Annotated in this window: 80 protein-coding genes and 6 tRNA genes; 18 read left to right on the plus strand and 68 right to left on the minus strand. The window is 61.1% G+C overall.

Annotation, left to right across the window (positions count from 1 at the left end):
* Nucleotides 1-21: 21 nt before the first annotated feature.
* Entirely contained in the window at nt 22-1,239 is a 1,218-nt protein-coding gene (gene xcpS / locus Q8O69_RS18210) for a GspF family T2SS innner membrane protein variant XcpS (RefSeq protein ID WP_305593621.1), read from the minus strand.
* The gene (gene gspE, locus Q8O69_RS18215; RefSeq protein WP_305593622.1) at nt 1,239-2,726 is read right to left on the minus strand and encodes a type II secretion system ATPase GspE; all 1,488 of its coding nucleotides are present in this window, start codon (nt 2,724-2,726) and stop codon (nt 1,239-1,241) included. The genes xcpS and gspE overlap by 1 nt, the downstream gene beginning before the upstream one ends.
* A 325-nt stretch (nt 2,727-3,051) precedes the next feature.
* On the opposite strand from gspE, the gene Q8O69_RS18220 reads away from it, so the two are divergent.
* Nucleotides 3,052-3,621, plus strand: coding sequence for a type II secretion system protein N (locus tag Q8O69_RS18220; RefSeq protein ID WP_305593623.1), 570 nt, complete (start codon nt 3,052-3,054; stop codon nt 3,619-3,621).
* Nucleotides 3,622-3,625: 4 nt separating this feature from the next.
* Nucleotides 3,626-5,575: a type II secretion system secretin GspD gene (gspD, locus tag Q8O69_RS18225; RefSeq protein WP_305593624.1), complete on the plus strand. Its 1,950-nt coding sequence runs from the start codon at nt 3,626-3,628 to the stop codon at nt 5,573-5,575.
* Between the two features lie 95 nt (nt 5,576-5,670).
* Here gspD and Q8O69_RS18230 read toward each other — a convergent pair whose 3' ends face one another.
* From Q8O69_RS18230 to leuC, 16 genes are all read right to left on the minus strand, one after another.
* The gene (locus tag Q8O69_RS18230) at nt 5,671-8,415 is read right to left on the minus strand and encodes a peroxidase family protein (RefSeq protein WP_305593625.1); all 2,745 of its coding nucleotides are present in this window, start codon (nt 8,413-8,415) and stop codon (nt 5,671-5,673) included.
* Nucleotides 8,416-8,553: 138 nt separating this feature from the next.
* The gene (locus Q8O69_RS18235; RefSeq protein ID WP_305593626.1) at nt 8,554-11,193 is read right to left on the minus strand and encodes a LuxR C-terminal-related transcriptional regulator; all 2,640 of its coding nucleotides are present in this window, start codon (nt 11,191-11,193) and stop codon (nt 8,554-8,556) included.
* A gap of 232 nt (nt 11,194-11,425) precedes the next feature.
* On the minus strand, nt 11,426-12,637 hold the full coding sequence (locus tag Q8O69_RS18240; RefSeq protein WP_305593627.1) for an O-succinylhomoserine sulfhydrylase: 1,212 nt from the start codon (nt 12,635-12,637) through the stop codon (nt 11,426-11,428).
* Between the two features lie 45 nt (nt 12,638-12,682).
* The gene (purF, locus tag Q8O69_RS18245) at nt 12,683-14,191 is read right to left on the minus strand and encodes an amidophosphoribosyltransferase (RefSeq protein ID WP_305593628.1); all 1,509 of its coding nucleotides are present in this window, start codon (nt 14,189-14,191) and stop codon (nt 12,683-12,685) included.
* Nucleotides 14,192-14,236: 45 nt separating this feature from the next.
* Complete coding sequence (locus tag Q8O69_RS18250; RefSeq protein WP_305593629.1) at nt 14,237-14,791, minus strand: CvpA family protein; 555 nt, start codon at nt 14,789-14,791, stop codon at nt 14,237-14,239.
* Between the two features lie 148 nt (nt 14,792-14,939).
* Nucleotides 14,940-15,548 carry an SPOR domain-containing protein gene (locus Q8O69_RS18255; protein ID WP_305593630.1) on the minus strand — a complete coding sequence of 203 codons (609 nt, stop codon included), beginning with the start codon at nt 15,546-15,548 and terminating at the stop codon, nt 14,940-14,942.
* Nucleotides 15,532-16,839 (minus strand): bifunctional tetrahydrofolate synthase/dihydrofolate synthase, encoded by a 1,308-nt coding sequence (gene folC, locus Q8O69_RS18260; protein WP_305593631.1) that lies wholly within the window; start codon nt 16,837-16,839, stop codon nt 15,532-15,534. Before folC ends, Q8O69_RS18255 begins: the two co-directional genes overlap by 17 nt.
* Nucleotides 16,836-17,720: an acetyl-CoA carboxylase, carboxyltransferase subunit beta gene (gene accD / locus Q8O69_RS18265; RefSeq protein WP_275963096.1), complete on the minus strand. Its 885-nt coding sequence runs from the start codon at nt 17,718-17,720 to the stop codon at nt 16,836-16,838. Before accD ends, folC begins: the two co-directional genes overlap by 4 nt.
* Before the next feature lie 218 nt (nt 17,721-17,938).
* The gene (locus Q8O69_RS18270) at nt 17,939-18,559 is read right to left on the minus strand and encodes a phosphoribosylanthranilate isomerase (RefSeq protein ID WP_305593632.1); all 621 of its coding nucleotides are present in this window, start codon (nt 18,557-18,559) and stop codon (nt 17,939-17,941) included.
* A 51-nt stretch (nt 18,560-18,610) separates the two neighbouring features.
* Nucleotides 18,611-19,477 carry a tRNA pseudouridine(38-40) synthase TruA gene (gene truA, locus Q8O69_RS18275; RefSeq protein ID WP_304864231.1) on the minus strand — a complete coding sequence of 289 codons (867 nt, stop codon included), beginning with the start codon at nt 19,475-19,477 and terminating at the stop codon, nt 18,611-18,613.
* 3 nt (nt 19,478-19,480) lie between these two features.
* Complete coding sequence (locus tag Q8O69_RS18280) at nt 19,481-22,312, minus strand: FimV/HubP family polar landmark protein (protein WP_305593633.1); 2,832 nt, start codon at nt 22,310-22,312, stop codon at nt 19,481-19,483.
* A gap of 154 nt (nt 22,313-22,466) precedes the next feature.
* Nucleotides 22,467-23,477 (minus strand): aspartate-semialdehyde dehydrogenase, encoded by a 1,011-nt coding sequence (locus Q8O69_RS18285; protein ID WP_305593634.1) that lies wholly within the window; start codon nt 23,475-23,477, stop codon nt 22,467-22,469.
* Between the two features lie 144 nt (nt 23,478-23,621).
* Complete coding sequence (asd, locus tag Q8O69_RS18290) at nt 23,622-24,734, minus strand: aspartate-semialdehyde dehydrogenase (RefSeq protein ID WP_305593635.1); 1,113 nt, start codon at nt 24,732-24,734, stop codon at nt 23,622-23,624.
* Between the two features lie 54 nt (nt 24,735-24,788).
* Nucleotides 24,789-25,871: a 3-isopropylmalate dehydrogenase gene (gene leuB / locus Q8O69_RS18295; RefSeq protein WP_305593636.1), complete on the minus strand. Its 1,083-nt coding sequence runs from the start codon at nt 25,869-25,871 to the stop codon at nt 24,789-24,791.
* A gap of 51 nt (nt 25,872-25,922) precedes the next feature.
* Nucleotides 25,923-26,570 (minus strand): 3-isopropylmalate dehydratase small subunit, encoded by a 648-nt coding sequence (gene leuD / locus Q8O69_RS18300; protein WP_304864245.1) that lies wholly within the window; start codon nt 26,568-26,570, stop codon nt 25,923-25,925.
* Between the two features lie 10 nt (nt 26,571-26,580).
* Nucleotides 26,581-28,008, minus strand: a complete 1,428-nt coding sequence (gene leuC, locus Q8O69_RS18305) for a 3-isopropylmalate dehydratase large subunit (protein WP_305593637.1) — start codon at nt 28,006-28,008, stop codon at nt 26,581-26,583.
* Nucleotides 28,009-28,190: 182 nt separating this feature from the next.
* Between leuC and Q8O69_RS18310 the strand changes: the two genes are divergently transcribed.
* Both Q8O69_RS18310 and Q8O69_RS18315 read left to right on the plus strand, forming a co-directional pair.
* Nucleotides 28,191-29,084 (plus strand): LysR family transcriptional regulator, encoded by an 894-nt coding sequence (locus tag Q8O69_RS18310; RefSeq protein ID WP_305593638.1) that lies wholly within the window; start codon nt 28,191-28,193, stop codon nt 29,082-29,084.
* Between the two features lie 103 nt (nt 29,085-29,187).
* A complete protein-coding gene (locus tag Q8O69_RS18315) occupies nt 29,188-32,487 on the plus strand; it encodes a bifunctional diguanylate cyclase/phosphodiesterase (RefSeq protein WP_305593639.1) in 3,300 nt (1,099 codons plus the stop codon).
* Nucleotides 32,488-32,535: 48 nt separating this feature from the next.
* Here Q8O69_RS18315 and Q8O69_RS18320 read toward each other — a convergent pair whose 3' ends face one another.
* Nucleotides 32,536-32,982, minus strand: a complete 447-nt coding sequence (locus tag Q8O69_RS18320; protein WP_305593640.1) for an Hsp20 family protein — start codon at nt 32,980-32,982, stop codon at nt 32,536-32,538.
* Between the two features lie 130 nt (nt 32,983-33,112).
* Here Q8O69_RS18320 and Q8O69_RS18325 point away from each other — a divergent pair, with 130 nt between their 5' ends.
* Nucleotides 33,113-33,859, plus strand: a complete 747-nt coding sequence (locus Q8O69_RS18325) for an SDR family oxidoreductase (RefSeq protein WP_305593641.1) — start codon at nt 33,113-33,115, stop codon at nt 33,857-33,859.
* Between the two features lie 9 nt (nt 33,860-33,868).
* On the opposite strand, the gene Q8O69_RS18330 is transcribed toward Q8O69_RS18325, so the two are convergent.
* The 5 genes from Q8O69_RS18330 to Q8O69_RS18350 form a co-directional block, all read right to left on the minus strand.
* On the minus strand, nt 33,869-34,849 hold the full coding sequence (locus Q8O69_RS18330) for a tRNA-dihydrouridine synthase (RefSeq protein WP_305593642.1): 981 nt from the start codon (nt 34,847-34,849) through the stop codon (nt 33,869-33,871).
* 113 nt (nt 34,850-34,962) lie between these two features.
* Nucleotides 34,963-35,412, minus strand: a complete 450-nt coding sequence (locus tag Q8O69_RS18335; RefSeq protein ID WP_275963084.1) for a thioesterase family protein — start codon at nt 35,410-35,412, stop codon at nt 34,963-34,965.
* Nucleotides 35,409-36,059 carry a bifunctional 4-hydroxy-2-oxoglutarate aldolase/2-dehydro-3-deoxy-phosphogluconate aldolase gene (locus tag Q8O69_RS18340; protein ID WP_275963083.1) on the minus strand — a complete coding sequence of 217 codons (651 nt, stop codon included), beginning with the start codon at nt 36,057-36,059 and terminating at the stop codon, nt 35,409-35,411. The genes Q8O69_RS18335 and Q8O69_RS18340 overlap by 4 nt, the downstream gene beginning before the upstream one ends.
* Before the next feature lie 36 nt (nt 36,060-36,095).
* Nucleotides 36,096-37,904 (minus strand): phosphogluconate dehydratase, encoded by a 1,809-nt coding sequence (edd, locus tag Q8O69_RS18345; protein ID WP_305593680.1) that lies wholly within the window; start codon nt 37,902-37,904, stop codon nt 36,096-36,098.
* 76 nt (nt 37,905-37,980) lie between these two features.
* Nucleotides 37,981-38,661, minus strand: coding sequence for a 6-phosphogluconolactonase (locus tag Q8O69_RS18350; RefSeq protein ID WP_305593643.1), 681 nt, complete (start codon nt 38,659-38,661; stop codon nt 37,981-37,983).
* A gap of 100 nt (nt 38,662-38,761) precedes the next feature.
* Here Q8O69_RS18350 and Q8O69_RS18355 point away from each other — a divergent pair, with 100 nt between their 5' ends.
* Complete coding sequence (locus Q8O69_RS18355) at nt 38,762-40,621, plus strand: diguanylate cyclase (protein ID WP_305593681.1); 1,860 nt, start codon at nt 38,762-38,764, stop codon at nt 40,619-40,621.
* On the opposite strand, the gene Q8O69_RS18360 is transcribed toward Q8O69_RS18355, so the two are convergent.
* The 7 genes from Q8O69_RS18360 to gltX form a co-directional block, all read right to left on the minus strand.
* On the minus strand, nt 40,591-41,430 hold the full coding sequence (locus tag Q8O69_RS18360) for an alpha/beta fold hydrolase (protein WP_305593644.1): 840 nt from the start codon (nt 41,428-41,430) through the stop codon (nt 40,591-40,593). The two genes, Q8O69_RS18355 and Q8O69_RS18360, sit on opposite strands and share 31 nt — an antisense overlap.
* Before the next feature lie 10 nt (nt 41,431-41,440).
* Nucleotides 41,441-41,980, minus strand: a complete 540-nt coding sequence (locus Q8O69_RS18365) for a TetR/AcrR family transcriptional regulator (RefSeq protein ID WP_305593645.1) — start codon at nt 41,978-41,980, stop codon at nt 41,441-41,443.
* A gap of 242 nt (nt 41,981-42,222) precedes the next feature.
* Nucleotides 42,223-42,298, minus strand: a tRNA-Glu gene (locus tag Q8O69_RS18370).
* A 64-nt stretch (nt 42,299-42,362) separates the two neighbouring features.
* Nucleotides 42,363-42,438 (minus strand) — tRNA-Ala (locus Q8O69_RS18375).
* Between the two features lie 51 nt (nt 42,439-42,489).
* Nucleotides 42,490-42,565, minus strand: a tRNA-Glu gene (locus Q8O69_RS18380).
* Between the two features lie 63 nt (nt 42,566-42,628).
* A tRNA-Ala gene (locus Q8O69_RS18385) sits at nt 42,629-42,704 on the minus strand.
* 146 nt (nt 42,705-42,850) lie between these two features.
* The gene (gltX, locus tag Q8O69_RS18390; protein WP_305593646.1) at nt 42,851-44,332 is read right to left on the minus strand and encodes a glutamate--tRNA ligase; all 1,482 of its coding nucleotides are present in this window, start codon (nt 44,330-44,332) and stop codon (nt 42,851-42,853) included.
* Nucleotides 44,333-44,575: 243 nt separating this feature from the next.
* On the opposite strand from gltX, the gene Q8O69_RS18395 reads away from it, so the two are divergent.
* Entirely contained in the window at nt 44,576-45,472 is an 897-nt protein-coding gene (locus Q8O69_RS18395; RefSeq protein ID WP_305593647.1) for an EamA family transporter, read from the plus strand.
* Between the two features lie 111 nt (nt 45,473-45,583).
* On the opposite strand, the gene uvrB is transcribed toward Q8O69_RS18395, so the two are convergent.
* Complete coding sequence (gene uvrB / locus Q8O69_RS18400) at nt 45,584-47,599, minus strand: excinuclease ABC subunit UvrB (RefSeq protein WP_305593648.1); 2,016 nt, start codon at nt 47,597-47,599, stop codon at nt 45,584-45,586.
* A 176-nt stretch (nt 47,600-47,775) separates the two neighbouring features.
* Between uvrB and Q8O69_RS18405 the strand changes: the two genes are divergently transcribed.
* The 5 genes from Q8O69_RS18405 (at nt 47,776) to Q8O69_RS18425 (ending at nt 51,438) form a co-directional block, all read left to right on the plus strand.
* Nucleotides 47,776-48,972 (plus strand): amino acid aminotransferase, encoded by a 1,197-nt coding sequence (locus tag Q8O69_RS18405; RefSeq protein ID WP_305593649.1) that lies wholly within the window; start codon nt 47,776-47,778, stop codon nt 48,970-48,972.
* Nucleotides 48,973-49,036: 64 nt separating this feature from the next.
* A tRNA-Asn gene (locus Q8O69_RS18410) sits at nt 49,037-49,112 on the plus strand.
* Between the two features lie 9 nt (nt 49,113-49,121).
* Nucleotides 49,122-49,198: transfer RNA gene (locus Q8O69_RS18415), tRNA-Pro, on the plus strand.
* Nucleotides 49,199-49,549: 351 nt separating this feature from the next.
* Complete coding sequence (locus Q8O69_RS18420; protein ID WP_305593650.1) at nt 49,550-49,774, plus strand: DUF2061 domain-containing protein; 225 nt, start codon at nt 49,550-49,552, stop codon at nt 49,772-49,774.
* Nucleotides 49,775-49,878: 104 nt separating this feature from the next.
* Complete coding sequence (locus Q8O69_RS18425) at nt 49,879-51,438, plus strand: beta (1-6) glucans synthase (RefSeq protein ID WP_305593651.1); 1,560 nt, start codon at nt 49,879-49,881, stop codon at nt 51,436-51,438.
* Here Q8O69_RS18425 and Q8O69_RS18430 read toward each other — a convergent pair whose 3' ends face one another.
* The gene (locus tag Q8O69_RS18430; protein ID WP_305593652.1) at nt 51,439-51,807 is read right to left on the minus strand and encodes a hypothetical protein; all 369 of its coding nucleotides are present in this window, start codon (nt 51,805-51,807) and stop codon (nt 51,439-51,441) included.
* A gap of 104 nt (nt 51,808-51,911) precedes the next feature.
* Between Q8O69_RS18430 and Q8O69_RS18435 the strand changes: the two genes are divergently transcribed.
* The 4 genes from Q8O69_RS18435 (at nt 51,912) to Q8O69_RS18450 (ending at nt 55,212) form a co-directional block, all read left to right on the plus strand.
* A complete protein-coding gene (locus Q8O69_RS18435) occupies nt 51,912-52,484 on the plus strand; it encodes a hypothetical protein (protein ID WP_305593653.1) in 573 nt (190 codons plus the stop codon).
* Between the two features lie 142 nt (nt 52,485-52,626).
* The gene (locus Q8O69_RS18440) at nt 52,627-53,925 is read left to right on the plus strand and encodes a serine/threonine protein kinase (RefSeq protein WP_305593654.1); all 1,299 of its coding nucleotides are present in this window, start codon (nt 52,627-52,629) and stop codon (nt 53,923-53,925) included.
* Nucleotides 53,926-53,941: 16 nt separating this feature from the next.
* Nucleotides 53,942-54,694 (plus strand): VacJ family lipoprotein, encoded by a 753-nt coding sequence (locus tag Q8O69_RS18445; protein ID WP_305593682.1) that lies wholly within the window; start codon nt 53,942-53,944, stop codon nt 54,692-54,694.
* Between the two features lie 74 nt (nt 54,695-54,768).
* Nucleotides 54,769-55,212 (plus strand): MerR family DNA-binding protein, encoded by a 444-nt coding sequence (locus tag Q8O69_RS18450; protein ID WP_305593655.1) that lies wholly within the window; start codon nt 54,769-54,771, stop codon nt 55,210-55,212.
* 6 nt (nt 55,213-55,218) lie between these two features.
* Here the strand turns inward: Q8O69_RS18450 and Q8O69_RS18455 are convergent, their stop codons facing one another.
* The 10 genes from Q8O69_RS18455 to ccmA all read right to left on the minus strand — a co-directional run bounded on the left by Q8O69_RS18455 (nt 55,219) and on the right by ccmA (nt 62,519).
* Nucleotides 55,219-55,545 (minus strand): hypothetical protein, encoded by a 327-nt coding sequence (locus tag Q8O69_RS18455; RefSeq protein ID WP_305593656.1) that lies wholly within the window; start codon nt 55,543-55,545, stop codon nt 55,219-55,221.
* Entirely contained in the window at nt 55,542-56,744 is a 1,203-nt protein-coding gene (ccmI, locus tag Q8O69_RS18460) for a c-type cytochrome biogenesis protein CcmI (protein WP_305593657.1), read from the minus strand. The genes Q8O69_RS18455 and ccmI overlap by 4 nt, the downstream gene beginning before the upstream one ends.
* Nucleotides 56,744-57,226, minus strand: coding sequence for a cytochrome c-type biogenesis protein (locus Q8O69_RS18465; RefSeq protein ID WP_305593658.1), 483 nt, complete (start codon nt 57,224-57,226; stop codon nt 56,744-56,746). The genes ccmI and Q8O69_RS18465 overlap by 1 nt, the downstream gene beginning before the upstream one ends.
* The gene (locus tag Q8O69_RS18470; RefSeq protein ID WP_305593659.1) at nt 57,223-57,759 is read right to left on the minus strand and encodes a DsbE family thiol:disulfide interchange protein; all 537 of its coding nucleotides are present in this window, start codon (nt 57,757-57,759) and stop codon (nt 57,223-57,225) included. Before Q8O69_RS18470 ends, Q8O69_RS18465 begins: the two co-directional genes overlap by 4 nt.
* Nucleotides 57,756-59,729, minus strand: coding sequence for a heme lyase CcmF/NrfE family subunit (locus Q8O69_RS18475; protein WP_305593660.1), 1,974 nt, complete (start codon nt 59,727-59,729; stop codon nt 57,756-57,758). The genes Q8O69_RS18470 and Q8O69_RS18475 overlap by 4 nt, the downstream gene beginning before the upstream one ends.
* Complete coding sequence (gene ccmE, locus Q8O69_RS18480; RefSeq protein ID WP_305593661.1) at nt 59,726-60,214, minus strand: cytochrome c maturation protein CcmE; 489 nt, start codon at nt 60,212-60,214, stop codon at nt 59,726-59,728. Before ccmE ends, Q8O69_RS18475 begins: the two co-directional genes overlap by 4 nt.
* Nucleotides 60,211-60,387, minus strand: a complete 177-nt coding sequence (gene ccmD, locus Q8O69_RS18485; RefSeq protein WP_305593662.1) for a heme exporter protein CcmD — start codon at nt 60,385-60,387, stop codon at nt 60,211-60,213. Before ccmD ends, ccmE begins: the two co-directional genes overlap by 4 nt.
* Nucleotides 60,384-61,142: a heme ABC transporter permease gene (locus tag Q8O69_RS18490; protein ID WP_305593683.1), complete on the minus strand. Its 759-nt coding sequence runs from the start codon at nt 61,140-61,142 to the stop codon at nt 60,384-60,386. Before Q8O69_RS18490 ends, ccmD begins: the two co-directional genes overlap by 4 nt.
* 73 nt (nt 61,143-61,215) lie before the next feature.
* On the minus strand, nt 61,216-61,887 hold the full coding sequence (gene ccmB / locus Q8O69_RS18495) for a heme exporter protein CcmB (protein WP_090252142.1): 672 nt from the start codon (nt 61,885-61,887) through the stop codon (nt 61,216-61,218).
* Complete coding sequence (ccmA, locus tag Q8O69_RS18500) at nt 61,884-62,519, minus strand: cytochrome c biogenesis heme-transporting ATPase CcmA (RefSeq protein WP_305593663.1); 636 nt, start codon at nt 62,517-62,519, stop codon at nt 61,884-61,886. Before ccmA ends, ccmB begins: the two co-directional genes overlap by 4 nt.
* Before the next feature lie 163 nt (nt 62,520-62,682).
* Here ccmA and Q8O69_RS18505 point away from each other — a divergent pair, with 163 nt between their 5' ends.
* The gene (locus Q8O69_RS18505; RefSeq protein ID WP_305593664.1) at nt 62,683-64,227 is read left to right on the plus strand and encodes a flagellar hook-length control protein FliK; all 1,545 of its coding nucleotides are present in this window, start codon (nt 62,683-62,685) and stop codon (nt 64,225-64,227) included.
* Nucleotides 64,224-64,550, plus strand: coding sequence for an EscU/YscU/HrcU family type III secretion system export apparatus switch protein (locus Q8O69_RS18510; protein ID WP_305593665.1), 327 nt, complete (start codon nt 64,224-64,226; stop codon nt 64,548-64,550). Before Q8O69_RS18505 ends, Q8O69_RS18510 begins: the two co-directional genes overlap by 4 nt.
* 23 nt (nt 64,551-64,573) lie before the next feature.
* On the opposite strand, the gene Q8O69_RS18515 is transcribed toward Q8O69_RS18510, so the two are convergent.
* From Q8O69_RS18515 to Q8O69_RS18635, 25 genes are all read right to left on the minus strand, one after another.
* Nucleotides 64,574-64,978: a DUF2802 domain-containing protein gene (locus tag Q8O69_RS18515; RefSeq protein WP_305593666.1), complete on the minus strand. Its 405-nt coding sequence runs from the start codon at nt 64,976-64,978 to the stop codon at nt 64,574-64,576.
* A 3-nt stretch (nt 64,979-64,981) separates the two neighbouring features.
* Nucleotides 64,982-65,461, minus strand: coding sequence for a chemotaxis protein CheW (locus Q8O69_RS18520; protein ID WP_090252131.1), 480 nt, complete (start codon nt 65,459-65,461; stop codon nt 64,982-64,984).
* Between the two features lie 105 nt (nt 65,462-65,566).
* A complete protein-coding gene (locus Q8O69_RS18525) occupies nt 65,567-66,406 on the minus strand; it encodes a CheW domain-containing protein (RefSeq protein WP_305593667.1) in 840 nt (279 codons plus the stop codon).
* Nucleotides 66,407-66,493: 87 nt separating this feature from the next.
* On the minus strand, nt 66,494-67,282 hold the full coding sequence (locus Q8O69_RS18530; RefSeq protein ID WP_275963057.1) for a ParA family protein: 789 nt from the start codon (nt 67,280-67,282) through the stop codon (nt 66,494-66,496).
* Between the two features lie 51 nt (nt 67,283-67,333).
* On the minus strand, nt 67,334-68,203 hold the full coding sequence (gene motD / locus Q8O69_RS18535; protein WP_275963056.1) for a flagellar motor protein MotD: 870 nt from the start codon (nt 68,201-68,203) through the stop codon (nt 67,334-67,336).
* A 12-nt stretch (nt 68,204-68,215) separates the two neighbouring features.
* Nucleotides 68,216-68,956: a flagellar motor protein gene (locus tag Q8O69_RS18540; RefSeq protein ID WP_305593668.1), complete on the minus strand. Its 741-nt coding sequence runs from the start codon at nt 68,954-68,956 to the stop codon at nt 68,216-68,218.
* The gene (locus Q8O69_RS18545; protein ID WP_305593669.1) at nt 68,956-70,071 is read right to left on the minus strand and encodes a chemotaxis response regulator protein-glutamate methylesterase; all 1,116 of its coding nucleotides are present in this window, start codon (nt 70,069-70,071) and stop codon (nt 68,956-68,958) included. The genes Q8O69_RS18540 and Q8O69_RS18545 overlap by 1 nt, the downstream gene beginning before the upstream one ends.
* 43 nt (nt 70,072-70,114) lie before the next feature.
* Nucleotides 70,115-72,328, minus strand: a complete 2,214-nt coding sequence (locus Q8O69_RS18550; protein ID WP_305593670.1) for a chemotaxis protein CheA — start codon at nt 72,326-72,328, stop codon at nt 70,115-70,117.
* A gap of 11 nt (nt 72,329-72,339) precedes the next feature.
* Nucleotides 72,340-73,128, minus strand: coding sequence for a protein phosphatase CheZ (locus tag Q8O69_RS18555; protein ID WP_305593671.1), 789 nt, complete (start codon nt 73,126-73,128; stop codon nt 72,340-72,342).
* A 19-nt stretch (nt 73,129-73,147) separates the two neighbouring features.
* Nucleotides 73,148-73,522, minus strand: a complete 375-nt coding sequence (locus Q8O69_RS18560) for a chemotaxis response regulator CheY (RefSeq protein WP_178091816.1) — start codon at nt 73,520-73,522, stop codon at nt 73,148-73,150.
* Between the two features lie 97 nt (nt 73,523-73,619).
* Nucleotides 73,620-74,366, minus strand: a complete 747-nt coding sequence (fliA, locus tag Q8O69_RS18565; RefSeq protein WP_167145311.1) for an RNA polymerase sigma factor FliA — start codon at nt 74,364-74,366, stop codon at nt 73,620-73,622.
* Complete coding sequence (fleN, locus tag Q8O69_RS18570; protein ID WP_090252106.1) at nt 74,363-75,193, minus strand: flagellar synthesis regulator FleN; 831 nt, start codon at nt 75,191-75,193, stop codon at nt 74,363-74,365. Before fleN ends, fliA begins: the two co-directional genes overlap by 4 nt.
* A 77-nt stretch (nt 75,194-75,270) precedes the next feature.
* A complete protein-coding gene (gene flhF / locus Q8O69_RS18575) occupies nt 75,271-76,572 on the minus strand; it encodes a flagellar biosynthesis protein FlhF (protein ID WP_305593672.1) in 1,302 nt (433 codons plus the stop codon).
* A 15-nt stretch (nt 76,573-76,587) separates the two neighbouring features.
* Nucleotides 76,588-78,711, minus strand: coding sequence for a flagellar biosynthesis protein FlhA (flhA, locus tag Q8O69_RS18580; protein ID WP_305593684.1), 2,124 nt, complete (start codon nt 78,709-78,711; stop codon nt 76,588-76,590).
* Between the two features lie 133 nt (nt 78,712-78,844).
* The gene (gene flhB, locus Q8O69_RS18585) at nt 78,845-79,981 is read right to left on the minus strand and encodes a flagellar biosynthesis protein FlhB (protein WP_305593673.1); all 1,137 of its coding nucleotides are present in this window, start codon (nt 79,979-79,981) and stop codon (nt 78,845-78,847) included.
* Between the two features lie 3 nt (nt 79,982-79,984).
* Nucleotides 79,985-80,761 carry a flagellar biosynthetic protein FliR gene (fliR, locus tag Q8O69_RS18590; protein ID WP_305593674.1) on the minus strand — a complete coding sequence of 259 codons (777 nt, stop codon included), beginning with the start codon at nt 80,759-80,761 and terminating at the stop codon, nt 79,985-79,987.
* Nucleotide 80,762: 1 nt separating this feature from the next.
* Nucleotides 80,763-81,032 carry a flagellar biosynthesis protein FliQ gene (gene fliQ, locus Q8O69_RS18595; protein ID WP_136666312.1) on the minus strand — a complete coding sequence of 90 codons (270 nt, stop codon included), beginning with the start codon at nt 81,030-81,032 and terminating at the stop codon, nt 80,763-80,765.
* 2 nt (nt 81,033-81,034) lie between these two features.
* Complete coding sequence (gene fliP, locus Q8O69_RS18600) at nt 81,035-81,820, minus strand: flagellar type III secretion system pore protein FliP (RefSeq protein ID WP_305593675.1); 786 nt, start codon at nt 81,818-81,820, stop codon at nt 81,035-81,037.
* Complete coding sequence (gene fliO / locus Q8O69_RS18605; RefSeq protein ID WP_305593676.1) at nt 81,820-82,251, minus strand: flagellar biosynthetic protein FliO; 432 nt, start codon at nt 82,249-82,251, stop codon at nt 81,820-81,822. Before fliO ends, fliP begins: the two co-directional genes overlap by 1 nt.
* Nucleotides 82,252-82,253: 2 nt before the next feature.
* Nucleotides 82,254-82,724, minus strand: coding sequence for a flagellar motor switch protein FliN (fliN, locus tag Q8O69_RS18610; RefSeq protein ID WP_275963045.1), 471 nt, complete (start codon nt 82,722-82,724; stop codon nt 82,254-82,256).
* Between the two features lie 32 nt (nt 82,725-82,756).
* Nucleotides 82,757-83,728 carry a flagellar motor switch protein FliM gene (gene fliM, locus Q8O69_RS18615; protein WP_090252087.1) on the minus strand — a complete coding sequence of 324 codons (972 nt, stop codon included), beginning with the start codon at nt 83,726-83,728 and terminating at the stop codon, nt 82,757-82,759.
* Between the two features lie 13 nt (nt 83,729-83,741).
* Nucleotides 83,742-84,269, minus strand: coding sequence for a flagellar basal body-associated protein FliL (gene fliL / locus Q8O69_RS18620; protein ID WP_305593677.1), 528 nt, complete (start codon nt 84,267-84,269; stop codon nt 83,742-83,744).
* 233 nt (nt 84,270-84,502) lie between these two features.
* Nucleotides 84,503-85,750: a flagellar hook-length control protein FliK gene (locus Q8O69_RS18625; RefSeq protein WP_305593678.1), complete on the minus strand. Its 1,248-nt coding sequence runs from the start codon at nt 85,748-85,750 to the stop codon at nt 84,503-84,505.
* A gap of 115 nt (nt 85,751-85,865) precedes the next feature.
* Nucleotides 85,866-86,219: an Hpt domain-containing protein gene (locus Q8O69_RS18630; RefSeq protein ID WP_275963041.1), complete on the minus strand. Its 354-nt coding sequence runs from the start codon at nt 86,217-86,219 to the stop codon at nt 85,866-85,868.
* Nucleotides 86,220-86,249: 30 nt separating this feature from the next.
* Nucleotides 86,250-86,605 (minus strand): ATP-binding protein (locus Q8O69_RS18635; protein ID WP_305593679.1); only part of this gene is annotated, 356 nt, incomplete at its 5' end.

An 86,605-nucleotide genomic window follows, 5' to 3' on the forward strand; every position in this document is an offset into this window, starting at 1 on the left:
GGATTGACGCTTGTTCACTGCTTACCCCACCAACTGATTGAGAGACAGAATCGGCAGCAGAATGGCCAGTACGATCACCAGCACCACCGCCCCCATAAAGACCAGCATAAAGGGCTCGAACAGCCCCACCAGCAGCGCCACTTGGGCACCTAAATCGTTTTCCTGATTGCGCGCGGTGCGTGCCAGCATCTGGTCCAGCTCACCCGAGCGTTCACCGCTGGCGATCATATGCAGCATCATCGGCGGAAACTGCCCACTGGCTTCCAGCGCGCGGGTCAGGCTGCCTCCCTCGCGCACCTTCTGCGCGGCAATCACCACATCGGCGCGAATCACTCGATTGGCTATCACCTGCGCGCCGATGCCCAGGGCTTCCACCAGCGGCACGCCGCTGCGGGTCAGAATCGCCAGGGTCGAGGCAAAGCGTGCGCAGTCGGTGGCACGAATCAAGCGCCCTACCAGCGGGATGCGCAGCAAGAAGCCATGCCAACGTGCCTTGACCGCATCATCACGCAGCGCCCAGCGCAGGGCGAACACACCCAGAATCGCGATAATCACCGCCAGCCAGCCCCAGCCCTTGACCCAATCACTCAGGGCAATCAGGCCACGGGTCAGCGCCGGCAGAGTTTGCCCGGAGTCGACAAACACCCGCACCACATCCGGCACCACATAGCCGAGCAGGAAGCCGACAATCAGCAAGGACGCGCACATCAGAATCAGTGGATAGAGCAGCGCCAGCTGGATTTTCTGCCGCGATTGCTGGCGTTGCTCGGTGTAGTCGGCCAATTGCTCCAGCACCGGGCCGAGATGGCCAGCATGCTCACCCGCCGCCACGGTGGCGCGGTACAACTCGGGAAAAGCCGAAGGGAATTCTTTCAAGCTACTGGCCAGGTCATGACCTTCCAGCACCCGCGCGCGCACGGCCAGCAACATGCTTTGGATACGCGGCGAACTGGCCTGGGCAGCCGCAGCGCGCAAAGACTCCTCAATGGGCAAGGCAGCCTGCACCAAGGTGGCCAATTGACGGGTGATCAACGCCAGGTCGCGGGCGGAAATACCCCGGTTAAAACTGAAGTGCGAGCCCGCACAGGCATGTTCACGGGTACGCGTGGCTTTGACATCCAGCGGCGCCAACTGTCGCTCCCGCAGAATCTGCCGCACCTGGCGCGCGCTGTCGGCTTCCAGCACGCCTTTCTGCTGGCGGCCTTTGGCATCGAGGGCGAGGTATTCGAACGCGGCCATTATTCTTCTCGGGTCACGCGCAGCACTTCCTCAACCGTGGTCGCCCCTTCCAGCACCTTGCGCCGGCCATCCTCACGGATGCTCGGGCCGAGGGTGCGGGCGTGGCGGGTCATGTCCTGTTCGGAGGCGGCGTTGTGAATCAGCGTGCGCAAGTGGTCATCAAACACCACCAGCTCATAGATACCGGTACGGCCGCGGTAGCCCTGCTGATGGCACTCGGCGCAGCCGCGGGCGTGGAACAGGGTCGGTGGCTGTGCGAACGGCACACCGAGCAATTTGCACTCGGCTTCGTCGGCCTGGTAGGCCTCCTTGCAATGCGGGCAGAGCACCCGCACCAGGCGCTGGGCCAGCACGCCGAGCAAGGACGACGACAGCAGAAACGGCTCGATGCCCATGTCTACCAGACGGGTAATCGCGCCGATGGCACTGTTGGTGTGCAGGGTCGAGAGCACCAGGTGGCCGGTCAATGAAGCCTGCACGGCGATTTCCGCGGTTTCCTTGTCGCGAATCTCGCCGACCATCACCACGTCCGGGTCCTGACGCAGGATGGCGCGCAGGCCGCGAGCGAAGGTCATATCGACCTTGGAGTTGACCTGGGTTTGGCCGATGCCCTCGAGGTGATATTCGATGGGGTCTTCGACGGTAAGAATATTGCGTGTGCGGTCATTCAAGCTAACCAAGCTGGCGTACAGCGTGGTGGTCTTACCCGAGCCGGTAGGCCCGGTGACCAGCAGAATGCCGTGGGGCTTGCGCACTGTGGCTTCCATCAGGTCGCGGTCGCGCGCGCTCATGCCCAGATGCTGCAGGTTGAGGCGGCCAGCCTGCTTGTCGAGCAGGCGCAGCACCACGCGCTCGCCATTGGCCGACGGCAGGGTCGAGACCCGCACATCCACCTCGCGGCCGCCGACTTTCAGGGAAATCCGCCCATCCTGAGGGATGCGCTTCTCGGCAATATCTAACCGCGCCATCACCTTGATCCGCGACACCAGCAACGCCGCCAGCTCGCGCTTGGGTTCCAGCACCTCACGCAGAATACCGTCCACCCGGAAGCGTACGACTAAACGTTTTTCGAAGGTTTCCAGGTGGATATCCGAGGCGTTTTCCTTGATCGCCTCACCGAGGATGGCGTTGATCAAGCGAATGATCGGTGCGTCGTCTTCCTGCTCCAGCAGGTCTTCGGTTTCCGGCACCTGCTCGGCCAGCGCCGCCAGATCGAGGCTACCGCCGATATCCTCGGCCAACTGCATGGACGCCGAATCATGCTGGTAGGCCTTGGCCAGGGCCTGCTCAAAGGCCTCCAGCGACAGCGCCTGCAACGGCAGCTGCGCACCGACAAAGCGCTGAGCCTCGCTCAGTGCCACCAGTTCAACGCCAACACGGTAAGCCAGGCAAGGGAGGCCGCCCTCCACAACGAGGACCACACCGTGACGCCTGGCAAAGCTGAAAGGTAAACGCCGTGATGGCACTTCTGTAAGCAACGCATTCATCCGTAATATGCCTTAAGCACAGAAAGCTGATGATGAACCCAAGAATATCAAGCAAGGGCTCAAAAACTGGGGTTTTGCAACATAGTTGTTGTAAGTTAGCCGCAATAGAGCGAAAAACAGCGCGCTATCTTTAGCACATTGAACTGGTCTATACACTACCCCAACCAGGGGCTGCCAAATGCTTGGCAAATGTCTATGATCAGCGCGCGAACCACACCACATAATAATAAGTTACGGAGTGACGCCCCCCTTGCAGCTTATGGTTCCCCAACGCTGGCTACAGCGCCAGGCCACCTCCCTTGCTGGCATCGCGCTGATTCTTGTTATGAGCATCAGCCTGGCCTGGCAGAGCGCCGATTGGCTGCGCTTACTGCGTGCGCCGGTGGCAGCCAGCAGCAACAGCGCAAGCGAAGCGCCAGCGGCGGCAGTCAACCCCGAGATCGGCCAGCTGTTCGGCAGCAGTAGCGCGGCCAACGATGGCCCCGCCCCTAGCACCAACCTGCGCCTGACCCTGCTCGGCAGCTTTGTGCATGCCGATCCACAACGCTCCACTGCCATCATCCTCAGCGAAGGCAGCACGGCCCAGCGCTACAGCGTCAACAGCGAAATCAGCAGCGGCGTACGCCTGCATTCGGTGGCTGCCGACCGCGTCGAGCTGCTGCGCAACGGCCGCCGCGAAAGCCTCAGTTTCCCGCTCAACAGTTCGACCGCTGGCAGCCTGCAGAGCAACAGCCAGGAGGTTATGGCCGACCCGCTTGAGCAGCTCAGCGAGATGGAATCCGATGATCTGAGCCAACTGCGTGAGCGTATGGACGCCCTGCGCCAGCAGATGCACGACTCCGGCAGCCTGCCGGGCACTGCTGAACCCACCGAACAGCCCATGGAAGAAAACTGACACGATGACTCCGACTCTCTCGCGCCTTACCTTCGCCCTGCTGGCCGCTGGCCTGGCCTGCAGTTCGCTGCCACTGAGCGCTGCCGTTACCGCCGTCGCGCCGAGTGCCAGCCAGCAGGAAGAAAGCTGGACCATCAACCTCAAGGGCGCCGATATCCGTGAGTTTATCGACCAGGTCGCGCAGATCAGCGGGCAGACCTTTGTCGTTGATCCACGGGTCAAAGGCCAGGTCAGTGTGGTGTCCAACAGCCCACTGACGCTGACCGAGGTCTACCAGCTATTTCTCTCGGTAATGGCCACCCACGGCTTCAGCGTGATTACCCAGGGCGACCAGGCGCGCATCGTGCCCAACGCCGAGGCCAAGGCCGACGCCGATGCCGGGCGCAACGCGCCGGATCGTTTGGAAACCCGCTTGATTCAGGTGCAACATGGCTCGGCCACCGAACTGATTCCGCTGATCCGCCCACTGGTGCCGCAATACGGCCACCTGGCGGCGATCAGTAGCGCCAACGCGATCATCATCAGCGACCGCACGGCCAATATCGAACGTATCGAAGACCTGCTGCGTCAGCTCGACCAGAAAGGCCAGAACGACTACAGCGTGCTCAACCTGCAGCATGCTTGGGTCATGGACACCGCCGAAGTACTGCGCAATGCCGTGGATCGCGGCCAGGCCAAGGGCGCTTCCGGCACCCAGGTGATTGCCGACGGCCGCACCAACCGCCTGATTCTGCTCGGCCCACCGGCTGCGCGAGCCAAACTGGTGGCGCTGGCACAATCGCTGGACACCCCTACCAGCCGCTCGGCCAATACCCGGGTGATCCGCTTGCGTCATGGCGATGCCAAGGGCCTGGCAGAAACCCTCGGCGAAATTTCCGAAAAACTCAAACCGGAAGCCGGCGGCGAAACCACCGGCAAGCCGCAGACCATCCTGATCCGCGCCGACGAGAGCCTCAACGCCCTGGTGCTACTGGCCGAGCCCGATGTGGTGGCAACCCTGGAAGATATCGTGCGCCAGCTCGACGTACCGCGCGCCCAGGTGATGGTCGAAGCGGCGATTGTCGAAGTATCCGGCGACATTACCGATGCCCTCGGTGTGCAGTGGGCCGTGGATGGCCGCGGCAGCACCGGCGGCCTGGGCGGCACCAATTTCAGCGGCACCGGACTGTCGATAGGACGGGTGCTGCAAGCCATTCAGGACAACAAGGGCGACGCCGACAACAACACCCTGGCCAACTTGCCGGATGGTGCGATTATCGGCCTGGGCACCGACAGTTTCGGCGTGCTGATTACCGCTTTGTCAGCCAACAGTAAAAGCAACCTGCTGTCGACACCGAGCCTGCTGACTCTCGATCACCAGAAAGCGGAAATCCTGGTCGGGCAGAACGTGCCGTTCCAGACTGGCTCTTTTACCACCAGCGGCTCGGGCGCCGACAACCCCTTCACCACCATTGAGCGCCAGGACATCGGCGTGACCCTGAAAGTCACCCCGCATATCAATGATGGCGCCAGCCTGCGTCTGGAAATCGAGCAGGAAATCTCCTCCATCGCGCCCACCAGCCAGGGCGTAAATGCCGTCGACCTGATCACCAACAAACGCTCGATCAAAAGCACCATCCTCGCCGAAAATGGCCAGGTCATTGTGCTCGGCGGGCTGATTCAGGATGACGTGACCCAGGCCGACTCCAAGGTGCCGCTGCTCGGTGATATTCCGCTGCTCGGCCGCCTGTTCCGCTCGACCAAGGAAACCCGCATCAAGCGCAACCTGATGGTCTTCCTGCGCCCGACCGTGATCCGCGACGCGGCTGGCATGGCGGCTTTATCCGGGAAAAAATACAGCGACATCCGCGTGCTGGGCGATATCCGCGAGAACTACAGCCCCGGCATCCTGCCGCGTGACCCGGTGCAACTGTTCGACCAGGCCGTGCCTGAGGCTATCGACCTGCGCGAGTAACCTCGCGCTACACCTCGACGCCATGGACAGGACGGCATAGAAATAGAAAAGGCCTCGGTATCTACCGAGGCCTTTTTGTTTAGCGCGACTAACGCTTATTTGTCTTCGTTACGCTGGTGCTTGAAGAACACCCCGTTGTCGCCAAAGGCCGAGGCGATAAAGGCTGAGGTCAGTTCCATCTCGCCAATCTTCACCGCGCTGTTACGCCGTTGCGCGGCATAGCTGCGGCTGATGGATGGAATGATCGAGGTCTTAATCTCCATCGAGGTGGCATACACGTCATAGACCTTAGTGCCGGCATTCAAGGTCAGCAGGTCCGTGCGGAAGTCATGGGCCGTGCTGGCGAAGCGGTTGCGCAGCTCTGTACGCGGCACAAAATAGATCTGCGTTGGCGCCTTGGGTTTAGCCACGGCAGCGCCAGCCTGGGTGACTTCTGCCATGTCGTTGAGCAGCAGCAGCGTCGGTTTCAGGCTTACCGCCGAAAACAGAATAGTCGTGCCCAGGGTGTCATTGGCTTCCGGCACCACATACTGCGATAGCTCGTTGGCGAAGAAATTATGGTTAGCGCCCTGCCCGCTCAGGGTGTACAGCGCCGAGACGTTCTCCGACGGCTTGCCATCGACAAAGGCCTTCCAGGCCAGGCCTGGAGCAAAACCACGGTCAGCCGGATCACCGGTCACCGACAAACGCAGCAACCCACTATCAGAGCCCTGGAACAGGCCGCTGTAAGGGTTGTTCGGTACCGCGACGAACTTGACCTTGGCCATCACACCACGGGGGTGAATCGGCTTCTCATAACCGGCCGGGGCCACGTCGCTGCGCACCTTCACCTTGTTCCACAGAATCGAGCCGATCAGCCCACCGACATTGACGCGCTGCAACGCCGGCAGCTGGTCTGCCGCGTATTGGGTGCGCAGTGCGCCGTTGACCCAGAGGTTTTCCTGCTTGTTGGCCCCAGGCCAGCTTTCGTAATCCGCCGGAATATTCAGGCCCCAGGGTTTGAAGGCGTTGTCCACACCGGCCAGGCTGGTTTGCAGCTGCGGGTTATGCCGACGCAGCACATCCACCATGGTGGTGTGCTCGACCCAGTCGATCCCTTCCTGGGTGTACACCTCTGGGCGGTAGTCCTTGGTATAGAAACGGTCGGCCATCAGCCGGCGCGAGGCGTTCATGATAAAGATTTGGAACGCCGTTTCACCAAAGGCAAAGCCCTCCGGGCGTACGGTTTCCGCCAACTGACCGACCAGGGTGTCGATCTTCTCGATGTCGTTGTTGTACAGACGCTTGAGTTCGGCCAGGGTCGCGGCGTCCTTGGTCAGGTCCTCAAACTTGGTGATCGGGTTGAGGCCGATCTGCCGACGGAACTCGTTGTAGCGCGGCACACCCCGCTCGCGGTCACGCAGCACGTCGATGGCGGCCAGGTCGATATCGCCCACCAGTGGCATCGACAGGTTACGCAGGAAGTTCGGGTAGTTGTTCAGCGTCAGCGAACCGGGATTGGTGATGCCGAAGGAGTACCACAGGCGTTCCGGCCGCTCGACGTTGAGCAGGTTCTCGGCGTCGCGGTCACGGGTGTTCTGCAGCGCGATGGTGCGCGCAACCTGGTTCGAGCCGATGTCATACACCTGCACGTTGTCGCGCATCAGCGGGTGCATGCGGTACACCGCGACAAACTCTTCGGTGAGGGTGAACGGCACACCATAGTTGTTCGGCGCGGTGGAGCCGACGATGCCGGTCAAGGCGTGGTCGATGGCACTGTTGCCAACGCCCGGCGCCACATTCGGATCGAAGCCGAGGATGCGCTTGACGAAGGAATCGGAGCGCGCCAAATCCGCCTGCAGCATGCGCACTTCCGCCTGGAAGTCGTCACGCGGGCCGCCCTGGCCGAGCAAACCCCACCAGTTGGAGTACATGGCGCGCTCGGTGATCGGGTTGGCGATCACCGCCGGGGTCCACTCCACGGTATGGATCTTGGCCATCAGCGCCGAGTTGATCAGGCGCGCGCGGTCGTATAGCCACTGGTCGCTCTGCGCCGGGTACTTCTGCTTAAGCTTGCTGGCGATGGCGTTGTGTTCGAGGGTGAACAGCTGATGCAGCATGCTCAGACCCAACCACCAGTTTTCGTTGAAACCGGTCACCGGCTTGCCACTGAGCAACTCGGTGGGCAAGGTGCCGTTGGCATTGACCTTGAGCTTGCCGTCAACAAACGAGCGCACCTTGTCGTTGGTTTCCTTGCTGCTGCCATACAGCTGCGAGCCGTCCCACCAGTGGGTGTTGTGGTTACGGTAGGTTTGCGGCTTGCCGGCGTCAGCGCTGCTGCGCGTCGGGTCGGGCTGGGTGCGCTTGACCGACATGCTGCCACTGCCCAGCACGTCGCCCGGCGGCAGCGGAAACTGGATCGGATCGGCGTCGGCATTCGGGCCGTGGTCGAACCAGTCGTGCACCATAAATTGAATCCAGGCGGCGGCGATAAAGTTCAGGCTCGGTGCCGGCTTGAACTCTTCACGCGCCATCAGGCTGTTACTCACTTCGCGCGGGTTGGGGCTGAGCAAGGTAGTGGTTTCACCCTGAGTCACCGCCGGGTTGACGTTACGGCCGAAACGCCGATACACCGAACCCTCGGCCGGGTTGCTGAGAATGTTGCAGGTGCCATCTTCGGTACGGGCCGCCAGGCTGCGCGCATCGCAGGTGATGTTGGCGTTGTAGCCCGCGTAATTTTCGACATCGAAGAGGTTGTTCTCGAACAACGCCTGGCGTTCGACCGCCAGCACCAGTAGCCCGGAGACTACGCCCAACGTTCCCAGCTTGGTCAAAGCTGGCCAAGTGACCCATACCGACATGGCTAATGCTCCCGTTTTTATTGTTGTACGGACAAGGCGGCTGCTGACATAGCAGCGCAGGATCAAGCCTATCGACGGGTACGGCGCAACGCCCCCTTCCAGCGGAGGGGCTATGGCCAATCAGTTATGCAGAGCGGTCTAGTTGAGCGAGGCGCGCGGCCGGACGGCGAGAATCGCCTCGGTGCGGCTGGAGACATTGAGCTTGGAGTAGATGTTTTTCAGGTGCCATTTGGTGGTGGACAAGGCGATACCAGTCTTGTCGCTGATCTGCGTGTTCGACAGGCCGCTCAGCAGGCACTCGAACACTTCCACCTCACGCCCGGTCAGCAGGCCGCAGGCCAACGCATCAAGCGGCGGCGCAGCCTGAATACCCTGGAGAAATTCGCCGTAGTGCTCACGGTACTTGTCTGGCACCACCAACAACCCGGCCTGTGCCAGGTCCAGCACGCCAGCGGCAAACCCCGGAGCCTCATCGAATACCGAGCGGTTGATATTGACGATGCCATAGGTCTCGACCAGAACGCCCAGCGCCGCCAGCTGCTGCCCCTTGCTCTGGCTGGGCGCCGCCAGCACCAGGCGGTTGGCTTCGACGATCAGCAACCGCGCACGCATCTCGCTTTGCCGCAACGAGGTCGCCAGCACCTTGAGAATCCGCTCGGCCTGGGCCTGTGCGCCGCGTGCCTGCAGCCAGTACACACAGGCCAAACCCTGGCGCTCCCAGTTTTCGTCATAGGCGCGCACGCTCTCCCACTCCCCCGCCTGTAGCCGCCCTGGCAGATCGTAACGCTGAGCCACGGCGTCCATGCCGGCGCCCTTACCGCTCAGGTAGGCCTGACGCATGCTCTCCTGGGCCACCTGGCTAACAAAGCGCGCGTAGTTGCCCAGCTGCAGGATGCACGACAGCTGGTCGAGCAAGCGGCTGGCGCGCGCCGCCTGCTGCTGCCGGTGCAACAGCCGCGACAAGGTGATGTAGACCGTGGCAATCGCCTCGGTGGCCGAGGATGAGTTGACCATTGCCATCAGCTCGTCGCACAGCCGCTGCGCCTCGACCAGCTGATTCTGCTCATACAGCACCACCACCATCGCCGTGGCCCGGTTGATCCAGGCCGGAGCCGCTTTGTCGGTGCGTAGATAATCGCTGCACACCTCTTTGCGCGCATGGGTGGCGCGACCGGCATTGCGGTGGCAGAGCGCGATAATCAGATCGGTGTAGCTTTCAAGAAAGCTGTGCCCGCACTGCGCGAGCAACTGCTTGGACTCACTGGCAAAACGAATCGCATCCTGCAGACGCACCGCCAACAAATGCTGGTAGGCAATCACCGCCAGGGTGCAGGCGCGGATTTCCAGGTCCTGCCCCGGCCCGAGCAAATCACGCCAGGCCGGCGGCGGTACAAAGTCCTTGTCCTGCTCGAACAGCCCCAGCAGCAGGGCGAGAAACTGCCGCGTCGCCGGCTCCAGATTAGCGCCCGGCACGGTCTGCTCCAGGCCGTCGAGCAAGTCCAGATGGTAATGCGCCTGATGAAAACGCCGCGACAGCGACAACGCAGCAATCAGCCAGCCGAGCAGCTTGGGTTGCGCCAGTAGCAGCGCCTCTGGCAGTGGTTCGAGCCAACGCAGAATGTCGCCGAACTGCCCGCTGCGCACCCATGACGCACAGCAGTGCTCCAGCAGCCCGAGGAAGATGCGCTGATCGCTACAGTGCCGGGCATGCTGCAACGCCTGCTCATACTCGCCCAGGCTCAGGTAATAGTCGGCAGCGCGGCTGTGCAGCTGATCCAGGCGCGCGTATTCCTCGACCTGCAGGCGGCGACAGAGAAAATCCTGCAACAGGGCGTGAAAACGGAACCAGCCGGGCTGATTTTCCACCGGCAGCAGGAACAGCTGGCGCTCAGCCAATTCTTCCAGCAGCAACGCCGAGCCATTGCGCTGCATCACATAGTCGCAAAGCGCACCGTCAAAGCGCTCGAACAGGCCACTGCACAGCAGAAACTCGCGCAGGTTCGGCGGCAACTGGCGCAGCACCACATGGCCGAAGTAATCGACAATTTCCGGCTGGCTGCCGTTAAAGCGCTGCAGCGCCTGGGTGCCAAAGCGCGCGTAGGCTAGCAAGGCAATCTTCACCCCCGCCACCCAGCCTTCGGTCATGCCCAGCAGGCTGTCGACATACGCCTGACTCAGCGCCTGACCACCCAGGTGGGTATTGAGCTGCTGCACCTGTTCGGCCGACAGGCGCAGGTCATGCTGATCAATACACCGCAGGCGGTTTTCCAGCTTCAGCTGGCTCAGGGCAAAACCTGGGTGATTACGGCTGGCGATGATCAGGTGGACATGCGCTGGCAACTTCTCCAGCAGCGCCGCCATCACCTCAAGAATGCTGCGCGACTCGATCCACTGAAAATCATCCAGCACGATAAACAGCGGGCCCTCTACCCGCGCCAGGGCATCAGCGAGCAGCTCGCCCAATAGCTGCGGCGACAGGCTGGAAGCCACCGCCAGAGGGTTGAACCAGGACGTATCGAAGTCGCCCATTTGAGCGCGAATGCTGTCAGCCAGACGGCGGAAAAAACACAGCGGGTCGTTGTCCCGCGCTTGCAGCGGGTAATGCACCACCGCCGCAGCGCAACAGCCGCGCCAGTGTTGCAACAGCGTCGACTTTCCCGAACCGGCAGGGGCCAACAGCAACGTCAGGGCAAAATCTTCACTGCGCGCCAACAGGTTCAGCAGGCTCTGGCGGAGCACACCGTTGGCAGGCAGCACGCATGGCTGAAGTCGGTCCATCAGGCAGACCCTGTTCTTATTATTCGTCGCACGGTCAGACGCCGCGCTTGGCGGTGGATGCTAGCGCCTGCGCACCTTCAAACTTTGAAGTGCGTCATGTTTTACCCGCCGCTAGCCAAAGGTTTGCCCACAGCTGAACGCGCCCGAGGATGTGGCAAGGCAAGGGAGTACATTTGGGGAGAAATGAAGCAGCCTGGCGGGCCGGGAAGGCTCGCCAGGTATGCAGAACGACTTAGAGCGCCGCCAGACCGCGAGCCAGGTCGGCTTGCAGGTCAGCCAGGTCTTCCAGGCCCACCGCGACGCGGATCAGGTTGTCACGAATACCGGCGTTAGCACGCTCGGCAGGGCTCAAACGACCATGCGAGGTGGTCGCCGGGTGGGCGATGGTGGTCTTGGTGTCACCGAGGTTGGTGGTGATCGAAATCACCCGCGTGGCATCGATAAAACGCCAAGCCGCTTCTTTGCCGCCCTTGACCTCAAAACTGACCACGGCACCGAAAGCACTCTGCTGACGCTTGGCCAACTCATGCTGCGGGTGGCTGGGCAAACCGGCGTAATACACATGCTCGATGCCGGGCTGTTGCTGCAGCCACTGGGCCAATTGCAGCGCGCTGGCGCAATGCGCCTGCATACGGATGCGCAGGGTTTCCAGGCCTTTGAGGAAGATCCAGGCATTGAACGGGCTGAGTGTCGGCCCGGCGGTGCGCAGAAAGCCCACCACTTCAGTCATCAGCTTGGCCGACCCGGCGACCACGCCGCCCATGCTGCGGCCCTGACCGTCGATGTATTTGGTCGCCGAGTGCATCACCACGTCGGCACCGAGCTTCAGCGGCTGTTGCAGCGCCGGGGTGCAGAAGCAGTTGTCCACCGCCAGCAGTGCGCCCTTGCTGTGGGCGATGTCCGCCAATGCGGCGATATCCACCAGCTCGGCCAACGGATTGGACGGCGACTCGACAAACAGCAGCTTGGTGTTGGCCTTGAAGGCAGCGGCCCAGCCATCAAGATCAGCCAGCGGCACGTAGTCAACCTGCACGCCAAAGCGCTTGAGGTACTTCTCGAACAGGCTGATGGTCGAACCGAATACGCTGCGCGACACCAGTACGTGGTCGCCGGCGCTGCACAGGCTCATGACAATGGCCAGAATCGCCGACATGCCGGATGAGGTCGCGACCGCCTGCTCAGCGCCTTCCAGGGCTGCAATGCGCTCTTCGAAAGCACGCACGGTCGGGTTGGTGTAACGCGAGTAGACGTTGCCCGGCACTTCGCCGGCAAAGCGCGCGGCAGCATCGGCCGCGGTGCGGAATACGTAGCTGGAGGTTGGGTAGATCGCCTCGCTGTGCTCACCTTCTGGCGAGCGATGCTGACCGGCGCGAACCGCCAAGGTATCGAAGCCCACGCCGTCGAGATCGCTGTCCAGACGCCCGGCTTGCCATTCAATCGTCATTGCCAATCCCCTCAACCGGCCCGCCGCAGCGGGCCGGACTGCAACCTAGTTGTTGTACAGGTCGATAATCGCGCTGACGGCCTGGGACTTGACCTTCGAGGCATCGTTGCGGGCCTGCTCAATCTTGTCCAGGTAAGCCTCATCGATATCGCCGGTCACGTATTTACCGTCGAACACCGCACAGTCGAAATTGTCGATCTTGACCTTCTTGCTACCACTGACCGCTTCGATCAGATCCGGCAGATCCTGGTAGATCAGCCAGTCGGCGCCGATCAGCTCGCAAACTTCCTCGGTGGTGCGGCCGTGCGCAATCAGCTCATGGGCGCTAGGCATGTCGATGCCGTACACGTTCGGGTAACGCACCGCTGGCGCGGCCGAACAGAAGTACACGTTCTTCGCCCCGGCTTCGCGGGCCATCTGGATGATCTGCTTACAGGTGGTGCCGCGCACGATGGAGTCATCCACCAGCATCACGTTCTTGCCGCGAAATTCCAGCTCAATGGCGTTGAGCTTCTGCCGCACGGATTTTTTGCGCGCCGCCTGGCCCGGCATGATAAAGGTGCGGCCGATATAACGGTTCTTGACGAAGCCTTCGCGGAACTTCACACCCAGATGATTGGCCAGTTCCAGCGCCGCGGTGCGGCTGGTATCCGGGATCGGGATAACCACATCGATGTCATGCTGCGGACGCTCACGGAGGATCTTGTCGGCCAGCTTCTCGCCCATACGCAGGCGCGCCTTGTACACCGAGATGCCATCCATGATCGAATCCGGACGCGCCAGATAGACGTGTTCGAAGATGCACGGAGCATATTTAGGGTTCGCCGCGCACTGACGGGTAAACAGCTTGCCTTCCTCGGTGATGTACACCGCTTCGCCCGGCGCGAGGTCGCGAATCAGGGTGAAGCCGAGCACGTCGAGCGAGACGCTTTCCGAGGCGATCATGTATTCCACGCCTTCGTCGGTATGACGCTGACCGAAGACGATCGGGCGGATGCCGTTAGGGTCGCGGAAACCGACGATGCCGTAACCAGTAATCATCGCCACCACCGCATAACCACCCAGGCAGCGCTCGTGCACGTCAGTCACGGCAGCGAACACGTCTTCTTCGGTGGGCTGCAGCTTGCCGCGCTGGGCCAGCTCGTGAGCGAACACGTTAAGCAGCACTTCCGAATCGGAGTTGGTGTTGACGTGGCGCAGGTCAGACTCGTAAATCTCCTTGGCCAGCTGCTCGACGTTGGTCAAGTTGCCGTTGTGCGCCAGGGTGATGCCATACGGCGAGTTGACGTAGAACGGCTGCGCTTCGGCCGAGCTGGAGCTACCCGCAGTCGGGTAGCGCACGTGGCCAATGCCCATATGGCCGACCAGGCGCTGCATGTGGCGCTGTTGGAACACGTCACGCACCAGGCCGTTGTCCTTGCGCAGGAACAGACGGCCATCATGGCTGGTGACAATACCGGCAGCATCCTGGCCGCGGTGCTGGAGGACGGTCAGCCCGTCATACAGCGCCTGATTGACGTTCGATTTACCGACGATACCGACAATGCCGCACATGTGACGCAACCCCTACTCAATGAAACACGATGATTCGCAATGCACTTACGGCAGTTTAGGCTGCTGCAGTGCCTCTTTGAACGGTAACTCCACCGGCGCAGTAACGCCGCTGGCCAGCCACTCACTGGACAGACCCAGGATCAGGTTTTTCGACCAATCAGCAACCATCAGAAAATGCGGTACAAGTGCTGATTCCTGCCACCAGCTGTCTTGCTGCACCGGCGCCAGACTGATCAGACCAACCAGCACCACGACCAGCAGGCCGCCGCGCGCCGCGCCGAAGACCATGCCGAGAAAACGATCGGTCCCTGACAGCCCGGTCACCCGGATCAACTCACCAATCAGGTAATTGACCAGGGCACCTACCAACAGGGTGACCACAAATAGAATCGCGCAACCTGCAATCACGCGCGCCGAAGGCGTGTCGATAAAATCCACCAGGTGCTGCGACAGTGCGCCGCCGAACATCCAAGCGACCACACCAGCAATGATCCAGGTAAGCAGTGACAGGGCTTCCTTGACGAAGCCTCGGCTCAGACTGATCAGACTTGAAACGGCGACAACGGCGATAATCGCCCAATCGACCCAGGTGAATGCCACGATGCAGGTTACCGACGGGAAAGGCGCTGCATTTTAGCAGAGCACCTGTGCGAGGCGTAAGCAAAGGATTCGCCAACCGCTGAAATGCCCGGCCAGCCTAGTGGCGGGCCAGACAGTTCGGCTTGGCGAAGTACGCCAAGCCGCTTGCTCAGCCCGCTTCGGGCTGAAAACGCACCACAAAACCATTGAGTTTGTGCTGACGATTGAGCTGATCACGCAGGCGATCCGCCTCGGCACGCTCAATCAGCGGCCCGACAAACACCCGGTTCATGCCATCGACGCTGCGGATATAGGCGTTATAGCCCTGACTGCGCAGGGTTTTCTGCAGTTTCTGTGCGCCGTCGCTACTGGACAGGCTCGCCAGCTGCACCGACCAACTGATTGGCAGGCTATTGGCATCCAGCTTACTCGGTGCAGGTTGAGTCGGCGCTACCACAGGCTCAGGCACGGCAGCTGGTGTCGCTGGAGTGATTGGTGCGACCGGCTGCTCAACCACAACAGGCTCGCTTGGCTCCAGGCTTTGCGCAGCGTCGGCACCGATAGGCTCATCAGGCAACAACTGTGGTTCAGGCACTGCTACCGGCTGTAATTCGACCTCAGGGGCCTCGGGCGCCGCAGGCATTGCCGGTGCATCAACCTGAACCCGCTGCGACTCATCTTCACGCGACAGCAACATCGGCAGGAAAATCACTGCCAGCGCCAGCAATACCAGCGCACCGACCATGCGCTGCTTCAATCCCTTATCCAGCAAAGCCATCCTGCACGCCCCCATTGGCTTGGCGGGCCAGCCAATCCAGGGCCTCGGCCACGCAGTAGAAAGATCCAAACAGCAGCACTTCATCCCCAGCCGAAGCCTGCTCACACTGAGCTTCAAGCGCTGCCTGCACACTGGCATAAGCGGCCGCTCGCGCCCCGCTGTTATGCAGATGCGCCTGCAACTCGGCTGCTGCGCGCGTGCGACTGGTCGGCAAAGCCGCCACCGCCCAACTGTCCACCTCGCTCAGCAAAGGCGCCAGCACACCGGGCAGGTCCTTGTCAGCCAGTAAACCGAACACTGCCAGGCGCTTGCCTGATAGCGAACGACTGGCCAAACGCTGTGCGAGGTACTCGGCAGCATGGGGATTATGCCCAACATCGAGCAGCAGCGTGAGTGACTTGCCCTGCCAATTAAGCATTCTGCGATCCAGTCGCCCGGTCACTCGCGTCTGCTGCAGTGCCTGACTGATCACCTCGGGCTGCCAGGGCAATTGCATCACGGCATAAGCCTGTAAAGCCAATGCAGCGTTTTCCATGGGCAGATCGAGCAGCGGCAAGTGCGCCAGGCTCAGCACTTCGCCTTGATGATTGAGGCCGTACCAGGACCAATCCTGCGCAGTGATGCTCAGGTCATAGTCACGGCCACGCAGGAAGAACGGAGCGTCGAGCAGCGCGACCTGATCAAGCAGAGGCTGTGGCGGCTCAAGGTCACCACACAAGGCAGGCTTGCCGGCGCGGAAGATCCCGGCCTTCTCGAAGGCAACCGATTCACGGGTATCACCCAGCCAGTCGGCATGATCAATGCCGATACTGGTGACCAAAGCGATGTCGGCATCCAGCAGATTCACTGCATCCAGCCGACCACCGAGACCGACCTCCAGCACCAGCGCATCCAGACCGGCCTGCTGAAACAGCCAGAACGCCGCCAGGGTGCCCATCTCGAAATAGGTCAGCGAGGTGTCGCCACGCGCAGCCTCGACCACGGCGAAGGCCTCACAGAGCATGGCATCAGTGGCTTCAACGCCCGAAATCTGCACCCGCTCGTTGTAGCGCAGCAGGTGCGGCGAGCTGTAAACACCCACCTTGAGCCCCTGCACTCGCAGCAGCGAGGCAATAAACGCACAGGTCGAGCCCTTGCCATTGGTCCCGGTGACGGTAATCACCCGCGGCGCCAGCTTGGCCAAGCCAAGACGCTGCAAAACGATCCGCGAGCGCTCCAGGCCCATATCAATGGCGCTGGGATGCAATTGCTCCAGATAGCTCAGCCAATCGGCAAGGGAGCGCTCGGTCATGCAGTCGCCGGCAAAGCTACAGGCGACGGCAGCCCCATCAACTGAGCCAGCAGGCGCGCCAGGCGCGGACGCAGTTCCGCACGGTGAATGATCATGTCGATGGCGCCGTGCTCCAGAAGGAATTCGCTGCGCTGGAAGCCTTCTGGCAGTTTCTCGCGCACGGTTTGCTCGATCACACGCGGGCCGGCAAAACCGATCAGCGCGCGTGGCTCGGCGACAATAACATCACCGAGCATGGCCAGGCTGGCAGATACGCCGCCATACACCGGGTCGGTCAGCACGGAAATAAACGGAATACCTTCTTCACGCAGACGCGCCAATACGGCCGAAGTTTTAGCCATCTGCATCAGCGAGATCAGCGCTTCCTGCATGCGCGCACCGCCTGATGCGGAGAAGCACACCAGCGGGCAACGCTGCTCCAGGGCGGCATTGGCGGCGCGGACAAAGCGCTCACCAACGATGGCGCCCATCGAACCGCCCATAAAGGAGAATTCGAACGCGCAGGTCACAATCGGCATGCCTTCCAGGGTGCCGCGAATGGACACTAGGGCATCTTTCTCACCGGTCTGCTTCTGCGCACCGCTGAGGCGATCCTTATACTTCTTGCTGTCGCGAAACTTCAGGCGATCAACCGGTTCAAGGTCGGCGCCCAGCTCTTCACGCCCCTCGGCATCGAGGAAGATATCCAGGCGCGCGCGGGCATCGATACGCATGTGATGGTTGCACTTGGGGCAAACATCCAAGGTCTTTTCCAGCTCAGGCTTGTACAACACCGAATCGCAGGACGGGCATTTGTGCCACAGGCCTTCGGGCACCGAACTCTTTTTGACCTCGGAACGCATGATCGATGGGATCAGTTTGTCTACCAACCAGTTGCTCATGCTCTTGACTCTCCAAAGCTGTTAACCGGACGGGCTGCGCTAAATGCGACCAGGCCTAACCGGGAAAATTCATGGGTACAGTCGTTTCAGGGGCCGGCGCACTGCCATCAGCACTTACTCACCCGCCGCCTCGAACGACCGCCTGCAGCGTTTATCCAACCTGCAACAGGGTTATGGACGGCCAAGCCAGCAGCGTCGTCACATCAACCCTGCACACCTCAAACCGTCTTTACTGCCTGCATAAAAGCGCGAATCTTCTCGGCATCCTTGATGCCCTTGGCCTTTTCCACGCCACCGCTGACATCCACGGCATAGGGACGCACCTGCGCGATGGCCTGCGCAACGTTCTCAGCCGTCAGGCCGCCCGCCAGAATAATCGGCTTGCTCAAACCCTGTGGCACCAGCGACCAATCGAATGCTTCGCCCGTACCACCTGGAATACCTGGCACATAGGTGTCCAGCAATACGCCGCTGGCATTCCTGTACAGCGCCACCTGCGCGGCAATATCGTCACCTGGCTTGACCCGCAACGCCTTGATATAGGGACGGTGGTAGCCATCACAGCTTTCCGGGCTCTCATCGCCATGGAACTGCAGCAGATCAAGCGGCACTGCGTCGAGAATTTCACCCAGCTCGCAGCGGCTGGCATCAACAAACAGGCCCACCGTGGTCACAAAGGGCGGCAAGGCAGCAATGATCGAGCGCGCCTGCTGCAGCGTGACCGCGCGCGGGCTCTTGGCATAAAACACCAGGCCAATGGCATCTGCACCCGCCTCGACAGCCGACAATGCATCCTCTATGCGGGTAATGCCACAAATCTTGCTGCGAACGGCTGACAACAGGATGACCTCGATAAATTCAGTGGAAGCCGGATGCTAGCAAATAGCCTTTCAGGCGTCAGCCGCCACATCCGGCAAGCCCGAAAGAAAGTGCGGGCCCAGGTAGCGCTTGGGCAAGTCGAACTCCTCGGGGTAATCAACCTGCACCAGGTACAAGCCATAGGGATGCGCGGTCACTCCGCCGGTACGACGCACGCGGGTTTCCAGCACTTCCTGCGCCCACTCAACCGGCCGCTCACCCGTACCAATGGTCATCAGCACCCCGGCGATATTGCGCACCATATGATGCAGAAACGCATTGGCGCGGATATCCAGCACGATAAACCGCCCGTACTGCAGTAACTCCAGATGGTGCACGGTCTTGATCGGCGACTTGGCCTGACACTGGCGCGCGCGGAAGGCACTGAAATCATGGGTACCGATAAATGCGCGGGACGCCTGACGCATACGCTCGACATCCAGCGGCCGATGATTCCAGGTGACTTCTTCGGCCATATGCGCCGGACGAATCTGGTCGTTATAGATCACATAACGGTAGCGCCGCGCCTGGGCGCAAAAACGCGCATCAAAGTGCGCCGGCATCGACTTGGCCCAGGTCACGCTGATATCACCGGGCAGGTTCATGTTCGCACCCATGACCCAGGCATGCATGGAGCGCTCGACCGGCGTATTGAAATGCACCACCTGGGCACTGGCATGCACCAGCGCATCGGTGCGCCCGGCGCAGCTTAGAGTTACCGGAACACCGCCAGCGACTTTCGCCAGGGCTTTTTCCAGCGACTCCTGAATTGAAGGCACACCGGCGCGCTGGCGCTGAAAGCCGCGATAGCGCGAGCCTTTGTACTCGACACCCAGGGCTATCTTGAAAACGCCAACGGCAGCCGAATCGGCTGCCGTTGTAGTAAGACCATCAGACATGTATCAGACCAATTTAGCGATCAGCTCACGCGCTTCATTTTGCTGACCTTCGTTACCTTCGGTGATGACTTCATCGAGGATATCGCGAGCACCTTCGGTATCACCCATGTCGATGTAGGCGCGAGCCAGGTCGAGCTTGGTTGCCGTCTCGTCGGTACCCGAGAGGAAGTCGAAGTCATCGTCATTATCCATGCTGGACGAAGCGGCGCTTGCCGACACGTCCAGATCCGCAGGCTGATCCAGGTCATCAGACAGCAGGTCCAGCTCAGCGCTGACTTCATCCAGCTGAGCAGCGAAGCTGTCGCTGGATGGCTGCGCAGGTGCTTCATCATTCAGCGACAGATCGAAATCAGCCGACAGATCGAAATCACCGCCCGCTTGCTCACTCGGCAGATCAAAACCTGGCTCCGCCACAACCGGCGCTGCACTTGGCTCATCATCCAGACTCAGCAGGAAATCATCTTCAGCGGCTGCCGCAGGCTTGGCTGGAGTATCCAGATCTAGGCTGAAGTCAGCCAGATCACCACTCAGGTCGAGACCGCTATCGCCGCTATCAGCCAGGCTCAGGTCAAAACCCAGGTCATCGTCTTTGTTATCGGCTTGCTCAACTGGCGAGCTGAAGTCCAGGTCGTCATCCAGTGACAAGCTATCCAGATCATCCAGCGAAGCGTTGTTACCAGCAGCTTGCAGATCACGATCCAGCTCGGACTCAAGGTCATCCAGGCTCAGATCGAATGCATCATCCTGATCGCCAGTGGCGGCTTTCGGGCTCGGCTCGTCCAGGGCCAGATCGTCCAGGCTGAAGCTGTCCAGATTCTCTTCAGCAGCAGCCGCGGCAGCAAAGCCCGCACCGGCCGCAACGGCCATGGCTGGGTAACGGGCCTTAATCTGATCAAGCTCGGCAGCACTGCCACCAATTTCACGCAGTTCGTTGTCCTGGCGGGCGAAACCATTGCGATCGCCCATCTCGGCATAGACTTCCATCAATTTCAGACGCAGATCACTGCGCTGCGGCTCATCATTGATGGCGCCTTGCAGCAGTTCAGCAGCCTGAGGGAAGCGACCATAGGCGATGTAGATATCCGCCTCGCCCAACGCATCACCGGTTTGCGCAGTCACGCGCTCTTCGCTCGGCAGATCCGCTTGTTGACCATCCAGATCGTCCGCCATACCGGCAAAGCTGTCATCCGGCAGATCCAGGCCAGCGCCCAAATCAGACGAACCGTCATCTGCGGCCAGGCTTTCCTGCAATTCGGCTTCTTTCAGCGCATTGCGGCGCGACAGCATCATCAGCGCAACCAGCAATATCAGCAGCGCACCGCCACCAGCGGCGCCCAGCAACATCGGGTTGGCCAGCAGGTCATCGATAGTGCTGCTTTCAGCTTGCGGCTCGGCCACTACCGGTGCTTCGACAACCGGAGCAACGGGCGTTACCGGAGCTGGCTCGGGAGCAGCAATCGGAGCCGGCTCAGGCGCCGCTACTGGCGCAACAGCTTCTGGTTGGGCGGCAGGCTCTTCGCTGTAATTAAAATCCGTCTCGCCAGTTGCTGCAGGCACTACAGGAGTCGCTGCAGCTGGATCTTGTGGCGCGGCTTCAGGGGCCGGCTCAACTGGAGCAGCCGGGGTTTCCGCTACAGGGGTTGCTGGGACGGCAGGAGCAACGGCTGGCGCCTGACCTTGCGCAGCAAGATCAGCCTGCAGTTTGGCCATCTGGTCGTCTTTCAACTGGATCAGGCGCTGCAGTTTGTCGAGCTGGCTCTGCAGATCTGTCATGCGGCCTTTCAGTTCATCGTTTTCACGACGGCTGGAGTCCAGGCTTTCCTGGGTCACGGCCAACTTGTCAGTCAGTGCCTTGCTGTCAGCTGCGCCCTTGTCGCTGCCGGCGGTAGCTTTACCGCTATCAGCAGCAACCAGTTTCAAGCTATCGCCGGTTTCAACCTTGGCTGGAGTCGCGGCGGCGCTGGTGCGTTTGGTGGCATCCAGTTGACGGGCGCTGGCGGCGACACTGCGCCCTTCACGCCAGGCGGTATTCTGTTCGGTAACCTGAGCCAGGGCTTCGCCCTGAGCACGGCTCTTGACCTGCTGTTCATCCGGCAGGCGCAGTACCTGACCACTTTTCAGGCGGTTGATATTGCCGCCGATAAAGGCGTCGGGGTTCAGATCCTGAATCGCCAGCATGGCCTGATGCACGCTGCCGCCGGCACGCGCACGCTGGGCAATTTCCCAGAGGGTGTCGTTGGCGGTGGTTTTGTATTCATTGCCTTGCAGCGGTTTGGCTGCTGGCGCAGAAGGTGCTGCCGGAGCCACAGGCGCTGCTGGTTGAGCTGCAGCAGTTACTGGACGCGGCGCAGGGGCTGGCGCTTGCACACGTGGAGCAGGCGCTGGTGCAGCTACAGGCATCTGCGCGGCTGCAGGAATAACGCTTTGCGGGGTATACAGCGGCGGATCAAGCAACAGGGTGTATTCACGCAGCAAACGGCCATTCGGCCAGAGCACTTCAACCAGGAAGTTCAGGTAAGGCTCACGCATGGGTTTGCTGGAGGTCACCCGAATGACGCTTTTGCCATTGGGCTTGAGCACCGGTGTGAATTTCAGGTCAGTCAGGAAGAACTGACGATCAACGCCGGCTTTATTGAATGCTTCCGGGGACGCCAAGGTCGGTATAACTTCATTGGAAGCCAGGTCACGCACCTCCAGCAACTCAATCTCAGCCACTAGCGGCTGATTGAGCGCCGATTGCAGGGTCACTTCACCCAGCCCCAGCGCGTGCGCCATACCGGATGACAGCGCCGAAGCAGCTGCGATTGCCAGCACCAGTTTGCGAACCCGAACCATAGCGTTATCCCTTGTTTTATCTTTTTTTCTCGACCAGCGAGAGGATGTTGAAAATTGCTGCCTGCCACACCCGAAGGCGCGACCCCAATCAGCAATCAACTCAGCCAGTATTGCCAAGCTCGAAAGATTCTTCAAATTTCTAGGTAAGTATCTTTTACAGATAGTGTTTTATCAACAACTCGGCCAATTGCACAGCATTTAGCGCCGCGCCTTTTCTCACGTTATCAGACGCAATCCACAAATTGAGTTCGGCTGGATCACTCAAACCAGCGCGCACTCGGCCAACATAGACCACATCCTGGCCGACGGCGTCGCCGACTGCGGTTGGATAATCATCCAATTCCACCAATTCCAGAGCCGGTGCGGCGTCCAGAGCGGTGTACACCTGCGTTAGGTCAATGGCCGACTCGGTCTGCAGTGAAACGCTCAGACTGTCGCCAAAGAACACCGGCACCTGAATACAGCTCACCGCAACCTGCAACTCAGGCAATCCCAGCAACTCTTTGAGCTCGTCAGCAATCTGCCGCTCCAACGCAGCGTGCCCTGCACTATCGGTCTGCTCGACCTGAGCCAGCAGATTGAAGGCCATTTGCCGGTCAAACAGCTGCGGCTCGAACGCCCGACCATTGAGCAGCTCGGCGGTTTGCCGCGCCAGCTCGGAGACGCCTTCACGCCCGCGACTGGATACGGCCAGACAGGCCGTCACAGTCACCCGACGAATGCTGACTTGCTCAGGCAACGCCGCCAGTACTGCAGCCAGCGCAATACCCGGAGCACTTGGGCTGGTCAGCAGATAGGGCGCAGCCATGCTTGCCAGCACAGCAGGATTGACCTCGGGGATCACCCGTGGCGCCTGCGCGGCAGGCAAACCGCTGGCCAGATCAATTACCGCGCAGCCCGCCGCAGCGGCCTGGGCCGCGTACTTTTGCGTCACCTTGCTACCGGCAGCCAAGAACACCAGTCGCACACTGGCAAAGTCGAAGGTTTCCAGATCACGTACGCGCAGGTTCTTGCCCTTGTAGGACAAAGAGCGCCCGGCCGACTCACCGCTGGCCACCAGATGCAGATTTGCCACCGGGAACTCGCGCTCCTCCAGCAGCTGCACCAGGGTTTCGCCAACGCTGCCGGTGGCGCCAATGACGGCAATATCGAAGGTACGGGTCATGACAAGGCTCGAAGAAATAAGCCCAGCACTGTATAGCCGCACCGGCCAAATGCAAAGGAGCGGACTGCTGAGCGCTCGATTTGACTCGAACACCCAGCAGCCCGCCCCTCTTAGACAGCCTGTTTGCGTATCAGCGCAACGCGATCAACGCTCCAGCAGGATGCGCAGCATACGCCGCAGCGGTTCGGCCGCACCCCACAGCAGCTGATCGCCGACGGTGAACGCACCGAGGTACTGCGAACCCATATTGAGCTTGCGCAGACGACCGACCGGCACGCTCAGGGTTCCCGTTACAGCAGTCGGGCCCAGATCGCGAATACTCGCTTCACGCTGGTTTGGCACCAGCTTGACCCAAGGGTTGTGCTGGCTGATCAGGCCTTCGATGTCCGACAGCGGCACATCCTTGTTTAGTTTGATGGTCAGTGCCTGACTGTGGCAGCGCATGGCGCCGATGCGCACGCACAGGCCATCGACCGGGATCGGGTTCTTGAAACGACCGAGGATCTTGTTGGTTTCCGCCTGGCCCTTCCATTCTTCACGGCTCTGCCCGTTCGGCAGTTCCTTGTCGATATAGGGGATCAGGCTACCGGCCAGCGGCACGCCGAAGTTGTCGACCGGGAACGACTCGCCGCGCATGGCTTCGGCCACTTTACGGTCGATATCGAGGATGGCGCTGGCGGGATCAGCCAGCTCATCGGCCACCGAGGCATTGATCGCGCCCATCTGCTTGATCAGCTCGCGCATATTCTGCGCACCGGCACCGCTGGCCGCCTGATAAGTCATGGCGCTCATCCACTCGACCAGACCGGCTTCGTACAGACCGCCCAGCGCCATCAGCATCAGGCTGACGGTGCAGTTACCACCGATGTAGTTCTTGGTGCCGGCATCCAGTTGCTGATCAATCACCTTGCGGTTGACCGGATCAAGCACGATAACCGAGCTGTCATCCATGCGCAGCGACGAGGCGGCATCGATCCAGTAACCCTGCCAGCCGGCTTCACGCAGCTTGGGGAAGACTTCACTGGTGTAGTCGCCACCCTGACAGGTGAGAATCACGTCCAGACTTTTCAGCTCGTCAATGCTATAGGCGTCCTTTAAGGGCGCCGTTTCCTTGCCAATAGCGGGGCCTTGGCCGCCGACATTGGAGGTGGTGAAGAACACGGGCTCGATTAAATCGAAATCCTGCTCTTCCAGCATGCGTTGCATCAGCACGGAACCCACCATGCCGCGCCAACCGATCAGACCTACACGTTTCATAACCACTACACCTATATAAGCTGACCACCGGAGACCTCCGGCGGGCCAGGAAGATTACAGACTGCGCAACGCTTCGACCACTGCATCGCCCATCGCGGCCGTACCGACCTTGGTCGTACCGGCGCTGTGGATATCACCGGTACGCAGGCCTTGATCCAGCACCTTGCTCACGGCCAGTTCGATGGCATCGGCCGCAGCCGTCTGATTGAAGCTGTAACGCAGCATCATCGACACCGAGAGGATGGTCGCCAGCGGGTTGGCAATGCCCTGCCCGGCGATATCCGGCGCGCTACCGTGGCATGGCTCGTACATGCCCTTGTTGTTGGCGTCCAGGGAGGCCGAAGGCAGCATGCCGATGGAACCGGTGAGCATGGAGGCCTCATCGGAGAGAATGTCGCCAAACATATTGTCGGTGACCATCACATCAAACTGCTTAGGCGCCCGCACCAGCTGCATGGCAGCGTTGTCGACATACATATGGCTCAGTTCGACGTCCGGGTAGTCCTTGGCCACCTCCTCGACCACTGCACGCCACAGCTGGCTGGAGGCCAGCACGTTGGCCTTGTCCACCGAGCACAGCTTCTTGCCACGCACTCGGGCCATGTCGAAGCCGACACGGGCGATACGGCGGATCTCGCTCTCGCTGTACGGCAGGGTGTCGTAGGCCATGCGCTCGCCGTTTTCCAGCACTTTGCTTTCGCGCGGCTGGCCGAAATAGATGCCACCAGTCAGCTCACGCACGATCAGGATGTCCAGACCGGCAACGATTTCGCGCTTGAGGCTGGATGCATCGGCCAGTTGCGGATAGAGAATCGCCGGGCGCAGGTTGCCGAACAGCCCCAGCTGCGAGCGAATCTTCAGCAGGCCGCGCTCTGGACGGATCGCCGGGTCAATGGCGTCCCACTTCGGGCCGCCTACGGCGCCGAGGAGAATGGCATCGGCGGCCTTGGCGCGGGCCAGGGTTTCGTCAGCCAGCGGCACGCCGTAACGGTCGATGGCAGCACCACCGAGGTCATCGAAACTCAGTTCGAAACCCAGGTTGTACTTATCGTTGGCAAGGTTCAGCACCTTGACCGCTTCGGCCATGATTTCCGGGCCGATACCGTCGCCGGGGAGAATCAGAATCTGCTTGGACATGCTTTTCTCAACTCATTAAATCGGCGAGTGATGGATGCACTCGCCCGCTGATTACTTGATTGCACCGAACAGCCAGGGGCTGCGCTGCTGATAGGTGGTTTCAAAGGTTTTGATCGCGTCACTGTCCTGCAGGGTCAGGCCGATATCGTCCAGGCCATTGAGCAGGCAATGCTTGCGGAAGGCATCGACCTCGAAGCTGTACTGCACGCCATCCGGACGGGTCACGGTTTGCGCGGCCAGGTCGACAGTCAGCTGATAGCCAACCGTAGCTTCGGCCTGCTGGAAAAGCGCATCGACCTCGTCTTCCTTGAGGATGATCGGCAGCAGGCCGTTCTTGAAGCTGTTGTTGAAGAAGATATCGGCAAAGCTCGGCGCGATGATCGTGCGGAAACCGTATTCCTCAAGCGCCCAAGGCGCGTGCTCACGGGATGAGCCGCAACCGAAGTTCTCTCGCGCCAGCAGCACGCTGGCACCCTGGTAACGCGCGAAGTTCAGCACGAACTCCTGATTCACCGGGCGCTTGGAGTTGTCCTGATTGGGCTGACCGACATCGTGGTAACGCCACTCATCGAACAGGTTCGGGCCGAAACCGCTGCGCTTGATCGACTTCAAGAACTGCTTGGGGATGATCTGGTCGGTGTCGACGTTGGCACGATCCAATGGAGCGACCAGGCCGGTGTGTTGGGTAAAAGCTTTCATCATCAGCTCCTTAGGCCTGGATCAATTCGCGCACATCGATAAAGCGGCCGGTCACCGCAGCGGCGGCAGCCATTGCCGGGCTAACCAGATGCGTACGCCCACCGGCACCCTGGCGGCCTTCGAAGTTGCGGTTGGAGGTGGAAGCGCAATGCTCGCCACTGCCGAGTTTGTCCGGGTTCATCGCCAGGCACATGGAGCAGCCCGGCTCGCGCCACTCAAAGCCGGCTTCGATAAAGATGTGGTGCAACCCTTCCTGTTCCGCCTGGGCTTTGACCAGCCCGGAGCCCGGCACCACCATCGCCTGCTTGATGGTGCTGGCGACCTTGCGGCCCTTGGCCACTTCAGCGGCGGCACGCAGGTCTTCGATCCGCGAGTTGGTGCAGGAGCCGATAAATACGCGATCCAGCTGGATATCGGTGATCGCCTGATTGGCCTGCAAACCCATGTATTTCAGGGCGCGGATAATCGAGTCCTTCTTCACCGGGTCGCTCTCAGCAGCCGGGTCCGGCACGTTCTGATCGACGGCCAAGACCATTTCCGGCGAAGTGCCCCAGCTGACCTGCGGCTTGACGTCTTCGGCACGCAATTCGACCACGGTGTCGAAATGCGCATCGGCATCGGACACCAGATCCTGCCACTGCGCCACTGCGGCGGCCCAATCAGCGCCTTTCGGGGCAAACGGACGGCCTTCAACGTAGGCAATGGTCTTCTCGTCCACCGCCACCAAGCCGACGCGGGCACCGGCTTCAATGGACATATTGCAGATGGTCATACGCCCTTCCAGCGACAGGTCGCGGATTGCGCTGCCAGCAAACTCCAACGCATGGCCGTTACCACCGGCGGTGCCGATTTTGCCGATCACGGCCAGCACGATGTCTTTGGCAGTAACGCCGAACGGCAGCTGGCCTTCGACCAACACCTGCATGTTCTTCATCTTCTTCGCCACCAGGCACTGGGTCGCCAGCACATGCTCGACCTCGGAGGTGCCGATGCCGTGGGCCAGCGCGCCGAAGGCACCGTGGGTCGAGGTGTGCGAGTCGCCGCAGACCACGGTCATGCCCGGCAAGGTCGCGCCCTGCTCTGGACCAACGACGTGAACGATGCCCTGGCGGATGTCGTTCATCTTGAATTCGAGGATGCCGAAGTCATCGCAGTTCTCATCCAGGGTTTGCACCTGAATCCGCGACACTTCATCGGCGATGGCCTCCAGACCGCCCTGACGCTCGGCCTTAGTGGTCGGCACGTTGTGGTCCGGCGTGGCGATGTTGGCGTCGATCCGCCACGGTTTGCGGCTGGCCAGACGCAAGCCCTCAAAGGCCTGGGGCGAGGTCACTTCGTGGAGGATATGCCGGTCGATGTAGATCAGCGACGAGCCATCGTCGCGGCGCTTCACTTCGTGCATTTCCCAGAGCTTGTCGTACAGCGTTTTGCCGGCCATCCGCTATCCCTCATCAACCTGTTTCTATGCCTGGGCAAATAGCCCTTTGGCTTATGGGGTAATCCTATGGGCTTGCATTAAATTACTCAAATTCATATTTTTCATTCAAAGCATTCCACAATGGAATACAAATAAGCTTAAACAGCGCACATTGCGCCCCGCCAACCGCCAGGAACAGCCGTATGGATCTCGCCACCCTCAATGCCTTTATTGCCATCGCCGAGCTGGGCAGCTTCTCCGAAGCGGCGGAGCGCCTGCACCTGACCCAGCCGGCGGTAAGTAAACGCATCGCCAGCCTGGAGCAGCAGCTGAGTGTGCGCCTGTTTGATCGCCTGGGCCGTGAAGTGAGCCTGACCGAGGCCGGCCGCGCCCTGCTACCGCGGGCTTACCAGATTCTCAATGTGCTCGATGATACGCGCCGTGCGCTGACCAACCTGAATGGCGAGATCAGCGGTCGCCTGACCCTCGCCACCAGTCACCACATTGGCCTGCATCGCCTACCGCCGCTGCTGCGCGCCTTTACCCGCGCACATCCGCAGGTCGCCCTGGATATCCAGTTTCTCGACTCCGAAGTGGCCTATGAAGAGGTGCTGCATGGCCGCGCCGAGCTGGCGGTGATCACCCTGGCTCCGGAAACCCGCGAGCCGGTGCATGCGGTGGCCGTGTGGGACGATCCGCTGGATTTCGTCGCCGCCCCCGAGCATCCGCTGGCACGCAGCCAGGCGATCAGCCTGGCCGATGTGGCGCATCACCCGGCGGTGTTTCCCGGCGGCAACACCTTTACCCACCATATTGTGCGGCGCCTGTTCGAGGCCCAGGGGCTGACGCCGAATATCGCCATGAGCACCAACTACCTGGAGACCATCAAGATGATGGTCTCCATCGGTCTGGCCTGGAGCGTACTGCCGCGCACCATGCTCGACGAACAGGTCGCGCGCCTGCCATTACCGGGCATCCAGCTGACCCGCCAGCTGGGCTATATCAGCCACACCGAACGCACCCTTTCCAACGCTGCGCGGGCCTTTATGAACCTGCTGGACGCCCAGCGTGATGGCCTTGCAATGGCCAACGACTAAGGGCTAACGTGGGCTTATAACGATAAGAAAGGTTTCTGCATGACTCAGCCCCGTTGCTCAGCCAAAGGCCAGAAAACCCACGCAGACAAAGGAAGCGTTGGTCGTGGCTAAATCCAGTGATCGCCGTCCGCCACTGCCGTTTATCCCGGCACTGGACCCTGCCGAATTCGAAAGCACCTGGAACGATGCCCCGCGCCTGTTGCGCGCCCTCAACGGTGCCAAATTGGGCACCTGGTACTGGGACATCGAAAGCGGCCGGGTCAGCTGGTCTCGCGGCGCCCAGGCCCTATTCGGCCTCGACCCCAAGCAGCCGCTGGAAAAACGCATCGACTATATCGAGCTGATCCCCGAGGAAGACCGCCCCGACGTCCTGCGCCTGTTCGAACAACTGCTGGCTGGCAACCCAAGCAACCGCGCCTTTCGCCACCGCATCCTCTGGCCCGACGGCAGCCTGCACTGGCTGGAGATCAGCGGCAGCCTGCAGCTAGATGCCGACGGCAAACAGCGGGTGATGGGCGTTATCCGCGATATCAGCAGCCAACAGGCCCGCGAACAGGCGCTGCGCAGCAGCGAGGAAAAGTTCGCCTATGCCTTTAACTACAGCCCCGACGCCGTGGTCATCACCGAAAAATCCAGCGGCCGCTTTGTCGAGATCAACGCCGGTTTCGAGCGCCAATTTGGCTGGACCAGTGAACAGACCCTCGGCCGTACCTCGCTGGAAATGGGCATCTGGGCCTGCCTGAAAGACCGTCAACGGATGATGGATGCGGTCAAAAGCAACACCCTCAACGGCCTGGAAGTACCGCTTTACCACCGCGACGGCAGCATCCGCAAAAACCTGCTGTTTGGCGGCGAAATACTCCTGGACGGTATCCCCTGCCTGGTCCTATCACTGCGTGATATCACCCAGCAACGCCAGCAGGAACAGGACCTGCACGACAGCCAGGAACGTCTGAATCTGGCCCTGGACTCGGCCGACCTCGGCACCTGGGACTGGCACATCCCCAGCAATATGCTGTTTGGCTCGGCCCGCGCCTCAAAGCTGCACGGTCTGGCGGACGAGCCCTTTCATGACGATTTCCGCAAGTTCTTCAGCTTTGTTCCGCTGGAAGACCGCCACGCCATGCGCAAGCACTTCAACAACCTGGCGCTGGGCCTGACCGAGGAATACCAGGTCACCTACCGCGCGGTGTACGGCAACAAGGAGGTGCATTACCTGGAAAGCACCGCCAAGCTCTACCGCGATGCCGATGGCAAGCCCGAGCGCATGGCCGGCATTCTTATCGACATCAGCGAGCGGGTGCGCCGCGAACAGAGCCTGGCCGCCTCCGAAGCCAAATTCGCCAACCTGTTCCAGGCCAGCCCCGACCCCGTCGCCCTGACCACCCTGCCGGACGGCGTGGGCATGGAAATCAACGCAAGCTTCAGTCAGACCTTCGGCTGGCAACCCGAGGAAGTCATCGGCCGGCGCATGACTGACCTGAACTTCTGGGCCAACCTCGACGTGCGGGCCGCGCTGTACGACAAGCTCGAACGCGACAAAAGCCTGCACAACGAAGTGGCCGATTACCTCGATAAACAGGGCCGAGTGATCACCTGCGTGGTTTCATCCAGGCCCATGCTGCTGAATAACCAGCGCTGTATCCTCACCACCTTCCGCGACATCAGCGAGCGGCAGAAAGCCCAGGCCGAGCTGCAGGCCAGCCAGGAAAAATTCGCCCTGGCGTTCCACTCCAGCCCCGACGCCATCACCATTACCGAACGCGATACGGGGCGCTATATCGAAGTCAACGAAGGCTTCGGCCGCCTCACTGGCTATAACGTGGATGAGGTGATCGGCCGCAGCGCCATGGAGCTCAATGTCTGGGCAGACCTGGCTGAGCGGGACGCGATGGTGCAGAAGCTGCAGCGCGAGGGCCATGTCTACCACATGGAAATGCACGGCAAGCACCGCGACGGCACGGTCAAGCTGGTCGAGGTGTCGGTCGAGCCCATCGAACTCAACAACACGCCTTGCCTGCTGCTTACCGCGCGCGACATCAGCGAGCTCAAGGCAGCCCAGGCCCAGGTGCAGCACCTGGCCTACCACGACTCGCTGACCAACCTGCCCAACCGCGCCCTGCTGCTCGACCGCCTGACCCAGCAGATATCCCTGCTCAAGCGTCATGAACTGCGCGGCGCCCTGCTGTTTATCGACCTAGACCACTTCAAGCACATCAATGACTCACTCGGCCACCCGGTCGGTGATGCCGTGCTCAAGCTGGTCACCGCACGCCTGGAAGCCAGCGTGCGCCAGGAAGACACCGTGGCGCGCCTGGGCGGTGACGAATTTGTCGTGCTGATTTCCGGCCTGGAAGGCAAACGTTCGAAAGTGGTCCAGCAGGTCCGCGCCCTGGCAGAAAAACTGCGCCACCTGCTGGCCGAACCGATGCTACTCGACGGCCATCAACTGCAAGTCACCCCGAGCATCGGCATCGCCCTGATTCCCGACCATGGCGACACCCCCTCGGACCTGCTCAAACGCGCCGATATCGCCCTCTACCGGGCCAAGGATTCCGGGCGCAACTGCATCCAGCTGTTTCGCAACACCATGCAGAAGGCTGCCAGCGAACGCCTGCGCCTGGAAAACGACCTGCGCCTGGCCCTGGCGCGGGGTGAGTTCGAGCTGCACTTTCAGCCCCAGGTGGACGCCCGCGACAACCAGATCATCGGCGCCGAAGCCCTGCTGCGCTGGATGCACCCGACCCTGGGCGCGCAGTCACCGGCGCTGTTTATCCATGTTCTTGAAGAAAGCGGGCTGATTCTCGAAGTCGGCGGCTGGGTGCTCGCCGAAGCCTGCCACGCCTGCGCCCAGCTGCTTGAGCAGGGCATGGTCAACGCCACGCAGTTCAGCCTGTGCGTGAATATCAGCCCACGGCAATTCCGTCAGAATGACTTTGTCGAACTGGTGGAAAGCAGCCTGGCCAGCAGCCACCTGCCACCGCATATGCTCAAGCTGGAAATCACCGAAGGCATCGTGATCCAGAACATCGACGACACCATCGCCAAGATGAACCGCCTCAAACGCCTCGGCGTGACCTTCGCCATGGACGATTTCGGCACCGGCTACAGCTCGCTGACCTACCTCAAGCGCCTGCCGGTGGATGTGCTGAAGATCGACCAGTCCTTCGTGCGCGACGCCACCCTAGACGCCAACGACGCGGAAATCATCCGCGCCATCGTCGCCATGGCCCGCAGCCTGGGCCTGGACATGATTGCCGAAGGCGTCGAGCAAACCGACCAGCTGGAATTCCTCCAGCAACAGGGCTGCCATCACTACCAGGGCTACCTGTTCAGTCGGCCGGTGCCGCTGGAGCAGTTCCGCCAGTTGCTGCGCGACAACCACAGGCCGACGCCCCGCTAAAACAACAAGGGCACCCGCAGGCGCCCTTGTTGCTAACGGCGTAGCAGCTTAACTCTGCAGCACAGTGCGGCTGGCCCCAATCGGAATACGCTTGGCCTTGGCCTCTTCCGGCACGATGCGCACCAGGTCGATATTCAGCAGGCCGTTGACCAGGCTGGCAGCCTTGACCTCGATATGGTCGGCCAGGCGGAACGACAGCTTGAACGCACGCTGAGCGATGCCCTGGTACAGATAGGTGACGTTGTCGGCGCTGGTGTCGCGCTTGCCGCCGGTAACGGTCAGCACGCCGCGCTCGACCTGCAGTTCCAGATCGTCTTCCTGGAAGCCCGCCGCGGCGACCACGATGCGGTATTGATCGTCGGCATACTTCTCGACGTTGTAGGGTGGGTAGCTGCTGCCCGCCTCGTTGCGCATGGCCGACTCGAACAGATCATTGAAACGGTCGAAGCCAACGGACTGACGGAACAGCGGGGTCATGGAAAATGCGGTGCTCATGATTTAAATCTCCTGAAATTCAGCGAGTGGTTAACCGCGGAACCCGACTTCGGCATCCCGCATAACTAAAAATGTGGTTACTCAGGTAGATTTCAAGCCTCTGCAAAATTTTCTTACAGGGAGCAATTCGATGAGCAAGGTCATGCTGATCACCGGCGCCAGCCGCGGTATTGGCGCCGCCACCGCCAGGCTGGCGGCTGCCCAGGGTTATGCGCTGTGCCTGAACTACCACCGACAACAGGCCGCGGCCGAGGCGCTGGTGAGCGAAATCACCCAAGCAGGCGGCCAGGCCATTGCCGTGCAGGCGGATGTCGCCGACGAAGACCAGGTGATGCAGTTGTTCGCCCGCCTCGATCAACACTTTGGCCGCCTCGATGTACTGGTCAACAACGCCGGCATCCTGGAAACCCAGATGCCTTTGCAGCAGATGGACCTGGCGCGCTGGCAGCGGGTGTTCGCCACCAATGTGTTCGGCAGCTTTCTCTGCAGCCGTGAGGCGATCAAGCGCATGTCGACCCGCCAGGGCGGCAACGGTGGCGCTATCGTCAACTTATCATCGGTGGCTGCGCGGCTCGGCGCGCCGGGGGAATACATCGACTACGCAGCGGCCAAAGGCGCCATCGACAGCATGACTCTGGGCCTGGCCAAGGAAGTCGCGGCCGATGACATTCGCGTTAACGCGGTGCGCCCAGGGGTGATTGAGACCGAGATTCACGCCAGCGGCGGCGAGCCGGAGCGGGTCGCGCGAGTCAGCCGGAGTGTGCCCATGGGCCGCGGCGGTTTGGCCAGGGAAGTGGCTGAAGCGATTCTCTGGCTGACCAGCGAGCAGGCGTCCTACACCAGCGGCGCGCTGCTGGATGTCAGCGGTGGGCGCTGAATATCAAGATCAAGCGCTCGCCTGCTCGGCACGCTCAGGCTCGATAAAGTCGATACCGAGCAGACCATCGATACGCAGGCAGTCGCTTTCACGGCGCAGCAGGTTGAACAGCTCGGTGGCTTCGGGGTAGCTGCGCGTCAGCATCGCCAGCCACTGCTTGAGCCGCCCCGGTGCGTAGCGTGGCGACATCTTGCGCCGCGCCTGCAGCCAGAAATCCGCCAGCAGCGGCTGCAGCTCCGCCCAACTCATGGCCACCACCTCCTGCCCGGCCCTGGCCGCCGCAATCTGCCGGGCCAGATCCGGGCGCGCCACCAGGCCACGGCCGAGCATGATGTCCTCAACTCCGCTGACCTCTCGGCAACGCTGCCAGTCATCCAGGGTCCAGATCTCGCCATTGGCAAATACCGGCACCTTGACCACGTCCTGCACGCGCGCCACCCACTCCCAATGCGCCGGTGGCTTGTAGCCTTCGACCTTGGTTCGCGCATGCACCACGATCTGCGCCGCGCCACCATCGGCCAGCGCCTGGGCGCACTCCAGGGCGTAATCCTTGTGATCAAAACCCAGGCGCATTTTCGCCGTCACCGGAATCGCTGCCGGCACCGCACGGCGCACCTCGCGAACGATGGCGTGAAGCAGCTCGGGCTCTTTGAGCAATACCGCGCCGCCACGGGACTTGTTCACCGTCTTGGCGGGGCAGCCGAAATTGAGGTCGATCACCGGCGCACCCAGGGTGCAGGCAAAGGCGGCGTTATCCGCCAGGCAGGCCGGATCGGAGCCGAGGAACTGCACGCGCAGCGGTGTGCCAGCGGCCGTTTGCGCGCCGCTGAACAATTCAGGCGCGAGCTTCTCGTAGCTGCTGACGGGCAGCACCCGCTCAGTGACCCGAATAAATTCCGTCACGCACCAGTCGATGCCGCCCACCTGAGTGAGCACATCGCGAAGGATTTCGTCGACCAACCCCTCCATCGGGGCCAGGGCGATTTGCATAGGCAGTCTCTTGAAAATTCTTTGCCGCGCGAGCTAAAGGGCGCATATAGAAAAACGCCGCGTAGTGTACGCGGCGCGGTGGTGAAGCGCTCAGGCATTAGCCCGACGGTGCGTCACAGCTCCATCGGGAAAGGTGGCTGCAACGCCGCGCCATAGCCTTCGACGAACTCCGGCGGCATGCGCTTGGGCTTGCCGCTGGACAGCTCGATGCAGACAAAGGTGGTTTTCGCCCGCAGCAGGGTCACGCCGTCTTCCGGGCGAATCAGCTGGAAGCGCCGGTCCATCTTCAAGCGCTGGTCGGACTCGACAATCCAGGTGGCCATCTGCAGCTGCTGGTCTTCATAGGCACTGGCCAGGTAGTCGATCTCATGGCGCAGCACGGCCATGGCGCGATCGAGACGGCGATACTCAGCCAGGTCCAGCCCCAGAAACTGCGAATGGCGCCAGGCGCAGCGCTCCAGCCAGCTGACGTAGACCGCATTGTTGGCGTGACCGAGGCCATCGATATCCTCTGCCGTAACCTGAATATCGATGACAAAGGGATTGCTCAGCTCCCAGTTCATGCCGGCTGCTCCAGGCTACCGGCCAGGGCGCGGGCTTCGGCCGCCAATTGAGTGATCTGGTCCCAGGCGCGGGCGCGCACCAGGTTGCTTGGCGCGATCCAGGTGCCGCCGACGCAAGCCACGTTGGGCAGGCGCAGAAAGCTCAGCAGGTTATCCGGGGTGACCCCACCGGTTGGGCAAAAACGAATGCCGGTGAACGGCCCCTTGAAGCTCTTGAGCATCTTGATGCTGGTGGCGCCGTTGGCCGGGAACAGCTTCAGCGAGCGATAGCCGTACTCCAGCGCCAGCAACACTTCCGAGGGCGTCATCACCCCCGGCAAATACGGCAAACCGGAATCTTCCGCCGCCGCGGCCAGGCGCTCGGTGCAGCCAGGGCTGACGGCGAACTGCGCACCGGCATCACGGGCCTCACTGAACTGCTCGGCATGAATCAGGGTGCCAGCGCCTACCAGCAGGTCCGGCAATTCCTTGCGCATGGCCGCCAGGGCATCCAGCGCGCCAGGGGTGCGCAGGGTCACTTCCAGCACGCGAATGCCGCCAGCGTGCAGCGCACGGGCCAGGTCCACCGCCAGGCTGATATCGTCGATCACCAACACCGGCAACACCGGGCGGGCCTGTTGCAGCACCACATCCATCGTCAGGCTCATGCCTTGCTCCCCGCTCTCAAGATTCAATCATCGCGTTCAGTCTTCAAACAGGCTGCTGGCGCCCTGCTCGGCCGAGCCAACCAGACGGCGCTGGGCGGCGAACATTTCCAGACCATAGCCCAATTCCAGCTCGGCACTGGCAGACGCCAATGGCCGCGCGGCCAGTTGCTGCGCGCTCAACTCCACCTGCAGCAGCCCGTTTTGCGCATCCAGCACCAGCCAATCACCGTCCTGCAACCGCGCCAAGGCGCCTCCTGCCGCCGCCTCCGGGGTGACGTGCAGGGCAGTGGAAACCTGCCCGGATGCGCCGGACATGCGCCCATCGGTAATCAGCGCGACACGCTGGCCGGCTTGCTGCAGATTGGCCAACAGCGGCATCAGTTTGTGCAGCTCAGGCATGCCATTGGCTTGTGGGCCTTGGAAGCGCACCACCAGCACCAGGTCACCTTGCAGCTCGCCAGCGCTGTAGGCGGCCTGCACGGCCGCTTCCGAATCGAAAATGCGCGCCTGGGCGCGGATTTGCCAGAACGCCGGGTCCACCGCCGAGGTTTTCAGGATGGCGCGGCCCAGGTTGCCGGTCAGCAGCACCAGCCCGCCCTCCTCGGCAAACGGCTCGGCGGCCGGCCGGACAATATCCGGAGCTGGGCTCTGCGCCGGCAGCTCGCGCCAGGCCAAGCGCTCGCCATCCAGCCAGGGTTCGCGGGTATAGGCACGCAAACCATGCCCGGCGGCGGTGGCGACATCGTCATGCAGCAAGCCGGCGCCGAGCAGCTCACGCAGCAACCAGGCCGGCCCACCGGCGGCCTGAAACTGATTCACATCCGCCGCACCATTGGGATAAACCCGCGCCAGCAGCGGTACGACCTTGGACAGTTCGGCGAAATCATCCCAGCTCAATTCATAACCAGCCGCCCGGGCAATGGCCGGCAGGTGCAGGGTGTGGTTGGTTGAACCGCCGCTGGCGAGCAAGGCCACCACCGCATTGATCAGCGCCCGTGCATCAATCTGTTGACCGACCGGCAAGTAACGTTCGCCCTGCCGACTGTTGTGCGCCACCAGCCGCGCGGCTTCATCGGTCAGCGCATCGCGCAGCGGCGTGTAGGGATGGATAAAGGCGCTGCCCGGTACGTGCAGGCCCATGGCTTCCATCAGCAGCTGATTGGTATTGGCGGTGCCGTAGAAGGTGCAAGTACCAGCCTCGTGGTAAGCAGCCAACTCGGCGGCCAGCAGCTCATCACGGCTGGCTTCGCCGCGGGCGTAGCGCTGGCGGACGGCGGCTTTTTCCTTGTTCGGCAGGCCCGACTGCATGGGCCCGGCCGGCACGAACACCGCCGGCAGGTGACCGAAATGCAGCGCGCCGATCAGCAGGCCGGGGACTATCTTGTCGCACACGCCGAGATACAGCGCGCCGTCAAAAATGCCGTGGGTCAACCCGATGGCAGCGGCCTGGGCAATCAGGTCACGGGAGAACAGCGACAGCTGCATGCCAGCCTCACCCTGGGTAATGCCATCACACATGGCCGGCACCCCGGCGGCGAACTGCGAGGTCGCGCCGGCCTTGGCCAGCGCCACTTTCAGGCGCTCGGGATACTCCCTGAGCGGTGCATGAGCCGAAAGCAGATCGTTGTAGCTGGAGATGATCGCGACATGCGGTGAGCCGCCCTGCCTCATGATCAGCCGCGCATCCTCGGGCTGCGCAGCCAGGGCATGGGCCAGATTGGAGCAGCCCAGGGCCTGATGCGCGGTGCGCCCGGCCGCCAGGGCCAGGCGCTGCAAATAACGCTCGCGGCGCTTGGCCGAACGCGTTTCCAGTGCGGCGGTAACCTGCTCAACAACCGGATGCAACATGACGAGTCCCTTTATCGGCGAGGTACAGGCTTACAGTGTACCGACTTAAAGCTGGCTTTAACGCAGCAGGCGCTCAAGGAGCCCAGTAGATATTCACCGGCAACGGGCTGCGCTGCAGCCAGACATACAACGGTAACCCACGCGACGCCGGCTGGTCGGCCAGCACAGCCTCGATCAACGCGCGCTTAGCTTCGCCAAACGCCAGTAAGCCCAGCCACTGACCACGCTGCAGCATGGCCAGGTTCAGCGACAGACGCTCTCGCGGCTCTTGCGGTGCCAGCGCTGGCAAGGCTGCAGGTTCGGCTTGCGGATCGAGCGCAGCCGCCAGGCCAGGCATACCGGGAAACAGCGAGGCGATATGGCCGTCTTCCCCCATCCCCAGCAGCACCGCGCTAAACGGCGACCACTGCGCCAGTTGCTCGCCCCAGCTGCTCGCCGACTGGGGCAACGTCGCGCCCTGGCGTGGGTCCAGGCAGTTAGCCTGTGGCAATCCCTGATGCAGCAACTGCCAGTTGCTTTCGGCGGCCTGCGCTGCCACCCAGCGCTCATCACTGGGGCTGAGGTCGATACGCTGACTGTCCAGTTGCTGCGCCAGTAAAGGCAACAAGGCCCGCGGGCTACTGCCGCCAGGCAGGATCAGTCCAGCGCGAGGCTGTTGCGCCAGCGTGGCCTGAATCTGCGCCAGCAGGTCGGCGGCCAGCGCATGCAGGCAGGCGTCGCGCTGAACATGGCAATGCAGCAAATTTTGGCTCATAAGCAACCCCGGCTAAGCTATCGGTATGTCATAAGGCCGCGCAATAATGCACCTTTGTCGTGTCCGCCAACATCCTTGCTAGGGAAAGCCTCTTTTGATCGTGTTGCTGCGCGTACTTCTACTGCTGTTGTTGCCCGCACTGGCGCAGGCCACCACCAGCCTGCCGCTGCTGGCCAGCGATACGCCACTGCTGCCTGGCCCCGCCATGCACGTCTGGGCAGACCCCGAAGGCCTGGCGGACATCCACAGCGTTCGTCAGCTGCCTGAATCCGCCTGGCAACCGGTGGCCCGTCGCGATGCCAGTTTCGGCTACAGCACCCACGCCTACTGGCTGCGTTTCAGCCTGCACAACCCGGCGGATAACGCCATCAACTGGGTGCTGTTGATCGGTAATCCACTGCTCGACACCCTGGACGCCTACGGCCTGGACGACGGCCGGGTGTATCAGGCCGGCGACCAGCGGCCATTCCACCAGCGCTGGGTCAATCACCGCCAACTGGTGCTGCCATTCAGCCTGGCAGCCGGAGAAGAACGCGAGCTGATCCTGCGCATGCAGACCGACGGCTCGGCCAACCTCAGCGCCAGCCTGATGAGCAGCGAAGGCTTCAACCACCACGAACAACGCATGCTGCTGTTACAGGGTCTGTTTTTCGGTGCCCTGCTGGTGATGATGATCTACAACCTGTCGATCTTTATCATCACCCGCGACCGCAACTACCTGTGGTACAGCCTGTTTGTCGCCAGTTTCAGCCTCTACCAGTTCATCCAGCTGGGTTTTGCCCTGCAATGGTTCTGGCCCGAGTCACTGACCTGGCAGCAGATGAGTTTCCCGTTCAGTTCAGCGCTGGCAACCCTGTTCGGCGTGCTGTTCACCTATGGCGTACTCGACCTCAAGAACCAACACCCGGCGTACCGTTCGATCTGCCGCGGCCTGATTGGCAGCAGCCTGCTGGTGATGGCGCTGGCATTGGTCGCCCCCTATCTCGTCGCACTGATCGGCAGTTTCGTGCTGCTACTGGTTTGCGCAATTTTCGGCTGCATCTTCACCGTGCTGCGCTGGCGCGACGGCTACCCGCCGGCCAAGCTGTTTGCCCTCGGCTGGTCAGCCCTGATTATCGCCAGCCTGTTCAGCGTGCTCAGCGGCACCGGCCTGATCGCCAATTCGCTACTAACCCTGCACGCCCAGCAGATCGGCAGCTTGCTTGAGCTGGTGATTTTCTCGATTGCCCTCGGCTCACGCATCCGCCTGGCGCAAAGCGCCCAGCAACAGGCCCAGGCCCAGCTGTTTGCCAACGAGCACGAACTGCGCATGGAACAGGCCAAGAGTCTGGATCTGCAGCAGCAGATCAACGAAGGTCTGGAGGCCCGCGTAGAGGAGCGCACCGCCTCCTTGCAACAGGCCCTGCAGGAGCTTTCCACCGCCAACCGACAGCTGGCCGAACTCAGCCGTCGCGACAGCCTGACCGGGCTGTTCAACCGCCAGGTGCTCAACGAAGAACTGGAGCGCATGCTCGCCCAGGCCAACCGCAGCCAGCAGCCAATCGCCATGCTGATGATGGACCTGGATCACTTCAAGAAGGTCAACGACCAGCACGGCCATCTGGTTGGCGACGCCTGCCTGCAGCACGCTGCCCTGCGCATGCAGCAGCGCATGCGAAGTAATGACCTGCTGGTGCGTTTTGGCGGCGAAGAGTTTGCCGCCGTGCTCTGCGACACCGATCAGTCCGGCGCCATGGACCTGGCCGAGCAGCTGCGTGCAGACCTGGCCAGCCACCCCTGCATGCACCAAGGCCTGAGTATCAATCTGAGCCTGAGCATCGGCGTGTACACGCTGATTCCGGATGCCGGCAGCGACCGCGAGCAGCTGCTACGCCACGCCGACCAAGCGCTGTATAAAGCCAAGGCCGCCGGGCGTAACAAGGTTATCGGTTACGAAGCCAGCGCCTTGGACGATGTCTGACTCAACGACTCCAACAGTTCCAGCACCGCTTGGACCACCCGCGGATCAGCCAAGACACGCTGATGCCCGCCGCTTTCCAGGCGCAGCAGGCGGCTGTCAAACCAGCTCTGATGAATCGATTCAGCCTCGCTGAACGGCACCATCGGATCGTCCACCGCATGCACAACCAATCCGGGGAAATCCAGCTGGTAGTGCGCGCTATCAAGCTGCCCAGCGGGAATCCCAGCTTTCTCTTCGACCAGCCGGACAAAGTGCGCGCGCGCCTGACGCGGCAGCCCCATATAACGTGAGAAGCGCCGCAGCATGGTCAGAATCCGGCTGGGCGCGGCAATGCTGACCAACGCCTCAGTACGCAAACCCAACTGGGTGGCCAGCAAAGCACTGGCGCCACCCATGGAATGACCAATCACCGCCTTCAGCGGCGGCAGTTCGCTGGCGGCCTCCAGCAAGGCACGGGCAAACAACACCACATTGGCTTCACGCCCAGGCGAACGGCCATGGGCCGGGGCATCCAGCGCCACCACGCCGTAGCCGGCATTGACCAAGGCCTTGATCAGCTCGGCGAACTGCGTCGGCCGTCCTTCCCAGCCATGCATCAACAACACAGCCGGCCCACTGCCCCAGCGCAGCGCTGACAGACCGAAACGCAGGGTGATGCGCTCGGCCTGTGCTAGCAGCGGCAATTCCCAGTCCCGCGGGGGCAAGGTATGCGGCGTCATAAATTCCCGGCGCAGCTTGCTGGCCAGGGCATGCGGCGCCAGTAGACCAATCGATGCGTTGAAACCACGAACCCAGCTCATGCTATTCATTGCCATATCCTCAGACGATTGCCGATTTAGCGGCACGCAAGACTCGATCAGACAACTCACCGGGACCCAGCGCGCGTGCCAGCGCCAGCCCTCCGACCATCAAAGCGATATCGGCCAGCGCCTGATCAGCCTCTTCAGGACTGCCCGCCAGCTGCGCCGTCATCAGCTCGATATGCTCAGCCAGCACGCCGCGAAAACCATCCGGCATACGCGCCAGCTCACCTACTGAACTGGGCAGCGGACAACCCTGTTCACCGGCATCGCGGTGCTTGCGCGACAGATAGAAGGCCGCCAGCAGCACCCGGCGCTCGTGAGCAGGCAAAGCCGGATCAAGCTGCGTGACCCGCTCCCGACGCTGGCAGAGCATCTGCTGGAACACCTCCAGCATCAGCGCATCCTTGCTCTCGAAATGCGCATAGAAGCCGCCGACCGTCAGACCAGCCGCCCCCATCACCTCGCCCACGCTGGGCTCAGCCGGACCACGCTGCAACAACGCCGCGCTGGCAGCAGCCAGGATGCGTTCGCGGGTGTGCGCCTTCTTCTCGCTCATGCTCGCCTCCTTAATATTACGACTGCAATATTATAGGCGTAATACAATTAAGCAAGCCCGAGCGGCAACCACTGATCGGCTAGAGAAATAATCTTCAGGAGGTAGAAGAAATTGCCTGGAGCAATTTTTAACGTCGCGCAGTGACGCGCCCGGAGGATGGCCGCCACGGATAGCAGGCCATAAAAACAAAAGGGCCATTCAATAATGAATGACCCTTCAAAATCCCGCAGAGCGGGCAAAAATGGCGTCCCCTAGGGGACTCGAACCCCTGTTACCGCCGTGAAAGGGCGGTGTCCTAGGCCACTAGACGAAGGGGACGAAACCTTCGAAGAACAAGGCCAGCTTTACGCTGGCCCCGTGGCAGTTACTAATACTGCTAAATTGGTGGAGATAAACGGGATCGAACCGTTGACCTCTTGCATGCCATGCAAGCGCTCTCCCAGCTGAGCTATACCCCCAGATTTATCGCCTCTCGGCTCACAGCCCAAACCGGCACTGCTTTTTAATACTGGCGTCCCCTAGGGGACTCGAACCCCTGTTACCGCCGTGAAAGGGCGGTGTCCTAGGCCACTAGACGAAGGGGACGTAACCCTTCTACAACCAACCAGCTGCTGGAGCTGATTGTGGCAAGCCTTGCGGCTTTGAAGATGGTGGAGCTAAACGGGATCGAACCGTTGACCTCTTGCATGCCATGCAAGCGCTCTCCCAGCTGAGCTATAGCCCCATCTCAAGGACGGGGCGCATGTTAAGAGCACGCCCCACACCTGTCAACAAAATTTTTACCGGCATCAGCATTCTTTATGCTGACAGAACAACCACTTACCCCATCCCGGCACGCCAAAACGACGGCTGGACGGGGCATTCAGCTGCTTAGGCGATGGCTGCCAGCAGCTTCTCCCACTCTTTGTTTTCTTTCTTCGACACGCCACCGAGCAACTCGATGGCCTGACGCAGGCGGAAGCGAGTCAGGTCCGGGCCGATAATTTCCATGGCATCGAGCACCGACACCGAACTGGCATGCCCGGTGATGGCGGCGAACATCAGCGGCATGGCGTCGCGCAGCTTCAACTCTAGATGTTCGACCACCGCCTGGATGCAGCCGGTGATCTTGTCTTTTTCCCACTGACGCAGCGCTTCCAGCTTCCACAAGATCAGCTGCATAACCTGACGCACCTGCTCAGGCGAGAGCTTCTTGTGCTCGAACAGCGCGGCATCTGGGGCCACCCCGCCGGCGAAGAAGAAGCTGGCCAATGGCGCGATCTGGCTAAAGGTTTCCACCCGGCCCTGCACATGCGGGGCGATCTGCATCAGGTAGTTGCTGTTGAATGCCCACTTCTGTGCGCCAGCGGCGAACTCTTCGACGCTCAGTTCGCGCATCCACTGGCCGTTGAGCCAGGACAGTTTCTCCAGGTCGAAGATCGGCCCGCCCAAGGAAACCCGATTGATGTCGAAATGTTCAACCATCTCGTCGAGGCTGAACTTCTCGCGCTCGTCCGGCATCGACCAGCCCATGCGTCCGAGGTAGTTAAGCATCGCCTGCGGCAGGAAGCCCATGCGCTCGTAGAAAGTGATCGAGGTCGGGTTCTTGCGCTTGGACAGCTTGCTCTTATCCGGGTTACGCAGCAGCGGCATGTAGCACAGCTGCGGTTTGTCCCAGCCGAAGTACTCGTACAGCAGGATCAGCTTGGGCGCCGACGGCAGCCATTCTTCGCCACGCAGCACGTGGGTGATGCCCATCAGGTGGTCATCGACCACGTTGGCCAGGAAGTAGGTCGGCAGGCCATCGGTCTTCATCAGCACCTGCATGTCCATGCGATCCCACGGAATCTCCACTTCGCCACGCAACATATCCGGCACCACGCACACGCCTTCAGTCGGCACCTTCATGCGTACGACATTCGGCTCACCAGCGGCCAGGCGCTGTTGCACCTCTTCACCGGAGAGATGCATGCAGTGGCCGTCATAGCGCGGCGTCTGCTTGGCTTCCATCTGCTCGGCGCGCAGCTTGTCCAGACGCTCGGCGCTGCAGAAGCAGTGGAAGGCATGGCTTTTCTCCACCAGCTCGGCGCTGTACTTCTGGTAGATATGCCCACGCTCACTCTGCCGATACGGGCCGTGCGGGCCACCGACGTCCGGGCCTTCGCTCCACTCGATACCCAGCCAGCGCAGGGCGTCGTAAATCTGCTGTTCCGACTCGCGGGTCGAGCGCACTTGATCGGTATCTTCGATACGCAGGATAAATTCGCCACCGTGCTGACGGGCAAAGCACAGGTTGAACAGGGCGATATAGGCGGTGCCTACGTGCGGATCACCAGTGGGCGACGGCGCGATACGGGTACGAACGGTGGTCATGGCGGCTCTCAGAGAATGTGCAACGGGCAATCTTTCAAGGGCGCGATATTAACAGGCTGGCCGCCGCCGGCTCCAGCCAGCGCGGCTATTTCAGCGACGCCAGCGCCTGCGGCGGGTTAACGCTTTGTCTTGTAGTGCGCAGCAGGCTGGACAACAACGCCAGCCCGCTTAGACTGACGCCCTCTACTGCGGGCCTTGCCACTTTTCCAGGCACCCGCCCTGCCCTCGTCAACTCAGATCGCCATGCCTACCCCATCACGCACCCGCAGCCTGCTGCTGATCGTCGCCTTTGCCACTATTTATATCGGCTGGGGCACCACCTACCTGGCCAACCACTTTCTCCTGCTGGAAGTACCGCCCTTTATCATCGGCTGCCTGCGCTTCTCGATTGCCGGCCTGCTCGCCCTGGCCTGGGTGGTGCTCAGCGGCCAACTGCGCATGCAGCGCAGTGACTGGGGCGGCGTGCTGATTGGCAGCCTGGCCTTGATTGCGGTCGGCCAGGGCGCGCTGATCTACGCCAACCAGTATTTGCCGACCGGCATGCTGGCGATGCTCTACACCACCCTGCCGTTATGGAGCGTAGCGCTGGAATGGCTGCTCGGTGAGCGCCCGCCGCTGTGGGTGATGTGCGGCCTGGCTCTGGCCTGCGGCGGGATTGTGCTGCTGATGAATAACGCTCTGGACCATAGCGCCTCGGCCGAGCAGTGGTTCGCCGGGCTGCTGGTGGTGTTTGCCACGCTGCTCTGGGCCGGCGGCGCCTGGTTGATGCGCCAGCGCCCGCCGTTTCGCTCCAGCTGGCTGGGGCTGAGCCTGCAGATGCTGATCGGCGCACTACTACTGGCGCTGTTCGGCCTGTGGCATGGCGATTGGCAAGCACTCGACCTGCGCGCCATAAGCAGCAATGCCTGGCTGTGGCTGGCCTACTTGGTACTGCCGGTCAGCCTCGGCGTGTATCCGGCGTATTTCTGGCTGCTGCGCGAAGTACGGCCGAGCCTGGTATCGACCTTCGCCTTCGTCAACCCGGTGGTTGCGTTGCTGCTGGGCTACCTGCTGCTGGGCGAACGGCTCAGCCTGATGGCGATGGTGGCCTGCGGCATCACCCTGGGCGGCGTGGTGCTGATTATCTTTGGCCGCCGTTAATCGCAAACCTGTGAAAGGGGCTGGGCGGCACTCCGCTTTAGCCGCGAAGCAGCAGTCACCCTGTCGCGGCTAAAGCCCCTCCCACACGATGTCCCTCCCACATTTACCTAATCAAACCTGCAGCAGTCGATCCCGCAGTTTCTGAATCTCATCGCGCAACTGCGCCGCGGCCTCGAACTCCAGATCGCGGGCCAGGGCATACATCTTCTCTTCCAGCTGGCGAATGCGCTTGCTGATCTCACTGGGCGAGCGCAGCTCGTTCTCGTAACGCGCGCTTTCTTCGGCAGCCTGAGCCATGCCCTTGCGCTTCTTGCTGCGTGAGCCGGGCACAGTGGCACCTTCGAGGATGTCTTGCACATCCTTGAACACGCCCTTGGGGGTGATGCCGTTGGCTTCGTTGAAGGCGATCTGCTTGTTACGGCGGCGTTCGGTTTCACCGATGGCGCGCTCCATCGAGCCGGTCATGCGGTCGGCATAGAGGATCGCCCGACCGTTGAGGTTACGCGCGGCGCGGCCGATGGTCTGGATCAGCGAGCGCTCGCTGCGCAGGAAGCCTTCTTTGTCCGCATCGAGAATCGCCACCAGCGACACTTCCGGCATGTCCAGGCCTTCGCGCAGCAGGTTGATCCCCACCAACACATCGAAGGCGCCGATACGCAGATCGCGGATAATCTCCACCCGCTCCACGGTATCAATGTCCGAGTGCAGGTAGCGCACCTTGACGCCGTGATCAGCCAGGTAATCAGTCAAGTCCTCGGCCATGCGTTTGGTCAGGGTGGTGACCAGCACACGCTCCTCGATGGCCACGCGCTTGTGAATTTCCGAGAGCAGGTCGTCGACCTGGGTCAGGGCTGGGCGCACTTCGATCTGCGGGTCGACCAGGCCGGTCGGCCGCACCACCTGCTCGATCACCCGCCCGGCATGCTCGGCTTCGTAGTTGCCCGGCGTGGCTGAGACGAAAATGGTCTGCGGGCTGGCCGCCTCCCACTCCTCGAAACGCATGGGCCGGTTATCCAGCGCCGAGGGCAGGCGGAAACCGTATTCGACCAGGGTCTCCTTGCGAGAGCGGTCGCCCTTGTACATCGCACCTACCTGCGGCACCGAGACGTGGGATTCATCGATCACCAGCAGCGCTTCGTCCGGCAGGTAGTCGTACAGCGTCGGTGGCGGCTCGCCAGGGCCGCGCCCGGACAGATAGCGAGAGTAGTTTTCGATGCCGTTGCAGTAACCCAGCTCGATGATCATCTCCAGATCAAAACGAGTGCGCTGCTCGAGGCGCTGGGCTTCCACCAGTTTGTTGGTGCTGCGCAGGTATTCCAGGCGCTCGACCAGCTCGACCTTGATCTTCTCCACCGCCTCCAGCAGCACCTCGCGCGGGGTGACGTAGTGGCTCTTGGGGTAGAAGGTAAAGCGCGGCAGCTTGCGGATCACCTCACCAGTCAGTGGATCGAAAGCCGAGATGCTTTCCACTTCATCGTCGAACAACTCGATGCGAATCGCCTCCAGGTCCGATTCCGCCGGGAAGATATCAATCACATCGCCGCGCACGCGGAAGGTGGCGCGGGCGAAATCCATGTCGTTACGCGTGTATTGCAGGTCGGCCAGGCGGCGCAGCAAGGCACGCTGGTCCATCTTGTCGCCACGGTCGACGTGCAACACCATCTTCAGGTACGACTCGGGGCTGCCCAAGCCGTAGATACACGACACGGTGGTGACGATAATTGCGTCCGGCCGCTCCAGAAGCGCCTTGGTCGCCGACAGGCGCATCTGCTCGATATGGTCGTTGATCGAGGCGTCCTTCTCGATAAAGGTATCGGAGGACGGCACATAGGCCTCGGGCTGGTAGTAGTCGTAGAAGGAAACGAAATACTCCACCGCATTGTTCGGGAAGAAGCTCTTGAACTCGCCGTACAGCTGCGCGGCCAGGGTCTTGTTCGGCGCCAGCACCAGGGTCGGACGCTGGATCTGCGCGATCACGTTGGCGATGGAAAAGGTCTTGCCCGAGCCCGTTACGCCGAGCAATGTCTGGTGTGAAAGGCCCGCTTCCAGGCCTTCGACCATCTGCCGAATCGCCTCGGGTTGATCGCCGGCCGGCTGGAAACGGGTGACCAATTGAAACTCGGACATGACGGACCTCGACAAGCGGCTGTGACGCGGCTTGAAAGCCTACGTCAAAACCGGTGAAAAGCGTGTGCCTGCTGTCGCAGCACAGGTTATGCGTCGGTATACTACCGGCCCACTTACGCAACCCCTAGCAGGGTGTTGCCTGATACTCACTTCTCCTCTTCAGAGCTGCCGCATCCATGAGTCTGTTCTCTGCCGTCGAAATGGCTCCGCGCGATCCCATCCTGGGCCTCAATGAAGCATTCAACGCCGATACCCGTGCGACCAAGGTCAACCTGGGCGTGGGCGTTTACTACAACGAGGAAGGCCGCATCCCATTGCTGCGCGCCGTAGCCGAAGCCGAGAAAGCCCGCATTGAAGCCCACGCCCCGCGTGGTTACCTGCCGATTGAAGGCATTGCAGCCTATGACAGCGCCGTACAGAAACTGTTGCTGGGCGCCGACTCTGAGCTGATCGCCGCTGGTCGGGTGATCACCACTCAGGCCGTGGGCGGCACTGGCGCACTGAAAACCGGCGCCGACTTCCTCAAGCGCTTGCTGCCCAATACCGTGGTTGCGATCAGCGACCCGAGCTGGGAAAACCACCGCGCGCTGTTTGAGTCCGCGGGCTTCACGGTGCACAACTACCGCTATTACGATGCAGCCAGCCACGGCATCAACCGCGCCGGCATGCTCGAAGACCTGAAAAACCTGCCAGCACGCTCGGTTGTCGTGCTGCACGCCTGCTGCCACAACCCGACCGGCGTCGACCTATCGCTGGACGACTGGAAAGCCGTATTGGAAGTGCTGCGCGAGCGCGAGCACGTGCCGTTCCTCGACATCGCCTACCAGGGCTTTGGCGACGGTATCGAGCAGGACGCCTTTGCCGTGCGCCTGTTTGCCGCTTCTGGCATCCCGTTCTTCGTCTCCAGCTCGTTCTCCAAATCCTTCTCGCTGTACGGCGAACGCGTCGGCGCACTGTCCATCGTCACCGGCAGCCAGGAAGAAGCCAGCCGCGTGCTGTCGCAAGCCAAACGCGTGATCCGCACCAACTACTCCAACCCGCCAACCCACGGCGCCACCGTGGTGGCCAGCGTGCTGAACAGCCCTGAACTTCGCGCCCTGTGGGAAGAAGAGCTGGCCGGCATGCGCGAGCGTATTCGCGGCATGCGCATGGCCATGGTCGAGCAGCTGGCGGCGCTCAACTGCAAACGCGATTTCGGCTTCGTCGCCCAGCAGCGCGGCATGTTCTCCTACTCGGGCCTTACCGCCGAGCAGGTTGAGCGCCTGAAAACCGAGTTCGGCATCTACGCCGTCAGCACCGGGCGCATCTGCGTGGCCGCGCTGAACCAGCGCAACCTGCCAGCTGTTACTCAGGCCATCGCTGCCGTTCTCTGAGTCACCGGGGAAGTCGATCAGGTATTGACTTCCCCTTTCTAATCAGTAGGATACGCGCCATCGTTCCGCGATAGCTCAGTCGGTAGAGCAAATGACTGTTAATCATTGGGTCCCAGGTTCGAGTCCTGGTCGCGGAGCCAGTAGTTCATCGGGGTATAGCGCAGTCCGGTAGCGCGCCTGCTTTGGGAGCAGGATGTCGGGAGTTCGAATCCCCCTACCCCGACCATTTTTGGTCGTTGGCTCAGTTAGTAGAGCAGTTGGTGTTTAACCACTTACTCATGGGCCAGAAAACCACATGCACCACCCTTTCAAGCCTGCTTGAAAGTAAAAACCCGCCTAGTGCGGTTTTTTTATTGCTTGCCATCCATGGCAACCACCCTCGGGCCGTCGCTACGCGACGTTAAAAACTGTTCCAGACAGTTTTTTATTGGCTATTTATTTGCTCACGGCTACATGGGCCAGCCAGCGCATCAATCGTCAAAAACTATTAAAGCCATTCAAGCACAACATTTCCCCAATCAATCTTGAGCGACTAGACTGCACTTCAATAGAGAACAATTCTCACTCGAGGTGCGCCATGCTCAAGACTGTGACTTTCACCCTGATGCACTTCTGCATTGCCTTCGGCGTCACTTACGCGTTGACCGGCAGCATTGCGGCCAGCGGCTTGGTGGCGGCCATCGAACCGCTGTGCAACTCGGTGGGTTTCTACTTCCACGAGAAGGTCTGGCAGCGCATCGAAGGTCGCTCAACAACTGCAGCTGCACGCCCCAAGCATGCGTGGTTGCATCACCAGGCATAAGGCTTGCTGCCACGGTAAACCCTTGAGCAGGGCGTAAAAACAGCCAGCGAGGTGCTGGGCCAATCCGCTACTATGCGCGGCTCAGCCACCATACGCGCCCGATCATGCCTGCTACTTCTCGCTTCCCTGCTGCTCCCTACGTGTTTGCCTGCCTGCTTGGCCTGCTGGCGCTCTTCGGCCTGTGGTTTGGCATTGGCCAACCGGTCGAACTGGCGGATGCCGCAACGCCCACGCACAAGCTGCAGTGCGCGTCCTACACACCGTTCGACAAAGACCAATCACCCTTCGATCAGCCGATGCAACTGCGCCCCGAGCGCATGGAAGCGGATCTGGCCTTGCTGGCCGAACGCTTCGAGTGCCTGCGCACCTATTCGGTGACCGGCCTGGAAGAGCTGCCGAACATGGCGCGCAAACATGGCCTAAAACTGATCGTCGGCGCCTGGGTCAGCCGCAACCCCGCCGACACTGCGGTTGAGATCGCCGGCCTGGTGAAAATCGCCAATGCCCACCCGGACGTGGTCCAGGCGGTGATCGTCGGTAACGAGGCGCTGCTGCGCAAGGAAGTCACCCCGCAGCAACTGGTGGTGTTGATCGAACAGGTCAAGGCGCAGATTGAGCAACCAGTAACCTATGCCGATGTTTGGGAGTTCTGGCTCAAGCACCCAGAAGTCGCACCCGCAGTGGACTTCATCACCATCCACCTGCTGCCCTACTGGGAAGACAACCCCGCCGGCATCGAAAGCGCGCTGCATGAAGTCGCCGAAGTGCGCCAGACCTTTGGCAACGCCTATGCACCCAAGGACATCCTGATCGGCGAAACCGGCTGGCCGAGCGAAGGCCGCCAGCGCGAAACGGCAGTGCCAAGCCTGGTCAACCAGGCCAAGTTTATCCGCGGTTTTGTCGCCATGGCCGAGCAGAACGGCTGGCGCTACAACCTGATCGAAGCCTTCGACCAACCCTGGAAACGTATCAGCGAAGGCGCTGTGGGCGGTTACTGGGGCCTGTATGACGCGGATCGCCAGGACAAGTCGATCCTCGCCGGGCCCGTATCCAACCTGCCGCACTGGCCGGCCTGGCTGGCGTTGAGCCTGGGCCTGTTTGCCGCCACGCTGCTGCTGGCCGGTCGTCCGCACTCGCCACGCGCCGCGCTGGTGTTGCCGTTGCTGGCGGCGCTGGGCGCTGGCTGTATCGGTCTGTTTGCAGAATTGACGCTGATCACCAGTCGCTACCTCGGCGAATGGCTCTGGGCCGGCGCATTGATTGTGCTGAACCTGCTGGTGCTGGCCCACGCCGCCCTACTGCTCAGCCAGCAGACGGGCTGGCGCGCGCGGCTATTTAACTGGCTGCATAGCAAGGGCGCGCTGTGGCTGGCGCTGAGCGGCTTTGCCGGAGCGGTAATGATGCTCGCGCTGGTGGTAGACGCGCGCTACCGCAGCTTCCCCAGCGCCGCGCTGTTACTGCCGGCGCTGGTCTACCTGTGCCGTCCGGTGGGCGGCTACCGCCGTGAGGTCGCCCTGCTCGCTCTGCTGATCGGCGCCTGCATTGCGCCGCAGCTGTACCAGGAAACCCTGAGCAACTGGCAGGCCCTGGGCTGGGCGCTGACCTGCGCGCTACTGGTGGCAGCGCTGTGGCGCAGTCTGCGGGTCAAAGCGCAAACGGCCTGATCAGGCCGTTTGCGGCGCGCGCACCCAGCGCAGCAGCGCCAGCACCACAGCAAATACCGCGAGGCTGGCGCTGTACAACACCAGCGCCGGCAGAGCGAGTAGCAATGCCGGCACTGCCAAACGCTTGCCCCAGAGACCCGGCAGCACAAACGCCAGCACAGCAATAATCAGCGCAGCCCAGGCCAAGACCCGGAAATGGATCAACCAGCCAAGGCTCGCACGCACCTCGCAGGCCAACTGCTGCGGGGCGTCGACGCACAGGCCGACCCATTGCGCGCCTTCCATCAGTTGGTAACGCAGCGCAAAGCTCAGCGCCAGACACAGGGCTGCAGCGATCAGCAGAGCAGTCAGGGGCAGATAACGGGACATGGGCAACTCAGGCAGATAAACAGGCTGCGCAGGATAAGCCACCGCGTCACGGATAACACCCTCCAGTGATCGCCCCTTGCAGCCTCCCCAGCTAGAATCCAGCCATGCTGATACGTCGCCTGATACTGATCGCCGCAAGCCTGCTCGGCCTCTGGATGCTGTGGGTCATACTGTTGCCCGCGCCCAGCGGCCTGCCGCCCACTACGCCGCTGTCCAGCGGCAGCTGGCGCGTGGCGGAGCACACGGTCAGCAGGCTGGAGAGCTTCCAACTCGAAGCACGTATTCTCGGCCGTGAAGACTACTACCTCGACCGCGGCGCCAAGCTCTCGCCGACTGACCTGGCGCTTGGCTGGGGACCGATGGCCGACCCCGAGGTGCTGCGCCACATCACCATCAGCCAACGTAACCGCTGGTACTTCTGGCGCGCCGAACAACTGCCAATCGAACGCCGGCAGATCGAGATCCACAGCGCCAATATGCACCTGATACCCGCCAACCCTGAAGTAGCCAGCATTCTGGCCGGGCTCAAAACAGGCCAGCAGATTCGCCTGAGCGGGCAACTGGTGCGAATCGACGGTGACGATGGCTATCGCTGGGTCAGCTCGCTCAGCCGCGAAGACACTGGCGACGGCGCCTGCGAGCTGATCTGGGTCGAGCAGTTGGCCGTGCTGCCGTAGCAAACTGGCCTTCCACATGGCGCTTTTGCCTGAAAACTGGCAGTTCTATAACTAAACGGCACTTAGCCTGACTTATGTGGTCAAATCGTTCCGCATCTGACCCGCTCCATCAGCATCAGTCCTAGCTCTCAGAGATTTAGCCATGTCGCATGTCCCTCGTCTGCTTGCCCTTCTCAGTTGCCTAGCCCTGATTGCCCCCGTCAGCGCGGCCGATATCGATGCCAGCAGTTATGGCTTCCCCATCAGCAATGCATTCGAAGCCACCCTGGCGACCACCCCGCCGGAGCTGCGCCCGGAGCTTCCGGCCAACGCCGACATCAACCAGAGCGACTACCAGATCAAACTGCGCCCGGAGCGCGAGTTCGAGCTGCCAGACAATTTCTGGCCGGTCACCAAGATGCGTTACCGCATGGCCAAGCAGTCTGGCGAAGCGCCGCTGATCTTTATCATCGCCGGCACGGGCGCGCATTACGCCAGCAGCACCCCGGAATACCTGAAGAAGTTGTTCTACGGCGCCGGTTATCACGTGGTGCAACTGTCGTCGCCGACCAGTTATGACTTTATGACCTCAGCCTCGCGCTTTGCCACGCCCGGCATTACCCGCGAAGACGCCGACGACCTGTACCGCGCCATGCAAGCCGTGCGTGCGCAGCATCCGCGCCTGAAAGTCAGCGAATACCATCTCACCGGCTACAGCCTGGGCGCGCTGCAGGCGGCCTTTGTCAGCGAGCTGGATGAAACCCGGCGCAGCTTCAACTTCAAGCGCGTACTGCTGCTCAACCCGCCGGTAAACCTCTACACCTCAATCACCAACCTCGACCGCATGGTGCAAACCAAGGTTGAGGGCATCGACAACAGCACCACCTTCTATGAGCTGGTACTGGGCAAGCTGACCCGCTACTTCCAGACCAAGGGCTACGTCGACATGAACGACGCCCTGCTCTATGACTTCCAGAACTCCGGCGAGCAGCTCAGCGACGAGCAGATGGCGATGCTGATCGGCGCGGCCTTCCGCTTCTCCTCCGCCGATATCGCCTTTACCTCGGACCTGATCAACCGCCGTGGCCTGATCACCCCAATCAACTACCCAATCAGCGAAGGGACCAGCCTCACGCCGTTCTTCCGTCGCGCCCTGCAGTGCGATTTCGACTGTTACCTGACCGAACAGCTGATCCCCATGTGGCGCGCGCGCACCGATGGCGGCAGCGTGGCGCAGCTGATCGACCAGGTCAGCCTGTATGGCGTGGCCGACTACCTGAAAAACAGCAGCAAGATCGCCGTCATGCACAACGCCGATGATGTGATCCTCGGCCCTGGTGACCTGGGCTTTTTGCGCCGCACCCTGGGCGAGCGCCTGACCGTTTACCCGCTGGGTGGCCATTGCGGCAACCTCAACTACCGCGTCAATAGCGACGCCATGCTGGAGTTCTTCCGTGGCTAAGCCAACCTTCCTTGCCGTGTTTTTCACCCTGTTGCTCGGCAGCAACCTGGCGCACGCCCAGCACGCGGTTGATGACGACGGTTTCAAGCAGCCGCTGCAGCACCTGCAGTTCAACCCCGGGCTGGATCAGCGCGAGTTCGAGCGCTCAACCCTCAGCGCGCTGCAAGTCTATGACCCGCTGGAGTCGTGGAACCGCCGCGTCTATCACTTCAACTACCGCTTCGATGAGTGGGTGTTCCTACCGATTGTCGACGGCTACCGCTATATCACCCCCAACCTGGTGCAGAGCGGCGTCAGCAACTTCTTCAGCAACCTGGGGGATGTGCCCAGCCTGCTCAACAGCGCGCTGCAGCTCAAAGGCAAGCGCGCCATGCAGACCACCGGACGCCTGCTGCTCAACACCACCCTGGGCGTTGCCGGCCTGTGGGACCCGGCCACGCGTATGGGCCTGCCCAAGCAGCGTGAAGATTTCGGCCAGACCCTCGGCTATTACGGCACACCGGCAGGGCCGTACCTGATTCTGCCGCTGCTGGGTCCGTCGAACCTGCGTGATACCGGCGGCCTGGTGGCGGATTTTGCGGCGAAAAGCCAGGTCAACTGGCTGAATGTCGCCGAAGCCAGCGTCAGCCACCCGGAAATCACCCTGCTGGAAGTCGTCGACCAGCGCTCCACGGTGAACTTCCGCTACGGCCAGCTCAACTCGCCGTTCGAGTACGAGAAGATTCGCTTCTTCTACCATGAGGCGCGCAAGCTGCAGATCGCCGAATAAACCTGCGAGCTTGACCCAAGGGCCGCCCCCAGGTTTTAACCTGGCGCGGCCTTTGTCGATTCTGGAGATTGATTATGCGTGTCGCCCAACTGGCCAAAGCCGCCGCAGTCAGCAGTGAGACCGTGCGCCACTACACCGACCTTGGCCTGCTCCGGCCCACGCGCAACCCGGATAACGGCTATCAGGCGTATTCCAGCGCAGACCTGCAGCGCCTGCGCTTTATCGCCCGCGCCCGCCGTTTGGGCTTTAGCCTGAAAGACAGCCAGCAGATTCTCGCCAGCGCCGATAACGGCCAGGCGCCCTGTTCTGAGGTACGCGACCTGCTGAGTGAACGCCTGGCGGCGCTACAGGCGCATATCGAGGAGTGCCAGCGCCTGGCGCTGGTGATGCAGAACGCCTTCGACGACTGGGCCGACAAGGGCGAATGCGCCCCCGATGGTCAGGCCATCTGCCGCTTGATCGAAGATTTCGAGCCGGATATCGAGCGCCGCCCGGCGACGCCCTGCCCCGCGCACTAAAAACCGCTACTGCGTGTAGCGGCGATGCAGGCCTGGCGGCACACCACTGCTGTCGGTCGGCAACCAGGGACCCTGCGGATTACTGGCCCAGCTCCAGCCGGAGTTCCAGCGGTAATAGGTGCGCTCACGGTAGTACAGGTGAGGCGCGCCGCCGACCACGTACACGCCTAATTGCCCATTCCACTGGCTGTCCACCCCAGGTGGTGGGGCAAAGCGTGGATGGTTGCTGCTGCCACTCGGGCTGGTAACCGGCGCGGTGGCAAGCGGGGTCTGCACGCAAGCACCGAGCCCCAGCAGGCCAACCAGCAGCGCACCATGCAGTAACAGTCTCATGGTGCTTTGCTGTCAGCGCTGTCGATCAGCAGTTGCTGCAGCTCGGTGGTCTTGCTGGCCAACGGCTGACTGCTGCCAATCCACTCGCCGGTCGTGGCGTTACCGCTGCGCGAGATCCGCGCGACCAGCTGCACCTGTTCAAAGCCGGAGATCTTTAGCTGCGGCATCATCGCATCGCTGTCCGACAGGCTGACCTCAGCCGGCAGGTCCGCCACGCTCAGGCGCTTGACCGCCAGCGGCATTGGCGGCCCGGAGACCGCGCGAGCGAAGATAAACACCGCATCCCCCGGTTGCACCTTGGCTTGCAGCTCGGCGGCCAAGGCAACACGTACGGTCAGGCCCTGGCTGGCTGCAGGCGCAGCATCGGCCGCAGGCGCACCAAGCTGCTCACGGGCGCGGTCAATCCCGCCCTGAATCGCCATACGCGAAGGGTCCTCAGCCGGCAGCACCGCCACCAGCTGTTGCCAGCGCTCAATCGCCTGCTGGAACTGCCCGGCTTCATAGGCGGCAATACCGAGCAGGCCAAGGCTGGTGACTTCTGCAGGGTCGCCTTTCAGCGCCTCATCGGTGAGTGCCTGCAGCTGTTCGGTCCATTGCTTGTCACCGGAAAAATACAGCGCCTGCGCCCACTGCCCGAGCAGCTCCGGCTCACGCCCGGCTACATCTATGGCGCGCTCGAAGGCCACGGCAGCATCAGCGGCGCGCTCTTGAGCCATATAGGTACGGCCGAGGAAGTACCAACTTTCAGCGGACTTGGGATCGTTCTTCACCGCAGCTTCGAGGCGTGCAGTCATTTCCTCGATGGTCTTCGGCTGCTGGGCAAAGGCTTGCGCGCGCTCGACATCATCGATGGCGCCCCACTGCTGATACAGGCCATACCCCAGCAGCGGCATCAGCAGCGCAGCAATCAGCGGAATCTTGCCACCCAGCGTGCGCTGGGTCCGCTGCGCCTGCGCGCCTTCGGTATCGGCGAGCAGCTCGCGGGCTGCCTCATCACGGCCATTGGCCAATTGCTCGGCATTCAGCGCACCCGCGTCGTGCTGGCCTTGCAGGTCCAGCAAACGTTCCTGATACAGGGTCACGTTAAGGGCGGTACGGTCTTCTTCGGCCTGCACCTTGCGCGCACGCAGCACCGGGATCAGCAGAAACGCCAGGGCCGTCAGCAACAGCAGGCCGGCGCATAACCAGAATTCAATCATCAGTCTTTCTTATCCACAGGCGTTTGATTAAGCAGAGCAGCCAGACGCTGCTGTTCATCGGCAGACAGGCCACTGGCGGCGCTGCCTGGCTTGCTGCGACGACGCAACAGAATGACCCCGAGCAGGACGAAACCACCGACCAGCAGACCGGCCGGGCCGTACCACAGCAGCAGGGTGCGTGGCGTTACCGGCGGCTTATAGAGGACGAAATCGCCATAGCGGCTGACCAGAAAATCGATGATCTGCTCATTGCTCTGGCCTTCCTCCAGCATGCGGAAGATCTGCGCACGCAGGTCCATGGCTATCGGTGCATCGGAGTCGGCAATGTTCTGGTTCTGGCACTTGGGGCAGCGCAACTCTTCCACCAGATTGCGGTAACGCTCGCGCTCAGCCTCAGTGGCAAATTCGTAGGTGTCGATAGCGGCCTGGGCGGTTCCCAGCAGCGCCAGCCCCAGGACGGCGGCGGTCAGCAAGCGCTTCATGGAGTAACCTCGTCGACCAATTCCTGATAGAGCGGAGCCAGCTGCTCGCGCCAAACACGCTCATCAATCACACCGACAAACTTGTGGCGGATGATGCCGTCCTTGTCGATCAGGAAGGTCTCAGGCGCACCGTACACGCCCAGGTCCAGGCCCAGGGTGCCGCGCGCATCGTTGATATTCAGTTGATAGGGATCATGGAATTCCACCAGCCACTTCTGCGCGGCGGCGTTGTCATCCTTGTAGTTGACCCCATAGATCGTCACACCCAGCTCGGCCAGCTTGTTAAGTACAGGGTGCTCAACCCGGCAGGCCACACACCAAGTGGCCCAAACGTTGACCAGCGCCGGCTTGCCCTTGAGGTCAGCCTCGCTAAGCGTCTTGCCATCCTGCACCGCAGGCAGGGAGAACGCCGGGAACGGCTTGCCAATCAACGCCGAAGGCAGCTCGGTGGGATCGAGGAACAGACCGCGGTAGAGAAACACCGCCACGCCAAGAAAGACCAGCAGCGGCAACAACAGCAGTAAACGCTTCATGCCTGCGCCCCCGCCACGCCCAGTGCATCACGCACGCGGGTGCGCACCTTCATGCGGTAGCGCTTGTCGGCGGCAGCCAGGAAGCCGCCAAAGCCCATCAGCAGCGCGCCGAACCAGATCCAGCGAACGAACGGTTTGATATGCACGCGCACGGCCCAGGCGCCGTTTTCCAGCGGCTCACCCAGGGCTACGAACAGGTCGCGGGTGATCCCGGCGTCGATGCCGGCCTCGGTCATCACCGACTGCTGCACGGTGTACAGGCGCTTCTCCGGATGCAGCACGGCAATCTGCTTGCCGTCTTCGAGGATGCGCACCGTGCCTTTGTCAGAGGTAAAGTTCGGCCCTTCAAAGTGCTCGGCACCTTCGAAAATAAACTGGTAGCCACCAATTTCCACCGACTCACCCGGCGCCATGCGCATATCGCGCTCGAAGCTGCCCATGCTGGTAAGCACCACACCCAGGGCACAAACCGCCATGCCCAGGTGCGCGGTCTGCATGCCCCAGTAACTACGGGTCAGGCTTGGCAGGCCGCGGAAAAAGCCTTTGTGGCGGGTTTTCTCAATAATGTCGCGCAGCCCGGCCAGCACCACCCAGGCGGCCAGCAGGCACACGCCAAGCACCGCCCAGTTGAAGTCGCCGACCAGGAAGGTGGCGATCACTGCCAGCACCACACTGCCGATCAGCACAGGCGCAAGCATGCTCAGTAGCCACTGCAGCGGCGTGTCCTTCCAGCGCACCAGCACACCGACCGCGATCATCGCCATCAGCAGGCCCATTAGCGGTACGAACAGCGCGTTGAAGTACGGCGGGCCGACCGACAGCTTGGCCCCGGTCATAGCATCCAGCACCAGCGGGTAGAGGGTACCGAGCAGAATCATCGCCGCGGCCACCACCAGAATCAGGTTATTCACCAGCAGCAGGGTTTCTCGCGACCACAGGGCAAAGCCGACCTGGCTTTTCACCACCGGCGCACGCACGGCGAACAGCGCCAAGGAGCTGCCCACCACCAACAACAGGAAGGCCAGGATAAACACGCCGCGCTCAGGGTCGCTGGCGAAGGCATGCACCGAGGTCAGCACGCCGGAACGCACTAGGAAGGTCCCCAGCAGGCTGAGCGAGAACGCGGCAATCGCCAGCAGCACGGTCCAGCTCTTGAACACGCCGCGTTTTTCCGTCACGGCCAGGGAGTGGATCAGCGCGGTGCCGACCAGCCAGGGCATAAAGGAGGCGTTTTCCACCGGGTCCCAGAACCACCAGCCGCCCCAGCCCAGCTCGTAATAGGCCCACCAGGAGCCCAGGGCGATACCGATGCCGAGGAAGGCCCAGGCGACGATAGTCCACGGCCGCGACCAGCGCGCCCAGGCGGCGTCCAGCTTGCCACCAAGCAAGGCGGCAATGGCGAAAGCAAAGGCCACGGAGAAGCCGACATAGCCCATGTAGAGCATCGGCGGGTGAATGATCAGGCCGAAGTCCTGCAGCAGCGGGTTGAGGTCGCGGCCATCAACCGGGGTATTGAACAGCAGGCGCTCGAACGGGTTGGAGGTGATGATCAAAAACAGAAGAAAACCGATGCTGATAATCCCCATCACCGCGAGCACGCGGGCGAGCATCTCTTCCGGCAGTTGGCGCGAGAAGATCGATACGGCAAAGGTCCAGCCCGCAAGGATCAGCCCCCAGAGCAGCAGCGAACCTTCGTGCGCGCCCCACACGGCGCTGAATTTGTAATACCAGGGCAATGCACTGTTGGAGTTGTTGGCCACGTAGGCGACGCTGAAATCGTCGACCATAAAGGCGTAGGTCAGGCAGATAAAGGCAAACAGCATAAAGCTGAACTGGCCCCAAGCAGCCGGCTGTGCCAGGCTCATCCACTGCCGATCACCGCGCCAGGCACCGATCAGCGGCAGCGTCGCCTGCACCAGCGCCATGCACAGCGCGAGAATCATCGCCAGATGGCCGAGTTCGGGGATCATTGCGCGTACTCCGATTGAGAGGCCTGCTTGGCCGCTTTGGCCGCGTCATGTTTCTGCTGCATGCCGCTCTGTTCCAGAGCCTGCATCACTTCTGGCGGCATATAGTTCTCATCGTGTTTGGCCAGCACTTCGTCGGCAATCAGCACACCATTGGCGTCGAGCTTGCCCATGGCGACGATGCCCTGCCCTTCGCGGAACAGGTCCGGGAGGATGCCGGTAAAGCGGATGGTTACGCTCTTGGCGCCGTCGGTAACGACGAAATCGGTGTCCAGCGAATCGCTGGAGCGTTTCACCGAGCCCTCCTCAACCAGGCCACCGGCGCGGATGCGGGTGTCCTGCGGGGCCTCGCCGTTGGCGATCTGCGTGGGGGTGTAGAACAGGTTGATGTTCTGCTGCAGCGCACTGAGGGCCAGGGCCACGGCGATGCCGACACCGGCAATGATGGCCAGGACGATATACAGGCGTTTTTTACGCACGGGGTTCACTTCAACTCCTCCCGGCGCAAACGACGCGCCTCGTCTTGCAGGTAACGGCGACGCGCCAGGATTGGCAGCGCCACATTCAGCCCCAGCACAGCCAGGCTGATGGCATAACAGGACCAGACATAAGGCCCGTGGCTGCCCATGGCGATAAATTCGCTAAAGCTGGCAAAACTCATTGGCCTTTCTCCACCAGCGCCTTGACCTCGGCTTTGGCCCAACTGCTGCGCGCCTCACGCTTGAGCACTTCCAGGCGCATACGCAGCAGTAATACCGCGCCAAAGAAGCAGTAGAAGCCCAGCACCATGATCAGCAGCGGCATCCACATCTCGAACGGCATCGCAGGCTTGGATACCACGCTGAAGGTGGCGGGCTGGTGCAGGGTGTTCCACCACTCCACCGAGTATTTGATGATCGGGATATTCACCACGCCGACGATGGCCAGTACCGCACAGGCCTTGGCCGCGCTGTCGCGGTTGGTGATGGCATTGCCCAGGGCAATCACGCCGAAATACAGGAACAGCAGAATCAGCATCGAGGTCAGGCGGGCATCCCACACCCAGTAGGTGCCCCAAGTCGGCTTGCCCCACACCGCGCCGGTCACCAGGGCTATCACGGTCATCCAGGCACCAATGGGCGCGGCCTGCTGCAGGGCGACATCGGCCAACTTCATCTTCCACACCAGGCCGACGATGCCGGCCACCGCCAGCATCACGTAGATCGACTGGGCAAGAAACGCCGCGGGCACATGGATATAGATAATGCGAAAGCTGTTGCCCTGCTGGTAATCCGGCGGCGCAAAGGCCAGCCCCCAGACCAGTCCGACCACCAGCAGCACAGCAGCAGCCAGGGCCAACCAGGGCAGCCAGCGGCTGCTGATTTCATAAAACCACTTGGGCGAGCCGAGCTTGTGAAACCACGTCCAGTTCATCAGGTTACTCATCAGTGCTAGGGCTGATCAGGGCGCAGGCAGGCACCCGGTTCAACCGGCCATTCAGGCTTATTGTCTACTCAGCGACACTGATCGTCAGACCAGCGGCGATGGCAAAAGGTGTCAAGGTCACCGCCAGTGCGGTGAGGCTGGCCAACCACAACAGGTGGCCGACCGCCGGCAATCCTTGCAGGCTGGCTTGTAACGCACCGCTGCCGAGAATCAGCACCGGGATATACAACGGCAAAATCAGCAGCGCGAGCAGCAGACCGCCGCGCTTGAGGCCCACCGTCAGCGCGGCGCCGACTGCACCGAGCAGGCTCAGCACCGGCGTGCCGAGCAGTAGCGAGATCAGCAATACCGGCAGGCAGCGCCCCGGCAAACCGAGCATCAACGCCAGCAGCGGCGCCAGCAGCACCAGCGCCAAGCCGGAGAACAGCCAGTGTGCCAGCACCTTGGCCAGAACCAGAAGAGCCAGGGGGTGCGGCGAAAGGACCCACTGTTCCAGCGAACCGTCCTCGAAATCACTGCGGAAAAGCCCGTCCAGCGAGAGCAGCACGGCCAAAAGCGCCGCTACCCACACCAGCCCCGGCGAAAGGCTTTGTAACAACTGCGTCTGCGGCCCCACCGCCAGCGGGAACAATGCAATCACGATGGCGAAGAACACCAGCGGGTTGGCCAGCTCAGCCGGACGACGAAATAACAGCCGCGCTTCACGGGCCAGCAACAGGCTAAAGACATTGCTCATAACGGACGTTGCCCTAAATCAAGCTCGCGGTAACCGGCCGGCTTGACCGTCAATTCATGGTGCGTGGTCAGCACCACCAGGCCACCCTGCTGACAATGCGCGGCCAGATGATTCTCCAACTGCGCAACCGCCGCTTTGTCCAGTGCAGTAAAAGGCTCATCCAGCACCCACAGCGGTGGCCCAGGCAGATACAGACGCGCCAACGCCACACGGCGTTGCTGCCCGGCGGACAGGGTATGACAGGGCACATCCTCAAAACCGCGCAGCCCCACCGCCGCCAACGCCTGCCAGATGGCCTCGCGCTCGGCGGGCTGATGCAGGGCGCAGAGCCAGGTGAGGTTCTCCTCGGCTGTGAGCAAGCCCTTGATGCCCGCGGCATGGCCGATCCACAACAGATTGCGCGCCAGCTCAGCGCGCTGCTCCGCCAGCGGACGGCCATTCAGGCGAATTTCACCGGCGGTAGGCTGCATCAACCCGGCCAGCAACCGCAGCAGACTGGTCTTGCCGCTGCCGTTGGGGCCAGCCACCTGCAACATCTCACCGGGAACCAGACGCAGCTCCAAACGCTCGAAGAGCATGCGCCAGTCCCGCTCACAGGCGAGCGCCACGGCTTCGAGAAGAGGACTGGTCAAGGCATCGGTACCTAAGATGGATGGCAAAAGCTGTTCAAGTCGGCAGAGTCTTGGCCGCTATACTGACGCAAGTGGAATGCGCAGCCGAACCAGACGGGGCGCGATTATACATGCCATGCCTCGCCTCCCGCAGTGGGCATTTTCGACAGGGTGTAACCCGCCAATGAGCGAAATCAGCAGTCCACGGCCTATTGCGCCAACGCCCCCCAGCACTCGCCCCAACGCCATAGCGGCGGACCTGGCGGTGAAACTGCTGCAGCCCATGCAAGGTCTGCTGGCCAGCGGTGAAACCGCCAAGGCCGAGGTCATCGCCCTCAAAGAAGTGGCGCAGAGTTTTCAGATGCTGCTCAAGCTGACCCTAAACAACGGCAGCCAGACCACCCTGGAAGCCAGTAGTCCACGCCCACTGGCCCAGGGCACATCCCTGGCCGTAACCGCCCTGTCGGAAACCCGCCTGGCGCTGTCTGTGCTGATGGGCGCTGATAAGCCCCTGACCAGCCTGGACCTCGACCAGTTGCCGGTTGGCACCCTGCTTCAGGGCAAGGTGGTGGCGCGCGAGCAGTTGCTGCAAACCCGCTCACAGCAAGTGATCTACAAAGTGCTAGTCAGCCTGCTCAACACGCCGCTGGCCGGCAGCAAGCTATCCCTGGAAACTCCCTTGGCACTCCCGCTGGGCAGCCTGCTCAGCGCCCAGGTACAAGGCAGCCAGGCGTTGAACTTCCTACCGCTAAGCGGCCGCCTCGATCAACTCGCCCTGAGCCAGCAACTGGGCAGCCAAAGCAATCGCCAAGGCTCACTGGAAGGCCTGTTCAGCGCCCTGCAAGGGCTGCGCGGCAATGCCGAAATGAGTGAAGGTCTGCGCACCAGCATCGACAAGCTCTTCGGCGCCATGCCCGACGCCGCTCAACTGAGCAGCCCCAAAGGCCTGGCCATGGCCCTGGAAAACAGCGGCATCCTGCTGGAAAGCAAACTGCTCGGTGGCCAGGGCCAGGCGCTGCCGACCGATCTGAAAGCCAACCTGCTGCGCCTGATCACCCAATTGCTGCCCAACCTGTCAGCCGGCACACCACTGGCCGCGGCCAATGCTGGCTCAGCCCTGGCTCAGGCGATGCCCGCCCTGGCCCGTGACCTGCTCGGCAGCCTTGGCAAAGCCACCAGCCGCCAGCAAGCGCTGAACTTCCCTCTGCCCTCGCGCCTGCTACAGGCGATGGAAGGCGAGGCCGATCTGGAAACCTTGCTGAAGCTCGCCGCTGCAGCCATCTCGCGCCTGCAGACCCATCAGCTCTCCAGCCTGGCGCAGAGCCAGGTCGGCCCGGACGGCAACCTGCTCACCACCTGGCAATTGGAACTGCCCATGCGTAACCAGCAGGAACTGGTGCCCTTGCAGGTAAAAATCCAGCGCGATGAAAGCAACCCACAAGGCAAGTCCGAGAAAAAGGAAACCCTGTGGAAGGTCGAACTGGCCTTCGACCTTGATCCGCTGGGGCCTCTGCAAGTACAGGCGCAACTGGCCCACGGCCGCTTTTCCAGCCAGCTGTGGGCCGAACGCAGCAGCACTGTCAGCCTGATCGATGCGGAACTGGACAACCTGCGCCAGCGCCTGAACACCGCCGGCGTGCAGGTTGGCGAACTGGCCTGTAGCCAGGGCGTGCCACCGCGCGGTCCGCGCACCACGCTGGAACAACGCTGGGTGGATGAAACCGCATGAAGAAGACCGCACCCCGCCAAGCCATCGCCCTCACCTACGACGGCCAGAATGCGCCCGTGCTCAGCGCCAAAGGCGATGACGAGCTGGCCGAAGCCATTCTCGCCATCGCCCGCGAATACGAAGTGCCGATCTACGAAAATGCCGAACTGGTGCGCCTGTTGGCGCGACTGGAACTGGGCGATGCAATTCCCGAACAGCTGTATCGCTGTATCGCGGAAATCATCGCCTTTGCCTGGTACCTGAAGGGTAAAGCGCCGGCCGGCAGTGAGCGCGATAGCGATATCACGCCGCCGCTGCGTCTATTGGAAGGCCCTGCACATTGATTACTGCTTGAGGGTTTGCGGAATCAGGAACGCTGCAGCTTGGCTTGCTGCATCTTGCTCACCAGTTCAGCCTCGGCCTTGCTCAGGCCACAGGACTGGGTCAGGTCATCCACGCTGGCGCCCATGCCAGCCAGACGCGCAGCCTGGGTAAACGACAGGCTACTGGGATCACGTTGCTCAATCTGATTGAGCTTGTCCGGTAACGGCGCGACCACCCGGCGCAACTCGTGCAACTCCTCACCCATCTGTACGCTACCGGTCAGGTAGGCATCCAGACGCCGACTAAGCTCCTTGAGCCGCCGGTCACGCACTGCGTCACGCTCGCCTTGCAGTTTTATGGCGTCGCGCAGCTGCCTGGTTAGCCAGGCGCATGCGCCTATCAGCCCCAGGCAAACCAGGGCCAGCGCGATCAGCAGCGCGTCGAGCATGGCTTAGATGCTCTCCAGATCGGACCACTCTTCTTCGCTCATCATCTTGTCCAGCTCGACCAGAATCAGCAGTTCGCCGTTCTTGTTGCACACGCCCTGGATAAACTTGGCGGATTCGTCGTTGCCAACGTTCGGCGCGGTCTCCACCTCGGATTGGCGCAGGTAAACCACCTCGGCCACGCTGTCGACCAGGATGCCAACCACTTGTTTGTCAGCTTCGATAATCACGATTCGGGTGTTATCGGTCACCTCAGTGGAGTCCAACCCAAAACGCTGACGCGTGTCGATCACGGTTACCACGTTGCCGCGTAGGTTGATGATGCCCAGCACATAGCTCGGAGCACCCGGCACAGGGGCAATCTCGGTATAACGCAGGACTTCCTGGACCTGCATCACATTGATGCCATAGGTCTCGTTGTCCAGGCGGAACGTTACCCACTGCAGAATCGGATCATCAGAACCTTGTGCAGAACTTTTCTTCATGTCCCTAGCCTCGTCATGAACCGCTCGCGGCGGCAATCGCGGGTGTATACCCCGCTGTGATTACTATAGATGCAAAGCTGCGCACATCGCACAGCCCGGCGTTATTCAATGTATCTGGCTGGCGGCCATGCGCTTGGCCGCACCACTGGCAATCAACTCCGCCAGGGATGCGACATCAAGCAAGGCGCACATATGTTCGATAACCGTACCCGCCAACCACGGACGCTGCGTGCGCTGGCTGCGCCATTTGACCTCGTTAGGGTCGAGACGGATCGAGCGGCTGACCTGATGCACCGCCAGCCCCCACTCATAGCCCTCAACGGAAATTACATACTGCAACCCTTCACGGAAATCATCGCGGTAACGATCAGGCATCACCCAGCGCGCGGTATCCAGCACCTTCAGGTTGCCGGCCTGGCACGGCAGTATGCCGAGAAACCAGTCAGGCTGGCCAAATAATGGCGTGAGCTCCTGGCCTTCCAGAGGATAAATCGAACCCAGGCACACCAGCGGCACCGCCAGGGTCAGCCCAGCAACATCAAACAGCAGGCATTCGAACGGCCCTTGAGCCCACTCAGGGCGGCCCTGTAACACAGGTTCAGGCACCACCAGCACCTGCGGGGCCTGCTGCACAGCTTCGACCACCACAGCAGCCTCAACCACCTCCTGCGGCGGCTCGACGCGGACTTCAATTTCCGGCGCGGGCATCTCGATGGTCGGCAGCACCAACGGCCGCGACGCCAGTTCAACCACAGGTTTGGCCGTCACGGTTTGTACTTGCGGCATGGTGCGCGCATCGCGCACCTGCTCTTCCAGCACCGCTGCTTCGAACTCATCCAGAGTGATGCTTTCGGCAAACTCGACCGCAGCCTCCTGCAGCAAGCCGTCCAGATAGGACTGCAAGGCCAGTTGCGAACGTGTAGCGGTGGCTAGGGGACGACTCATGAATACAACCCGCAATAACAATCTGTACAGACTATCGGCCGCGCTAGCGGCAGACTTGAGCCTATATCTTCAGCATAGCCGTTCATCTCAGGCGACCTGTGCGGCAATCTGCTGCGACAGCAGGTGCTTGAGCAACGCACGGTAGGCGATTACGCCACGGCTATTGTTGTCAAACTTGGACGGTGTAAGCCCTGCTCGGCTGGCATCACGCAGACGTGTATCCACCGGAATATAAGCCGGCCACAGGTGCTCGGGGTAGGTGTTGCGCAACACCCGCAACGTGCCCATGGAAGCCTGGGTGCGCCGATCAAACAGGGTCGGCACGATGGTGTAGGGCAACGCCTGCTGACGCGAACGGTTGATCATCGCCAGGGTATTGACCATCCGCTCCAGGCCTTTGACGGCTAGAAACTCGGTCTGCACCGGAATCACCAGTTGCTGACTGGCAGCCAGGGCGTTGACCATCAGCACGCCGAGCAAGGGCGGGCTGTCGATCACCGCATGATCGAAGTCCTGCCAGAGCTGCGCCAGGCTCTTGGCAATCACCAGGCCCAGCCCACTCTGCCCGGGCGACTGACGCTCCAGCGTGGCCAGCGCCGTGCTCGACGGCAGCAGGGAAATACGCTCATCACTGGTAGGCAGCAGCAATTGCTGCGGCAAACCGCGCGGCACACTGCCTTTATGCTGAAACAGATCGAAGCTGCTGTGCTCCAGACTGTCCGGGTCATGCCCGAAATAGCTGGTCATCGATCCATGGGGATCGAGATCGACGATCACCACACGCTTGCCGGCATCGGCCAACAGGCCTGCCAGAGCGATTGATGTGGTGGTCTTGCCGACTCCACCTTTTTGATTGGCTACTGCCCAGACTCTCATCGTTATCATCCTCCCGGTACAGCTGCAGCCTGACCGAGAACGGGGCCACCCTTATGGGGCCGGCGACGGGGGATTGACGGCACCCGCTTGCGGGGCCGGCGCTGCCGGGGCTGGTGCAGATTGCGTGCCAGCCCGTTGCAAGGCCGCATCGGGCTTGGCATTGGCGCTGCCGACACCACTCACGCTACGGCGCACATCTAGATTGCGCGAGATTACCAACACCACCCGCCGATTACGCCCACGCCCCTCGGCGGTGGTGTTATCCGCGACGGGCTGGAACTCGCCATAACCGACTGCCGCCAGCCGGCCGGGGTTGACCCCATCCATAGTCAGCATACGCACGATACTCGCAGCCCGCGCGGTAGACAGTTCCCAGTTGGTCGGGAACTGCGCCGTCTGAATCGGCAGGTTGTCGGTAAAGCCTTCCACGTGAATCGGGTTTTCATAGGGTGCCAGAATTTTGGCTACTTTTTCGATAATGTCGAAAGCCGCATTGTTGGGAATGGCATCCCCGCTGGTAAACAGCAGGCTGGAGCTAAGCTCGATCTCGATCCATAACTCATTGCCACTGACCTTGAGCTGCTCGGACTGAATCAAGTCGCCAAAGGCCTCACGCACGCTGCTGGCGATATTCTGCAGATCATCGGCAGATGACTGCGCGTTTTCCTCATCCACCAGCGAACGATCTGGCTCAGTGGTGCGCGGCCGCTCCTCACCCACCGGAATCGGCTTGATCGCCCGATCCGGCTGATTGAACACCCCGGTCAGGCTGTCGGAAAGAATCTTGTACTTGCCTTCGTTGATTGAGGAAATCGAATACATGACCACAAAAAACGCGAACAGCAAGGTGATGAAGTCGGCATAGGAGACCAACCAACGTTCATGGTTTTCATGTTCTTCTTGATGACGCCTGCGGGCCATAAGGTGTCCCCATCAATCCATAAAGCCTTGCAGCTTCAATTCGATGGAGCGCGGGTTTTCACCCTCGGCAATCGACAGGATGCCCTCGAGCAGCATCTCGCGATAACGCGACTGACGCTGGGCGATGGCCTTGAGCTTGTTGCCAATCGGCAGCAGCAGCAGGTTGGCAAACCCCACGCCGTAGATGGTTGCCACAAAAGCCACGGCAATCCCGGCACCCAGCTTGCTCGGGTCAGCCAGGTTGCCCATCACATGTATCAGGCCCATCACGGCGCCGATAATGCCAATGGTCGGCGCGTAGCCGCCCATGCTTTCGTACACCTTGGCGGCTTGAATATCGCGGCCTTCCTGGGTGTACAGATCGACTTCAAGAATACTGCGAATAGCCTCAGGCTCCGCGCCATCGACCAACAGCTGCAAACCTTTGCGGGCGTAAGGGTCGGCTTCTACATCAGCCACCGCTTCAAGGCCGAGCAGGCCTTCCTTGCGCGCCGTCATGCTCCAGCCAACCACCCGGTTGATACCGCCGGCCAGGTCCACCCGCGGCGGAAAGAAGATCCAGCTGATGATTGCCAGAGCCCGCTTGAACACGTTCATCGGCGCCTGCAAAAACGCCGCGCCCAGGGTGCCGCCGATCACGATCAGCGCAGCCGGCCCATTGAGCAAAGCGCCAGCGTGGCCACCTTCAAGGTAGTTGCCGCCGAGGATCGCGACAAAGGCCAGGATGACCCCAATAAGGCTCAGTACATCCATTAAATGCAGGTCTCCGCCAGGTGCCTGCCAATATCATCCAGCGGGTAGATGGCGTCGGCCAGGTTGGCTTTGACGATGGCCATGGGCATGCCGTAAATCACGCAGCTGGCTTCATCCTGCGCCCACACCTGGCTGCCACCCTGCTTGAGCAGGCGTGCACCTTCACGACCGTCCGCGCCCATGCCGGTCAGCACCACCGCCAGCACCTTGTCGCCATAGGACTTGGCCACCGAGCCGAAGGTGATATCGACGCAGGGCTTGTAGTTCAGGCGCTCATCACCGGGAAGGATTTTCACCACACCACGGGCGTCGACCATCATCTGCTTACCGCCAGGCGCCAGCAGCGCAAGGCCGGGGCGCAATACATCACCGTCCTCGGCTTCCTTGACACTGATACGGCACAGCTTGTCGAGGCGCTCGGCAAAGGCCTTGGTGAAAGCGGCCGGCATATGCTGGATCAGCACAATCGGCGCTGGAAAGTTAGCTGGCAACTGGGTCAACACGCGCTGCAGCGCCACCGGCCCCCCTGTCGAGGTGCCAATCGCCACCAGCTTGTAGGACTTGCGCTTAGGCGCCGCACTGGCCACCGCCGGCGCGGGAGCCGCCGCTGGGCGACCAAGCGTACTGGTGGTAGTTGCAGGGCGTGCCACAGGCTTGGTTTGCGCAGCAGGTGTCGCGCTTGGCGCAACCACAGGCGGCGGACTCAGACTGCGACGGTTACTGCGGGCAATGGTATGAATTTTTTCGCAGAGCAGCTGTTTGACCCGCTCCGGGTTGCGCGAAATATCCTCGAAATTCTTCGGCAGGAAATCCACCGCACCGGCTTCCAGCGCATCCAGCGTCACGCGCGCGCCTTCGTGGGTCAGCGAGGAAAACATCAGTACCGGCGTCGGACAGCGCTGCATGATGTTACGCACGGCCGTGATGCCATCCATCATCGGCATCTCGTAATCCATGGTAATCACATCGGGCTTGAGCGCCTGCGCCTGCTCGATGGCTTCACGGCCGTTAGTGGCGGTGCCGATTACCTGAATATTCGGATCGGCTGAAAGAATTTCCGACACGCGCCGACGAAAAAAGCCGGAGTCATCAACCACCAACACCTTAACAGCCATAAACACTCCTAAGCGGCGCGACAAATAGCTGCGCCGCTAACAATCAGATACGCCGAGCGTAACGTTTGAGCATGCTCGGCACGTCAAGAATCAGGGCGATACGTCCATCACCGGTGATGGTCGCGCCCGACATGCCTGGAGTGCCCTGCAGCATTTTGCCCAGCGGCTTGATCACCACTTCTTCCTGACCGACCAGTTGATCGACCACGAAGCCGATACGCTGGCTGCCAACGGTGAGAATCACCACATGGCCCTCGCCCTGCTCCACATGAGCAGCACTGCCGATCAACCAGCGCTTGAGGTAGAACAGCGGCAAAGCCTTGTCACGCACGATCACCACTTCCTGGCCGTCGACCACATTGGTTCGCGACAGGTCGAGGTGGAAAATCTCGTTAACGTTGACCAGTGGGAAGGCGAACGCTTGATTGGCCAACATCACCATCAGCGTCGGCATGATCGCCAGAGTCAGCGGCACCTTGATGACGATCTTCGAGCCCTGACCCTTGACCGAAAACACGTTGACCGTGCCATTGAGCTGGGAAATCTTGGTTTTCACCACGTCCATGCCCACACCGCGACCGGACACATCGGAAATTTCGGTCTTGGTCGAAAAGCCCGGCGCGAAGATCAGGTTGTAGCATTCGAACTCATTGAGGCGGTCGGCAGCGTCCTTATCCAGCAGACCTTTCTCCACGGCTTTGGCACGCAGCTGATCGGCATCCATACCTTTGCCATCATCGGAGATCGACAGCAGGATATGGTCGCCCTCCTGCTCGGCGGACAGGATCACCTTGCCGCCACGTGGCTTGCCCGAGGCTTCGCGCTCTTCCGGGGTTTCAATGCCGTGGTCGACCGCGTTACGCACCAAGTGGACCAATGGATCGGCCAGGGCTTCAACAAGGTTCTTGTCGAGATCGGTTTCTTCACCGACCAGCTCCAGGTTGATCTCTTTTTTCAGGTTGCGCGCCAGATCGCGGACCAGACGCGGGAAGCGCCCGAAGACCTTCTTGATCGGCTGCATGCGGGTTTTCATCACCGCCGTTTGCAGATCAGCCGTTACCACATCCAGGTTGGACACTGCCTTGGACATGGCTTCATCGCCACTGCTGGCACCCAGACGCACCAGACGGTTCCGCACCAGCACCAGTTCGCCGACCATGTTCATGATTTCATCCAGCCGCGCGGTATCAACCCGCACAGTGGTTTCCGCCTCGCTAGGCGGCGCAGCCTTCTCGGCTGTAGGTGCGGCAGCCGGAGCAGCAGGTGCCTTGGCCGGCTCCGCCTTGGCAGCAGGTTTTGCAGCGGGTTTAGCGGCGGCCTTGGCAGGTTCAGCAGGTTTGGCAGCCGGCGCTGGCGCAACAGGTTTGATCGCTTCAGGCTCGACAAACTTGCCTTTGCCATGCAGTTGATCAAGCAGTGCTTCGAACTCATCGTCGGTGATATCACCGCTCGGCGCGGCAGCAGGCTCAGCTTTGGCCGCAGGTGCGGCAGGCGCCGCTACAGCAGGCGGGACAAACTGGCCTTTGCCATGCAACTGATCGAGCAGCGATTCGAACTCATCATCAGTGATCTCATCGCCGGCCGAGGCTGTTGCCGCTGGCGCAGCAGCAACTGGCGCGGCCGGTGCAACAGCAACGTCAGGCGCTACAAACTGCCCCTTGCCGTGCAGCTGATCGAGCAAGGATTCAAATTCATCATCGGTGATTTCATCACTGCTGGCTGCACTGGGAGCTTGCGCCGGAGACTCGTCCAAGGAGCCCAGCAACTGCTCGAACTCACTGTCGGTGATATCGCCAGCAGCCTCAGCAATCTCGATTTCAGGCTCGGGCTCAGCCTGCGCTTCAACCGGCGCGGCTTCCTCTGCACCTGCTGGCTCAGCCAGGCGTGCCAAGGCAGCAAGCAGTTCAGGAGTGGCGGGAGTCAGGTCAGTACGCTCACGTACTTCGGTAAACATGCTGTTGACGGCATCCAGTGCTTCCAGCACCACATCCATCAACGCGGAGTCGACGCGCCGCTCACCCTTACGCAGGATGTCGAAGACGTTTTCTGCGATATGGCAGCATTCCACCAGCTCGTTGAGCTGGAGAAAACCGGCACCACCTTTGACGGTATGAAACCCGCGAAAAATAGCGTTGAGCAGATTCATGTCGTCCGGGCGACTTTCCAGCTCAACGAGCTGTTCGGACAGTAGTTCAAGAATCTCGCCGGCCTCTACCAGGAAGTCCTGGAGGATTTCTTCATCGGCGCCGAAGCTCATAAGACGTGCTCCTAAAATCCCAGGCTGGAAAGCAGGTCGTCGACATCATCCTGATTGGATGCGACGTCTTCACGCTTATCGGCATGAATCTGCGGACCTTCACCATGCGAAGGCTCTTTTTGTTTTTCTTGTTCGGCACGCAACAACTCATGGTTGTGCTCAATGCCGGCAAACTGATCCACCTGACTGGCCATCAGCACCAGCTTCAGCAGGTTGCTTTCCACTTCGGTCACCAGCTGCGTTACACGCTTGATCACCTGACCGGTCAGATCCTGATAATCCTGAGCCAGCAAAATGTCATTGAGATGCCCAGAAATCTTGGCACCATCACGCTCGCTGCGAGCAAGAAACAGCTCAACGCGCTTGGCCAGTTCACGGAAACCATCGGCGCTCATCTCGCGGCGCATAAAGCGCCCCCAGTCAGCGCTCAGGCTTTGCGCCTCATCACTGAGGTCATTAACCAGTGGTGCGCTCTGCTCAACCAGATCCATGGTGCGATTGGCCGCTTTCTCGGTCATCGTCACCACGTAATTCAGCCGCTCGGTGGCATCGGTGATTTGCGAGACCTCAGTGGCATGCGGCACGCGAGGGTCGAGCTGGAAATTGACAATGGCGTTATGCAGCTCACGGGTCAGCTTGCCGACCTCGTGATACAGGCCGCGATCACGCGCCTTGTTGAGCTCATGTATCAGCTGTACCGCTTCACCAAAGTTGCCTTGTTCCAGGCTGTCTACCAGTTGGCGAGCGTTGTGTTTCAGGGTCGACTCAAGGTCACCCTGAACGGAATCTTTATGTTCCATAGCACCCTCATGGCAGACATCAGCCGTTGACCCGCTCGAAGATCTTTTCAATCTTCTCTTTCAGTACCTGGGCAGTGAACGGTTTGACTACATAACCGTTAACCCCAGCCTGGGCTGCTTCGATGATCTGATCGCGCTTGGCTTCTGCGGTAACCATCAACACCGGCAGGGTTTTCAGGCGCTCATCGGCACGCACCGCGCGCAGCAGGTCGATGCCCGTCATGCCGGGCATGTTCCAGTCAGTCACCAGAAAATCGAAGCTGCCGCTCTGCAGCATGGGCAGCGCGGTGACGCCATCATCGGCTTCCGCTGTGTTGGTGAACCCCAAGTCACGCAGGAGGTTCTTGATGATCCGTCGCATCGTTGAAAAGTCATCAACGATGAGGATTTTCATGTTCTTGTCCAAGTCGACCTCCGTACAGTCCCAAACGCACCCAGCAACCTGTATGCGCTTTTAATCGTGAAACCGGCCCAGCGTTAGCGAATGCAACTCAATGTGCGCGCCACTCGCCCAGACGAGCGCGTAAACGAGCGGCACACTGACTGTGTAGTTGGCTTACACGTGATTCGCTAACCCCCAACACCTCGCCGATCTCTTTAAGATTCAATTCTTCATCGTAATATAGCGCTAACACCAGGCGCTCGCGCTCCGGCAGGTTGGCAATGGCATCTGCCAGGGCCGCCTGAAAGCGTTCATCTTCCAGATCACGAGAAGGTTCGAGGTGGTTGCTGCCAGCGTCTTCACCCAACCCACCGTGTTCACCGTCCTGCAACAGGTCGTCGAAACTGAACAGGCGGCTGCCTAAAGTGTCGCCAAGAATGCCGTAGTAATCCTCGAGACTCAATTGGAGTTCGGCCGCAACCTCTTGATCTTTAGCGTCTCTGCCGGTTCTGGCCTCAATTTTTCGAATTGCGTCGCTGACCATGCGGCTATTGCGATGCACTGAGCGGGGCGCCCAGTCACCTTTGCGCACTTCATCAAGCATCGAACCGCGAATGCGAATGCCGGCGAATGTCTCGAAACTGGCGCCTTTGCTGGAGTCGTATTTTTTTGACGCTTCGAGCAGGCCGATCATCCCGGCCTGAATCAGATCGTCTACCTGCACATTGGCCGGTAGACGGGCCAGCAGGTGATAGGCAATGCGTTTGACCAGGGGCGCGTAGCGCTCGATCAACTGGTGCTGGGAATCCTGCGCCTGCGCCTTGCTATACATACGAAGTCCAGAGGCTGCTGTCATATGGCCGTGTCCGCGATCGGTTGCTGCACCAGACGCTCAACGAAAAACTCCAAATGACCGCGCGGGTTGGCCGGTAACGGCCAGGCGTCGACTTTCTGGGCTATCGCCTTGAACGCCAGCGCGCACTTCGAGCGCGGGAAGGCTTCGTAGACCGCGCGCTGCTTCTGCACGGCCTTGCGCACTGACTCGTCATACGGCACGGCGCCTACGTACTGCAGGGCAACGTCGAGAAAACGGTCGGTGACTTTAGTCAGCTTAGCAAAGAGGTTGCGACCTTCCTGCGGGCTGTGGGCCATATTGGCCAATACACGGAAACGATTCATGCCGTGGTCGCGGTTGAGCAATTTGATCAGCGCGTAGGCGTCGGTAATCGAAGTCGGTTCATCGCACACCACCACCAGCACTTCCTGGGCGGCGCGCACGAAGCTGACCACGCCATCACCGATACCGGCAGCGGTGTCGATGATCAGCACATCGAGGTTGTCACTGATATCGCTGAATGCCTGAATCAGCCCGGCATGCTGCATGGGTGACAGCTGCACCATGCTCTGAATGCCAGACGCCGCCGGCACGATACGAATGCCCCCCGGCCCCTGCAGTAAGACATCGCGCAGCTCACATTCGCCGCTGATAACGTCTTCCAGGGTGCGTTTGGCGCTCAGGCCAAGCAGCACATCGACGTTGGCCAAGCCCAGGTCGGCGTCCATCAACATCACCCGACGGCCGAGATCAGCCAGGGCCAACGCCAGGTTCACCGAGACGTTGGTCTTACCGACGCCACCTTTGCCGCCGGTCACCGCAATCACCTGTACGGGATGCATACCCATATTTCTACACACCTTGTCTAACTTCGACTGGAGCCACTTGGCCGGCTAAGCGCGGTTCAATTCCAACAGCCTGACGCTTAACTGACGCGTCGTGCGGGTTGCTGGTAAAGGCCGGCAAACATCTCCGCCATCGTATCCTCGCTTGGATCCTGGGTCGCCTGCAGCCCTACGGCCCGGCTAACCAGTTGATGACTGCGGGGAATCTGCAAGTCATCGGGAATGCGTGGCCCATCAGTGAGATAGGCTACCGGTAGACGCTGGCTAATAGCCAGTCCTAAAACCTCACCCAGGCTAGTGGCTTCATCCGCCTTGGTCAGGATGCAGCCAGACAAGCCGCAGCGCTTATAACTATGGTAGGCGGCTTTCAGCACTTGGCCCTGGCTGGTAGCGGCCATTACCAGATAATTTTTTGCATTGACGCCACGGCTGGCCAGGGTTTCCAGCTGCATACGCAGGGCTGGGTCGTTGGCTGGCAGGCCGGCAGTGTCGATCAGCACCACACGCTTGCGCGCCAGCGGGGCCAGGGCCTGGGTCAGCGACTGCCCCGGGTCGACCAGAGTTACCGGCACATTGAGGATGCGCCCCAGAGTCTTGAGTTGTTCTTGAGCGCCGATGCGGTAACTGTCCAGGCTGACCAGGGCAATATGCTGCGCGCCGTACTTGAGCACGTAACGCGCGGCCAGCTTGGCCAGGGTGGTGGTCTTGCCCATGCCCGCCGGGCCCACCAGAGCGATTACACCGCCCTCTTCCATTGGCTCTTGCTTCGGCGTTTTGATTGCGTGAGCCAGATGCGCCAGCAACATGCGCCAGGCCTGACGCGGTTCGGTCACGGTGCTGACACGCTCCAGCAGCGCTTTCGACAATTCGGCCGACAGGCCCATGCGCTGCAGGCGGCGCCACAGATTGGCTTGCTGCGGACGACGGTTCTGCAGCTGGCCCCAGGCAATCGAGCCCAGCTGCACTTCGATCAGTTCACGCAGGCCGTGCAGTTCAAAACGCATGGCATCCAGGGCACGCTGATCGGTTGCCACAGCAGGCGCAGCCTGAGATTTGCGCATCACGGCAGCCAGGCTGTCAGCAGGCAGGCTATCGGCAGCGCCAAACAGCTGGCGGTCCTTGCCGGCATCGACTTGGGTGCGGGTGGTCAGCTCGGCCTGGGCCGTGGCGATTTTTGCCTGGGTCTTGCGCAGCTCGGCTTCCAGCGCCGGGTTGGGCTGACGGGCCGGTGCGGCAGGCACCTGATAATCCAGTGCGGCGGTCAGTTCGACACCGCCGGCTACCCGGCGATTGCCAATGATCGAGGCATCGGCACCCAGCTCATCACGCACCAGCTTCATGGCGGTACGCATATCGGCGGCGAAAAAGCGTTTGACCTGCATGGCCTGTAACCTCGGTTAGTTCTGCCCCACCGTCGCAACGATGGTGACCTGCTTGTTATCCGGAATTTCCTGGTATGCCAGTACATGGATACTCGGAACCGCCAGCCGCGCGAATCGCGAGAGCATCGCCCGGACCGGACCGGCTACCAGCAGAATCACTGGCTTGCCGAGCATTTCCTGGCGCTGCGCCGCTTCCACCAGGGAACGCTGCAGCTTCTCGGCCATGCCCGGCTCCAGGAGGATGCCCTCCTCGGAGCCTTGACCGGCCTTCTGGATACTGTTGAGCAATATCTGTTCCAACCTGGGTTCCAGGGTGATCACAGGCAGCTCCAGCTCTAGTCCCACAATGCTTTGCACGATTGCCCGAGCTAACGCGACGCGTACAGCGGCGACCATCGCGGCGGGATCTTGACTCTTCACCGCGACATTGGCGATGGCCTCGGCAATGGTGCGGATATCGCGCACCGGCACTTGCTCCTGCAGCAAGGTCTGCAGCACCTTGAGCAGGGTCGACAGGGAAATCATCCCCGGCACCAGCTCCTCGGCCAGCTTGGGCGAGCTCTTGGCCAGCAACTGCATCAGTTGCTGCACTTCTTCGTGACCGAGCAGCTCGTGGGCATGCTTGTGCAGCACTTGGTTGAGGTGGGTGGCGACCACGGTGCTGGCGTCCACCACGGTGTAGCCGAGCGACTGCGCCTGATCACGCTGAGTCGGGTCGATCCACACCGCCTCCAGACCAAATGCCGGGTCTTTAGCGGCGATACCGTTAAGCGGGCCGAACACCTGACCGGGGTTGATCGCCAGTTCACGATCCGGATACACCTCGGCCTCGGCCACGCTGACGCCCATCAGGGTCAGGCGATAGGCATTGGGCTGCAGGTCAAGGTTGTCGCGGATATGCACCGAAGGCATGAGAAAGCCCATCTCCTGGGAAAGCTTCTTGCGCACGCCCTTGATCCGCGCCAGCAGCTGCCCCCCCTGATTACGGTCCACCAGTGGAATCAGGCGATAGCCCACCTCCAGGCCGACCATATCCACCGGGGTTACATCATCCCAGCCTAGCTCTTTGACCTCCTGGGCCTTCTGCGCCGGCAGCAACTCCTGCTGGCGCTGCACCTCCTTGATCTCGTTTTCCTTGGTTGCACGCTGCTTGTTGGCAATCCAGTACGCCGCACCGGCAGCCACCAGGCCCAGGCTGATAAAGGAAAAATGCGGCATGCCGGGGACCAGGCCCATGGTGATCATCACCGCAGCGGTCACCGCCAGCGCACGCGGCGAGGCGAACATCTGCCGATTGACCTGGGCGCCCATGTCTTCCGAACTGGAAACCCGGGTCACCATGATCGCCGCAGCTGTCGACAGCAGCAGCGAAGGGATCTGCGCCACCAGACCATCACCGATAGTCAGCAAGGTGTAGATGCGCCCAGCGTCAACAAAACTCAGAGAGTGCTGGAACATGCCGATGGCAATGCCACCGATCAGGTTGATAAACAGAATCAGCAGACCGGCAATCGCATCGCCGCGCACGAACTTGCTGGCACCGTCCATGGAACCGTAGAAGTCAGCCTCCTGAGACACTTCACTGCGACGCTTCTTGGCCTCAGCCTGGTCGATCAACCCGGCATTTAGATCAGCGTCGATGGCCATCTGCTTGCCGGGCATGGCATCCAGGGTGAAACGTGCGCTGACTTCGGAGATACGCCCAGCGCCCTTGGTGACCACCACGAAGTTGATGATCATCAGGATCGCGAACACCACGATACCGACCACGTAGTTGCCGCCGATCACCACTTCACCGAAGGCCTGGATCACCTTACCTGCGGCGTCGTGACCGTCCTGGCCGTTGAGCAGCACCACCCGCGTGGAGGCGACGTTGAGCGCCAGGCGCAGCAAGGTGGCCGCCAGCAGAATGGTCGGGAATACCGCGAAATCCAGTGGACGCAAGGCGTAGATCGCCACCAGCAAGACAACAATCGACAGGGCAATACTGAAGGTGAACAGCACATCGAGGAGAAACGGTGGAATCGGCAGCATGACCATGCCCAGCATGACCAGCAGCATCAGCGGTATGCCCAGGTTGCCCTGCTTCAACCCCGACAGGTTGCTGCGCACATCACCGATCATTTGCGAGCGATCTATTGCCACACCACTACCCCAGCCAATTCAATCTTTTGACGCGAGCCGCGCCTTTGGGGAGGGTTTTGCAAGAAGCTGTCCAACTTTGCCAGAGCCAGGCAAACAACCGCCAAGCCTGCTGCAATGAGGCTAAGCGTCACTCGTCGCGGCGTAAATCCGGCGGAATTGGCATATCCGGCAGCGGCCCTGGGCGCTTGCCCTTGCCGGCCTGGTACTGGCGCAGCTGGTAGACGTAAGCCAGCACCTGGGCGATGGCCAGGTACAGGCCGGCCGGGATTTCCTGATCCAGTTCGGTGGAATAGAACACCGCCCGCGCCAAGGCCGGCGACTCCAGCACCATCACCTTGTGCTCATTGGCGATTTCGCGAATCTTCAATGCGGTGAAATCACCACCTTTGGCCAGCAGCACTGGAGCGCTGCCCTTGGCCGGGTCGTACTTCAAGGCCACGGCAAAGTGCGTCGGGTTGGTGATCACCACGTCGGCGTCGGGTACCGACTGCATCATGCGCCGCTCGGCCATTTCCCGCTGCAGCTGGCGAATACGCTGCTTGACCTCGGGCTTGCCTTCGCTGTCCTTGTACTCGTCGCGTACTTCCTGCTTGGTCATCATCAGCTTCTGCTTGCTGCTCCAGAGCTGAAACGGCACGTCTACGGCGGCAATCAGAATCAACCCGCAGGACATCCACAGCGCACTCCAGCCCACCACCGTTACAGCATGCAGGATGGCCGACTCAATCGGCTCATGGACAATCGCCAGCAGGTCGTCCTGCCAGGCCGACAACACGGCAACGCCTACCAGCAGAATCAGAATGAACTTGGCCAGGGCTTTGAGCAGCTCGACCAGCGCCTGCACAGAAAACATCCGCTTCAGCCCGGCCAGTGGATTCATTCGACTGGCCTTGGGCGCCATGGCCTCGGCAGAAAACAGCCAGCCCCCAAGAGATATCGGCCCCAGGATGGATGCAATCAACAACAGCATAAACAACGGGAACAGCGACTCCAGGGCAGCCTCCCCAGACGCCGCCAACCACAGCCCCATGCTCCGCTCATCCATGATCACGTCACGCGACAACGAGAAGTTGCCACGCATGATGTCGAGCATGGCGCTGCCCATGCTGCCGCCAAACGCCAGCAAGCCGCCGAAGCCGCCGAGGGTTACGGCCAGGGTATTAAGCTCTTTGGAACGGGCGATCTGGCCCTTCTCACGGGATTCGCGTACGCGCTTCTCCGTGGGTTCCTCACTCTTATCGGCACCGCTCTCGGATTCGGCCATGGCTTAACTCGCCCGCGCCATTTCACGCAAGAATTGCAACGCCTCGGTGGCAAACACCTGGTACTGCGCAAGGATATCGGCCATGCCGATCCAGACGATTACCATACCCAGCACCAGGGTCAGCGGAAAACCAATGGAGAAAATATTCAACTGCGGCGCGGCGCGGGTCATGACCCCGAACGCCAGGTTGACCACCAGCAGCGCGGTAACTGCCGGCAACACCAGAAGCAAGGCTGCGCCCAGCACCCAGTTCAGCTTATTGGCAATTTCCCAGTAGTTCTCCACCAGAAAACCACCACCCACTGGCAGGGTGAAAAAACTTTCGGTGAGCACTTCGAACACCACCAGATGAGCATTCATGGCGAGAAACAGCAGGGTGACCAGGATCATAAACACCTGACCAATCACCGGCACCGAAATACCGTTAGCCGGGTCGACCATGGAGGCAAAGCCCAGGCCCATCTGCATGGCGACGATCTGCCCGGCAATCGCAAAAATCTGGAAGAACAGCTGCAGAATAAAACCCAGCATCATGCCAATCAGAATCTCCTGGGCGATCCAGATAAACGCCTGCACGCTGATCGCATCGATCACCGGCATCGGCGGCAGGGTCGGCATGATCACCAGACAGATAGCCAAGGACAGATACAGGCGTACACGCGCCGACACCAGCTGCGTGCCAATGATCGGCATAAACATCAGCAGCGCAGCAATGCGAAACAGCGGCAGCAGAAAACTGCCCACCCACGCACCGATCTGCTCGTTGCTTAGCTCGAGCATGTCAGCCGATCAGCATCGGAATATTCATGATCAGGTTCTCGGTGTACTCCATCAGCTGACGCACCAGCCAGGGACCGGCAAAAATCAGCACCAGCAAAATGACCAACAGCCTGGGTAAAAAACTCAAGGTCTGCTCGTTGATCTGAGTCGCGGCCTGAAACATCGCCACCAACAACCCAACTATCAGACTCGGCACCACCAGAATCGCCACGATGCTGGCGGTCAGCCACAGGGCACCACGCACAATATCCACCGCCACTTCAGGGGTCATGGCTAGGTGCCTCCGAAGCTGGCGGCCAGGGTGCCCATAATCAGCGCCCAACCATCAATCAACACAAACAGCATGATCTTGAACGGCAGGGAAATAATCAGCGGCGAGAGCATCATCATCCCCATCGCCATCAGAATACTGGCGACCACCATGTCGATGATCAGGAACGGGATAAAGATCATAAAGCCGATCTGGAAGGCGGTTTTCAGCTCGGAGGTGACAAACGCCGGCACCAGAATGGTCAACGGCGCATCTTCCGGCGTGGCAATGTCGGTACGCTTGGACAGGCGCACAAACAGCTCCAGATCACTTTCGCGGGTCTGCGCCAGCATAAAGTTCTTGATCGGCCCTTCGGCCTTGACGATGGCGTCCTGCGCCGTCATCTGCTCGTTCAGGTAGGGCTGCAGCGCCTCGCGGTTAATCTGATCGAACACCGGGGCCATGATAAACATGGTCAGAAACAGCGCCAGGCCAACCAGAATCTGGTTCGACGGCGTCTGCTGCAAGCCCAGGGCCTGACGCAGAATCGAGAAGACGATGATGATCCGGGTAAAGCTGGTCATCAGCATGACAAACGCTGGAATAAAGCTCAGCGCCGTCATGATCAGCAAGATCTGCAGGCTGACCGAATATTCCTGCTGCCCGGCCGTGTCAGTACTCAGGGTGATTGCCGGGATCGACAGCGGGTTGCTGCCCGACTGAATCAAGGTACTGGCAGTCGGCGGATCTGCGGCGAACGCCAGCGAAGCCCCCAGGCTAAAAACCAACACCAGCAACAAACGCAGCATCAAGACTTGTCCTTCTGGTCCTTGCCCAACAACTCCATCAGGCGCTGGGCAAACTCGGTAGAAGCCGGCTCGGCATCCGGTAAATGCACCGGCTCCTTCAACACATGCAGCGAGGTGATGTTGCCTGGCGTCAACCCCAGCAACACCTGCTCGCTGCCCACCTGCACCAGCACCAGGCGATCACGCGGGCCCAGGGCCTGGGTTGCCAATACCTTGATCACCTGACCGCCACGCGGCACGATTTGCTGCACCCGGCGCATCAGCCAGGCCAGCAGAAAGATCAAACCGATCACCAGCAGCAGACCCAGCAGCAACTGCACAAGCTGCCCGCCCATGCCCGCTCCAGCAAGGGGTACAGCCGTTTGCGCGGCAGGCTCTGCAGCAATCGCTGCAAAGGGTAAAGCCAGGCCCAGCAGAAGGAGTCTATGCATGGTTAGCGCAGCTTCTTGATGCGTTCGCTTGGGCTGATCACGTCGGTCAGGCGAATGCCAAACTTTTCGTTCACCACCACCACTTCGCCGTGGGCAATCAGGGTGCCGTTGACCAGTACATCCAGCGGCTCACCGGCCAGGCGATCCAGCTCAATCACCGACCCCTGGTTAAGCTGCAGCAGGTTGCGGATGGTGATATCGGTATTGCCGACTTCCATGGAGATCGACACCGGGATATCCAGAATCACATCCAGATTCGGCCCGTCCAGATTAACCGGCAGATTGATCTTCGGCGCACTGTCGAACTCTTCCATCGGCGCACGCGGCGCCGCTGGCCCTGGATCGCTGGCGGCAAGCATGGCGTCGATATCGTCCTGTCCGGCATCACCGGCCTCGGACAATGCAGCCGCCCACTCATCAGCAAGTGCCTGTTCCTCGGGGGAGCTGGCTTCGTTTTCGTTTTCGTCTGCCATCGTTTTTCCTCGGCTGGCGTTGAATAGGGGGATTAGCGGTTACGCTCAATGGGGCCGAGCACCTGCAAAGCCAGTTTGCCTTTGTGCGCCCCCATCTTGACCTTGAATGAGGGCACGCCGTTGGCACAGAGCACTACGCTTTCCGGCAATTCCACCGGTATCACGTCACCGGGCTGCATATGCAGAATGTCGCGCAGCTTGAGCTGGCGGCGGGCAACAGTTGCGCCCAGCGGCACACTGACGCCAAGAATGTCTTCGCGTAGCGCCTTGATCCAGCGCTCGTCCTGATCGTCGACATCGGACTGGAAGCCCGCGTCGAGCATCTCGCGGATCGGCTCGATCATCGAATAAGGCATGGTGATATGCAGGTCGCCGCCACCGCCGTCCAGCTCGATATGGAAGGTGGAGACCACAATCACTTCACTGGGGCTGACGATGTTGGCCAGCGCCGGGTTCACTTCCGAGTTGACGTACTCGAAGTTGATATCCATCACCGCGTGCCAGGCTTCCTTGAGGTCGATAAACGCCTGATCCAGCACCATGCGCACCACGCGCAACTCGGTGGGGGTGAATTCGCGACCTTCGATCTTGGCGTGACGGCCGTCGCCGCCAAAGAAGTTATCCACCAGCTTGAACACCAGCTTGGCATCGAGAATAAACAAGCCAGTGCCGCGCAGCGGCTTCATCTTTACCAGGTTGAGGCTGGTCGGCACGTACAGCGAGTGCACGTACTCACCGAATTTCATCACCTGCACGCCACCCACCGCCACATCGGCAGAACGGCGCAGCAGGTTGAACATGCTGATACGGGTATAGCGGGCGAAACGCTCGTTGATCATCTCAAGCGTCGGCATGCGCCCACGGACAATCCGGTCCTGGCTGGTCAGGTCATATTGTTTGACGCTTCCCGGTTCGGCTTCGTCCTCGGTTTCAACCAAGCCGTCATCGACACCATGCAGCAGGGCATCGATTTCATCCTGGGAAAGCAGGTCTTGCACAGCCATATACGGCTCCTGATTACTGCAACACGAGGTTGGTGAACAACACTTGCTCGACCGTAACCTTGCCGGTCTCTTTCTCGGCCAGCTCCTGCACGCTGGCGGTCGCCTGCTGGCGCAGCATTTCTTTGCCCACCGGGGTAATCAGGGAAGCAAAGTCCTGACCGGAAAACAGCATCACCAGGCGGTTACGTAACACCGGCATATGCACCTTGAGCGCATCCAGGGCCGCCTGATCACGGGTCATCAGAGCCACGCTGACCTGCATATAGCGGGCACGGCCCTGATGGTTGAAGTTCACCACAAAGGCCGGCGACAACTCTTCATAGATCGCCGCCTGCTTGACTGGCACCGCAGGCTCGGCACTGGCTTCTGCCTTGGCCTCATCAGCACCTGCATCCTTTTTGTTCAGAAAGAACAAGGTTCCCCCCACGGAAAGGCCCACAGCCAGCAGCACAGCAATAACGATAATAATGATCAGCTTCATTTTGCCGGCTGGTTTCGCCTCGGCATTTGCCGCTGCGGGTGCTGCTTCTTTCTTAGCCATGCCAATAATCCGTCGTTATTCGGAGTTCTATCCGTTTTCAAAGGGTTAAGAGCAAGTGTTATGCCAGTCTGTTAACAAACCTGCTCAGTACGGGTGGCCCAGCACCTGCGGGTGATATGGCCAAGGCATTAGATAAACCCACGCCCCAAAAAAATCGCCCAGCTCCCACACAATGGGAGCCGGGCGAAATGCAGTTTAGATCAGTGGGGCAAGCAACTACAGCAGCAAGCGCTCTATGCGTAGTAATCGACCAAGCCACGAGCACTCACTGATGTCGTGCGAGCCGCTTCGGCAGCGTTCGAATGCAGTTCCTCATCCGCGCCGAGCAATTCACTGGAGGCGCCACCGCGACCTTTACCACCATCGCCCTCCTGCCCTTGCCAGCCACGGCTGAGCGACTGATCGGAGACGTTCACGTCCAGCTGGTTCATGCCCTGCTGGGCGAACAGCTCACGTAGGCGGTGCATCTGCGAATCCAGCGCCTCACGCACCCCGGCATGCGGGCTGGCGAAGGTGACCTGGCTCTGCTCCTGGTTGACGCTGATACGCACTTCCAGACGGCCCAGCTCAGCTGGATCAAGCTGAATCTCGGCAGACTTGAGGTTCTGGCTGGACATCACCATCACCCGATCCACCACCGCTTCACTCCAACCGCCCTGCTGCATGGGCACCGGCTGCCCAACCACCACCGGCGCGCGGGCGGACAGCGGGGTCTGTTGAGCAATGGCCTGGCTCAGCGCATTCAGCTTGCTGACAAAGTTTTCCGGCGTATTGTTCGCCGTACCTTCCTTCAGCGCTTCAAGGCCTTTGCCGGTAAGAGCTTCGAGCTTTAATTCCGGCAGCTCCAGGGCATCGTCTTCTACTGGTACTTCATCCTGTACAACCTGACTGGCCAGCAAACTCTGGCTGACGCTTTGCGCCTGCGCTGAGGGGGTCGCTGCCTGGTCGGACTGCAGCTTTTCCTTAGCCCCCATCTCCAAAGCCATACGAACGGCCGGCAACTGGTTAAGTGCATCCAGCTCAGGATCAAAGCTGGCCTCGGTCATGCTCGCCGGGCCCGAGCCGGTCAGGCTGGTCGTAGCCACGGGCAGCATGTCGCTGACGGTTGTCAGCTCTTCGCTTTCCTCGGGGGGCAACTCACCGGTAATGCCCAACAACAGCAACGGATCAAGCACAACACCTTCAACAGTCGGCTCGCTCGGCAAAGGCTTGCCGCTATCGGCAAGCCCGCTCTGCCCAGCAGCGGCAAGGGCCTGTGCATCCTCACTTGGTTTTTCCGCCGGTTTACTCTCCCGTGCGGGCTTAGCAGATGCATCGCTGCGCTCGGAGGCCTTGGCCTGACGCTCTCTGGCATATACCTGAGAGAAGCTGGAAGCCTCATTTCTATTAGGCTGCGCGGGTTTTTCAGGCGGTTTTGATGCAGCAGCCCTGGGCTTTACTTCAGGTGCCGACTTGAGCAGCAGATCGGGGGCAACGGACATGGATACTCTCCGTTCGGGGTTGGTCGTGCGGAGAGTTTTGCAAGGCGCGGGCCAACTTGTTGGCCCGCAGGTTCAGCAGGGGGAAATACAGCAACTTGGGACACAAGCAGCAAGACTAGTGCCGATAACGCTGACGTTCGGATTTAAGCAGGATGCGCACAATGGCAAATTCACGCTCAATCTGCTCGACCAGCTCAGGGGCCTGTTCCAACTGCTCGCGCCGCCCGGCCTCCTCCAGCTGCTTGCACAGCCCAGCCAGCATCAGCGCGCCCATATTGCTGCAGCTGCCTTTAAAGCTGTGCGCCGCCAGGCGCAAGCTCTGCGCATCGGCCGCCCGCTCAGCCTGACGCAGCACCAACAGGCGCTCTTCGGAGTCGATCAGGAAGGTATCCAGCAGCACCGGGTATTCATCTTCCATGACGTCCTGCAAAGCCGCCAATACTGCGCTATCAAGGTGAATATCGGACAACTGCTCGCTCCCCTGGCGTATTGCCTTGGATTATGCCCCAGGCAACCAGGAAAACTCCACGCGCACCCCCGGTTCGCCGTCGCCCCAACTGCAACGCTCACTCAGTTGTCTGACCAGCGCCAGCCCGCGACCGCTCAAGCTATGGGCATCGCGGGGTTCCACCGGTAATTGCTGGGCATCGAAGCCCGAACCGCTGTCTTCGACCCGGACGATCAAGCGCCCGCCCGCACCCTCGGGCAGCAATTGCAGATGAAAGCGCACAAAGCCGTCGGTCAGCGCAGCCAGCCTTACGCTGCGCTGGCGATAATACTCGGCAAACCCTTCGGCATTGGCCTTGAGCGCCGAATCAAGGCCCAGCACGCCATGCTCCAGCGCATTCGAATACA

The organism is Pseudomonas sp. (assembly GCF_030690725.1).
Classification (GTDB): domain Bacteria; phylum Pseudomonadota; class Gammaproteobacteria; order Pseudomonadales; family Pseudomonadaceae; genus Aquipseudomonas.

Coding starts and splice junctions, on each gene's coding strand:
- xcpS (WP_305593621.1), bottom strand. CDS start 1,239: ATGGCCGCGTTCGAATACCTCGCCCTCGATGCCAAAGGCCGCCAGCAG.
- gspE (WP_305593622.1), bottom strand. CDS start 2,726: ATGAATGCGTTGCTTACAGAAGTGCCATCACGGCGTTTACCTTTCAGC.
- Q8O69_RS18220 (WP_305593623.1), top strand. CDS start 3,052: ATGAGCATCAGCCTGGCCTGGCAGAGCGCCGATTGGCTGCGCTTACTG.
- gspD (WP_305593624.1), top strand. CDS start 3,626: ATGACTCCGACTCTCTCGCGCCTTACCTTCGCCCTGCTGGCCGCTGGC.
- Q8O69_RS18230 (WP_305593625.1), bottom strand. CDS start 8,415: ATGTCGGTATGGGTCACTTGGCCAGCTTTGACCAAGCTGGGAACGTTG.
- Q8O69_RS18235 (WP_305593626.1), bottom strand. CDS start 11,193: ATGGACCGACTTCAGCCATGCGTGCTGCCTGCCAACGGTGTGCTCCGC.
- Q8O69_RS18240 (WP_305593627.1), bottom strand. CDS start 12,637: ATGACGATTGAATGGCAAGCCGGGCGTCTGGACAGCGATCTCGACGGC.
- purF (WP_305593628.1), bottom strand. CDS start 14,191: ATGTGCGGCATTGTCGGTATCGTCGGTAAATCGAACGTCAATCAGGCG.
- Q8O69_RS18255 (WP_305593630.1), bottom strand. CDS start 15,548: ATGGCTTTGCTGGATAAGGGATTGAAGCAGCGCATGGTCGGTGCGCTG.
- folC (WP_305593631.1), bottom strand. CDS start 16,839: ATGACCGAGCGCTCCCTTGCCGATTGGCTGAGCTATCTGGAGCAATTG.
- accD (WP_275963096.1), bottom strand. CDS start 17,720: ATGAGCAACTGGTTGGTAGACAAACTGATCCCATCGATCATGCGTTCC.
- truA (WP_304864231.1), bottom strand. CDS start 19,477: ATGTCTGATGGTCTTACTACAACGGCAGCCGATTCGGCTGCCGTTGGC.
- Q8O69_RS18280 (WP_305593633.1), bottom strand. CDS start 22,312: ATGGTTCGGGTTCGCAAACTGGTGCTGGCAATCGCAGCTGCTTCGGCG.
- Q8O69_RS18285 (WP_305593634.1), bottom strand. CDS start 23,477: ATGACCCGTACCTTCGATATTGCCGTCATTGGCGCCACCGGCAGCGTT.
- asd (WP_305593635.1), bottom strand. CDS start 24,734: ATGAAACGTGTAGGTCTGATCGGTTGGCGCGGCATGGTGGGTTCCGTG.
- leuB (WP_305593636.1), bottom strand. CDS start 25,871: ATGTCCAAGCAGATTCTGATTCTCCCCGGCGACGGTATCGGCCCGGAA.
- leuD (WP_304864245.1), bottom strand. CDS start 26,570: ATGAAAGCTTTTACCCAACACACCGGCCTGGTCGCTCCATTGGATCGT.
- leuC (WP_305593637.1), bottom strand. CDS start 28,008: ATGGCCGGCAAAACGCTGTACGACAAGCTCTGGGAAATGCACGAAGTG.
- Q8O69_RS18310 (WP_305593638.1), top strand. CDS start 28,191: ATGGATCTCGCCACCCTCAATGCCTTTATTGCCATCGCCGAGCTGGGC.
- Q8O69_RS18320 (WP_305593640.1), bottom strand. CDS start 32,982: ATGAGCACCGCATTTTCCATGACCCCGCTGTTCCGTCAGTCCGTTGGC.
- Q8O69_RS18325 (WP_305593641.1), top strand. CDS start 33,113: ATGAGCAAGGTCATGCTGATCACCGGCGCCAGCCGCGGTATTGGCGCC.
- Q8O69_RS18330 (WP_305593642.1), bottom strand. CDS start 34,849: ATGCAAATCGCCCTGGCCCCGATGGAGGGGTTGGTCGACGAAATCCTT.
- Q8O69_RS18335 (WP_275963084.1), bottom strand. CDS start 35,412: ATGAACTGGGAGCTGAGCAATCCCTTTGTCATCGATATTCAGGTTACG.
- Q8O69_RS18340 (WP_275963083.1), bottom strand. CDS start 36,059: ATGAGCCTGACGATGGATGTGGTGCTGCAACAGGCCCGCCCGGTGTTG.
- Q8O69_RS18350 (WP_305593643.1), bottom strand. CDS start 38,661: ATGAGCCAAAATTTGCTGCATTGCCATGTTCAGCGCGACGCCTGCCTG.
- Q8O69_RS18360 (WP_305593644.1), bottom strand. CDS start 41,430: ATGAATAGCATGAGCTGGGTTCGTGGTTTCAACGCATCGATTGGTCTA.
- Q8O69_RS18365 (WP_305593645.1), bottom strand. CDS start 41,980: ATGAGCGAGAAGAAGGCGCACACCCGCGAACGCATCCTGGCTGCTGCC.
- gltX (WP_305593646.1), bottom strand. CDS start 44,332: ATGACCACCGTTCGTACCCGTATCGCGCCGTCGCCCACTGGTGATCCG.
- Q8O69_RS18395 (WP_305593647.1), top strand. CDS start 44,576: ATGCCTACCCCATCACGCACCCGCAGCCTGCTGCTGATCGTCGCCTTT.
- uvrB (WP_305593648.1), bottom strand. CDS start 47,599: ATGTCCGAGTTTCAATTGGTCACCCGTTTCCAGCCGGCCGGCGATCAA.
- Q8O69_RS18405 (WP_305593649.1), top strand. CDS start 47,776: ATGAGTCTGTTCTCTGCCGTCGAAATGGCTCCGCGCGATCCCATCCTG.
- Q8O69_RS18420 (WP_305593650.1), top strand. CDS start 49,550: ATGCTCAAGACTGTGACTTTCACCCTGATGCACTTCTGCATTGCCTTC.
- Q8O69_RS18425 (WP_305593651.1), top strand. CDS start 49,879: ATGCCTGCTACTTCTCGCTTCCCTGCTGCTCCCTACGTGTTTGCCTGC.
- Q8O69_RS18430 (WP_305593652.1), bottom strand. CDS start 51,807: ATGTCCCGTTATCTGCCCCTGACTGCTCTGCTGATCGCTGCAGCCCTG.
- Q8O69_RS18435 (WP_305593653.1), top strand. CDS start 51,912: ATGCTGATACGTCGCCTGATACTGATCGCCGCAAGCCTGCTCGGCCTC.
- Q8O69_RS18440 (WP_305593654.1), top strand. CDS start 52,627: ATGTCGCATGTCCCTCGTCTGCTTGCCCTTCTCAGTTGCCTAGCCCTG.
- Q8O69_RS18450 (WP_305593655.1), top strand. CDS start 54,769: ATGCGTGTCGCCCAACTGGCCAAAGCCGCCGCAGTCAGCAGTGAGACC.
- Q8O69_RS18455 (WP_305593656.1), bottom strand. CDS start 55,545: ATGAGACTGTTACTGCATGGTGCGCTGCTGGTTGGCCTGCTGGGGCTC.
- ccmI (WP_305593657.1), bottom strand. CDS start 56,744: ATGATTGAATTCTGGTTATGCGCCGGCCTGCTGTTGCTGACGGCCCTG.
- Q8O69_RS18465 (WP_305593658.1), bottom strand. CDS start 57,226: ATGAAGCGCTTGCTGACCGCCGCCGTCCTGGGGCTGGCGCTGCTGGGA.
- Q8O69_RS18470 (WP_305593659.1), bottom strand. CDS start 57,759: ATGAAGCGTTTACTGCTGTTGTTGCCGCTGCTGGTCTTTCTTGGCGTG.
- Q8O69_RS18475 (WP_305593660.1), bottom strand. CDS start 59,729: ATGATCCCCGAACTCGGCCATCTGGCGATGATTCTCGCGCTGTGCATG.
- ccmD (WP_305593662.1), bottom strand. CDS start 60,387: ATGAGTTTTGCCAGCTTTAGCGAATTTATCGCCATGGGCAGCCACGGG.
- ccmB (WP_090252142.1), bottom strand. CDS start 61,887: ATGAGCAATGTCTTTAGCCTGTTGCTGGCCCGTGAAGCGCGGCTGTTA.
- Q8O69_RS18505 (WP_305593664.1), top strand. CDS start 62,683: ATGAGCGAAATCAGCAGTCCACGGCCTATTGCGCCAACGCCCCCCAGC.
- Q8O69_RS18510 (WP_305593665.1), top strand. CDS start 64,224: ATGAAGAAGACCGCACCCCGCCAAGCCATCGCCCTCACCTACGACGGC.
- Q8O69_RS18515 (WP_305593666.1), bottom strand. CDS start 64,978: ATGCTCGACGCGCTGCTGATCGCGCTGGCCCTGGTTTGCCTGGGGCTG.
- Q8O69_RS18520 (WP_090252131.1), bottom strand. CDS start 65,461: ATGAAGAAAAGTTCTGCACAAGGTTCTGATGATCCGATTCTGCAGTGG.
- Q8O69_RS18525 (WP_305593667.1), bottom strand. CDS start 66,406: ATGAGTCGTCCCCTAGCCACCGCTACACGTTCGCAACTGGCCTTGCAG.
- Q8O69_RS18530 (WP_275963057.1), bottom strand. CDS start 67,282: ATGAGAGTCTGGGCAGTAGCCAATCAAAAAGGTGGAGTCGGCAAGACC.
- motD (WP_275963056.1), bottom strand. CDS start 68,203: ATGGCCCGCAGGCGTCATCAAGAAGAACATGAAAACCATGAACGTTGG.
- Q8O69_RS18540 (WP_305593668.1), bottom strand. CDS start 68,956: ATGGATGTACTGAGCCTTATTGGGGTCATCCTGGCCTTTGTCGCGATC.
- Q8O69_RS18545 (WP_305593669.1), bottom strand. CDS start 70,071: ATGGCTGTTAAGGTGTTGGTGGTTGATGACTCCGGCTTTTTTCGTCGG.
- Q8O69_RS18550 (WP_305593670.1), bottom strand. CDS start 72,328: ATGAGCTTCGGCGCCGATGAAGAAATCCTCCAGGACTTCCTGGTAGAG.
- Q8O69_RS18555 (WP_305593671.1), bottom strand. CDS start 73,128: ATGGAACATAAAGATTCCGTTCAGGGTGACCTTGAGTCGACCCTGAAA.
- Q8O69_RS18560 (WP_178091816.1), bottom strand. CDS start 73,522: ATGAAAATCCTCATCGTTGATGACTTTTCAACGATGCGACGGATCATC.
- fliA (WP_167145311.1), bottom strand. CDS start 74,366: ATGACAGCAGCCTCTGGACTTCGTATGTATAGCAAGGCGCAGGCGCAG.
- fleN (WP_090252106.1), bottom strand. CDS start 75,193: ATGGGTATGCATCCCGTACAGGTGATTGCGGTGACCGGCGGCAAAGGT.
- flhF (WP_305593672.1), bottom strand. CDS start 76,572: ATGCAGGTCAAACGCTTTTTCGCCGCCGATATGCGTACCGCCATGAAG.
- flhB (WP_305593673.1), bottom strand. CDS start 79,981: ATGGCCGAATCCGAGAGCGGTGCCGATAAGAGTGAGGAACCCACGGAG.
- fliR (WP_305593674.1), bottom strand. CDS start 80,761: ATGCTCGAGCTAAGCAACGAGCAGATCGGTGCGTGGGTGGGCAGTTTT.
- fliQ (WP_136666312.1), bottom strand. CDS start 81,032: ATGACCCCTGAAGTGGCGGTGGATATTGTGCGTGGTGCCCTGTGGCTG.
- fliP (WP_305593675.1), bottom strand. CDS start 81,820: ATGCTGCGTTTGTTGCTGGTGTTGGTTTTTAGCCTGGGGGCTTCGCTG.
- fliO (WP_305593676.1), bottom strand. CDS start 82,251: ATGCATAGACTCCTTCTGCTGGGCCTGGCTTTACCCTTTGCAGCGATT.
- fliN (WP_275963045.1), bottom strand. CDS start 82,724: ATGGCAGACGAAAACGAAAACGAAGCCAGCTCCCCCGAGGAACAGGCA.
- fliM (WP_090252087.1), bottom strand. CDS start 83,728: ATGGCTGTGCAAGACCTGCTTTCCCAGGATGAAATCGATGCCCTGCTG.
- fliL (WP_305593677.1), bottom strand. CDS start 84,269: ATGGCTAAGAAAGAAGCAGCACCCGCAGCGGCAAATGCCGAGGCGAAA.
- Q8O69_RS18625 (WP_305593678.1), bottom strand. CDS start 85,750: ATGTCCGTTGCCCCCGATCTGCTGCTCAAGTCGGCACCTGAAGTAAAG.